The sequence below is a fragment of the Chloroflexia bacterium SDU3-3 genome (genome assembly GCA_009268125.1).
Taxonomy (GTDB): domain Bacteria; phylum Chloroflexota; class Chloroflexia; order Chloroflexales; family Roseiflexaceae; genus SDU3-3.
Map to the genome: position 1 here is coordinate 171218 of WBOU01000007.1, position 115343 is coordinate 286560.

The 115343-nt window shown below is 66.2% G+C and carries 82 protein-coding genes and 1 pseudogene (2 of these 83 running past the window's edge); 56 read left to right on the forward strand and 27 right to left on the reverse strand.

All coding sequences use genetic code 11. The features are described from left to right. From pruA to F8S13_13720, 4 genes are all read left to right on the forward strand, one after another. Window positions 1-1481 carry the 3' portion of an L-glutamate gamma-semialdehyde dehydrogenase gene (pruA, locus tag F8S13_13705; GenBank protein ID KAB8142606.1) on the forward strand. Its footprint begins 67 nt before the window's first position, so only the last 1481 of its 1548 coding nucleotides appear in the window; its start codon lies off the left edge, out of view; it ends in the stop codon at window positions 1479-1481. 77 nt (window positions 1482-1558) lie between these two features. Continuing rightward, a complete protein-coding gene (locus F8S13_13710; GenBank protein KAB8142607.1) occupies window positions 1559-3064 on the forward strand; it encodes a carboxypeptidase M32 in 1506 nt (501 codons plus the stop codon). Between the two features lie 2 nt (window positions 3065-3066). Then, entirely contained in the window at window positions 3067-3630 is a 564-nt protein-coding gene (locus F8S13_13715; protein ID KAB8142608.1) for a GNAT family N-acetyltransferase, read from the forward strand. A 476-nt stretch (window positions 3631-4106) separates the two neighbouring features. Continuing rightward, complete coding sequence (locus tag F8S13_13720) at window positions 4107-4343, forward strand: hypothetical protein (protein KAB8142609.1); 237 nt, start codon at window positions 4107-4109, stop codon at window positions 4341-4343. A gap of 69 nt (window positions 4344-4412) precedes the next feature. Here the strand turns inward: F8S13_13720 and F8S13_13725 are convergent, their stop codons facing one another. The 5 genes from F8S13_13725 to F8S13_13745 all read right to left on the reverse strand — a co-directional run bounded on the left by F8S13_13725 (window position 4413) and on the right by F8S13_13745 (window position 11352). Then, the gene (locus F8S13_13725; protein ID KAB8142610.1) at window positions 4413-5540 is read right to left on the reverse strand and encodes a carbohydrate ABC transporter permease; all 1128 of its coding nucleotides are present in this window, start codon (window positions 5538-5540) and stop codon (window positions 4413-4415) included. Further along, the gene (locus F8S13_13730; protein ID KAB8142611.1) at window positions 5537-6658 is read right to left on the reverse strand and encodes a sugar ABC transporter permease; all 1122 of its coding nucleotides are present in this window, start codon (window positions 6656-6658) and stop codon (window positions 5537-5539) included. The genes F8S13_13725 and F8S13_13730 overlap by 4 nt, the downstream gene beginning before the upstream one ends. A 141-nt stretch (window positions 6659-6799) precedes the next feature. Further along, window positions 6800-8338: a carbohydrate ABC transporter substrate-binding protein gene (locus F8S13_13735; protein KAB8142612.1), complete on the reverse strand. Its 1539-nt coding sequence runs from the start codon at window positions 8336-8338 to the stop codon at window positions 6800-6802. A 215-nt stretch (window positions 8339-8553) separates the two neighbouring features. Then, window positions 8554-9558, reverse strand: a complete 1005-nt coding sequence (locus tag F8S13_13740; GenBank protein ID KAB8142613.1) for a LacI family transcriptional regulator — start codon at window positions 9556-9558, stop codon at window positions 8554-8556. A gap of 102 nt (window positions 9559-9660) precedes the next feature. After that, entirely contained in the window at window positions 9661-11352 is a 1692-nt protein-coding gene (locus F8S13_13745) for a peptide ABC transporter substrate-binding protein (protein KAB8142614.1), read from the reverse strand. Window positions 11353-11615: 263 nt separating this feature from the next. Here F8S13_13745 and cofE point away from each other — a divergent pair, with 263 nt between their 5' ends. The 8 genes from cofE to F8S13_13785 all read left to right on the forward strand — a co-directional run bounded on the left by cofE (window position 11616) and on the right by F8S13_13785 (window position 17930). Continuing rightward, entirely contained in the window at window positions 11616-12371 is a 756-nt protein-coding gene (gene cofE / locus F8S13_13750) for a coenzyme F420-0:L-glutamate ligase (GenBank protein ID KAB8142615.1), read from the forward strand. Between the two features lie 18 nt (window positions 12372-12389). Then, window positions 12390-12995: a nitroreductase family protein gene (locus tag F8S13_13755; GenBank protein ID KAB8142616.1), complete on the forward strand. Its 606-nt coding sequence runs from the start codon at window positions 12390-12392 to the stop codon at window positions 12993-12995. Between the two features lie 48 nt (window positions 12996-13043). Beyond that, window positions 13044-14216, forward strand: a complete 1173-nt coding sequence (locus F8S13_13760; protein KAB8142617.1) for a GNAT family N-acetyltransferase — start codon at window positions 13044-13046, stop codon at window positions 14214-14216. Window positions 14217-14230: 14 nt separating this feature from the next. After that, window positions 14231-15157 carry a 2-phospho-L-lactate transferase gene (locus tag F8S13_13765; GenBank protein KAB8142618.1) on the forward strand — a complete coding sequence of 309 codons (927 nt, stop codon included), beginning with the start codon at window positions 14231-14233 and terminating at the stop codon, window positions 15155-15157. Continuing rightward, window positions 15033-15803 (forward strand): 2-phospho-L-lactate guanylyltransferase, encoded by a 771-nt coding sequence (gene cofC, locus F8S13_13770; GenBank protein ID KAB8142619.1) that lies wholly within the window; start codon window positions 15033-15035, stop codon window positions 15801-15803. Before F8S13_13765 ends, cofC begins: the two co-directional genes overlap by 125 nt. Window positions 15804-15815: 12 nt before the next feature. Then, on the forward strand, window positions 15816-16808 hold the full coding sequence (locus F8S13_13775) for a TIGR03557 family F420-dependent LLM class oxidoreductase (GenBank protein ID KAB8142620.1): 993 nt from the start codon (window positions 15816-15818) through the stop codon (window positions 16806-16808). Window positions 16809-16835: 27 nt separating this feature from the next. Beyond that, window positions 16836-17246 (forward strand): PPOX class F420-dependent oxidoreductase, encoded by a 411-nt coding sequence (locus F8S13_13780; protein ID KAB8142621.1) that lies wholly within the window; start codon window positions 16836-16838, stop codon window positions 17244-17246. Between the two features lie 297 nt (window positions 17247-17543). Beyond that, entirely contained in the window at window positions 17544-17930 is a 387-nt protein-coding gene (locus tag F8S13_13785) for a hypothetical protein (protein KAB8142622.1), read from the forward strand. 191 nt (window positions 17931-18121) lie between these two features. Here the strand turns inward: F8S13_13785 and F8S13_13790 are convergent, their stop codons facing one another. Then, on the reverse strand, window positions 18122-18763 hold the full coding sequence (locus F8S13_13790; protein KAB8142623.1) for a hypothetical protein: 642 nt from the start codon (window positions 18761-18763) through the stop codon (window positions 18122-18124). Window positions 18764-20149: 1386 nt separating this feature from the next. On the opposite strand from F8S13_13790, the gene F8S13_13795 reads away from it, so the two are divergent. The 7 genes from F8S13_13795 to F8S13_13825 all read left to right on the forward strand — a co-directional run bounded on the left by F8S13_13795 (window position 20150) and on the right by F8S13_13825 (window position 28513). After that, window positions 20150-20467, forward strand: coding sequence for a hypothetical protein (locus F8S13_13795; protein ID KAB8142624.1), 318 nt, complete (start codon window positions 20150-20152; stop codon window positions 20465-20467). A 12-nt stretch (window positions 20468-20479) separates the two neighbouring features. Then, a complete protein-coding gene (locus F8S13_13800; GenBank protein KAB8142625.1) occupies window positions 20480-21118 on the forward strand; it encodes a sigma-70 family RNA polymerase sigma factor in 639 nt (212 codons plus the stop codon). Between the two features lie 20 nt (window positions 21119-21138). Beyond that, window positions 21139-22269 (forward strand): zf-HC2 domain-containing protein, encoded by a 1131-nt coding sequence (locus tag F8S13_13805; protein KAB8142626.1) that lies wholly within the window; start codon window positions 21139-21141, stop codon window positions 22267-22269. Window positions 22270-22325: 56 nt separating this feature from the next. Further along, window positions 22326-23282 carry an ABC transporter ATP-binding protein gene (locus tag F8S13_13810; GenBank protein KAB8142627.1) on the forward strand — a complete coding sequence of 319 codons (957 nt, stop codon included), beginning with the start codon at window positions 22326-22328 and terminating at the stop codon, window positions 23280-23282. 488 nt (window positions 23283-23770) lie between these two features. Next, window positions 23771-25273 (forward strand): MHS family MFS transporter, encoded by a 1503-nt coding sequence (locus tag F8S13_13815; protein ID KAB8142628.1) that lies wholly within the window; start codon window positions 23771-23773, stop codon window positions 25271-25273. Between the two features lie 148 nt (window positions 25274-25421). Further along, window positions 25422-27380 carry an acetate--CoA ligase gene (gene acs, locus F8S13_13820; protein KAB8142629.1) on the forward strand — a complete coding sequence of 653 codons (1959 nt, stop codon included), beginning with the start codon at window positions 25422-25424 and terminating at the stop codon, window positions 27378-27380. Window positions 27381-27532: 152 nt separating this feature from the next. Then, entirely contained in the window at window positions 27533-28513 is a 981-nt protein-coding gene (locus F8S13_13825) for a superoxide dismutase (GenBank protein KAB8142630.1), read from the forward strand. Window positions 28514-28560: 47 nt separating this feature from the next. Here the strand turns inward: F8S13_13825 and F8S13_13830 are convergent, their stop codons facing one another. Both F8S13_13830 and F8S13_13835 read right to left on the reverse strand, forming a co-directional pair. Continuing rightward, entirely contained in the window at window positions 28561-29394 is an 834-nt protein-coding gene (locus F8S13_13830) for an ABC transporter permease (protein ID KAB8142631.1), read from the reverse strand. 1128 nt (window positions 29395-30522) lie between these two features. Continuing rightward, window positions 30523-31599: pseudogene (locus tag F8S13_13835) on the reverse strand (pseudouridine synthase). Window positions 31600-32155: 556 nt separating this feature from the next. On the opposite strand from F8S13_13835, the gene F8S13_13840 reads away from it, so the two are divergent. Then, a complete protein-coding gene (locus F8S13_13840) occupies window positions 32156-33676 on the forward strand; it encodes a hypothetical protein (GenBank protein KAB8142632.1) in 1521 nt (506 codons plus the stop codon). Window positions 33677-33745: 69 nt separating this feature from the next. Here the strand turns inward: F8S13_13840 and F8S13_13845 are convergent, their stop codons facing one another. Continuing rightward, complete coding sequence (locus F8S13_13845) at window positions 33746-35035, reverse strand: SH3 domain-containing protein (GenBank protein KAB8142633.1); 1290 nt, start codon at window positions 35033-35035, stop codon at window positions 33746-33748. 341 nt (window positions 35036-35376) lie between these two features. Here F8S13_13845 and F8S13_13850 point away from each other — a divergent pair, with 341 nt between their 5' ends. The 7 genes from F8S13_13850 to prmC all read left to right on the forward strand — a co-directional run bounded on the left by F8S13_13850 (window position 35377) and on the right by prmC (window position 45203). After that, entirely contained in the window at window positions 35377-36291 is a 915-nt protein-coding gene (locus F8S13_13850) for an acetyl-CoA carboxylase carboxyl transferase subunit beta (GenBank protein KAB8142634.1), read from the forward strand. 39 nt (window positions 36292-36330) lie between these two features. Beyond that, on the forward strand, window positions 36331-37206 hold the full coding sequence (locus tag F8S13_13855; GenBank protein ID KAB8142635.1) for an acetyl-CoA carboxylase carboxyltransferase subunit alpha: 876 nt from the start codon (window positions 36331-36333) through the stop codon (window positions 37204-37206). A gap of 489 nt (window positions 37207-37695) precedes the next feature. Further along, entirely contained in the window at window positions 37696-39777 is a 2082-nt protein-coding gene (locus tag F8S13_13860) for a serine protein kinase (GenBank protein KAB8142636.1), read from the forward strand. A gap of 87 nt (window positions 39778-39864) precedes the next feature. Then, window positions 39865-40974 carry a DUF444 family protein gene (locus tag F8S13_13865; protein KAB8142637.1) on the forward strand — a complete coding sequence of 370 codons (1110 nt, stop codon included), beginning with the start codon at window positions 39865-39867 and terminating at the stop codon, window positions 40972-40974. Window positions 40975-41050: 76 nt separating this feature from the next. Next, on the forward strand, window positions 41051-43651 hold the full coding sequence (locus tag F8S13_13870) for a SpoVR family protein (protein ID KAB8142638.1): 2601 nt from the start codon (window positions 41051-41053) through the stop codon (window positions 43649-43651). Window positions 43652-43690: 39 nt separating this feature from the next. Continuing rightward, on the forward strand, window positions 43691-44191 hold the full coding sequence (locus tag F8S13_13875) for a hypothetical protein (GenBank protein ID KAB8142639.1): 501 nt from the start codon (window positions 43691-43693) through the stop codon (window positions 44189-44191). Window positions 44192-44321: 130 nt separating this feature from the next. Continuing rightward, window positions 44322-45203, forward strand: a complete 882-nt coding sequence (prmC, locus tag F8S13_13880; protein KAB8142640.1) for a peptide chain release factor N(5)-glutamine methyltransferase — start codon at window positions 44322-44324, stop codon at window positions 45201-45203. 123 nt (window positions 45204-45326) lie between these two features. Here prmC and rpmB read toward each other — a convergent pair whose 3' ends face one another. After that, window positions 45327-45536 (reverse strand): 50S ribosomal protein L28, encoded by a 210-nt coding sequence (gene rpmB, locus F8S13_13885; protein ID KAB8142768.1) that lies wholly within the window; start codon window positions 45534-45536, stop codon window positions 45327-45329. Window positions 45537-45646: 110 nt separating this feature from the next. On the opposite strand from rpmB, the gene F8S13_13890 reads away from it, so the two are divergent. The 5 genes from F8S13_13890 (at window position 45647) to recG (ending at window position 52439) form a co-directional block, all read left to right on the forward strand. Beyond that, window positions 45647-46027: an Asp23/Gls24 family envelope stress response protein gene (locus F8S13_13890; GenBank protein ID KAB8142641.1), complete on the forward strand. Its 381-nt coding sequence runs from the start codon at window positions 45647-45649 to the stop codon at window positions 46025-46027. After that, window positions 46024-47709, forward strand: coding sequence for a DAK2 domain-containing protein (locus F8S13_13895; protein KAB8142642.1), 1686 nt, complete (start codon window positions 46024-46026; stop codon window positions 47707-47709). The genes F8S13_13890 and F8S13_13895 overlap by 4 nt, the downstream gene beginning before the upstream one ends. Before the next feature lie 138 nt (window positions 47710-47847). After that, window positions 47848-48720, forward strand: coding sequence for a DegV family protein (locus tag F8S13_13900; GenBank protein KAB8142643.1), 873 nt, complete (start codon window positions 47848-47850; stop codon window positions 48718-48720). A 27-nt stretch (window positions 48721-48747) separates the two neighbouring features. Beyond that, window positions 48748-49584, forward strand: coding sequence for a DegV family protein (locus tag F8S13_13905; protein ID KAB8142644.1), 837 nt, complete (start codon window positions 48748-48750; stop codon window positions 49582-49584). A gap of 350 nt (window positions 49585-49934) precedes the next feature. Continuing rightward, entirely contained in the window at window positions 49935-52439 is a 2505-nt protein-coding gene (recG, locus tag F8S13_13910; protein ID KAB8142645.1) for an ATP-dependent DNA helicase RecG, read from the forward strand. Between the two features lie 621 nt (window positions 52440-53060). Here recG and F8S13_13915 read toward each other — a convergent pair. The 3 genes from F8S13_13915 to F8S13_13925 all read right to left on the reverse strand — a co-directional run bounded on the left by F8S13_13915 (window position 53061) and on the right by F8S13_13925 (window position 56420). Continuing rightward, the gene (locus F8S13_13915) at window positions 53061-54476 is read right to left on the reverse strand and encodes an ABC transporter substrate-binding protein (GenBank protein ID KAB8142646.1); all 1416 of its coding nucleotides are present in this window, start codon (window positions 54474-54476) and stop codon (window positions 53061-53063) included. 135 nt (window positions 54477-54611) lie between these two features. Continuing rightward, the gene (locus tag F8S13_13920) at window positions 54612-55496 is read right to left on the reverse strand and encodes a carbohydrate ABC transporter permease (protein KAB8142647.1); all 885 of its coding nucleotides are present in this window, start codon (window positions 55494-55496) and stop codon (window positions 54612-54614) included. Window positions 55497-55514: 18 nt separating this feature from the next. Further along, the gene (locus F8S13_13925; protein KAB8142648.1) at window positions 55515-56420 is read right to left on the reverse strand and encodes a sugar ABC transporter permease; all 906 of its coding nucleotides are present in this window, start codon (window positions 56418-56420) and stop codon (window positions 55515-55517) included. A gap of 882 nt (window positions 56421-57302) precedes the next feature. On the opposite strand from F8S13_13925, the gene F8S13_13930 reads away from it, so the two are divergent. The 6 genes from F8S13_13930 (at window position 57303) to F8S13_13955 (ending at window position 67057) form a co-directional block, all read left to right on the forward strand. Further along, window positions 57303-57746 (forward strand): response regulator, encoded by a 444-nt coding sequence (locus F8S13_13930; protein KAB8142649.1) that lies wholly within the window; start codon window positions 57303-57305, stop codon window positions 57744-57746. Window positions 57747-57833: 87 nt separating this feature from the next. Further along, window positions 57834-58757, forward strand: a complete 924-nt coding sequence (locus F8S13_13935; GenBank protein KAB8142650.1) for an NAD(P)/FAD-dependent oxidoreductase — start codon at window positions 57834-57836, stop codon at window positions 58755-58757. A 363-nt stretch (window positions 58758-59120) separates the two neighbouring features. After that, window positions 59121-60608, forward strand: a complete 1488-nt coding sequence (locus tag F8S13_13940) for a tetratricopeptide repeat protein (protein KAB8142651.1) — start codon at window positions 59121-59123, stop codon at window positions 60606-60608. 75 nt (window positions 60609-60683) lie between these two features. Further along, window positions 60684-61385 (forward strand): hypothetical protein, encoded by a 702-nt coding sequence (locus F8S13_13945; GenBank protein KAB8142652.1) that lies wholly within the window; start codon window positions 60684-60686, stop codon window positions 61383-61385. A gap of 291 nt (window positions 61386-61676) precedes the next feature. Beyond that, window positions 61677-64688, forward strand: coding sequence for a tetratricopeptide repeat protein (locus F8S13_13950; GenBank protein KAB8142653.1), 3012 nt, complete (start codon window positions 61677-61679; stop codon window positions 64686-64688). A 92-nt stretch (window positions 64689-64780) separates the two neighbouring features. Beyond that, window positions 64781-67057: a tetratricopeptide repeat protein gene (locus F8S13_13955; protein ID KAB8142654.1), complete on the forward strand. Its 2277-nt coding sequence runs from the start codon at window positions 64781-64783 to the stop codon at window positions 67055-67057. Window positions 67058-67109: 52 nt separating this feature from the next. On the opposite strand, the gene F8S13_13960 is transcribed toward F8S13_13955, so the two are convergent. The 7 genes from F8S13_13960 to F8S13_13990 form a co-directional block, all read right to left on the reverse strand. Continuing rightward, the gene (locus F8S13_13960) at window positions 67110-67787 is read right to left on the reverse strand and encodes a uracil-DNA glycosylase (protein KAB8142655.1); all 678 of its coding nucleotides are present in this window, start codon (window positions 67785-67787) and stop codon (window positions 67110-67112) included. Window positions 67788-67989: 202 nt separating this feature from the next. Beyond that, a complete protein-coding gene (locus tag F8S13_13965) occupies window positions 67990-69384 on the reverse strand; it encodes a VWA domain-containing protein (GenBank protein ID KAB8142656.1) in 1395 nt (464 codons plus the stop codon). Then, window positions 69165-70439, reverse strand: a complete 1275-nt coding sequence (locus F8S13_13970) for a DUF2183 domain-containing protein (protein ID KAB8142657.1) — start codon at window positions 70437-70439, stop codon at window positions 69165-69167. Before F8S13_13970 ends, F8S13_13965 begins: the two co-directional genes overlap by 220 nt. An 8-nt stretch (window positions 70440-70447) precedes the next feature. Further along, window positions 70448-72709, reverse strand: a complete 2262-nt coding sequence (locus F8S13_13975) for a hypothetical protein (protein KAB8142658.1) — start codon at window positions 72707-72709, stop codon at window positions 70448-70450. Window positions 72710-72721: 12 nt separating this feature from the next. Then, window positions 72722-73801: an AAA family ATPase gene (locus F8S13_13980; GenBank protein ID KAB8142659.1), complete on the reverse strand. Its 1080-nt coding sequence runs from the start codon at window positions 73799-73801 to the stop codon at window positions 72722-72724. A 70-nt stretch (window positions 73802-73871) separates the two neighbouring features. Beyond that, a complete protein-coding gene (locus F8S13_13985) occupies window positions 73872-75383 on the reverse strand; it encodes a hypothetical protein (GenBank protein KAB8142660.1) in 1512 nt (503 codons plus the stop codon). Next, the gene (locus tag F8S13_13990) at window positions 75380-76753 is read right to left on the reverse strand and encodes an SWIM zinc finger family protein (GenBank protein KAB8142661.1); all 1374 of its coding nucleotides are present in this window, start codon (window positions 76751-76753) and stop codon (window positions 75380-75382) included. The genes F8S13_13985 and F8S13_13990 overlap by 4 nt, the downstream gene beginning before the upstream one ends. A 149-nt stretch (window positions 76754-76902) precedes the next feature. On the opposite strand from F8S13_13990, the gene F8S13_13995 reads away from it, so the two are divergent. The 3 genes from F8S13_13995 to F8S13_14005 all read left to right on the forward strand — a co-directional run bounded on the left by F8S13_13995 (window position 76903) and on the right by F8S13_14005 (window position 81769). Next, the gene (locus tag F8S13_13995) at window positions 76903-79455 is read left to right on the forward strand and encodes a PAS domain S-box protein (GenBank protein ID KAB8142662.1); all 2553 of its coding nucleotides are present in this window, start codon (window positions 76903-76905) and stop codon (window positions 79453-79455) included. 98 nt (window positions 79456-79553) lie between these two features. After that, entirely contained in the window at window positions 79554-79982 is a 429-nt protein-coding gene (locus F8S13_14000; GenBank protein ID KAB8142663.1) for a response regulator, read from the forward strand. Continuing rightward, a complete protein-coding gene (locus tag F8S13_14005; protein KAB8142664.1) occupies window positions 79982-81769 on the forward strand; it encodes a response regulator in 1788 nt (595 codons plus the stop codon). The genes F8S13_14000 and F8S13_14005 overlap by 1 nt, the downstream gene beginning before the upstream one ends. Here the strand turns inward: F8S13_14005 and F8S13_14010 are convergent. Both F8S13_14010 and F8S13_14015 read right to left on the reverse strand, forming a co-directional pair. After that, complete coding sequence (locus tag F8S13_14010) at window positions 81627-82022, reverse strand: response regulator (GenBank protein KAB8142665.1); 396 nt, start codon at window positions 82020-82022, stop codon at window positions 81627-81629. The genes F8S13_14005 and F8S13_14010 overlap by 143 nt on opposite strands. 258 nt (window positions 82023-82280) lie before the next feature. Beyond that, entirely contained in the window at window positions 82281-84038 is a 1758-nt protein-coding gene (locus F8S13_14015; GenBank protein ID KAB8142666.1) for a long-chain fatty acid--CoA ligase, read from the reverse strand. A gap of 680 nt (window positions 84039-84718) precedes the next feature. Here F8S13_14015 and pyk point away from each other — a divergent pair. The 15 genes from pyk to F8S13_14090 all read left to right on the forward strand — a co-directional run bounded on the left by pyk (window position 84719) and on the right by F8S13_14090 (window position 106109). Next, a complete protein-coding gene (pyk, locus tag F8S13_14020) occupies window positions 84719-86143 on the forward strand; it encodes a pyruvate kinase (protein ID KAB8142667.1) in 1425 nt (474 codons plus the stop codon). Between the two features lie 126 nt (window positions 86144-86269). Further along, window positions 86270-87031 carry a DsbA family protein gene (locus tag F8S13_14025; GenBank protein ID KAB8142668.1) on the forward strand — a complete coding sequence of 254 codons (762 nt, stop codon included), beginning with the start codon at window positions 86270-86272 and terminating at the stop codon, window positions 87029-87031. Window positions 87032-87326: 295 nt separating this feature from the next. Next, the gene (gene secD, locus F8S13_14030) at window positions 87327-88805 is read left to right on the forward strand and encodes a protein translocase subunit SecD (GenBank protein KAB8142669.1); all 1479 of its coding nucleotides are present in this window, start codon (window positions 87327-87329) and stop codon (window positions 88803-88805) included. 12 nt (window positions 88806-88817) lie between these two features. Continuing rightward, window positions 88818-89795, forward strand: coding sequence for a protein translocase subunit SecF (gene secF / locus F8S13_14035; GenBank protein KAB8142670.1), 978 nt, complete (start codon window positions 88818-88820; stop codon window positions 89793-89795). Between the two features lie 812 nt (window positions 89796-90607). Next, the gene (locus tag F8S13_14040) at window positions 90608-92470 is read left to right on the forward strand and encodes a polysaccharide deacetylase family protein (protein KAB8142671.1); all 1863 of its coding nucleotides are present in this window, start codon (window positions 90608-90610) and stop codon (window positions 92468-92470) included. Then, window positions 92458-94320: an ABC transporter permease gene (locus tag F8S13_14045; GenBank protein KAB8142672.1), complete on the forward strand. Its 1863-nt coding sequence runs from the start codon at window positions 92458-92460 to the stop codon at window positions 94318-94320. The genes F8S13_14040 and F8S13_14045 overlap by 13 nt, the downstream gene beginning before the upstream one ends. A 7-nt stretch (window positions 94321-94327) precedes the next feature. Then, the gene (locus tag F8S13_14050; GenBank protein KAB8142673.1) at window positions 94328-95560 is read left to right on the forward strand and encodes an ABC transporter ATP-binding protein; all 1233 of its coding nucleotides are present in this window, start codon (window positions 94328-94330) and stop codon (window positions 95558-95560) included. After that, window positions 95433-96767, forward strand: a complete 1335-nt coding sequence (locus tag F8S13_14055) for a glycosyltransferase family 2 protein (protein KAB8142674.1) — start codon at window positions 95433-95435, stop codon at window positions 96765-96767. The genes F8S13_14050 and F8S13_14055 overlap by 128 nt, the downstream gene beginning before the upstream one ends. A gap of 120 nt (window positions 96768-96887) precedes the next feature. Further along, window positions 96888-98705 carry a protein kinase gene (locus tag F8S13_14060; GenBank protein KAB8142675.1) on the forward strand — a complete coding sequence of 606 codons (1818 nt, stop codon included), beginning with the start codon at window positions 96888-96890 and terminating at the stop codon, window positions 98703-98705. A 44-nt stretch (window positions 98706-98749) separates the two neighbouring features. Further along, window positions 98750-99379: an FHA domain-containing protein gene (locus F8S13_14065; GenBank protein KAB8142676.1), complete on the forward strand. Its 630-nt coding sequence runs from the start codon at window positions 98750-98752 to the stop codon at window positions 99377-99379. 434 nt (window positions 99380-99813) lie between these two features. After that, window positions 99814-101640: a hypothetical protein gene (locus F8S13_14070; GenBank protein ID KAB8142677.1), complete on the forward strand. Its 1827-nt coding sequence runs from the start codon at window positions 99814-99816 to the stop codon at window positions 101638-101640. Window positions 101641-101741: 101 nt separating this feature from the next. Then, window positions 101742-102098: a hypothetical protein gene (locus F8S13_14075; GenBank protein ID KAB8142678.1), complete on the forward strand. Its 357-nt coding sequence runs from the start codon at window positions 101742-101744 to the stop codon at window positions 102096-102098. A 155-nt stretch (window positions 102099-102253) separates the two neighbouring features. Then, window positions 102254-103126 carry a hypothetical protein gene (locus F8S13_14080; protein KAB8142679.1) on the forward strand — a complete coding sequence of 291 codons (873 nt, stop codon included), beginning with the start codon at window positions 102254-102256 and terminating at the stop codon, window positions 103124-103126. 173 nt (window positions 103127-103299) lie between these two features. Further along, window positions 103300-104631: a hypothetical protein gene (locus tag F8S13_14085; GenBank protein KAB8142680.1), complete on the forward strand. Its 1332-nt coding sequence runs from the start codon at window positions 103300-103302 to the stop codon at window positions 104629-104631. Between the two features lie 128 nt (window positions 104632-104759). Further along, window positions 104760-106109 (forward strand): hypothetical protein, encoded by a 1350-nt coding sequence (locus F8S13_14090; GenBank protein KAB8142681.1) that lies wholly within the window; start codon window positions 104760-104762, stop codon window positions 106107-106109. Between the two features lie 129 nt (window positions 106110-106238). Here the strand turns inward: F8S13_14090 and F8S13_14095 are convergent, their stop codons facing one another. The 5 genes from F8S13_14095 to F8S13_14115 all read right to left on the reverse strand — a co-directional run. Then, on the reverse strand, window positions 106239-108779 hold the full coding sequence (locus F8S13_14095) for a glycosyltransferase (protein KAB8142682.1): 2541 nt from the start codon (window positions 108777-108779) through the stop codon (window positions 106239-106241). Window positions 108780-108822: 43 nt separating this feature from the next. Then, window positions 108823-110355 carry a hypothetical protein gene (locus tag F8S13_14100; protein ID KAB8142683.1) on the reverse strand — a complete coding sequence of 511 codons (1533 nt, stop codon included), beginning with the start codon at window positions 110353-110355 and terminating at the stop codon, window positions 108823-108825. 38 nt (window positions 110356-110393) lie between these two features. Then, complete coding sequence (locus tag F8S13_14105; GenBank protein KAB8142684.1) at window positions 110394-111602, reverse strand: class I SAM-dependent methyltransferase; 1209 nt, start codon at window positions 111600-111602, stop codon at window positions 110394-110396. A 152-nt stretch (window positions 111603-111754) separates the two neighbouring features. Next, window positions 111755-114070 (reverse strand): hypothetical protein, encoded by a 2316-nt coding sequence (locus tag F8S13_14110; protein ID KAB8142685.1) that lies wholly within the window; start codon window positions 114068-114070, stop codon window positions 111755-111757. A gap of 213 nt (window positions 114071-114283) precedes the next feature. Continuing rightward, window positions 114284-115343, reverse strand: partial view of a hypothetical protein gene (locus F8S13_14115; protein ID KAB8142686.1) — the 3' portion only. Its footprint extends 743 nt past the window's final position; only the last 1060 of its 1803 coding nucleotides appear in the window; its start codon lies off the right edge, out of view; its stop codon occupies window positions 114284-114286.

Sequence of the window (115343 nt, forward strand, 5' to 3'; positions counted from 1 at the left end):
GCCAGGCGCTGGGCCGCGTGGCCGCCCAGCTAGGGAAGACCTACCCGCTGGTGATCGGCGGCGCGCATGTCGCCACCGAGTCGCACCTGCCGTCATACAACCCCGCCCGCAAGGTGCAGGTGGTGGGCTACGCCGCCAGCGGCCAGCGCCAGCATGCCGAGGCCGCGCTGGATGCCGCCGGGGCCGCCTTCGCCACCTGGCGCAAGGTGCCCGCCGCCGAGCGCGCCAGCTACCTGCTGCGCGCCGCCGAGCTGATGCGCGAGCGCAAGTTCGACTTCTGCGCCTGGCTGGTGTACGAATCCAGCAAGACCTGGGTGGAGGCCGACGCCGATGTGGCCGAGGCGATCGACTTCCTGATCTACTACGCCCAGGAGATCGCGCGCTTCTCCGGCCCGCAGCCGGTGCACTCGCTGCCCGGCGAGCAGGACGAGTTCGTCTACATCCCGCTGGGCGTGGGCGTGGTCATCCCGCCGTGGAACTTCCCGCTGGCGATCGCGGTGGGTACCACGGTGGCCCCGGTGGTGGCGGGCAACACCGTGGTGCTCAAGCCCTCGCCGCGCACGCCGGTGATCGCCTACAAGTTCGTAGAGCTGCTGGAGGAGGTGGGCCTGCCCGCCGGGGTGGTGAACCTGCTGACCGGCGCGGACGCCGAGCTGGGCGACTACCTGGTGGATAGCGCCAAGACCCGCTTTATCTCGTTCACTGGCTCAAAGGAGACCGGCCTGCGCATCTTCGAGCGCGCCTCCAAGCGGCAGCCCGGCCAGAACTGGCTGAAGCGCACCGTGCTGGAGATGGGCGGCAAAGATACGCTGATCGTGGATGAGACCGCCGACCTAGATGCGGCGGCTCAGGCGGTGGTGGCCTCGGCCTTCGGCTTCCAGGGCCAGAAGTGCTCGGCCTGCTCGCGCGTGGTGGCGGTGGATGCGATCTACGACGCGCTGCTGGAGAAAAGCGTGGCCAAGGCCAGCGCCCTGACCATCGGCGACCCCGCCGAGCAGGCCACCAACATCAGCGCGGTGATCGACGAGCGCTCGGTCGAGAAGATCCAGCACTACCTGGCCATCGGCAGGGGCGAGGGGCGGCTGGTGCTGGGCGGCGAGGTGGATGACGCCCAGGGCTTCTTCGTGCAGCCCACGATCTTCGCCGATATCGCGCCCGATGCCCGCCTGTCGCAGGAGGAGATCTTCGGCCCGGTGACGGCCTTCATCCGCGCCAAGGATTTCGCCGAGGCGCTGGAGATCGCCAACAACACCGAGTTTGCGCTCACCGGCGGCCTGTTCAGCGCCGACCCAGCCCGCATCCAGCAGGCCCGCGAGGATTTCAACGTGGGGAACCTGTACTTCAACCGCAAGATCACCGGCGCGATGGTGGGCGCGCACCCCTTCGGCGGCTTCAACATGTCGGGCACCGACTCGAAGGCGGGCGGCCCCGACTATCTGCTGCAGTTCCTCCAGGGCAAGAGCATCGCTACCAAGCTCTAGCTCGTCCCTCTTCCCATAGTTCTATTTTTGCACCGAGCGCTGGCACGACCAGCGCTCGGTGTGCCAAAGGAGTGTGTATGGAGCCGAAACTTCAGGAGCTTCGACGGCGTCTTGGCGAGGTGGCCGATCTGCAGAACGCCGCCGCCGTGCTGAACTGGGACCAGGCCACCTATATGCCGCCCGGCGGTGCCGAGGCCCGTGGCCGCCAGATCTCGCTGCTGGCCCAGCTGGCCCACGAGCGCCTGACCGACGAGCAGCTGGGCACCCTGCTGGAAGAGCTGGCCCCCTACGCGGCCAGCCTGCCCGGCGATGCCGACGACCGCCGCCTGATCGAGGTGGCCAAGCGCAACTTTGACCGTGCGGTGCAGGTGCCCTCGTCGTTCGTGGCCGAGTTCTCTAGCCACTCGGCGGCGCTGTACGACACCTGGACCCGCGCCCGCCCGGCCAACGACTTCTCGATGGTGCGGGCCGGGCTAGAGAAGACGCTGGAGCTGAGCCGCCGCTACGCCAGCTTCTTCCCCGGCTACGAGCATATCGCCGACCCGCTGATCGACCTGTCCGACTATGGTATGAAGGCCTCCAGCGTGCGCGCTACCTTCGCCGACCTGCGCGCCCAGCTGGTGCCGATCGTGCAGGCCATCACGGCCCAGCCGCCCGCCGACGAGTCGTGCACGCTGCAGTTCTTCCCCGAGGCCCAGCAGCTGGCCTTCGGCGAGCAGGTCATCCGCGCCTACGGCTACGACTTCGAGCGCGGGCGGCAGGACAAGACCCACCACCCGTTTATGACCAGCTTCTCGATCGGCGATATCCGCATCACCACCCGCGTGCAGGAGCGCGACCTGCGCGACGCGCTGTTCTCGACCCTGCACGAGGCTGGCCACGCCATGTACGAGCAGGGCATCAACCCGGCCTACGAGGCCAGCCCGCTGGCGGGCGGCGCGTCCTCGGGCGTGCACGAGAGCCAGTCGCGGCTGTGGGAGAACCTGGTGGGCCGCAGCCGCGCCTTCTGGGTCTACTGGTACCCGCGCCTGCAGGCGGTGTTCCCCGAGCAGCTGGGCGGCGTGTCGCTGGAGACCTTCTACCGCGCGGTGAACAAGGTCGAGCGCTCGCTCATCCGCACCGACGCCGACGAGGTGACCTACAACCTGCACGTGATGATGCGCTTCGACTTCGAGCTGCAGCTGCTGGAGGGCAAGCTGTCGGTGAGGGATCTGCCCGAAGCCTGGCGCGAGCGCTTCAAGGCCGACATCGGCATCCCTGTGCCGGATGACCGCATGGGCGTGCTGCAGGATGTCCACTGGTATGGCGGCTACATCGGCGGCGTGTTCCAGGGCTACACGCTGGGCAACATCCTCAGCGCGCAGTTCTACGAGGCCGCGCGCGCCGCCCACCCCGAGATCGACACGCAGATGGAGGCCGGATCGTATCAGGCGCTGCACGGCTGGCTGAAGGACAACATCTACCAGCACGGCGCGAAGTATACCGCCGCCGAGCTGGTGCAGCGCGTCACCGGCGGACCGCTGAGCATCGACCCATACATCCGCTACCTGCGCGGCAAGTATGGCGAGATCTACGAGCTGTAGCCATGTCCATCCTTCCTACCATCCAGACCGAGCGACTGACCCTGGCCGCGCTCGACCCTAGCTACGCCGAGCCAGTGGCCGATTTCCTGGCCCGCAACCGCAGCTTTCTGGCACCGTGGAGCCCGGTACTGGAAGATGCCTACTTCACGGCAGCGTGGCAGGCCAAGCGCCTTGAGTCCGATCTAGCCGAGCTGCAGGCGGGCCGCTCGGTGCGCTTCTGGATGTTCCTGCGCGAGGATGCCGCGCTGGCCCGCGTGGTCGGCAGCATCGCGCTCTCGAACATCATCCGGGGCGCGTTCCACGGCTGCCACCTGGGCTACATGATCGACGAGCACGTGGGCGGCGGCGGCCTGATGACCGAGGGCGTGCGGGCAGTGTGCAAGTATGGCCTAGAGGAGATGGGCCTGCACCGCATCGAGGCCAACATCATGCCGCACAACATCCGCTCGATCCGCGTGGCCGAGAAGTCGGGCTTCACCCAGGAGGGCCTCGCGCCGCGCTACCTGCGCATCAATGGCCAGTGGTCCGACCACTATCGCTACGCCCTGATCGGCAGCGACGACTAGCTTTTTTTGGAAAAGCCGCCTCTCTGGCATCTAGGTGCCGAGGGGCGGCTTTTTATGTGGTGAAATGCCAGACGACGGGTGTAGCGGGGCAGACGACGGGTGTAGCGAGCCAGACGACGGGTGTAGCGAGCCAGACGACGGGTGTAGCGAGCCAGACGACAGGTGTAGCGAGCCAGACGACGGGTGTAGCGAGCCAGACGACGGGTGTAGCGAGCCAGACGACGGGTGTAGCGAGCCAGACAACCAGACATAAAAGCCAATGCATGGCGCGCTCGCGTGCCAGCGGATCGCCACGTCGCCCCTTTTGTGCCCCTTTAAACCCCTTGGAGCCTTGAAGCCTTGGTGGTAAGCAAGCGACCGCGAAAGAGACCTTTGCATCTCGTGCCAACATATGCTATGTTTAGGCACTGTGCAAAAAAGCACAATCTTTCGCAGCATAAAACAAATGATCTTGCACAGCACGAGGAGCAGTTCTGATGCGTTGGAAAAACCTGGCGTATGCAGGTCTGGTGGCGCTGGCGGCGGCGGGCCTAGCCGCCTGTGATGGGACCGAGAACGACCGCACCCAGCCCACCGCCCCGGCGGGGTATGTCAGCCCATCGCTGCGGGGGCCAGAGTCGCACGGCGAGGCCGCCGAGGGCGGCGAGAAGCACAGCGAGGGCGAGCCGACGACCTCGGAGGGCGAGCCTACCGCCACCGCCGAGGCACACTAGCAAGCGGCATAGCAAAGCGGCCAGGGCACCACGCCCTGGCCGCTTTGCTATGCCCTAGTGGCGTGTGGCCTAGCCCTTGACCGAGCCAGCCATCAGGCCGCGCACAAAGTAGCGCTGCAGGCTGAAGAACAGGATCAGCGGCAGCAGCATGGACACGAACGCGCCCGCCGTCAGCAGGTGCCAGTCCTGCCCGCGCGAGCCGATCAGGCCCGCCAGCAGCATGGTGAGCACCTGCACATCCGGCTGCGCGCCGATGAAGATCAGCGACACCAGGTAGTCGTTCCAGACCCAGAGGAACTGGAAGATCGCGAACGACGCCAGGGCAGGCACCGAGAGCGGCAGCACCAGCCGCATAAAGGTGGTGAAGGGCGATGCGCCGTCGATGAACGCCGACTCCAGCACCTCGCGCGGCAGCTCGCTGATATAGTTGTAGAGCAGGTAGGTGGCCAGCGGCAGTCCGAAGCCGCTGTGGGCCAGCCAGACCGCCAGGTAGGTGCCGGTGATGTTCAGGCTCACGTAGTCGCGCAGGATGGGCACTAGCGCGATCTGCAGCGGCACCACCAGCAGCGCCACCACGATGGCGAACAAAATCTTGCGGCCAGGGAAGCGCATCCAGGCGAAGCCATAGGCTGCGAAGGCCGCGATCAGGATGGGGATGACCGTGGAGGGCACCGTCACCGCCACCGAGTTCAGCAGGGCGTTGCCGAAGTTGGTGCCCGCCTCGGGCCGCAGATTGCCGCTGCTGTCCGCCGTCTGGCCGGTGAGCACGCTCTGGTAATTCTCCAGCGTGAAGCGGGCGTTGGCGGTGATCTGGCTGCTCTGCACCGCCACCGTGCGCTGGCGGCGGCTCTCCCACTTCACAAACTGGCCGCTGGGCAGGGTGGTGCCGGCCTGCAGCTGCGCGTCGCTCACGGTCGCGCCGCCCAGCTCGGTCAGCACAATCGGCTGGTCGAGCGGGGTATTCTCGCGATCCAGCTTGATCGTCTGGCTCGTCACCATCTCGGGGTGGGGCAGCACCGTCCACCAGCCGCTGCTATTGATATCATCGCGTGCGCGGAACGACGAGACCAGCAGGCCGATGGTCGGGATAGTCCACAGCAGGCAGATCAGGGCGAGGGCGACATTGACAAACAGGCTGCCCAGCAGCTTGCTGCGGCGTGCGCTGCGGGCGCGGGGTCGAGAAACCATGGAACTCATTTGAAGCCCTCCTGCTTGCCGAGCTGCCGCAGGTTGTAGTAGATCACCGGCGACACAGCGATGAGCAGCACGATCGCGATCGCCGCGCCCTGCCCAAAGTTACGATTCACGCCAAACTCGCGGTAGAACTTGGTGGCCACCACCTCGGTGCCGTACTGGCCGCCGGTCATCACGATCACGATATCGAAGATTTTGAGCGAGAAGATCAGGATGGTGGTGGTGACGGTGATGATCGTGCTCTGGATCGCGGGGATCATGATCTGGAAAAACACCTGCCACTCGTTCGCGCCATCCACGCGCGAGGCCTCTAGGATGTCGGTGGAGATACCCTTGATGGCCGAGGAGAACACCACCATGGCGAAGCCGGTCTGCAGCCAGATCATGATCAGGATGAGGAACAGGTTGTTCCAAGGCTGAAGCTGGCTCGTCCAGGCTTGCGGCTGGCCGCCCAGGCTGGTGGCCACGGCGTTGAACAGGCCGATCTGGGTAGCGTTGGCCGGCGCGTAGTAGTACATAAAGCGCCAGATCACGCCTGCGCCCACGAACGAGATCGCCATGGGCATGAAGATCAGCGATTTAGCCAGGGTCTCAAAGTTACTGCGGTCGGCCAGCACCGCCACGATCAGGCCGAAGAACACGCAGCCCGCCGTGCCGAAGAACATCCACAGCAGGTTGTTGCGGAAGGCTTCGAGCATGGTGCGCTCGGTGAAGGCGTAGACATAGTTGGTGAGGCCCACAAACTGCGTCGAGTCGCTGTTGAAGAGGCTCATCCAGAGGGTTCGCAACACAGGTAGGAAGAGAAACCACCCAAGTAAGAAGACCGCAGGCCCAATGAAGATAAACGGGCGCACGGCGTTTTTGATTTGGTCGTTAAACTGCTCGACTAAAAAGTTGGCGGAAGCGAAGAGCGCCGCCACGCTGCCGACGCCCCAGATGATCGCGATGATGGTGGTGACGATCTTGGGCAGGGTTTTCTGGTAGTCGCGCAGAAAGCCAAACCCTAGCCAGAGCACCGCAAACGTGGCGACGAGCGCGAGGATGGCTAGGAGGATCTGGCCGGTTTTGCCCTGTTCGGTGGCCGCGCGCTGCTGCGGCTTTGTCTCTGTTCGTGGTTGCATTAGCTTTCCCTTGGCACCTTGCGCTGGGTGACGTTGGTTTCTGCACACTCGGCTCAAGCGTGGTACCCCGCCGCCGCTTCAAGGGCGGCGGCAGCGTGCCACAGGGGCGTGGCGCGAGCGCCACACCCCTACGAAGGTTGCCTACTTCGGCCAGCCAGCCTGGATCTCCTCGGCGGCCTTGTCGAGATCGACCGTGCCCGCCACGTAGTCGGTCAGGCCCTTCCAGAAGGTGCCCGCGCCCACCACGCCCGGCATCAGGTCCGAGCCGTCGAAGCGCAGGGTCTCGGCGTTCTGAAGGATGTTGGCCACGTCGCGATCGATGTCGTTGGTGTACCACGACAGATCCGAGTCCTTGTGGGGCGAGGTCGCGCCGCCGGACTTGACCCAGGCCTCGACCGACGCGCCCGAGCTGAGGAAGGACTCAACCGCGCGGACCTCGGGGCGGTCGACCAGCATGGCCATGATGTCGCCCGAGAACAGCACCGGCTTGCCGTACTGGGGGTCGACCGGCGGCAGGTAGAACACGCCGTAGTCTACGCCCGGCTTGGCATCCTTGGGGAAGAAGCTGGTGATGAAGCTGCCCTGCTTGTGCAGCCAGCACTTGGGATCGGGCTTCTCGAACATGGGCTTGGGCGAGTCACCGAAGTTGGTGCTCACAATCGAGGCGCGCCCGCCGTACACGTACTTGTCGTTGAACCAGATGTCCGACCACTTGGTGATGGCGCTCTTCACGACCGGGTCGGTGAAGGGCAGCTCGCCTTTGGTCCACTTGTCGTAGTTCTCCAGCGAGGTGGTGCGCAGCATCATCTCCTCGGTCCAGTCGGTGGCCGGCCAGCCCGTGGCTGCGCCCGACTCGATGCCGATGCACCAGGGGGTATCACCGTCGGTGGCGATCTGGTCCATCAGCTTGGTCAGGTCTTCCCAGGTCTCGGGGACTTTGTAGCCAGCCTCGTCGAAGGCGGCCTTGGGGTACCACACGAGGCTCTTGGGGAAGGCGCGGTGCCACACGCCCGCCACGACCTTGCCGCTGGGGCCGTCCATCGTGCCGATGTCGATGTAGCTCTGGTTGTAGTTCTGCTTCAGCCAGTCGCTCTTGATGAAGGTCGAGACATCGATCACCTTGCCGCTCTTCACGAAGCCGGCCAGCAGGCCCGGCTGGGGGAAGTCGGCGATGTCCGGCGGGTTGCCGCCGTCGATGCGGGTGCCGATGGTGGCCTCGAACTCTTTGGTGCCCTCGTACTCGACATCGATGCCGGTCAGGGCCTCGAACTCGGTGAACGAGGCGACAAACTTGTTGGCATCTTCACCTGTCTGGGGGCCGGAGATCGAGACCTTGGTGCCCTTGTACTTGCCGGCGAAGGCGTCGGCCAGCTCTTGGCTGATCGAGGGGGCCTTGGCGACCAGCGCCTCGATCGACGAGCCGCCAGCGGTGGCCGTGGCGCTCGCCTCGGCGGTGGCAGCCGGTGCCTCGGTGGTGGCAGCCGGTGCCTCGGTGGCAGCCGGTGCCTCGGTGGCGGCGGGCGCCTCGGTGGCGGCGGGCGCCTCGGTGGCAGCAGGCGCTGCGGTGGCGGCCGCGGGCACGGTGGTGGGTGCTGCGGTGCTACCGCCGCCGCTACAGGCGGCCAGCACCGTGCTGGCAACCACGGTCAGTAGGGTGATCGAAAACCCTTTTCGTCGCATAATCTGTTTACTCCTTGCTGGCTCATCAACGTTGATCGGAACCTTCCCGCGCAAACTGTAAACGGTAGACTTTCGCAGTGGCTATGCTCCTTTCCCTCAAGGCGCAGCCTGGATGGCCGTGTGCTGGCCGGGAGCGCCGTGGCTTCCTATATTCAGCCGCCCTAGGGGCCGCGAAAGTAAACAAGGTTGGTGGGATGTGTGCTGGTATGTGTTGGCTAGGCGGTTGCTCGATGGATGATCTGCAGCGGCAATTGCACGCGCTGCACTGGGCGTTCGCGGTCGTTCATCCGCGCCAGCAGCAGGTCGGCGGCTACCCGCCCCGACTCGTTGAGCGGCTGGCGTACGGTGGTCAGGCCGATGTAGTCGGCCACTTCGATATCGTCGAACCCGATGATCGCCAGATCGTCGGGCACGCGCAGGCCCAGGTCGCGCGCGGCGCGCAGCACCCCGATGGCCTGGGTATCGCTGGAGACAAAGAAGGCGGTGGGCCGGTCGGGCCGCTGCAGGATCTCGGTCGCGGTCTGGCGCGCGGTCTCCAGCCCGTAGGGGGCCAAGCCCACCAGATCGTCGGGCAGCTGCAGCCCGCGCTGCTCCAGCCCGGCGCGGTAGCCATCCAGCCGCTTCGAGCTGGTGAATATGGCGTAGGCTGGCACGTGGCTGTCGCCGATAAAGCCGCAGCGCCGATGGCCGCGCTCGACAAAGTAGTCGGCCACCATGCGCCCGCCCGAGAAATCGTCGATCTCGACGCTTGAGAACTTGGGGTGGCTCACCTCCACCAGCACCGCCTCAAGGTTGTGGGCCTGGATCTGCTCGACATACTGCTCGTCGAAGGGCAGCGCCATGATCACAAGGCCATCCAGCCGCCGGGTCATGGGTAGGTGTGAGAGGTAGAGATCGCGCCGGGCGGCGGTGTCGATGTTGTAGATAGTGAGATCATACTGCGAGCCGGAGAGCGCCTCGGCCACGCCCTGGAGCCGCTGGACAAACGAGGAGTAGGAGAAGAAGGGGGCAAGCACGCCGATGCGGCAGGTGCTCTTGCGCGCCCTGGCCGATGCGTCGGCCCGTGGCACAAACCCCAGCGAGGCGATGGCGGCCTGCACGCGCTCGCGGGTCTGCACGTTCACGCGCTCGGGGGCGTTGAGCACGCGCGAGACGGTGGCGATGCTCACCTGCGCCTGCTCGGCCACATCGTAAATTGTGCTGCTCCGCACAACTTTCATCCTTGAATCCTACCAGACGATGTTGGAAAACACGCCACGAACTTTCATGGAAATGCTTTCATAAAGAGTAATACGATTTTCTGTTTTGTCAAGAGTGATTTCTTAGGGTACAGCTGCGAGCCTCAGCTTGGTCCAATCGGCCACCACCAGCCCATTGGGGGTCAGAGTCACGCCCTGCACCCGGGGATTCAGCAGGATATGTGCCTGCGTGTGGATGATGGGCAGCCAGCCGACCCGATCGATGGCGATCTGCTCGGCCTGGTTGTAGAGCAGCAGCCTGCGGTTGATCTGGCCGCGCGACGCCAGCGCGTCGGCCTCGGCCACCAGCCGGTCGAAGCTGGGGTCGCTGAAGTGGCCGTTGTTGTTGGGCGAGGTGGATGCCAGCTGGAGCGAGAGGAAGTTCTGCGGGTCGGGGTAGTCGGCCATCCAGATGCTGTAGTACATCTGCATGCCCTTCTCCGGTGTCTTCCATGTCTCATCCATGCGCTTGCCCAGCGCCGAGCTATCCAGCGCCTCCAGCCGCACCTCCACCCCCAGGTGCTGCCGCCACTGCTGCTGCATCCACTGCACCACCACGGTGTTCTCGCCGCCCTCGGGCGCGTAGGTGAGCGTCAGCGGGGGCAGCCCCTTGCCCTCGGCGAACCCGGCCTCGGCCAGCTCGGCGCGGGCGGCGGCGGGGTCGAACTGCAGCGGGCTGACCGCGATGTTGGTGCCCAGCATCTTGGGCGGCAGGATGCGGCTGGCCACGGCGGCCTCGCCGTGCAGCACGTCGCGTACCAGCGCTGGCTTGTCGAGCGCTAGGGCGAAGGCGCGACGCAAATGGTCGCTGTCGAACGGCGGCTGGCGGTTGTTGAAGCCCACATAGTGCGTGCTGAGCGCATTGGATGTGCGGAAGTCGGGGGCGCTGCTGGTGGCAATGATCATGGCGGTGGGCAGCGGGTTCTGGATGCTGCCCATAACGTCTAGCTGGCCGCCGAGGTAGCGCTGGTAGGCTGCCATGCTGTCGGCGCTGAACCGGATGACGATGTGGCTGATGCCCGGCCTGCCCTGCCAGTAGCGCTCGTTGGCGTCGAGCGTGATCGACTCGCCGCGCTTCCACTCGCTGACGCGGTAGGGGCCGGTGCCATAGGCGTGCTGCCAGGCTTTCTCGGTGGCGGCTAGCCGCTGGGGCACCATCACCGCGGCGGGGAAGGCCATCTGCTGCAGGAACACCGCCGACGGCGTGGTGAGCGCGATCTGCAGCGTCTGCGCATCCAGGGCCTGGATGCCCGACGCGACCGTGGCGTGGCCCGCCGCCACCTCGGCCACCCCCACAATGCGGCCCAGCTGCTCGGCGGCGTTGTAGCCCCCGCTGCCCGGCTGGATCACGCGGTTGAGCGAGCGCACATAGTCGCTGGCCGTCACCCGCGCGCCGCTGGCGTCGGTCAGGCCATCGCGCAGGTGGAAGGTGTAGGTTTTGCCATCCGCGCTGGCATCCCAGGTGTCGGCATCGTTTGGCGCTACCTCAAGGTTGGCGTCCAGCCGCACCAGGCCGCCGAAGATGAAGTTCACCACGGTCACGCTGGCGTTGTCGCCCGCATCCTTGGGGTCGAGCGAGGCGATGTCGGTGGTGCCCTCGATCGACCAGCGCAGCGTGTCGGCGGGCGGGCTGCCCCGCTGGATGGCGGCGGTGGGCACGGGCTGGGTGGGCACCTGCGTGGCGGGTGCCCCGACCTGGGCTGGGTCGCTGCAGCCGACGGCCAAGCATGCGACCACGGCGATAGATGTCCCGACCCATAGCTGGTGCGCGCGCATAGGGGTTCCTCCCATCCGGTGTGTGGCTGGCAGAAGTCTATGGGGAAAGTGCGCCGGTGTCAAGAAAACAACGGGCCGCAAAGCGGATCGCGCGCTGCCGATCGGCATTTCGCCCGAATGCCACGCCGCGCCAGCGTGGTACAATGGCTGCGAACGCACAAATCGACATATTCGGCCAGAGACGGAAGCTTCTCGGCGCAGCATGCGCTCGCTTGGCGACTTCCGTCTTTCCTTTTCTTCTGAGATACATCGGTAGGTGCCGTATGCAGTCCGAGATTCGTATTATTCCGCTTCGCGGCATTGGCGAGATCCAGCCTGGCGATCAGGTGGATGCGGTGATCCTGGCGGCGCTGCAGGCCCAGGGCCTGGCGCTTGAGGCTGGCGATGTGGTGGTGGTGACGCAGAAGATCGTCTCGAAGGCCGAGGGCCGTGTGGTCTCGCCTGAGGGCGTGGAGCCTTCGCATATGGCCCGCATGGCGGCGGCGCAGGGCCACAAGGACGCCAGCTACTACGAGGTGGTGCTGCGCGAGGCCCGCCGGATCGTGAAGATGGACCGCGGCGTGCTGGTGACGGAGACCCACCACGGCTTTATCTGCGCCAACTCGGGCGTGGATGAGTCGAATGTGGATGGCGGCACCCACGTGACCCTGCTGCCGGTGGACCCCGACGCCTCGGCGCGCGGCATCCGCGATAGCCTGCGCGCCGCCCTCGATCTGGATGTGGCTGTGATCATCTCGGACTCGTTCGGGCGGCCCTGGCGCGAGGGCCAGACCAACATCGCGATCGGCGCGGCGGGGATCGAGCCGCTCTCCAACTACGCCGGGCAGCACGACCGCAGCGGCTACCTGCTGCGCGCCAGCAACCTGGCCGTGGCCGATGAGCTGGCCTCCGCCGCCGAGCTGGTGATGGGCAAGATCGACGCGGTGCCCGTCGCGGTCATCCGTGGCTACGCCTACGCCGTATCCGATGTGGGCGCGCAGCCGCTGGTGCGCGCGCCCGAGCGCGACCTGTTTCGCTAGAACCGAGGAGGTGCGCGCATGAGCGATCTCGCGCAGACCATCCGCGCCCGCCGCACCGTGCGGCGCTTTCAAGATCGCGCGGTGGAGCCGGGCCTGATCTGGCAGGTGCTGGAGGCGGCGCGCTGGGCGCCCTCGCCCCATGGGCGTATGCCCTGGCGCTTTGTGGTGCTCACCCGCCCCGAGCCGAAGCTGGCCCTGGCCGAGGCCATGGGGGCCGAGTGGCGCCGCCAGCTGGCCTACGACGGCCAGGACGCCGCGATGATCGAGCGGCGGGCGCAGAACTCGCACCAGCGCGTGGCCAGCGCGCCCGCCCTGGTGATGCCCTGCCTCTACCTGGCCGACCTGGATAAATACCCCGATGTGACGCGCAGCGCCGCCGAGGCGCTGATGGCCACCCAGAGCCTGGGCTGCGCCGTGCAGAACATGCTGCTGATGGCCCAGAGCCTGGGCCTGGACAGCGGCTGGATGTGCGCGCCGCTGTTCTGCCCAGCGGTGGCCGTGGCCGCGCTGGGCCTGGACCCCGACCTGATCCCGCACGCCCTGATCACGCTGGGCTACGCCGCCGCCGAGCCGGTGCGCCGCGAGCGCCTGCCGCTCGATCAGCTGGTGGTGCGATTCGACTAGCCCGACCGCCGCTGGCCTTCTTCCGACAAGCAAAGGAGCGACGAGACTATGGCAGACACAGCCAACCTTTCCTTCACGCGACCGAGCCAGGATGAGCTTGCGCCGATCTATGCCATGCTGGAGCAGGCGCTGGCCTTCGCGCCCGGCGGCATTGCGGCGTGGGCCGAGGCGCTGGGCACCGATCATATGCGCGTGGTGCGGCGCGGCGGCCAGATCGCCGCCGCGATGGGCGCTATCCCCTTCGGCCACTGGGTGGGCGGGCGGGTGGTGCCCACGGCGGGCATCACGGCGGTGGGCGTGGCCCCCGGCGAGCGCGGCGGCGGCGTGGGCCTGTGGATGCTGCGCCAGATGCTGGCCGAGCAGCGCGCCCTGGGCGTGCCGATCGCCACGCTCTACCCGGCCACCACCGCCTTCTACCGCCGCACCGGCTTCGAGCGGGCCGCCGTGCGCACGATCTACGAGATCGACCTGGCCGCGATCGGCGTGCGCGACCACGCCCTCGATACGGTGCCGGTGGGCGCAGATCAGATCGATACGCTCAAGCAGATCTACGCCCAGGTGGCCAGCCGCAGCACCGGCTGGATCGACCGGCCCGACTTCTACTGGCAGCGCATGCTGCGCGGCGCGGGCAAGCCATCCTACGCCCTGCTGGTGCAGCGCGACGGCGTGCCCGAGGGCTACGTGATCTTCGCCCACGCCCAGCGCGGCGAGCCGGTGGTGGTGCAGGACGCCGTGGCGCTCACGCCCGCCGCTGGCCGCCGCATCCTCAGCGTGCTGGCCGACCACCGCTCGGTGCTGGAGAAGGCGCGCTTCCCCGCAGCGCCAAACGACCCGCTGCTGCTGCTGCTGCCCGAGCAGAACCAGAGCGTGTTCTTCCGCATCGACCTGATGCTGCGCATCCTGGATGTGCCCGCCGCGCTGGCGGCGCGCGGCTACGCCCAGGGTGTGAGCGCCGAGCTGCACCTGCATGTGGATGACGACCTGTTCCCCGAGAACAGCGGCCCGCTGGTGCTGCGCGTGGCCGATGGGCGCGGCGTGGCCGAGCGCGGCGGCAGCGGGCGCGTGCGCATGGGCATCCGCGATCTGGCCGCGCTCTACACCGGCTTCATCAGCCCCTTCGACCAGGCCCGCGCTGGCGCGCTGCAAGGCCCGCCCGAGGATCTGGCCGCGCTGGCCCTGGCCTTCAGCGGCCCGCAGCCCTGGCTTCCCGATATGTTCTAGAGCGGAGGTTTTCTATGGTGGTAGTGCTAGCCGGTGGGGTCGGCGGGGCGCGCTTTATCGAGGGCGTGGTGCAGGTGGTGCCGCCCGAGCAGGTGACGGCGGTGGTGAACACCGGCGATGACTTTACGCTCTATGGCCTGGCGATCTCGCCCGATGTGGATATTGTGACATGCACCCTGGCGGGCCTGATCGACCCGGCCATGGGCTGGGGCATCGCGGGCGACACCGACGAGTGCATGGGCATGCTCACGCGGCTGGGCGGCCCCAGCTGGTTCAAGCTGGGCGACCGCGATCTGGCGCTGCACATCCGCCGCACCGAGCTGCTGCGGGCGGGCCTCACCCCCACGCAGATCGCCGAGCAGTTCCGCGTGGCGCTGGGCTGCCCGGTGCGCATCCTGCCCATGAGCGATGAGCACGTGGAGACCCACATTCTCACCGAGGCGGGCCAGATGCACTTCGAGCAGTATCTGGTCGAGCGCCGCGCCCAGGATGCGGTGCTGGGCGTGGTGTTCGAGGGCGTGGATGAGGCCAAGCCCGCCCCTGGCCTGCTCGACGCCATCGCCCAGGCCGAGGCGGTGCTGATCGCGCCCAGCAACCCGCTGGTGAGCGTGGGCACCATCCTGGCCGTGCCCGGCGTGCGCGCCGCTATCGAGCAGGCCCGCGACCGCGTGGTGGCTGTCAGCCCGATCGTGGGCGGGGCGGCGATCAAGGGGCCTGCCGCGCCGCTCATGCGCGCGCAGGGCTACGAGGTCTCGGCGCTGGGCGTGGCCCAGTGCTACCGTGGCCTGGTGGGCACCATGGTGATCGACCAGGTGGATGCCGCGCTGGCTGATCCCATCCGCGCCCTGGGCATGGATGTGGTGGTGGCCGACACGATCATGCGCGACGCTGCGGCCAAGCGCCAGCTGGCCCTGGCCGCGCTTGGCGCGGTGGCGGCCTAGGCGGCCCATGCTGCACGCGCTCGTCCCCGTCAAGTCGCTGGCGCTGGCCAAGGGGCGGCTGGCACCGCTGCTGGCCCCCCACGAGCGCCAGCAGCTGGTGCTGGCCATGCTGGCCGATGTGCTGGCCGCCCTGCACGCCACCCCCGGCGTCGCCGCCGTGAGCGTGCTCACATCCGACCCGCGCGCCGCCGACGCGGCCCGCAGCTGCGGCGCCGCCGTGCGCCCCGACTACGGCCACGGCCTCAACGGGTCGCTGGCGGCGGCGGCGGCAGATCTGGCCGCCGAGGGCTTTGGCCGTGTGCTGGTGCTCTTCGCCGACCTGCCGCTGGCCCAGCCCGCCGAGCTGGCCACACTACTGGACGGTCCAGCGGCGGTGGCCCTGGCCGCCGCCGACGACGGCGGCACCAACGCGCTGGTCGCCCCGCTGCCCCTGGGCTTCCCGCTGTTCTTCGGGGCGCGCAGCCTGGCCCGCCACCAGCGGGCCGCCCGCACCCATGGCCTGGGCGTGGCTACGCTGCACCTGCCCGGCCTTGCCTTCGATGTCGACCGCCCGGAGGACGCGCTCCGCCTCGCGGCGCCGCACCACGCTGGTGCCGCCGCCGCGCAGATCCGCTCGATTCTTGTCGCACGAGAACCATCTAGCTAGAGAGGCACACCCATGACGATTATTGGCTACGCGGCTGCGCTTGAGCAGTTTGCCCCCAACGACCTGCTGCGCTACTCCATCCTGGCCGAGCAGCACGGCTTCCAGGGCGTGATGGCCGCCGACCACTTCCAGCCCTGGGTGCCCGCCCAGGGCCAGGCCGCCTTCGTGTGGGCCTGGATGGCGGCGCTGGGCGCGAAGACCAGCAATGTCTCGTTTGGCCCGGGCGTCACATGCCCCTCGTTCCGCTACCACCCGGCGGTGGTGGCCCAGGCCGCCGCCACGCTGGGCGCCATGTTCCCTGGCCGCTTCTGGCTGGGCCTGGGCAGCGGCGAGGCACTGAACGAGCACGTGGTCGGCGGGGTCTGGCCCGAGGCCCACACCCGCCTGAAGATGATGCAGGAGGCCATCGACATCATCAAGAAGCTGTTCAGCGGCGAGGTGGCTCGCCACGACAAGGGCGAGTTCTTCACCATGGATCGCGTGAAGCTCTGGACCCTGCCCGAGCAGCCCGTGCCGATCTATGTGGCCACCGCCGGGCCGGTGACGGCCAAGTGGACCGGCCAGCACTGCGATGGCATCATCACCCCCGGCGCAAGCCCCGACAAGCTGAAGATGCTGCTGGCCAAGTTCGCCGAGGGCGCGCGCGCCGCTGGCAAAGACCCGGCCACCATGCCCAAGCTGCTGCAGCTGCACATGTCGTGGGCCAGCACCCAGGAGGAGGCCACCACGTACGCCATGGCCGAGTGGCCGAACGGCGGCATGCCCTTCCCCAAGCAGGACATCCGCAACCCCGAGGATTTCGCCGAGATCGCCAAGCTGGTGCGCCCCGAGCACTTCAAGAACCGCATGCTGATCACCCCCGACTGGGATGAGCACCGCGAGTACATCCAGCAGTTCGTCGATCTGGGCTTCACCGAGATCCACATCCACAATGTCGGGCGTAATCAGGAAGAGTTTATCACCGAGTTTAGCAAAAACGTGATCGCCAAGCTTAAGCAGCCCTAGGCGCACCTACCCAGGAAGAGGAACCCTATGCCCAAGGCCGACCATCTCTCCGCCGCCGCCGTGCAGCTCCTCAAAGAGCCGCAGATCGCCCACTTCGTCACCCTGATGCAGGATGGCTCGCCGCAGAGCACCCCGGTGTGGGTGGATGTGGCCGACGACGGCAGCGCCGTGCTGGTGAACACCGCCACCACTGGCCGCCAGAAGCTGGCCAATGTCGAGCGCAACCCCGAGGTGGCGGTGAGCGTGGTGGATGCGCACAACCCCATGCGCTGGGTCTCGGTGCGCGGGCGCGTGGCCGAACTGCGCACCGAGGGCGCGGGCGCGCACATCGACGCGCTGGCCAAGAAGTACACCGGCGCCGACTCCTACGGCCCCGGCAACGATAGCCGCGTGATCCTGATCATCCGCCCGCACCACGTGGTCGAGTCGCTCGGCTAGCTCCATCCCCCGCAGCTCGAACATCAGCGATGCCCCAGCCCATGGCTGGGGCATCGCCGCGTTCTACCGCCGTTGCGGCATCCGCCGCCGCCGCGCTGGCACTGTTTTTGCATGCCCTATCTTTGTACAACATGTACAACTTTTAGCGCGATAGTTTAGAAATTGTGCACAAAAGAACCTTGAAATTAACAATAGTGCACACTACAATAGAGCCAGATACATCGAGCGAAGCTGGGCGGTCGAGAATCATGGTGGATGCTCCCGCACGACGCTGTGCAAAGGGACAGGGGTGAGAAGATGAGCTACCAACATAAATCATACGGCTGGGTGGTGGTCTGCAATGTCTGCAACGAGTTCGGCCCGATCGGCGACCGCTACCTGCGCCGGATGGAGGGCGGCACCGACGAGGATCCCATCCACCTGTGCGCCAAGTGCGCCTCTATCGCCATGTGGTGCGACGCCCACCAGACCTACCACCTGCCCGACAGCCTCCACCGCCACGCCTGCGCCGACTGCGGCGGCCTGTTCACCAGCGTGGTCAGCGAGCAGATCTACCGCTGCCCCAGCTGCCAGCGCAGCCACGCCCCCGAGGCCCCGGCCCCCCGGCCCAAGGCGGCAGCCCGCTACGCCGAGCCTTCGCTGCTGGAGATGGTGGGGCAGTGGATCAGCACGCTGCGGCCCTAGCGCGTTTTTCTGGTATGATAGGCGGCGAGGAAGATAGAGCGCAGGAGTGGCGGACAGCGTTGTCTAGGGAGCAGCCTTCTCTATCGATCAGGCTGGCAGGCTCCAATATCGAGGATGATATGTGGGAGTAGCAGACACACGATGGTGAACGCAAGCAGGGGCGGTGGCATTGCCACCGCCCCTGCCGTGCGCTAGGGGTTGATCTTCTTGAGCAGATCCTTGCGCCCGGCCAGCGCCGACCGGCCCACCCCGCGCAGCCGCTGCAGCCAGCCCTCCAGCTCGTCGAGCGCGGCGTTCTGCGCGGCGCTGTGCTGCTCGGCCTCGGATTTGCGCTTCTCCTGGGCGATGTCGGCCTGCTCTAGCTCGGCCAGCTTGGCCCGGCAGGCCTCGACCCGCTCCTTGGGGTATCCCACTTTGGCCAGCGCATCTAGGATCTTGGGGCTGCCCAGCGCGCCATCGTAGAGCAGGCGGGCGTGGGCCAGGAAGGCTGCCTGGCTGCGGTCGGCGGCCTTCTTGCGCAGCCCCAGCGTCTCAAGCGCCTCCGCATCGCTCGCGAAGATCGTGCGCGCCATCTGGGCCAGCATCTTGGCCTGATCCTCCACGAGGTCGCGCAGCGCTACCACCTCTTTGGTCGCGCTTAGCTTGGCCCCCTGGGCGGCGTTGCTCGCGATGATCAGCTGCTGGACGGTGTCGTAGAGCGTGTGCCCGTGGGCAAGCTCGGGCGCGGCGTAGCCCGCTGCTGCGAGTATGGTCCTCAGCTCCTCATCTTCGTCGATGTTGCCCAGTGTCACCCGCGCGGACTCCAGCTTGTTCTTCGTTGCGTTCTTAGGCATAGCTTCTCCTTATATTTTGCCTACACAGAGGTTCCCCCAACCTACACAGAGGTTCCCCCAACCTACACAGAGGTTCCCCCAACCTACACAGAGGTTCCCCCAACCTACACAGAGGTTCCCCCAACCTACACAGAGGTTCCCCCAACTTACACAGAGGTTCCCCCAACCTACACAGAGGTTCCCCCAACTTACACAGAGGTTCCCCCAACTTACACAGAGGTTCCCCCAACTTACACAGAGGTTCCCCCAACTTACACAGAGGTTCCCCCAACTTACACAGAGGTTCCCCCAACTTACACAGAGGCTCCCCCAGTTGACTGTAGGCAATATTTTGTTGTCTACAGTCCGACGTTGGTGTACTTCTTCGTTGATGGCGGTGGTGGTGATGAAGTGGGTGGATGCCCTGCGCGGGCAGCGCCTAGGGGCCAGCCCCTAGGAACCCCGCAAGGGGGCATCGCCCCCTTTGAACCCCCAATTTGAGGTGTTCCAATGCCGTTTCCTGGCGGCTAACGTTCGTGCATATGGCCAGCTGGCACCAGCAGCACCTTCGCCGCATGGGCTAGGTGGGAAGGTTCGCTTTGATTTCGCGTGTTGTCTCTATTGTGGGTTGCTGGATTGCGCTATCTTCTTCGTTCAGCTGGCCTGCTTGAAAGAGGGCAACCTACACAGGGCCTTCCCCGACTTGCACAAGGCCTTCCCCGACTTGCACAGGGCTTTCCCCAAAGCGCTCCCTACTCACTTGGCCCATGCGGCGAAGGTGCTGCTGGTGCCAGCTGGCCATATGCACGAACATGAGCTGCCTGCGGTCAGTATAGGAAGGCCCAAAATTGGGGTTCGAAGGGGCAACGCCCCTCGCGGGGATCCAAGGGCGCGGAGCCCTTGGTGCCGCCCGCACAGGGCATGCACCACCAAACAAACGGCCCGCCACGAAGGAAGACAAGAGACGACTGACGATCAGAAAATGCATACTACGAAGACGCAAAGACGCGAAGGAGCACAAAAGACGAATCCCACGAAGAGAAGCCGATTCACCACCAAGGCACCAAGGCACCAAGGAACACAAAAGACAAATCCCACGAAGGCTCGAAGTGAGGATACGAACCGATTCACCACCAAGATACCAAGGGGTAAAAGAACGAATACCGCAAAGGGAAGAATAGCCCGCTGCGCGCCATCAGATCAGGCCGGATCAGCGGAGCCAGAGGCTTTGCACCACCCTGCAGGCAGGCACATGCTGCATTATACTACTGTCGTTAGGGGGATTTCAACCGCGCCCCCCCAAAAAAACCACCGCCCCGACGCGCCAGCCCCCGCCTTGCCAAGACATCACGAAGCTGTTATGATCGCGCCGTATACCAACCCCCTTAAATAACTGGGACAAGAGCCATGCCAAAAGTTCGCAAGATCTCGCGAGAGGAGGCCGAGCGTGACGAGAGAAAGCTCGCGCTTGGCGAGCAGCCCACGCAGGCTGCCATGCCGGTAAAAACCAGCCAGATAGATGCCACCGCCTACCCACGCCTGTCCGACTGGGTTTCGTCGCGCGGCTGGGTCGAGCTGGGCCTCGATATGGAGACCCGCACGCACATCCGCATTTTGGATCAGGGTGGCCTGGTCTGGGAGAGCGTCATGCGCTACCAGACGATCGAAGATCTGCTGCGCGCTGGCGAGCAGGCCCTGGTGCGCCTAGAGAACGCTGGCAGCTAGGCTGCATGCCGCATGCCCGCACATGCCCGCCCGCCCTGTCACAAAATCAGGGCGGGCGGTGTTGTTGTAGCAGAAGCAGCAGAGCGAGGCAACGAGCGCGTGAGCGAAGGCGACCTACAACTGATCGAGCGGGCGCGGCGGGGCGAGCAGGAAGCCTTCGAGCAGCTGTTCCTCGCCTACTACGGGCCGGTCTACCGTGTGGCCTACGGCCTGGTGGCCAGCCGCGAGGAGGCCGAGGATCTGGTGCAGGAGACTTTCCTAGCGCTCTACAGCGACCCGCCGCAGCTGCGGCCTGGCTCCTCGCTGGCGGCCTGGCTGTGCCGGGTGGCCCTGAACCGGGGCTACAACGCCCTGCGCAGCGCCCGGCGCAGCCGCGAGCGGCTGGAGCTCGTGGGTCGGCTGGATGCGGGTGTCGCCGACGGCCCCGAGGGCGAGTTCCTGCGCGCCGAGCGGCAGGGCCAGGTGCGCGCGGCGCTGGCCGCGCTGCCCGAGCGGCAGTCGCACCTGCTGCTGCTGCGCTACGCCGGGCTGGCCTACGCCGAGATTGCCGAGATCCTGCATGTGTCCCCCGGCTCGGTCGGCACGCTGCTGGCCCGCGCCGAGCGGGCCTTCGTCGCCGCGTTTGAGCCCGAGCCTGCTGGCGTCGCCTAGCCAGCCGAAAGGAAGTTGCCATGCCCTGTCCCGATGAAGGCCAGCTGCGCGCCTACCTCGACTCGCCCCAGCCCAGCCTTGAGCGCGCGGCGCTGGCGGCGCACATCGCCGAGTGCGAGCGCTGCAGCCGTGCCCTGGGCCAGCTGGCCAGCGCGGCCCGCGCCGCCGAGGCCTACCTGACCCCCGCCGCCCTACCCGATGCCGATGCCGCGCTCGTGCGGTTTCGCGCCGCCCATATGCGCCCCGCCGAGGCGGCGCGCACAAGCCAAGGAGCTAGACCCATGTTCTCACGCAAGCAGTCGGGCCGCACGTGGCCCGCTATCGCCGCCGTCGTGGTCGCCTTCGCGCTGCTGCTGGCCCTGCCGCCGGTGCGGGCCGCCGCCGCCAACCTGCTGCAGATCTTCCGTGTGAAGCAGGTGGTGTTCGTGCCGATCACCGACGAGCGGGCCGAGCAGCTGAAGAGCCTGAACATCGACCCCGAGAACCTGTTCGTGTCCAAGCCCACCACCACCGGCAGCAGCACGCCGCAGACGGTGGGCGACCTGCCCGCCGCCGCTGGCGCGGTGGGCTTCACGCCCGCCCAGCCCGCCGCCCTGCCCGCGCCCGCCGCGCAGACCAGCTACAAGGTCTGGGGCCAGCAGAGCGCCAGCTTCCAGGTGAATGTCGAGACAGCCCGCAGCGTGCTGGGCGCGCTGAATATCACCAGCGTGAGCCTGCCCGACGCGCTGGGCCAGCAGCCGATCACCGTGAAGGTCGACCCGCTGGTCGAGTCTACCTTCAGCACTAGCGCCTACACCGTCACGCTCACCCAGGGCCGCAGCCCCGAGGTGGCCCTGCCCGAGGGCGTGAACCTGGCCGACCTGGGCAGCGCGGCGCTGCAGGTGCTGGGCACCCCGGCGGACAAGGCCACGGCCATGGCGCAGTCGATTGACTGGAGCAGCACGCTGCTGGTACCATTCCCCGCAGGCGTGAGCCAGATCCAGCAGGTGAGCATCGGCGAGAGCAAGGGCCTGCTGTTTGCCGCGTATGATAGCGAGACGGGCCAGCAGCACGGCGCGGTCTACTGGCAGCACGGCAGCACCTTCTACGTGCTGGCCGCCACCGGCCTGAACGACAACGAGCTGATGGCGGTGGCCTCCTCGGTGCGCTAGGGGAAGATCAGCGGGCGGCGTGGCCGCGTGGCCTCGCCGCCCAGCATAGGCGTGGCATGACAACATACGCGATAGAGACGCGCCAGCTGCAGAAGCGCTACGGCGAGAAGCTGGCGGTGGCCGACCTCACCCTGGATGTACCACGGGGTGAGGTCTTTGGGTTCCTCGGGCCGAACGGCGCGGGGAAGAGCACCTCGGTGAAGATGCTGCTGGGCCTGGTGCGGCCCAGCGGCGGCGCGGCCCAGGTGCTGGGCGGCGGCCCGGGCGACGCCCGCGTGATGGCCAGGGTGGGCTTCCTGCCCGAGCACTTCCGCTTCCACGAGTGGCTGCACGCGGCGGAGTTCCTAGACCTGCACGGGCGGCTGTATGGCATCGCCCCCGCCGAGCGCGCCCGCCGCATCCCGCAGCTGCTGGATGAGGTGGGCCTGGCCGAGCAGGCCAAGCGCCCGCTGGCGGGCTTCTCGAAGGGCATGCTGCAGCGCATCGGCCTGGCCCAGGCCCTGCTGAACGAGCCGGACCTGGTGTTCTTGGATGAGCCGACCTCGGCGCTCGACCCGTTCGGGCGGCTGCTGGTGCGCGGCGTCATCCAGCAGCTGAAGGCCAGGGGCGCGACGGTGTTCCTCAACTCGCACCTGCTGGGCGAGGTCGAGGCCACCTGCGACCGGGTGGCGTTCATCCGCCAGGGGCGCGTGCTGCGCACCCTCACGCTGCGCGATTTCCACCCCGACCACCTCCAGGTGACGCTCACCACCGGCGGCCTGCCGCCCGAGCTGCTGGCCCAGCTGGCCCAGATCGAGGGCCTGGCCCGGTTCGACCCCGCCGCCGCCACGGCGGCCAGCGCGCCGCAGGGGGCCACCACGCTGGAGCTAGTGGTGGATGGCGAGCAGCGCCTGCCGCAGATCGCCCAGGCCGTGGTGCAGAGCGGCACCCCTCTCTATGCCCTGAATCCACGGCGCACCTCGCTGGAGCAGCTGTTTCTGGAGATCGTGGGCGACGAGGACAGCGGCCAGTAGCCCGTGGCTAGGTTTGATCCACCGGAGCATTCTTACCACGAAGACACGAAGGCGCGAAGGCTTCCATTTTTTTGAATTTTCGCGCCTTTGTGGGTCGTTTTTTCCTTTTCTTGGAGTCTTGAAGTCTTGGTGGTAAATCGGTCCTCTCGCCCCCTTCGCGTCTTCGTGGTGAATCGGCGCTCTCCTCCCCTTTGCGGTGAATCTTGATCTTGCGCGCAACCTCGTTTATCATACGGGCAGATCCAGCGCTCCTTTTTAAGATGACATCGCTGTCGTTGGTTGGCCTTGCTCAGCATGGCGTCGCACCCCTTTGGCCCTCCGAACGCATATGCCTTGGACTGTGGCATCCCTACGCGGCTGCGCGCTGCCGTGCGCACACCCCGCCGTATTGGCATAGAACGACATCCCCTGCGCCCGCGTGGGCACAGGCATGTGGGCGCTGGCCGCGCGATGGCGTGCGGCCAGGGAGAAGAAGAGGAGGCTCTGCGATGGCTGCACACGCACCGGCGCTTCAGACCGGCCAGGTTGAGAAGAGCAAGATCTGGTCGGTGATTGGCGCATCCGCCGCTGGCACGGTTATCGAGTGGTACGACTTCTACGTCTTCGGGTCGCTGGCCGCGATCATCTCCCCGCTGTTCTACCCCAAGGGCAACGACATCCTGGCCCTGATCGCCTATCTCTCTACCTTCGCGGTGGGCTTCATCGTGCGTCCGTTCGGGGCGCTGTTCTTCGGGCGCATCGGCGACATGGTGGGGCGCAAGTACGCCTTCCTGGTTACGCTGCTGATCATGGGCGGCGCGACCACGCTGATCGGCCTGCTGCCGACCTACGGGTCTATCGGCATCGCCGCCCCGATCATCCTGCTGCTGATACGCGTGCTTCAGGGCCTGGCGCTGGGCGGCGAGTACGGCGGCGCGGCCACCTATGTGGCCGAGCACGTGCCCGACGGCAAGCGCGGCTTCTACACCAGCTTCATCCAGATCACGGCCACGCTGGGCCTGTTCATCTCGCTGGCCGTCATCCTGATCGTGCAGGCCATGATGCCCAAGGAAGCCTTCGCCGCGTGGGGCTGGCGCATCCCCTTCCTGCTCTCGGCGCTGCTGGTGATCATGTCGCTCTACATCCGCCTGCGCATGAAGGAGTCGCCGATCTTCCAGCACCTGAAGACCACGGGCCAGACGGCCAAAAGCCCGCTACGCGAGAGCTTCGGCAACTGGGCCAACTGGAAGCGCGTGCTGATCTCGCTGTTCGGCGCGACGGCGGGCCAGGGCGTGGTGTGGTACACCGGCCAGTTCTACGCGCTGTTCTACCTGCAGTCCATCCTGAAGATCGAGCCGAACACCGCCAACGTGATCATCGCGGTGGGCCTACTGCTGGCCATGCCGTTCTTCGTGGTGTTCGGCGCGCTCTCGGATCGGATCGGGCGCAAGTGGCTGATGATGGGCGGCTGCCTGCTGGCGCTGATCTCGTACTACCCGATCTACATGGCCATGGAGCGGGCGGCGGGCAATAATATCGTCAGCCTCACCTCGCAGACCAACCCGCTGACGGGCGCGATCACGCTCACGCCGATGACGCTGGATGCGGCGGGGCAGCTGGTGGCCGCGCCGGTCGCGCCCAGCCCGAACATGCCGCTGCTCATCCTGCTGGTGTTCATCCAGGTGCTGTTCGTCACCATGGTCTACGGCCCGATCGCGGCCTATTTGGTCGAGGCCTTCCCGGCCAAGATCCGCTACACCTCCATGTCGCTGCCCTACCACATTGGCAACGGCGTGTTCGGCGGCCTGCTGCCGGTGATCGGCCTGGCGCTGTGCGCATCCACCGGCAACATCTACGCTGGCCTGGCCTACCCGATCGCGGTGGCCCTGATCACCGTGGTGATCGGCTCCATCCTGCTGAAGGAGACCCACGCCACCAAGATCTGGGAGGAGACCGGCGAGAACTACCCCGAGCCGATCGCCCCCGAGGACCTGGCCCCGGCGCGGCGCTAGCGCGGCCTGCGCAGGCTGGCGGCTGGCCGCGCATCGGGCTGGCCGCCAGCTTCTTTGTGAAAGCTGGCGCAGCTCTGCAACCAAACCAGGCCGATTTCTGGTACACTAACGCTGCCGACATCCCCTAATGAGCTGAGGAGTGCCAACAATGACTGTTGATGCGACACCCACTAGCGCCGCGTCGGGCGGCGCTCAGGACGATCCGAAGTTCTACTACCCGCCCCAGGATCTGGTCGAGCACTCGAATATTCTGGCCTACGCGCGCGAGAAGGGGTTCTCGAACGTCGATGATCTGTACCAGTGGACGATCCAGGAGCCGCAGCAGTTCTGGGCCGATATGGCCGCGCGCTACCTCGACTGGTTCGCGCCCTGGGAGAAGGTGCTGGACGATTCCGCCGCGCCCTTCTACAAATGGTTCACCGGCAGCAAGACCAACATTGTCCACAACGCCGTCGAGCGCCACGCCGCCGGGCCGAACCGCGACAAGGTGGCGATCATCTTCGAGAGCGAGCAGGGCGAGACGACCACCTACACCTACGCCCAGGTGGCCGCCGAGGTCAACCGCTTCGCCAACGTGCTGCGCTCGCAGGGTGTGGCCAAGGGCGACCGCGTGACGATCTACCTCTCGCGCGTGCCGCAGCTGCTGTTCGCCATGCTGGCCGTCACCAAGATCGGCGCGATGCACTCGGTGGTCTACGGTGGCTTCTCCACCGATGCGCTCTACTCGCGGATCATGGATGCCCGCTCCAAGGTGCTGGTCACCGGCGACGGCGGCTGGATGAACAACAAGATCGTCGAGCTGAAGAAGATCACCGACGAGGCGGTGGACCGCGCCCACGATGTGGTCGAGCGCGTGATCGTGTTCCAGCGCACCGGCCACGACGTGCCCATGAAGCCAGGGCGCGACGTGTGGTGGCACGAGCTGGCCGCCCAGCCCGGCATGGACGAGCCGTGCCCGACCGAGCCGATGGATGCCGAAGACCCGCTGTTTATGCTCTACACCTCGGGCACCACCGGCTCGCCCAAGGGCCTGGTGCACACCTGCGGCGGCTACCAGGTGGGCGTGGCCGCCACGCTCGCGCTGGTGTTCGACATCAAGCCGAACGACATCTACTGGTGCGCCGCCGACCCCGGCTGGATCACCGGCCACTCCTACATCGTCTACGGCCCGCTCATCCTGGGCGCCACCGAGGTGATCTACGAGGGCGCGCCATCCTTCCCTAACCCCGACCGCTGGTGGAGCATCGTGGAAAAGTATGGTGTCACCATTCTCTACGCCGCCCCCACCGCTGTGCGTGGCCTGATGCGCTTCGGCGAGGAGTGGCCCGCCAAGCACGATCTCTCCAGCCTGCGCCTGCTTGGCTCGGTCGGCGAGCCGATCAACCCCGAGGCCTGGCGCTGGTACCACCGCGTGATCGGCCACGAGCGCTGCCCGATCATGGACACCTGGTGGCAGACCGAGACCGGCGCGTTCATGATCACGCCCAACCCCACCACCCCGCTCAAGCCCGGCTCGGGCACCAAGCCCTTCCTGGGCATCGAGGTGGATGTGCTGAACGAGGAGGGCCAGCCCGCCAGCGCCAACGACGACGGCCTGCTGGTGATCAAGACGCCCTGGCCCGCCATGCTGCGCACGATCTACGGCGACCCGAACCGCTACGTGCAGCAGTACTGGTCGCGCCTGCCCGGCCTCTACACGGCGGGCGACGCCGCGCGCAGGGATGATGACGGCTACTTCTGGGTGATCGGTCGCATCGACGATGTGATCAAGGTCTCGGGCTACCGCCTGGGCACCGCCGAGATCGAGTCGGCGCTGGTCTCGCACCCTGCCGTGGCCGAGGCGGCGGCCATCGGCCTGCCCCACGAGGTGAAGGGTAACGCCATCCACACCTACGTCATCCTGCGCCAGGGCCAGGTGGCCAGCGACGCTCTGGCCGAGGAGCTGCGCAAGCACGTGGGCAAGGAGCTTGGCCCAATCGCCCGCCCCGAGGCGATCAACTTCGTCTCCGCGCTGCCCAAGACACGCTCGGGCAAGATCATGCGCCGCGTGCTAAAATCGCGCGCGCTCGGCCTGCCCGAGGGCGACCTGAGCACGCTGGAGCAGTAGCCGAACGCATCGTTGAGCCGCCGGTATGGTGCAGCGTACCGGCGGCCTTTCTGCGCCGCTGAATCGTGCGAACGCCAGTGCGCTAGGCCTAGCGGTGGCACACATCTTGTTGCATCCTTGGCAGGAGACGGTATGTAGCGAAAGAGGGGCCAATGAAGATTCGGAATCTCGCCCGCCCGCTGGCATCGCTGGCGGTTCTGATCGGCTTCTTGGGCATCGCGCCGGATGTGGTGGCGCAGCGCACCCAGGCCGAGCCGCCCGCCACCCCGATCGCATTCCCGGCAGCCGATGTGGTCTTCCCCGAGGGGGTGGCGGTCCACCCCGTCAACGGCCAGCTTTTTGTGGGCAGCACCGCCAACGGCGCGGTCTATCGCGGCGACGTGCGCAGGCCCGAGCGCGGGCTGTCGGTGTTTCTGCCGGGCGGCGCCGATGGCCGCACCACGGCGATCGGCATGAAGGTGGATGCCAAGGGCTACCTGTGGATCGCGGGCGGCGCGACCGGCAAGATCTGGATGTACGACTCGATCACCGGGCGGCTGCTCAGCGAGTTCTGGAACGGCCTGAGCGCCAGCACCTTCGTGAACGACATCACCGTGACGCCCGACGGGGCGATCTACGCCACCGACTCGAACACGCCCATCCTCTATCGCGTCGCGCCGGATGCGCAGGGCGTCTACCAGTTCTCCTACTGGCTCGACTTCCGCGGCACCGCGCTGGAGTATACCCAGGGCTTCAACCTGAACGGCATCACGTCCACCGCCGATGGCAAATACCTGGTGGTGGTGCAGAGCAATACGGGCAAGCTGTTCCGCATCGCCACTGCCAGCAAGGAGGTGGCCGAGATTCCGCTGGCGGGCGGCGACCGCGTGACCAGCGGCGACGGCATCCTGCTGGATGGCAGCACCTTGTATGTCACACGCAACAGCCTGGGCCTGATCGTGAAGCTAGAGCTGGCCGCCGATCTCTCCTCGGGCAAGCAGGTGGGCAGCTTCACCAGCTCGTCGTTCCGTTACCCCACCACTATCGCCAAGTGGGGCGACCGGCTGCTGGTGGTGAACTCGCAGTTCAACCGGCGCGGCACCCCGCCCAACCCCGAGCTGCCCTTCACCACATCGCTGGTCAGCATCCCCTAGCGCCGCCTGCCGTAACGCAAAGCCGAGGCACATCGCCTCGGCTTTTTCTATAGGTCGCGCTTCTCCAGCTGGCGCAGGGCCAGCACCAGCATGATCACGCCGTAGGCCACGGCGTAGATCACCATGGCCGGGCTGGGTATCGAGGCGCTGGAGAAGGGCGAGGGAATGCTGTTGGAAATCGCGGGCTGCATCAGGTAGGCTGCCCGCCGCCACACCGACTCGACCGGCATCAGCAGGCTGGAGATGATGCCGATGTTCACCGCCGCATCCGAATCGAACAGCGACCCGATCTGCTCGACCCACGCGCCGATAAACGCTAGGCCGTAGAGCATAAACAGCAGCACGCCGTTGGTGAGCGTGGAGAGCCGCGTGCCGCCCAGCAGCGAGCACGAGATCAGCAGCAGCGCCTCTAGCATCAGCAGGGCAATGCCCTGGAGCGCGTTTGGTGGGGTGTAGCGGGCGATAGCGTAGGCGGACAGTAGAATGCCGCCGCTGAGCAGCGCCAGGTAGCCGCACAGCATCAGCGCGTAGCCCAGCCATTTGCCCAGCAGCACCTGCCAGCGCCGCACCGGCTTGGTGATAATTGTCTGGATGGTGTGCGTGGCGATCTCGCCAGAGACCGTGTCGACCGAGCCGAAGATCGCCAGCATGATCGTGAGGAAGTGGACGACGTAGAGTCCCGCCAGCACGAGGAAATTGTGCATCTGGGGCAAAAAGAGCGTGCTGCCAGTCATCTTCGCGCTGGCCTCGCTATGGACATAGCTGAAGCCGATGGCGTAGAGCATGATGAACACCAGCCCTAGCCCGAGGGCGGCCAGCGCCACACGCCGTCGGCGCGCCTCTTGGAATGTGAGCCATGTTATTGTCATAATGGTGTTCATAGCTGCTTTTCTTTCAGAATAGCGCTGGGATCGTGAGATCAGCGATACTATTGTTGGAAAAGAAAGATCGTGTTAGCTGGTAGTAGCGCCGTATCTTTGACGCTTATCCCGCTCTTTTGTTGCCTATAATAGCAGAAGACACCCAGAATGTATCTGAGTGTCTTCTGCTTTGCTTATGAGCTGCGATGCCTACTTGCGGCGGCGATCTGGCCCATTGAACTTGCGGCCTGGGCCGCCGCTGAACGAGCGCCCGCCTTGTGGCCTGCTGGGCCGCCCGCCGAAGCTGCGCTGGGGTCGGTCGCCGAAGTCGCGGCGGGGCTGCTCATCGCGCTGGGGGCGGTCGCCGAAGTCGCGGCGGGGCCGCTCATCGCGCTGGGGGCGGTCGCCGAAGCTGCGCTGAGGGCGGTCGCCAAAGTCGCGGCGGGGCTGCTCATCGCGCTGGGGTCGGTCACCGAAGCTGCGCTGAGGGCGGTCGCCAAAGTCGCGGCGGGGCCGGTCGTCGCGCTGGGGGCGGTCGCCGAAGCTGCGCTGGGGGCGGTCGCCAAAGTCGCGGCGGGGCCGCTCATCGCGCTGGGGGCGGTCGCCGAAGCTGCGCTGGGGGCGGTCGCCGAAGTCGCGGCGGGGCCGCTCATCGCGCTGGGGCCGGTCGCCGAAGCTGCGCTGAGGGCGGTCGCCAAAGTCGCGGCGGGGCCGGTCGTCGCGCTGGGGGCGGTCGCCGAAGCTGCGCTGAGGGCGGTCGCCGAAGTCGCGGCGGGGCCGCTCATCGCGCTGGGGGCGGTCGCCGAAGCTGCGCTGAGGGCGGTCGCCAAAGTCGCGCTGGGGGCGGTCATCGCGCTGAGGGCGGTCGCCGAAGCTGCGCTGGGGGCGGTCGCCAAAGTCGCGGCGGGGCCGGTCGTCGCGCTGGGGGCGGTCGCCGAAGCTGCGCTGGGGGCGGTCGCCAAAGTCGCGGCGGGGCCGCTCATCGCGCTGGGGCCGATCGCCGAAGCTGCGCTGAGGGCGATCCTCAAAATTGCGCTGAGGCCGGTCGTCGCGCTGGGGCCGGTCGCCGAAGCTGCGCTGGGGGCGGTCATCGCGCTGAGGGCGGTCGCCGAAGCTGCGCTGAGGGCGGTCGCCAAAGTCGCGGCGGGGCCGGTCGTCGCGCTGGGGGCGGTCGCCAAAGTCGCGCTGGGGCCGCTCATCGCGCTGGGGGCGGTCGCCGAAGCTGCGCTGAGGGCGGTCGCCAAAGTCGCGCTGGGGGCGGTCGCCGAAGCTGCGCTGGGGGCGGTCGCCAAAGTCGCGCTGGGGGCGGTCGCCAAAGTCGCGGCGGGGCCGCTCATCGCGCTGGGGGCGGTCGCCGAAGCTGCGCTGGGGGCGGTCGCCAAAGTCGCGCTGGGGGCGGTCGCCAAAGTCGCGGCGGGGCCGGTCGGAGCCACCCATGGCCACGATACTACGGCGGCGGCGGAATGGCGCGTCCGCGCCAGCGGCATCGCCATCCTCGGATGGGCGCCCGCCCACGTGCTGCCAGAGGCCCTCGACCTCGGCGTCGGTCAGCAGCCGCCACTGGCCGAGCGGCAGATCGCCGATGGTCAGCGAGCCTTCGCGCACGCGGATGAGGCGCTTCACCTCGTAGCCCAGCAGCTTGGCGACCTCGCGGATCTGGCGCTTGCGGCCCTCGTGCAGCACGATCCGCACCCACGCGCCGTCGTCGGTCTTCTCCTGCAGGTCGACCCAGGCCGGGGCGGTCATCTCGCCCTCGATCTCCACGCCCTCGCGCCAGTCGCGCAGCGCATCGGCATCGGGTGCGCGGTCGAGCAGGGCGCGGTACTCTTTTTCCACGTGGAAGCTGGGGTGGGTCAGCCGCTGGGTTAGCGCGCCGTCGTCGGTCATCAGGATCAGGCCCTCGCTGTCCTGGTCGAGCCGACCGACGGGGAAGAGCCGCGACTCGCTCTCGACCAGCTCCACCACGGTGGGGCGGTTGTGGGTGTCCTCGGCGGTGGAGATCACGCCGGTGGGCTTGTTCAGCATGATGTAGGTGCGCGGCTGCGGCTTTTTCAGCGGTGCGCCATCAACGAGGATCTGGTCGGCCTCGGGGTCGACTCGTGCGCCCAATGTGTGCATCACCTTACCATTCACCGTCACGCGGCCTGCGGCAATCAGCTCCTCGCAATCGCGCCGTGAGGCGATCCCAGCTGCTGCCAGTACTTTCTGTAGTCGTTCTGCGCTCAACGTAGCTACCCCTTGTTCATCTGCCGCGAGCTATTGGCGCGGCTTTTAGGCGCACAGACACCCTGCCTGTGCGTAAAACACAGAAGATCCCTGCCCACACGCACGGTCGAACCGACGTGATCGGATCAAGCGCTCTTGCGCTTGTGCTTTCGATTTACATAACCATTGGGCGAGTCGTGACGTTTGCTCATTCCGGCGCGGCGATAGCGGCGCCTCATTCATATGCGGTCCTAGCGTGTGCTAGGCTTTTCTCCACGGCGCGAACAAAGCTACAGGGTAGCGCGCTCTAGACGGTGGCGATATGCTGGCAGTGGAAACCCCTGCCGTAGGCCGCAGTTCGTGCCTGATGCTGGCGCATGGGTACACGAGCGGCAGTTGAAAGAGCACCGGGACTGTAGGCTATGATGTGCGGACGAATTGATTATACCATAAGTTTGCCCGGCGTATAGCGCCTTACGCGGCGCTCTCTGCGCCCTGGGAGGTGCGGCACAATACACTGGTATAATCGTGCGGGCTGGCTACCAGCGCAGGCATGTGAGTAGGGGAGATCTGTGATATGGCCGATTCGGCTGCTTCGGCAGGGCGGCGAAGGCTCGCGCCGCCGCTCTTGGCCGCCTATCTGCTGGGGGCGGGCGGGCTGGTGTGGCTGGCCTACCCCCTGGTGGCCCGCTGGCTGCGCTGGATCAGCAGGATGATGCTGTACCCCTACCCCGCCGACGGGCTAGAGGGCACGCTGCTCTCGCAGGCGCACCTGCTGTGGTTGGGCAAGGCGCTGTACCAGCCGTTCGAGCGCTACGCCTTTGTTTCCTCGCCCTACCCGCCGTGGCACCCGCTCATCCTGGGCTTCGCCGACCAGTTTGCCGGGCCGCATGTGTTCTGGTCGGGCCGGGTGGTCTCGCTGGCGGCGGGCGCGCTGGTGCTGCTGGCGGCGGGCGCGCTGGCCTGGTATGGCGGGCGCTCGTGGGCTGGCGGCCTGCTGGCGGTGATCTTCCTGATCAGCGCGCCGCCCTTCGCGCTGTGGGCCACCCGCATCAAGCCCGACATGTATGCCCTGCTGTGGACTGCGCTGGGGCTGCTGTGCGCCGGGCTGGCGCTGCGGCGCGGCGGGCGCGCGGCGGGCCTGGGGCTGCTGGCCGCGCTGTGCTTTGCGCTGGCCTTCTTCACCAAGCAGACCGCGCTGGCCGCGCCGCTGGCGGCTGGCGGCGCAATGCTGCTGGCCGATCTGGCGGTCTACGGGCGCGATCGCAGCGCTGGCCTCTGGCGCGCGGCCAGCCGCCGCACGCTGGCATTTGGCCTCGGCTACGTTCTGATGGTGGGCGTCGTGTGGCTGCTGCTGGATGGCTGGTCGGGCGGGCAGTTCACCTTCCACATCTGGACCCAGCACCGCAATGCGGCGTGGTCGCTGCAGCTGATGGGGAAGTATGTCGCGCTGCTGGCACCCTACTGGCCGATGCTGCTGCTGGCGCTGGGCGTGTTCGCGCTGGCGCGGCGCGAGCCGGTGGCCCCGCTGCTGGGCTGCTATCTGCTGCTGGTGCCGTTCACGCTGCTGGGCGCGGGCAAGACTGGCGCGAACCACAACCACCTGCTGGAGAGCCTGCTGGCCCTGGCGCTGGGCGGCGGCGTGGTGTTTGGCCACGCGCTGCGCCGCCCGCCGCTGGCCGCGCTGGTCGCCGCCGCCGTGGCGCTGCAGCTGTGGCTGTGCGCCACGCCGCCCGCCTGGTACGGCGGCGAGCTGGTGCTGCGCGAGACCCCCGAGCGCTATGTGGCCTTCATCCGCAGCGTGCCTGGCGAGGTGCTGGCCGATGACCCCGGCCTGCTGTATATGGTGGGCAAGCCGCTGCGCTACGACGACCCCTCGGGCTTTGGGCCGGTGGCCTTCAGCGGCCTGTGGGATCAGAGCGGCCTGGTGGATGATATCCGCCAGCGGCGCTTTGCCGCCATCCTCATCCCGCCCGATGTCGATGAGGGCAGCGAGGATGTGAGCGGGCGATGGACGCCGCAGATGCTGGATGCCATCCGGGCGAGCTACCGCGTGCTGTTCCGCGATACGCTCACGGTCTATGTTCCCTGCGAGTAGGCAGCGCCGCAACAAGAAGGGCCGCAGCTCGGTTGAGCTGCGGCCCTTCTGTATCTTCCCACCTGCTGGCTACTGCCCGACAGGCACCTGCTCGGCAACCCCGGCATCCACCCGCACCAGCGAGGCGCTGAACCAGCCGGTCTTACCGCGCGGGTTGGTCACCTTGTACCACGCGCCGTCGGCGCTCTTGGCCACCAGCACCACAGTCTCGCCGGCGTTGTTCTGGTCAACCACGTCGCTCTGGGTGCTGGGCGCGGTGCGCAGGTTGCCGCCGTTCCAGACATAGCCGGTCAGCTGGCTGCCCGTGCTGGCGGGTGTGGGCGGGGGGGTATTGCCGCTGGCGGTGGGCGCGGGCGTCGGCTCCATGGTCGGCTCGGGGGCGGGCGCGCTGCCCTCCACGGGAACCTTGGCCGCAACCTCGGGGGCGACGGTCAGCAGCGAGGCGCTGAACCAGCCCGTCGTGCCACGCGGGTTGGTCATTTTGTACCACACGCCGTCCTTGCTCTTCTCGATCAGCGTCACCACCTCGAAGGCGTTGTTCTGATCCAGCACCTTGCCGTTGAAGTTCGGCTGATCGCGCACGTTGCCGCCATTGCGCACTGTGCCGGTGAGCGTGGATGTGGCGGTGGGCGTGGGCGCTGTGGTGGCGGTGGCGCTCACCACGGCGGTGGCCTTGACGGTGGCGGTGGGCTTGGCAGTGGGCTTGGGCGTCGGCGTGGTGGCGCTGGCGTAGAAATCGTTGCTGTAGATCTGTGGCACGGTCAGCGTGGCCGCGTCGGCGCTCACCTGCGCGCCATCCGCCCCAGCCGCGCTGAGGGCGATGGTGTAGGCCTTATTTTTGCTGGGCGTGGGGGCGCTCGGGTTTTTGCTCAGGTTGATCTGGATCTTGCCGCCAGCGACCGTCCCGGTGGCGGTCTCGGGGGTGAACCAAGCGAAGGGCTGGCCATCCTCAAGCAGCTGCGCTGTCACCTGGGTGCCGCCGGGCATGTTGGTGTTGGCCTGCACCAGGATGCGCGTCGGGTTGCTGAGCGTGGCGCTCACCTCGGTGATGCTGGCTGGCTCGGGCGTGGGCGTCAGCGGCGGCTGCGATGTGGGCTGCAGGATGTTGACCAGCACGATGATCGTGCCGATCAGCAGCACCAGGGCCACGCCCAGCAGCACCTTGGCAGCCATGGGCGCGTTGCGGATGCGGGTGCCCAGGGTCTCTGGCTCTTTGATGTCGGGGTTGGTGTAATCTATAGGCTGGCCAAAGTCTGGCGGGGGAAGTACCTCATCCGTTTTCTTGCGCTGCCTCTGCATAATAAAGAGGACGGCGAGGACGATGCCGAGACCCCCAATAATGAAGGGAAGATATTCCATGTGTGCGGACTCCATTACTGCACGGGCGCTTAGATCCTGCGTGCACGCTCATCAAACCTCATCATATGATAACCTGTATTATTGTGCAAGCCTGAAATCGTGATTAGGTAGCAGTATGGCCTTGTATCGTGCAGATACGCTTGGGCCTTAGCTGGGTTGCTGTTAGGATTTTAACCCATTACACAACCATGGTATCAAAATCCATGGCCCCAATACCATAGCGTGTGAAGTTAGGTGACAATCCGCTCACAGTGGCGGCGGCGCGCTTGTGGCGGATAGCACATTGTACGCGAAAGCATGCGTGGTATAATGGCCACGTGTTTGCACCAGGAGCCATATCGATGAAAGAATTCTTCCGGCGGAATAAAAAGAGCTTTGCGCCTTCGCAGCGCGAGGACGAGCCGCAGATCCCTGAGAATCTATGGGTGAAATGCCCATCGTGCCGCGAGCTTATCTACCAGAAGCAGCTGCTCGATAACCTGAAGGTCTGCCCCAAGTGCAGCCATCATATGCGTCTGGTGCCAGCAGAATGGCTGGGCCTGCTTGATGCAGACTCGTTTGTCGAATACGACGCCGATCTGTGGCCCGCCGACCCGCTGGGCTTTGTGTCGCCCAAAGAGACCTACGCCGACAAGCTGCAGACGGTGCAGGCCCGCCTGGGCCAGGCCGACGCGGTGGTGAGCGGCGTGGGCACGATCGACGGCCTGCAGCTGGCGATCGCCATCTGCGACTTCTCGTTCATCGGCGCATCTATGGGCAGCGTCTATGGCGAAAAGATGACCCGCGCCGCCGAGCGCGCCGCCGAGCTGGGCATCCCCCTGCTCACCATCAACTCCAGCGGCGGGGCGCGCATGCAAGAGGGCGTGATCTCGCTGATGCAGATGGCCAAGATCAGCATGGCGCTCACACGGCTGCACGCGGTGCGCCAGCCCCACATCTCGCTGCTGGTCGACCCGTGCTTCGGCGGCGTGCTGGCCTCCTACCCCTCGGTGGCCGACGTGATCATTGCCGAGCCTGGCGCGAACATCGGCTTTGCCGGCAGCCGCGTGGTGAGCCAGACGATCGGCGGCAAGATGCCCGCCAAGCACCAGACCGCCGAGTATATGTACGAGCACGGCATGGTCGACATGGTCACGCCGCGCGGCGAGCTGCGCCCGGTGCTCTCGCGGCTGCTGCTGCTCTACAGCCAGAAAGAGACCGCCGTGCCCGCGCTCCCCACGCTGGAGCCAGCCCTGGCCGAGCGCCAGACGCCCTAGGTGCATGCGGCCCTGCAGATCGCGACAAGGATAGTTTGAATGACCTCACTAGAGACCACTGAAACGCTTTCTACCTGGGATCGTGTGCAGCTTGCGCGCAATGTGCAGCGCCCGCACACCTTAGATTTTGTCCGCGGTCTGTGCGAGAACTTCGTCGAGCTGCACGGCGACCGGCGCTTCGGCGACGATGTGGCGATCGTCGGCGGGCTGGCCAGCTTCGATGGCCGCACCGTGATGGTGATCGGCCACCAGAAGGGCCGCAACACCCGCGAGAACGTGCAGCGCCACTTTGGCATGCCCAAGCCCGAGGGCTACCGCAAGGCGCTACGGCTGTTCCGCCACGCCGAGAAGTTCGGCATCCCCCTGCTCTGCTTCATCGATACCCCAGGGGCCGACCCCGAGCGCGAGTCCGAGGAGCGCGGCCAGGCCAACGCCATCGCCGAGTGCATCATGACCATGACCAACCTGCGCGTGCCGATCATCGCCACGATCATCGGCGAGGGTGGCTCGGGCGGCGCGCTGGCCATCGGCGTGGCCGACCGCCTGCTGATGATGGAGAACGCCATCTACTCGGTGATCACCCCCGAGGGCTGCGCATCGATCCTCTGGCGCGACGCATCCAAGGCCCCCGATGCGGCCAAGGCCATGCGGATCATCGCCAGCGACGTGCACGAGCTGGGCGTGGCCGACGCCGTGGTGGCCGAGCCGGAGGGCGGCGCGCATGTCGACCACGTGGCCGCTATCGCCGCGGTTGGCGAGCACATCCGCCGCCACTTTGCCGACCTCGACAAGCTGGGCCTGGATGTGCTGCTGGGCCAGCGCTACGACAAGTACCGCCGGATCGGCGCGTTCTACGAGCAGCAGCAGGAGCTGTCGGGCCTGCGCGAGAAGATCGGCCCGCTGCCCTTCGCCTGATCTGCGCCCCGCACGGCGGCCAGCGGCGCGATGCCGCTGGCCGCTTTTTTGTGCATCCGGCCCCCGCCATCCCCACGTACTATGGCACACGAACGTGAAAAGTAGTACGAATGCGCTATCCACACCCTTGACGCACGTTCTTCAGGTTGCTATAATTCCCAGACACCCGGTATACCGGGCCTCCCTCGATTGATCCCAAGTCTCAAGCTGTATAGCGGTTGTTTCGCACCGACGCAGAGCCGCATACTTGCACCTACCCAGCCCGCACAGAGCCCACCTCTGTAAGAATTGTGACACCACCGAACCCTAACTTGGTTCTCGGATCAACGGTGCCACTACGGGCCAGGACGCGTCGCGAACGACGATTGGCACATTTGCAGGACTGCCAGACAGTACCCAGCCCCGCTGGGTCGGCGGTCACTTGTGATTCACTTGGCATACCTCTCGTTCGGTATGCAGGTGAGTGTGGCAGTAGTCAGGAGGCTTTCGATGACAGTTCAGACCGGCTCGGCGTTGTTACAGTCGATCAGCGAGCTGCAGGATCAGCGCACCTTCCAGGAGCTCAACTGGAGCGGCGCATTTGCAGACTACCTCGACATCGTGTCTCAGGACCCCAAGGTGACACGCAACGCCTTCCAGCGAATCTACGACATGATCATGTCGTATGGCAGCGAAGAGTTTGTTGATGCAAAGAAGCGCCTCATCCGCTACCGGTTTTTCAGCGACACATCCTTCGATCAGAACGACGCTATTTTTGGGCTTGAGATTCCCCTGATGCGCCTGGTGAACTTCTTCAAGGGCGCGGCCAAGGGCTACGGCACCGAGAAACGCGTGCTGCTGCTGCACGGCCCGGTCGGCTCGTCGAAATCCACGATCGTGCGCCGCCTCAAGCGCGGGCTTGAGCACTACTCGCGCCGCGAGGATGGCGCGCTCTACACCTTCGACTGGTACATGGGCGAGATCCCCGACGGCAAGGGCTGGGACTATGCCAGCGCGGCGCAGGAGGAGTGGGAGCCGTGCCCCATGCACGAGGATCCGCTGCGGCTCATCCCCCGCGACCTGCGCGAGCGCTTCTTGGCCGATTTCAACGCGGGCAAGCCCGATGATGAGCAGGTGTCGATCGTGGGCGATCTCTGCCCTGCCTGCCGCTACAACTTCAAAGACCTGATGCTGCGCTACAAGGGCGACTGGAGCAAGCTCATCCGCCATGTGCGGGTGCGCCGCCTGATCTTCAGCGAGCAGGACCGCATGGGCATCGGCACGTTCCAGCCCAAGGATGAGAAGAACCAGGACTCGACCGAGCTGACCGGCGACATCAACTACCGCAAGATCGCGATCTACGGCTCGGACTCCGACCCGCGCGCCTTCAACTTCGATGGCGAGTTCAACATCGCTAACCGCGGCGTGATCGAGTTCGTCGAGATGCTCAAGCTCGATGTGGCCTTCCTGTACGACCTGCTCGGCGCATCGCAGGAGCACAAGATCAAGTCCAAGAAGTTCGCCCAGACCGATATCGATGAGGTGATCATCGGGCACACCAACGAGCCAGAGTACCGCCGCCTGGAGAACAACGAGTTCATGGAGGCGCTCAAGGACCGCACGGTGCGCATCGACATCCCCTACATCACCCGCCTGCGCGATGAGATCCAGATCTATGAGCGCGACTTCAACCGCAAGCGCGTGAAGGTGCACATCGCCCCGCACACCCTGGAGGTGGCGGCTATGTGGGCGGTGCTGACCCGCCTGGAGGAGCCAAAGAAGCCGAACCTGACGCTGCTGCAGAAGATGAAGCTCTACAATGGCAAGACCCTGCCCGGCTTCACCGAGGACAACATCAAGGAGCTGCGCAAAGAGGCCAACCGCGAGGGCATGGAGGGCATCTCGCCCCGCTACATCCAGGACAAGATCTCGAACGCGCTGGTCTCGTTCCAGCAGGATGGCTATATCAACCCCTTCATGGTGCTGAACGAGCTGGAGAGCGGCCTGAAGAACCACGCACTGATCAGCAACGAAGAGGCCCGCAAGCGCTACAAAGATCTGCTCTCGGTGGTGAAGGAAGAGTACACCGAGATCGTCAAGAACGAGGTGCAGCGCGCGATCTCCGCCGACGAGGAGGCGATCAAGCGGCTGTGCGGCAACTATATCGACAACATCAAGGCCTACACCCAGCGCGAGCGGGTGCGCAACAAGTTCACCGGCCAGATGGAAGAGCCGGACGAGCGACTGATGCGCTCGATCGAGGAGAAGATCGACATCCCCGAGTCGCGCAAGGATGACTTCCGCCGCGAGATCATGAACTACATCGGCGCGCTGGCGATCGAGGGCAAGACCTTTGACTACAAGACCAACGAGCGGCTGCACAAGGCGCTGGAGCTGAAGCTGTTCGAGGACCAGAAGGACTCGATCAAGCTGACCTCGCTGGTATCGCGCGTGATCGATAAGGACACCCAGGAGAAGATCGACGTGGTCAAGTCGCGCCTCATCCGCGATTTCGGCTACAACGACCAGAGCGCGACCGATGTGCTGAACTATGTGGCCAGTATCTTCGCACGTGGCGACACCAAGAATTAGGGTCGCGGGCGCGGGCGGGGGCTGGTGCTCGGCGCAAGGGAGCGCACGCCACTAGCCCCGGCCCTGGCCTCGGCTGAAGGCAAACGTATGTCCATGCGTCGTGTTGAGCGCGATCTGGGCCGGTTTCGCCAGATCGTGCGAGGAAAAATAAAGAAAGACCTGCGCAAGTATATGTCGCAGGGCGAGATGATCGGGCGTCAGGGCAAGCGCTATGTCTCCATCCCCATGCCGCAGATCGACATCCCGCAGTTTCGCTATGGCTCGAAGCAGGGCGGCGGCGTGGGCCAGGGCGAGGGCGATGTGGGCGACCCGATCGGCCAGGGCGACGGCCAGCCCGGCCAGGGCCAGGCCGGCAGCGACCCTGGCCAGCACGTGGTCGAGGTGGACATCACCATCGAGGAGCTGGCCCAGATCATCGGCGAGGAGCTGCAGCTGCCCAACATCCAGCCCAAGGGCCGCAAGACTATTATCTCGCAGAAGGATCGCTACTCCGGCATCCGCAAGGTCGGCCCCGACTCGCTGCGCCACTTCAAGCGTACCTACCGCGAGGCGCTGCGTCGCCAGATCGCCTCGGGCGAGTACAACGCCAAAGACCCCGTGATCGTGCCCATCCGCGAGGATATGCGCTACCGCTCGTGGAAGGTGACCCAGCAGCCCGAGTCCAACGCCGTGATCATCTACATGATGGATGTCTCTGGCTCCATGGGCAGCGAGCAGAAGGAGCTGGTGCGCATCACCGCCTTCTGGATCGAGACCTGGCTGCGCTCGCAGTACAAGGAGATCGACATCCGCTATATCGTGCACGACGCGGCGGCCAAGGAGGTCGACCAGGACACGTTCTACCACCTGCGCGAGGGCGGCGGTACCAAGATCTCCTCGGCCTACAAGCTCTGCATCAAGCTGATCGAGGAGCGCTACCCGCCGGATGAGTGGAACATCTACCCCTTCCACTTCTCCGACGGCGACAACTGGGGCGGCGGCGATACCCGCGAGTGCGTGGACCTGCTGCGCAGCTACCTGCTGCCCAAATCCAACCAGTTCTGCTATGGCCAGGTGCGCTCGCTCTACGGCTCGGGCCGATTCGCCCACGACCTAGAGGAGTACCTGGGCCGCGAGGAGAACCTGATGGTCTCGGAGATTGCCGACCGGGATGATATCTACGATGCGATCAAGGCGTTCCTTGGAAAAGGCAAGTAGTATGCTGAGGGTGTCGGGTTAGGTATGGCAGCGGGTATGCTGCGGCCCTCGCCCCGCACACTCAGCCCTCATAAATATGAAAAATACCCGCCTCCCCCCCGAACTCCAGGCCGCATGGGAAGAGATAGAAGGATACGCCAAGCACTACGGCCTTGACTTCTACCCGATCATCTTCGAGGTGCTCGACTACCGGACGCTCTACGAGACAGCAGCGCTCGGTGGCTTCCCCACGCGCTACCCCCACTGGCGGTTTGGCATGGACTTCGACCAGCTGATCAAGGGCCACGTGTGGCTGGGGTCGACGATCTACGAGATGGTGATCAACACCAGCCCTTCCTACGCCTACCTGCTGGAGGGCAACGAGCATGTGACGCAGAAGATGGTGATGGCGCACGTCACTGGCCACGTTGATTTTTTTAAGAACAACATGTGGTTTGCCCACACCAACCGCAAGATGCTGGATGAGATGGCCAACCACGCCTCGCGCGTCCAGCGCATCATCGACCGCTACGGCTACGATGTGGTCGAGGATTTCATCGACACTTGCCTCTCGCTGGAAAACCTGATCGACTACCACGCGCCCTACATCAAGCGCCACGAGTCGCAGTCCGAGCAGCCGATCATGGATGACGACGACCCCCAGGTGGCGCGCGGGCTGCGGGTGGATCGCGACTACATGAAGGGCTACATCAACCCGCCCGAGTTCCTAGCGGCCCAGCAGCGGCGCATGGATGAGGAGGAGGCGAAGTCGCGGCGCTTCCCCGAGAGCCCGCAGAAGGACATCCTGCTGTTCCTGATGACCTACGCGCCGCTGGAGCGCTGGCAGCACACCATCCTGGAGATCATCCGCGACGAGGCCTACTACTTCGCGCCCCAGGGCATGACCAAGATCCTGAACGAGGGCTGGGCCTGCCTCACCGCCAACGCGCGGATCTACACCCAGCGCGGCCTGCTGCCCATGCGCGAGGTGGTGGAGCAGCGCATGGACGCCACGGTGCACGACGGCGCGGCGCGCCAGCGCGTGTACGACTGGGCGCACCTGCCCGACCGCGAGACAGTGCGCATCCGCACGCGGCGCGGCTTTGTGCTGGATGGCTCGGCGACGCACCGTGTGCTGCTGGCCGATGGCGCGTGGCGGCGGCTGGATGCGCTGGCCGAGGGCGCGCGGCTGCGTGTGAGCGCTGGCCCCGACCTGTGGCCCGATGCGCCAGCCGAGCGCGGCGGGCGCTGGGCGGACCAGATCCAGCCGGTGGAGCCTGCGCCTGGTGCGCTGTGGCAGGCCGGGCCGCGCGGCGGTGTGGCGGTGTCCGCGCCTGCGACGCGCGGGGTGCGCGCTCCAGCGCATGTGGATGCGCCATTTGCCGCGCTGCTGGGAACGCTGGCCGCTGCCGGGCAGATCGATGCGGCCAGCGGTGTGGTGACGGCCTCGTTTGATACGCTGGTGCAGGCGCGGCGCTTCGCGGCCCTGGCCAGCGCCGCGCTGGGGCTGGATGCCGAGCTGGCCCAGCGCGGCGACCTGTGGCTGGCCGCCCTGGCCGGGCGCGGCCTGCTGCCGCTGCTGGCCCACCTGGGCCTTACGGCGTACACCGCCGGGCGCGGCCACATCCCCGAGGCCATCCTGCGCTCGCCAAGGGCGGTGGCGGCGGCCTTCCTGCGCGGCCTGGCCGATGGGCTGGGGCGCGTGGGCGCGGGCCTGCTGGCGCTGGAGGGCCTGGGCGAAACGGCCAGCATGCACGCCCAGCTGCTGCTGCTGAACTTCGGCATCCTTTCCACCCGCACGCAGGGCGAGGGCCAGCGGTGGCGCTGCGAGCTTGCGGGTGCGTCGGCGCGGCTTTTTGCCCAGCAGATCGGCTGCAGCGATGCGGGGCGGCAGGCCCTGCTGCTGAGCGGCGCGGCGGATGCCGAGGACTGGACCGATGAGGTGGTGGAGATCAGCCGGGGCCGCGCCGATGTGTACGACATCTCGGTGACGCAGACGCACGCCTACGCGGCGCAGGGCCTGATCAACCACAACAGCTTCTGGCACTCGGAGATCATGACCAAGAAGGCCCTGCGCGACGACGAGGTGATCAGCTTCGCCGACCTGCACTCGGGCGTGGTTGCCACTAGCCAGCAGCGGCTTAACCCCTACAAGCTGGGGCTAGAGCTGCTGCGCGATGTGGAGGAGCGCTGGAACAAGGGTCGCTTCGGCAAGGAGTATGAGGAGTGTGAGGATATCGCTGCCAAGAAGCAGTGGGATAAGAACCTGGGGATCGGGCGGCAGAAGCTGTTCGATATCCGGCGCTTCTACAACGACGTGACCTTCATTGACGAGTTCCTGACCCCCGAGTTCTGCCTTGAGCACAAGCTGTTCAGCTTCCGCTATAACCGCGACACGGATGTGTACGAGATCGCGTCGCGCGAGTTTAAAGAGGTGAAGGAGAAGCTGCTCTTTCGCCTAACAAACTTCGGCCAGCCGTTTATCTATGTTGAGGATGGCAACTACAACAACCGCGGCGAGATCTACCTGCGCCACCGCCACGAGGGGGTGGATCTGAAGATGGACTATGCCCGCGAGACCATGCGCAACATCCACAAGATCTGGACCCGCCCCGTGCACCTTGAGTCGCTGATCGAGGACAAGCGCCGCCTGATATCGTTCGACGGGCGCGACTACACCGAGCGCAAGCTCGACTAGGCCCAGCTGGCTGCTGGCCACACTCCATGGAGGTATGGCATGACTCTGGGAAAACTGCTGCGCGATGAGCTGAAGCAGCGCTTTGATGCTGATATGCAGTATGGCAACGTCATCACAGTGGAGAACGAGCGCGGCCAGGCCACTATCCGCCTGACCGACTTCGACCGCTACAGCGCCACCATGCGCGCCCTGACGGTGGCCTGCGGCCCCGACACCGGCGAGGACGCCCGCGCCTTCCTGAGCGCCAAGGCGGCCTCGATCGCCCGCGCCCTGAGCTACCTAGAAGAGCCGCTGGCGGTGTGGGAGCTGGATGGCGGGGCACAATTGGCCCAGCTGCGCTCCTCGCCGCCGCTGCGCGAGGGAGATGACATAAGCTACTGGGAGATCGAGCTGCAGGCTGGCGCGCAGCCCAGCGCCACGCTGGCGCGCTACCGCTGGTCGCCTGGCATGCCCGAGCGCGAGTCGCTGGTGTACCCGGCCACCTACGCCACGCTGGCGCGGATCACCGACAGCCTAGTGGAGGCGCTAACCGAGGCGTAGCTCTTGTTGTGTTGTCTGGCGCGGGCGGGCAGGGCAGGGTGCCCTGCCCGCCCGCGCTGTGTGTTGCGCTATACTAGGCCGATGAGCGCGGCGCGTTGGCGTGCCGCCATACCCGAGAGATGCGCAGACCATGGTGAAGAGAGCGAACCCCCAGCCGCTGGCCCAGCTGCTGGCCTGGGCCGCCGCCGAGCTTGGCTCGGCCAGCCCCACCCCCCGGCTCGATGCCGAGCTGCTGATGGCCGAGGCCCTGGGCGGCTGGAGCCGCGCCCGCGTGCTGGCCGAGGCCCAGCACACCCCCACCCCCCAGCAGCAGGCCGCATTCGAGCGCATGGTGCAGCGGCGCGCGCAGCTGGAGCCGGTGGCCTATATCATCGGGCGGCGCGAGTTCTACGGGCTAGATTTCGAGGTGACGCCCGACACCCTGGTGCCGCGCCCCGAGACCGAGCTGCTGGTGGAGCTGGCCCTGGCGGCGGCGCGGCGCATGGTGCGCGACGGCGCTCGCCAGGTGGATGTGGCCGATATCGGTACGGGCACGGGCTGCATCAGCGTGGCGGTGGCCGCCAACTGCACGGCGGCGCGGGTGCTGGCGGTGGATCTCTCGGCGGCGGCGCTGGCGGTGGCGGCGCGCAATGTGGCCCGCCACCGGCTGGGCGCCCAGGTGCGGCTGGCCCAGGGCGATCTGCTGGGGCCGCTGGGCCAGCCCGTGGATCTGCTGCTGAGCAACCCGCCCTACACCATCCTGGCCGATATCGACGAGAACGTGCGGCGGCACGAGCCGCACCTGGCGCTGGATGGCGGCCCCGACGGCCTCGACCTCTACCGCAGGCTGCTGGCCGACGCGCCCGCCCGGCTGGCCCCCGGCGGCGTGGTCATCCTAGAGATCGGCGACACCCAGGGCGCGGCGGTGGCCGCGCTGGCGCGGGCCGCCTTCCCAGGCGCGGCGGTCGAGGTCTACCGCGACCTTGCTGGGCTGGATCGAGTGGTGCTGGTAGATACGGGCGGCGGGCGGTGAAATTGCCTATTGCACCCGATCATACCATCCGCTATAATGACTACCGCTTTGCGGCCTGATCCTGCGATAAACAAACAGGCCAGATCCCGAAGGACCTGGCCTGTGCTTTTTTTGTCAGCCGTACTAGCGAGCCTTGGTCATCGTCTTAAGGCACTTGGTGCAGAGCTTGACTCGCACCTGAGCGCCATCGGAGAGGGTAAGGGTCGCCTTCTGGACATTCGGCTTGAAGAGGCGATTGGTTTTGGGGGCGCGGCGGAACCAACCACCACCACCCTGGTGCTGGATGCTTCGACCAAAAACCGGCTTCTTGCCGCAGATCTCACAGGTAGCCATTGTAGAATAACCTCCTCGGCGTAGGCCGAGCAATTCAATGAGTTTTGCTTTCAGCACTAGTGTGGCAATATACCACATGGTTCCCTGATTGGCAAACACATGGAGCAGCTATGGAGCATGTGAATGTCGCTAATCAGCGGCAGCTGCCCGCAGGGAAGATCGAGGTAGCCCCGCGTGCTATCGCGACTATCGCTGCCGAGACAGTGGGTGCCGCCTATGGTGTGGTGGGCATGGCCCCGCGCAACCTGGCCGAGGGTGTGGCCCACGTGCTGCGCAGGCAGGATGCGCACAAGGGCGTCGATGTCCACGTGCGCGGCGACGCCATTATCATTGATCTGTATATTATTGTCGCCTATGGCACCCGTATCGCCGAGGTGGCGCGCAACGTGCGCGACACCGTGCACTACGCGGTCGAGCACGCCCTAGGTATGCCCGTGGCCGAGGTGAATGTTCGGATCCAGGGCCTTCAGATGCAGGATGACGCTACATGAGCAATTTAGTCGGGGGGCGGGGCCTGGCTGCCGACCACGCCGCGGCGTGGACTGGCGAGCAGCTGCTGGCGGCGTTTCGCGCCGGGGCGCGCTGGCTCGAACAGCACGCCGATATGATCAACGCGCTGAATGTGTTTCCGGTGCCAGATGGCGATACCGGCACCAACATGGCCCTGACCATGAATGGCGCGGTGCAGGATGTCGCGGCGGATGCGTCGTGCGCGGCGGTGGCCGATAGGGTGCGCTACTGGGCGATCATGCGCGGGCGCGGCAACTCGGGGATCATCCTCTCGCAGGTGCTGCGCGGCATGGCGCTGGGCCTGGCCGGCCACGAGACGATGGACGGCCAGGCCCTGGCCGACGCCCTGGCCCAGGCCAGCGCCACGGCCTACAAGGCGGTGATGAAGCCGATCGAGGGCACCATGCTCACCGTCATCCGCGAGGCCAGCGAGGCCGCGCGCGCCGCCGCCGCAGCAGCAGGCGCGACGGTGGCCGAGGTGCTGGCCGCCACCGTGCGCGGTGCCGAGGAGTCGGTGGAGCGCACGCCCACGCTGCTGAAGACCCTGCGCGACGCGGGCGTGGTCGACTCGGGCGGCAAGGGGCTGGCCATCCTGTTCGAGGGCATGCGCCGCTATGCCTACGGCGAGGCGCTGGACGCGGGGCACACCGCCGTGGCCGCCTCGGCTATGTCGTTCGAGGACATCCACGGCCCCGATGACTTTGGCTACTGCACCAACTTTATCGTGCGCGGCCAGGGCATCCCCTTCGACGAGTTCCGCGCCACCCTGGCCGCCATGGGCGAGTCGGCGGTGATCGTGGGCGACGAGGAGCTGGTGAAGGTCCACATCCACATGCTGCGCCCCGGCGAGGCCCTGAACTACGCCATCGGCTTCGGGGCGCTCACCGGCATCGAGATCACCAACATGGACATGCAGCGCGAGCAGCTGCACGCCGCCGCCCACACCGCCCCTGCCGCCGACAGCACGCCGCAGGGCAATGCCTCGCCCGAGGATGAGGCGCTGGGCCAGGTGGGCGTGGTGGCCGTGGTGCAGGGCGATGGCTTCGCCAAGATCTTCCGCAGCCTGCACGTGGGCCGCGTGATCTCGGAGCTGCAGCTGATGAACCCCAGCGCCGAGGATCTGCTGGCCGCGATCGACCAGCTGCCCCAGCAGCAGGTGGTCATCCTGCCCAACAACAGCAACGTGATCATGACCGCCCGCCAGGCCGCCGAGCTGAGCGCCAAGCAGGTGCATGTGGTGCCCACTCGCACCATCCCGCAGGGCATCGCCGCCATGTTCGGCTACAACTTCCAGGCCGACCTGGGCGAGAACGCCGAGGCCATGACCTCGGCCAGTACCGCTGTGATCACCGCCGAGGTGACGGTGGCCGTGCGCGACGCCACGGTGGAGGATATCGCCGTGCGCACCGGCCAGACCATCGGGCTGGTGGATGGCGACCTGGTGGTGGCCAGCGACACCGCCGAGCAGGCCATGGCCGAGCTGGCCCGCGCGCTCGACCTCGGCAACCGCGAGCTGGTGACGATATACTATGGCAAAGAGACGCCGCGCGATGCGGCGGAGGCGCTGTCACAATCGCTTCAGGAACAGTTCCCCGATCTGGCCTCGGTGGAGGTGCAGGAGGGCGGGCAGTCGCTGTATAACTACATTATCGCCGCCGAGTAGATCGGGCAACCCTGGCGAAACATAGCTCGGTGTCGCCGCGCAGATCGCACCGCCGCTGGCAGTGGCCAGCCGCCCCGCGATCCAGCTGGCCGCTGCCAGCACCTGGCGCGGCGACCGCGCGAATAGAAGGAGCCTACCATGGCAAAGATTAAAATTGTCACCGACAGCGCCTCGGATATACCGCTTGGCCTCGCGCACGAGCTCGGGATCGAGATCGTGCCGATCTATATCCACGTGGGCGATCAGACCTACCGCTCGGGCCTGGATATCACCAACGAGCCGTTCTACCAGCTGTTCCAGGACAGCAAGCAGCGCGTCTCCACATCCGCCCCGCCGCCGGTGGTGTTCGAGCAGATCTACCGCCGCCTGGCCGGCGACTACGACTACGTGTTCTCCATCCACACCTCGGCCCGCCTGAGCGGCACGCTGCACGCGGCCCAGCAGGCCAAGTCGCGGCTGCCCGCCTCGGCCACGCGCCTGGAGGTGCTGGATAGCAAGCTGGCATCCATGGCGCTGGGCCTGGTGGCCATCCACGCGGCCCGCGCCGTGCGCGACGGCATCGAGCCTGCGGCCTGCGCCCAGCTGATCAACCAGCTGATCCAGCACTGCCATATGGTGTTCTTCGTAGATACGATCGAGCACCTGGAGCACGGCGGTCGGCTGGCCATGGCCCAGTCGGTGCTCGGCTCGATGCAGCGCATCAAGCCGCTGATGCTGCTGGATGAGGGCGAGATCGTGCCCTACGAGCGCACCCGCACCCGCGCCAAGGCGATTGAGGGCCTCTACACCTTCGTCGAGGATTTCCCTAGGGTGGAGGAGGTGATCGCGATGTACGCCACCACGCCCGAGGACGTGGAGAAGTTCATGGAGAAGGTCGACCCGATCTTCCCGCGCGACCGCGTGCAGACCATGCAGTTCAGCCCCAGCATCGGGGCGCACCTTGGGCCGGGCGCGATGGGCGTGGCGGTGTTCGAGGGCATCGAGGGGATGATGGTCAAGCGCGAGTTCTAGCGCCGCGAGCGGCACGAGGGGGGAAGGGTGATCCACATCGTTGTTGATAGCGGGGCAGATCTGCCCGCCGATGTCGCCGCCGAGGCTGGCATCACGGTCATTCCGCTGCTGGTGAGCGTGGGCGGCGAGACGGTGCGCGACACCGACCTGCCGCGCCACCAGTTCTACGAGCGGCTGGTGTCCTCGTCGGCCATCCCGCAGACATCGTCGCCGCCGATCGGGCTGTTCGCCGACGCCTTCCGCAGCCTGACGGCCAACGGCGACGCGGTGCTATCGATCAGCCTCTCGGGGCGGCTCTCCTCCACCTACAGCGCGGCGCGCCAGGCCGCCCAGCTGGTGGATGGCGCGCAGATCGTATGCGTGGACAGCGGCACGGTGATCGCGCCGCTGGCCGAGCTGGCGCTGCTGGCGGCCCGCGCGGCCAGCCAGGGGGCCACTATGGATGATCTGGTGGCGCTGGTGCACCAGCGCCGCGCCCGCTCGGTGCTGCTGATCGGGCTGGACACACTGCGCTACCTGGAGAAAGGTGGGCGCATCGGGCCGCTGCGGGCCTTCCTGGGCACCATGCTCAGCGTGAAGCCCATTCTGGAGGTGCGCGAGGGCGAGGTGCTGCCGGTGGAGCAGGTGCGCACATCCAAGCGCATGCCGCCGCGCCTGATCGAGCTGGCCCGCGCGCGCGGCAGCTACGCCGCGCTAAGCGTGGTCTACACCACCGACCACGCCGCCGCCGCCGCCCTGGCCGATGCCTGCGCCGCCGCCGGGATGCTGCCCCGCGAGCAGATCGGCCTCATCCAGGCTGGCCCGGCGCTGGGCACCCACGTCGGCCCCGGCACGCTGGGCATCGGCGGCCTGCTGGTGGAGTAGGGGAACCGATTAACCACGACGGCGCGAAGGCACGAAGGGGAACAGAGAAGAGAAGGCGCGAGGGCGGGTGCTCTCGCGCTTGTTGTTGGCGCGTTTCTACGATAAATGACTGCGTTTCCCCAGACTATAATTTTCTAACGAAGGCGTAAACGGGAGCTGCTGGCCATAATTCCCACCGGAGCGAGCCAGCCACAATAATGGAATTGCCCCATTTTCCAATACTTGGAGCCTTGGTGGTAAAGAATCTTCGTGCCTTCGTGTCTTCGTGGTAAAAAGTGCTCTTCGAGGCGGCCAAGATTTGGTATGATAGAGCGAGACGCGCATATGTTCGGATTCTGTGGGTAGGACACATGGACGGGAAAGACGAGATCATCGCGCTGGGCAAGGCGCTGCGGCAGGAGCAGCTGGGCGGCTACGCCGACACCGCGCTAGGAGACGGCCTCGATCGCTACCTGGCGCAGTGGGGCGCGGGTGCCGAGGCCGCGCTGGCCAACGAGCCGGTGCAGCATGTGCTGGAGCTGCTGGGCGGCTACGCCGACTTCGACGTGGCCACACGGCGGGCCAGGGTGGATGTGGCGATCGACACGCTGCTGGGCATGTTCCGCCCGGCCCCCGCCGCGCCCGCCGCCCCCCGCCGCCCGGTGGCCGCCGTCAAGGCCGCGCCCGCGCGCAAGGCCCCGCTCACGCTCACCTCGCTGCTGGAGGAGGTGCCGGGCGTGGGCAAGCAGAACGCCGCCGCCTTCCGCAAGCTGGGCGTGCGCACCATCGAGGATCTGCTCTACCACTTCCCCAACCGCTACGACGACTTCTCCTCGCAGAAGCAGATCGCCGACCTAGAGATCGGCGCGACCGAGACGATCGTGGCCGAGGTGAGCGAGGTGCGCAGCTTCGGCACGCGCACCGGGCGCGGCGGGGTGGAGCTGCGGGTGGGCGACGATTCGGGCGACCTGAAGGTGACCTTCTTCGGCCAGCCCTGGCTGACCAAGCAGATCCACGAGGGCGACTGGCTGGTGCTGAGCGGCAAGGTGGACAGCTACATGGGCATGCGCCAGATGAACGCGCCCAAGTGGGAGCCGTACAGCGAGGACGAGCGCGTTCACACCGGGCGGCTGGTGCCGGTGCACCCGCTGACCAAGGGCCTGATCGAGCGCAACGCCCGCCGGATCATCAAGCAGGTGGTGGATGCCGCCGTGCCCCAGGTGCAGGAGCACCTGCCCGCCAGCGTGTGCGCCAGCGCCGGGCTGGTGCCCATCCAGCAGGCCCTGCAGCAGATGCACTTCCCCGACAGCAAGGAGCAGCTGGAGCAGGCGCGCACCCGGCTGGGCTTCGACGAGTTCCTCTACATCCAGCTGGGCGTGCTGCAGCGCAAGGTGCTGTGGCAGGGCGAGCGCGGCTACGCCATGCCGTTCAACCAGGATGTCCACGAGGATCTGCTGGCCAAGCTGCCCTTCGCCATGACGGGCGCGCAGGTGCGGGCGCTGGAGGCGATCTTCGCCGACATGGCCCGGCCTGTGCCGATGTCGCGGCTGCTGCAGGGCGATGTCGGCTCGGGCAAGACGGTGGTGGCGGCGGCGGCGGCGCTGCAGGCGGTGGCGGGCGGCTTCCAGGCCGCGATCATGGCCCCGACCGAGATCCTGGCCGAGCAGCACTACAAGGGCCTGCGCAAGATGCTGGCCGGGGTGCGCATCCCGCGCCAGAAAGAGGCGCTGGCCGAAGCCGCCACCCCAGCCGCCGTCGAGGGCGAGCTGTCGCTGGATGAGATGAAGCGCATCCTGGGCATCATGCCCGAGGACGATATGGGCGGCGAGGGCGTGCGGGTGGCGCTGCTGACGGGCAGCCTAGGTGCGAAGGATCGGCGCAAGGTGCTGGCGGCGATCGAGCACGGCGATGTGGACCTGATCATCGGCACGCACGCGCTGATCACCGAGAGCGTGCGCTACCACGCGCTGGGCCTGGCGATCGTGGATGAGCAGCACCGCTTCGGCGTGGAGCAGCGCCAGCGCCTGAAGGACAAGGGCTTCAACCCGCACCTGCTGGTGATGACGGCCACGCCCATCCCGCGCACGCTGACGCTCACCATCTTCGGCGACCTCGACACGGCGGTGCTGGATGAGCTGCCGCCGGGCCGCCAGGAGATCCGCACGCGCTGGGTGACGAGCGTGGAGCGCGACAAGGCCTACCGCCACATGCGCAAGGAGATCGCGGCGGGTCGCCAGGCCTATGTGGTCTGCCCGCTGGTGGAGGAGAGCGAGAAGGTCGACCTGCCATCCGCCGAGGAGATGTACGAGAAGCTGGCCAGCGAGATCTTCCCCGACCTGCGTGTCTGCCTCATCCACGGCAAGATGCTGCCCAGGGAGAAGGATCAGGTGATGATTGCCTTCCGCAACCACGAGTACGACATCATGGTGGCCACCGCCGTGATCGAGGTGGGCATCGATGTGCCGAACGCCACCACCATGCTGATCGAGGGGGCCGACCGCTTCGGGCTGGCCCAGCTGCACCAGTTTCGCGGGCGGGTGGGGCGCGGCGTGCACCAGAGCTTCTGCATCCTGGTGAGCGACCGCGAGAACGAGCAGACCAAGCAGCGCCTAGAGGCCATGGAGCAGACCACCGACGGCTTCAAGCTGGCCGAGATCGACCTGCAGCTGCGCGGCCCCGGCGAGTTCTTCGGCACGCGCCAGAGCGGCACGCCCGACCTGAAGGTGGCCCGCCTGGGCGACACGCGCCTGCTGGTGGCGGCCAACCGCGAGGCCCAGCGGCTGCTGGCCCTCGACCCCAAGCTGGAGCGTGAGGAGCACGCGCTGCTGAAGAAGAAGGTCGACCTGTTCTGGGCCGAGACTCTGAAGGCGGGCTAGGCCGCTCGGGATTCTTTACCACCAAGACTCCAAGACACCAAGGTCCAAAAGGGGGCGAATACCTCGAAGACGCGAAGGCACGAAGAGGATAACGTCCTCTCATGGGGTTGCTGCACCACCCTCCCCACCTGGCCCATGCGGCGAAGGTGCCGCTGGTGTTTTGATGGCCATATGCGCGAACACCAGCCGCCAGGAGACAGCATAGGAATACCCAAGATTGGCCTCCAGGGCCACTCCCCTGGCGGGGTTCCAAGGGCGCGTAGCCCTTGGCGCCGCCCGCATAGGGCATTCACCCACCAACCAAGACCCCGGTGTATCGCTGTTGAGAAACCTTTGAGAAACAAGCGTCAGGCCGACCAGATAATGCTGCACGCATTGCCTAGGGTCGGCCTGACGCGGAAACGCCGCCAAAAGTGATACCTGCTAAGATGTATAGCCCCTGCCCTGCCGTGGGCTGTATGCCTGCGGCAGCAAGGAACATTCTTTTTAACAGTGCGCCTCCTGAGCTATGCTCAAGAGGCGCACTGTTTAGGGATAATATGTGAGCTGTGCCGTTGAGCGGGCTTTCAGCCGTCTATGTTGGCAGGGATCTGGTATGGTGCTAAGAAAGCGTCCTTCGCGCTACTTCTTCAGCGCCGCCAGGTCGGCCAGCACCGGCTCCGCGCCCTTCTGCAGGTCGGCGGTCACGTCCTTCCAGACAGTGGCGGGATCCTCGTTGCCGGTGGTGATGCGCTCCAGGCCCTTGCCGATGATCTGGTCGCCGCCGGGGATGAACACGCGCGCGGCATCCTGGGCGTGGGTCTTGGGCAGCTGGTCGACCGCCACCTTGAAGTTGGGGCGCTTGGCGAAGAAATCCTGCATCGACTGGCTCTCCACGGCGCTCTTGCGCACCGGCATGTAGCCCGTGCTCTGCGACCAGGTGGTGGTGCCCTCGGTGCCGGTGGCGAAGGCCACGTACTTCATGGCCGCCTGCTGCTTCTCGCTGGGCGAGGAGGCAAGCACCGCGAAGCCCGAGCCGCCGGTGGGACAGCCGAAGGCCGACTCCTGGGGCAGGAATGCCGTGCCGACCTTGAAGCTGGCGTTCTTCTCGTAGCCCGCTAGGCCGCCGGTGGAGCCGATGGTGGCCGCCGACACACCGCCTAGGAAGTCCTTATCCTGATCCTTGGAGGTGATCGCCCAGGCGTTCGGGCCGTTCACCGAGTCGCGGTAGAGCTGGGCGGCGCGGATGCCGTTCGGCTCCTCCAGGGTGATGGTGAAGTCGGGCTTGGAGTAGGCCCCGCCGTGCTGCCAGATCACGCCCTGGAAGATCCAGGCCACGTAGCTGGCCGAGCCGGGGTGGTTGAAGGCGGCGCGAGTGATCGTGCTGCCGTCCTTCTTCACGATCTTGGGCGCCCACTCGATCAGCTCGGCCCAGGTGGCCGGGCCGCGGTCGGGCAGGCCAGCCTCGGCCCAGATGTCTTTGTTGTAGTAGAACAGCGGGGTGGAGCGGGCGAAGGGCACCCAGTAGTGCGCGCCCTCGCGCAGGCCCTCGTCCAGCAGCACCGGCTGGTAGTCGCTGAAGTCGATGCCCGCTCCCTTGGCTAGGTCGTCCAGCGGGGCGATGGCCTGGGCCAGGTAGAACTTGAACCACCACACGTCGGAGAGCAGCGTGAGGTCGGGCGTGGCCTTGGCCTGCAGGGCGGCGGTCAGCTTCTGGGCGGTCTCCTCGTAGGAGCCCTGGAACTGGTAGTTGACCTTCACGTCCTTCTGCGAGTCGTTGAACGCCTTGACCATGGCCTGCTCGGCCTCGCCCAGGTTGCCGCTGAACGAGCCCCAGTAGGTGATCTCCACCGTCGAGCCGGTCTGGCTCACTGCGGCGGGGGCTGTGGTGGCGGCGGCAGACCCGGCTGCGGGCTGGGCGGCGTCGGGGGCTGCGGTCGCGCCGGCGGCGGTGTTCGAACTGGTGGAGGCGGCGGTGCCGCAGGCGGCCAGCGCCATCGCGCCAGCGCCGCCCAGCATGCCACGGAGAAATACACGGCGGTTCATCTGCTTCGCCACAAGAGTCTCCTCGCTGTACTATTGCATCTGTATGGTCAGCCGCAGGGCGCGCGCAGGCTAGCCCGGGGTGTGGCCCCGGCCCTGGCCCGCGCACACGGCGGCGAGATCCCGTTGAGAAAGAGGGTCGGTTGAAATCTAGCCCTTCACCGCGCCTGCGGCGATGCCATCCACCACGAATCGCTGCGCCCACAGGAAGATCAGCAGCATGGGCACCAGCACGAACAGCGTGCCCGCCATCACCACGCCCCAGTTGGTCACGCCCTCCTGGTCGAGCAGCCAGGCCACGCCGATCGGCAGCGTGCGCATCTCCTGGGTGCTGGTCACGATCAGCGGCCAGAGGAACTCGTTCCACTTGGCCACCACCGAGAGCAGCGCCATGGTGGCCACGGCGGGCAGCGCCAGCGGCGCCACAATGCCGAACAGCGTGCGCATGTGGCCCGCGCCATCCACCTTCGCGGCGTCCATCACCTCCTGCGGCAGGGTGAGGAAGTACTGGCGCAGCAGGAAGGTGCCGAAGGCGATCGACGCGCCCGGCACGATGATGCCGGGGTAGGTGTTGATCCACTGCAGATTGGCCACCGTCAGGTAGTTGGGGATGATCGTGATCTCCTCGGGCACCATCAGGGCGGCCAGCAGCACCAGGAACACTAGATCCTTGCGCGGGAAGCGCAGGAACACCAGCGCGTAGGCCGAGGCCAGCGCGAACCAGATCTCCAGCCCGCTGCCGATCAGCGTGGTGATGATGCTGTTGAGGTAGTAGCGCGCGAACGGCGCCGACTGCCAGGCCTCGCTGAAGTTCTCGAATGTGGGATTCAGGGGGAACCAGGTGGGCACCGGCGAGTAGATCTCGCGCGTGGTCTTGAAGGCCCCGATCACTGTCCAGTACACCGGCAGGCCGATGACCAGCACGGCCAGCAGGCAGGCCAGGTAGCCAGCGGCCCGCTGCGCGCGCAGCCGGTGGTGGCGGTTCTCCGCCGTGGATGTGTGGGTGATCGGGAAGTTCTGTTCCATCTCTATCATTGCGTTATGCCCCGCGCGCTAGGAGTAGTGCACCCGCTGCTCGACCATCCTCACCTGGAAGATCGTGAGCACGAGCATGATCAGGAAGAGCACCAGCGACACCACCCCGGCCTCGCCCGCGTTGAAGCTGACAAAGCCCAGCTCGTAGAGGTGGAAGACCAGCGTGTTGGTGGCGTTGATCGGCCCGCCGCCGGTCATCACGCGGATGAGGTCGAAGGCCTGGAAGCAGCTGAGGATGCTGGTGACGCTCAGGAAGAACGACACCGGCGAGAGCCCCGGCAGCGTGATGTGCCAGAAGCGGTCGCCCGCGCCCGCGCCATCCACCGTGGCGGCCTCGTATAGCGAGCGGTCGATAGACTGCAGCCCGGCCAGGTAGATCACCACGGCGTAGCCCAGGTTCTTCCACACATACACGATGATCAGCGCGGGCATGGCCCAGTGCGGGTCGCTCAGCCAGCTGGGCGAGTGCGCCCCCACCAGCCGGAAGAACTCGTTCAGCAGGCCGTAGCGCGGGTCAAAGATATAGGTCCACACGATTGCCACCGCCGCGCCCGAGAGGATGGTGGGCGCGAACAGCACCGCGCGGGCGGTGTTGCGGTAGCGCAGCGGCTGGTTGAGCAGCAGCGCTAGGCCCAGCCCCAGCAGCATGGTCATCATCACGCTGGCCGCCGTGAACACGATGGTGTTGGCCAGGATCGTCTGGAACTGATCGTCGCCCAGCACGCTGGCGTAGTTAGCCAGCCCCACCCAGCGCTTGCTCGGGCGCACGAAGTCCCAGCTCACAAAGCTCAGGTAGGCGTTGTACACTAGCGGCCAGTAGGTGAAGATGCCGAACAGCAGCAGGTTGGGGCCGATCAGCAGCCAGAAGAGTAGCCACTCGCGGGCGAGCGTTTTCGAGACACGCAGTCGTGGCGCGCTTGCCATGATGTTCCCTTGCCTTACCCCGAAGGCGTAACGTGAGATCTGGTTCTTGTGCGAGGTCTATTAGACCGGATGTGTGTTAAACGATGGCAAGCAGTTTGTAAGGGGGAGGATAAGGGGATATTAAGGGCCAGTTATGGCCGTGCCATGGGCCAGGGCCTCGGCGCGCTCAATCTGTGGGGGGCTTTACCACGAAGACGCGAAGGCGCGAAGCCTTTTCACCACCAAGGCTCCAAGACATTAAGGAAAGAGCTGGTCTACGAAAGATCGTAGTGCCAACCCCACCCACCTGGCCCATGCGGCGAAGCTGCCGCTCGTGCACACTGGCCATATGCACGAATACCAGCGGCCAGCGAGCGGCATAGGAACGCCTCAAATTGGGGGTTCCAAGGGGGCAATGCTCCCTGGCGGGGTTCCTAGGGGCTGGCCCCTAGGCGTTGCCCGCGCAGGGCACATACCAAACAGTCAAGAGGAAAATCCTGATCGAGGCCGCACCCGGTTCGGTCGACCGGGCAACGCTCCAAGCATTGCCGACGGTCGACCGGACGTGGAACCACCCCCAAACGTGACACCGTGTGCGGGGCTGCCCCCTGTGCGCCGCCCGTGCAGGGCAGCCACCACCAGCGAAGAGAAACCGCCTTGGGCGTGGCAGTACGATTGGCCCGCCGCCACCAAGCGCGCCTCCCCGCTGCTGCGCTGCTCCCGATTTCCCGCCGCTTTTTCCGCATAAAGCGTGCCGCACGCTCGTTTAATCCTATGCCACCCCTCGGCATAGTTCTTGCGTTTATGAAAGAGTCCCAAGCTCTTGCCGTGGCCTGGGGAAGCGTGATCGTATGCTGCGCTGGTGCAGCGGAGTGACGAGATGAGACGTTAGGGCAGGTAGCGATGATCGATAATTCCCAACCGCAGAACAGCACGACGGCGTCGTGGAAAGTACCAAACTTCTATCAACAAGGGCGTGTCGCGCAGCAGGCCTACGATGTGGTGGTTGTCGACGACGAGGCCCCTATCGCCCAGGTGATCGCCGATCTTCTGATCGAAGAGGGCTATCGTGTCGGCGTCTTTCACGATGGTGCGAGCGCCCTGCTGGCGATCCTCGAGCACCCGCCCCGGCTGGTGCTGCTCGACATCGCCATGCCGGTGCTGACGGGCGACGAGGTGCTGATCGAGCTGCGCCGCCGTGGCTACGACCACCTGCCGATCATCCTGATGAGCGCTGGGTCGCGCCTGAGAGACTTCCTGCCGCTGGGGGCGACGGCGGTCATCCCGAAGCCCTTCGACCTCGACCAGATCCTATCGTGCGTGAGCCGATACGCCGGCGATTCCTAGCACGTTTCTTGGTGAATATGCAATAGCTGAACGCAGTGTGGCGCGGGGCGATGGCCTCGCGCCCTCTTTTATAGCCAAGGATACACCATGACCGACGTGCAGACCTTCGATGTGCTCGTGGTGGGCGGCGGCCCCGCCGGGCTGTCGGCGGCGCTCTACCTGGCGCGCTACCGCCGCCACACCGCGCTGTTCGACACGGGCCGGGGCCGCTCGACATGGCACCAGGTGAACCACAACTACCTGGGCTTCCCCGGCGGCCTGCCCGCCCGACAGCTGCGCGAGCTGGGCCGCGCCCAGCTGTCCGAGTACCCGCACGTGGCCCTGATGGACCACACCATCGACACGCTGTGGCGCGACGGCCCGTGGTTCTTCGCCCAGGGCCAGGCCGGGCTATGGCGCGCCCAGGCCGTCATCCTGGCCACCGGGGTGCTCGACCACTACCCGCACTTTGCGGGCTGGCAGGACTACGTGGGGCGCAGCATGTTCTGGTGCATCACCTGCGACGGCTATGCCTGCCGCGACGCCCAGGTGGTGGTGGCTGGTGCCGACGACGAGGCGGCGGCGGTGGCACTCCAGATGCGGCGCTTCGCCTCGTCGGTGGTGCTGCTGACCGACAGCTACGAGCCGTGCTTTTCGCCCAAGTTCCACACCCGCCTAGATCGCGCCGAGATCCCGGTGGTGGTGGACAAGATCGCCGATGTGGTGGGCCAGGATGGCATGCTTGAGGCGCTGCTCACCAAGCGCGGCAGGCGCATTGAGGCCGAGCGGCTGTTCAGCTTCCAGGGGGCCACGCCGCAGACCGACCTTGCCCGCCAGCTGGGCGTGGCGCTCAGCGAGCAGGGCTATATTCTGGTGGACACCGAGCAGAAGACCAGCGTGCCCGGCGTGTACGCGGCGGGCGATGTGACCCGCCTGCACTCGCATCAGATCACCACCGCCGTGCACGAGGGCGGCCAGGCGGCCTCGGCGGCCAACTACTTCCTCTACCCGCCCGACATGCGCGACGACTAGCCGATTGGCGGTGTGGGTGGGCGTTTTGCGCAGGCGTAGCTTGTGATTTGGGCACATTGCCCGGCTATCGCCGAAATTCAAGGCGAAACAACGACGTAGGGACGGGTTGTATGCCCGCACGCATCGCGATCATCGAAATCAGCGGTGGCGATGGGCGTGATGGCGTGCGATGCGGGGCATCAATGCGCCACGCCGCACCGATTGCCCCCGACCCCTCATCCCTATTCCCCTGGCGGTAAAACGGCACTTTGGTTCCCTTCGCCCCTTGGTGGCGGCCCCGGCTCGATCAGTTGCGCCCTGCGCCAGGGCTGTGCTATGCTCTGGCGCGGCCTGCAGCCTATGGCCTGGAGAAGAGGACGCCCCATGAACCCACCGCCCCCGCCCGCCCCGCTGGACCCCGGCACGCCGGAGGATGCGCTCGCGCTGCGCGTGCTGGCGCTGGCCGAGTATCTGCTGCCCGGCGCGCCGGTGCCCGCAAGCCTGCTGCTGGCGGCGCTGGCTGCCGCGCCCGAGGCGCTGGAAGCCGCGCTAGGGCGGCTCTACGCCCTGGGCCAGGCCTCCCCCGCCGAGGGCGGCGCGGTGGCGCTGGCCCCGCAGGCGCTGGCCGCGCCGGGCGACGAGGAGCGCGCGCAGGCCGAGGGCGCGCTGGCCGAGGCGCTGGGTCGCTGCATCAGCGAGGCGCTGCCGCGCGAGGAGCAGGGCGATCTGGCCGCGCTGCTGCCCCACGCCGCCGCCCTGGCCGAGCGCATGGCCCAGCGCGGCGACGCGCGCGCCAGCGGGCTGCTGCGGGCGCTGGGCATGGCCGCCGAGGCCCAGGGCGACCTAGCTGCCGCGCTGGAGCACCACACCCGCGCGCTGGCCATCGACGAGGCCGCGCACGGCCCAGCCCACCCCCAGGTCATCACCTCGCTGCTGGGCGTGGGGCGCGTGCTGATGTGGCGCGGGGACTTGGCGGCGGCGCAGGCCCGCTTCGCGCAGGCGGTGCAGATCGCCGAGGCCGCGCCCAGCCCGGCCCACGCCGACATCTCGGTGGCGCTGAACAACCTAGCTCGTCTGGCCGAGCTGCGCGGCGACCTCGCGGCAGCGCGGCGCTACGGCGAGCGGGCGCTGCAGATCGACGAGGCCCACTATGGCCCCGACCACCCCGAGGTGGCGGTGGACCTGCACAACCTGGGCGGCCTGGCCATCCAGCGCGGCGATATGAGCGCCGCGCTGGCCCTGTTCGCGCGGGCGGCGGAGATTGCCCGGGCCGCCTATGGCCCCAACCACCCTCTCCTCGCCGAGCGGCTGGGCATGCTGGGGCGGGTGCTGCTACGCACGGGCGACCACCGGCGGGCCGCCGCGCTGTTCGACGAGGTGCTGGAGATCGATACGGCCCACTACGGCCCCGGCCACCCCAAGCTAGCCGACGACATGGACGATCTGGGCGAGGCCGCCGAGGCCGCAGGCGACATGGGCATCGCGCGGGGCTACTACGAGCGGGCGCTGCAGCTCGACGAGGCCCACTATGGCCCCGACCACCCCGCGCTCGCGCCCCGGCTCACCAGCCTGGGGCTGGCCCGCCACGCCCTGGGTGAGTCGGCGGCGGCGCGGGCTTTGTTTGCCCGGGCGCTGAAGATCGACGAGGCCGCCCACGGCCCCGAGCACCCTCAGGTGGCGGTGGACCTGGCCAACCTGGGGCTGGCCGCCCGCGCCCTGGGCGACGTGGATGCGGCGCGCGGCTACTACACCCGCGCTGTCGCCATGTTCGAGCGCTTCCTGCCGCCCGACCACCCGCACCTGCGCACCGTGCGGCGCGGCCTGGCCGCGCTGGACCAGCGGCCCTGGTGGCGGCGGCTGCTGGGGCGCTAAGCGTGGGGCGAGGTGCAACATTTGGTGGATGGCCTCGTCGAATGGAGCGTCTGCAATCTTAGCCTGAGGATTTCTATGAACAACGAGCGGCGCGACCCGATGCTGCCTGCTTTCTTCCAGCCACTTTTGGAAGGCCAGTCGTATCGCAATATGCTCTACCTGCTGATCAGCTTTCCGCTTGGGCTTGCCTACTTTATCGTGCTGGTGGTCGGGCTGTCGCTGGGGCTGGCGCTCTCGCTGATCGGCGTGGGCATCCCGCTTCTGCTGGGTATGCTGGCCCTCACCTGGGGCCTGATGGCCTTCGACCGCCAGATCACCGCAGCGCTGCTCGGGGTCGATCTGCCCCGCCCGCCCGCGCTGCCCAGGCCCCAGCGCAGCCTGTGGCGCTGGGTGGGCAGCTACGCCCAGCACCCCCACACGCGGGCCAGCCTGGGCCACCTGCTGCTGCGGCTGCCGCTGGGCGTCTTCTCGTTCGCGGTGGCGGTGTGCCTGCTGGCGCTGAGCGGCGGGCTGCTGGCCTCGCCGGTGCTGTACCGCTGGGCACCGCTGAACATTGGGCCGCTGTTTGTGGTGGACAGCGCGATCAAGGCGATTGTGGCCATGCTGGTGGGCCTGCTGGTGTTCGTGGCCTCGGCGGTGGTGATGAATCGGCTGGCCGAGGCCTACGGGCGCATGGCCGCCGACGCAACCGAGCGGGCCGCGCGCGAGTCGGCGCTGCTGGCATCCGAGGAGCAGCTGGCCAGCGTCGCCGCGCCGCAGGCCAGCTTCCGGCGGTAGCCCAGGGGGCGCAAAAAAGCGCGGGTGTGAAGCCTGGCTTCGCACCCGCGCTTTTTTGCGCCGTATGTTTCTAAAGCTCCGGGATCTGCCAGTCGATCGGGGTGTGGCCCTGGGCGGCCAGGGGTGATTGTACCCTTGTTTTCGAGGCCGGAGACATAGATGCTACTTGAAGTCTAAAATACCCGCTTTTTTGTGAACATTTATTAAGCATCTCTTGTTTACGCGCCCGCTCTCATGATATGCTTGCACTACCACGATAGTGTGTCGTAGACCATAAAGGTGAAGCGGGCCATGAGTGAGAAGTTCTCCTTTGATCAGCCTAGCTGGCATCCCAACCATGTCTTCAATGCAGGCAATCTCACCGTCAACATGCCCACCTTCTCTGCCGCACCTTCGCGAGTTACCTTTATCCCCTATCAGCGGAACAAAGATTTTGTCGGGCGGGAGAAGGAGCTGGCCTGGCTGAATGAGCACCTCGCCCTTCCCAACGCGGTGGTCGGCATCACTGCCGAGGGTGGCCAGGGCAAGACCCAGCTAGCCACCGAGTTTGCCCACCTGTGCGCCGCCAATCCGGCGGCCTGGCCTGGGGGCGTGCAGTGGGTGAGCATGGGCGATCCCTCGTCGGTGCCATCGGTGGTGGCGGCGCTGGGGGTGCGCTTCGGCATTATCGGCTACGCCATGATGTCGCTTGAGGAGCAGGTGGCGGCTGCTAGGCGTGTGTTTGAAGGGCCAGAGCCTCGGCTGCTGATCTTTGATAACTGCGAAGACCCTGCCCTGCTGCGCTCGTGGCGGCCTGCGGGCGGCGGTGCGCGGATCCTGCTCACCTCGCGCTTTTCCAACTGGAAGCCGAACCAGCTTGTGCGGATGCCGCTTCCCAGCCTTCCTCGCTCGGCGGCCCTGCGGCTGCTGCTGGCGGGGCGCGCGAATGTGCTGGACACCTCGGTTGAGGCGCTGTGTGGCGACCCCGCCGCCGATGCCGTGTGTATGGTATTGGGCGACCACGCGCTGGCACTGTACTTGGCTGGCTCTTATTTGGCCGAAAAGCCGCGCTACTCGCTGAAGTCGTTCTCATCCGAGCTGGCTGCTCGCATGCTTGATGCCCCTGCCCTAAAGGTGATCGATCCTGACTCGCCCACCAGCTATCCCCGCCATGTGGCCGAGACCATTGCGCTCTCGGTCGACCTGCTTAACCCCATGTATGAGGATAACGAGCATGCGCGCAGCCTGCTGCATATGGCGGCCCATGTGGCCCCCGGTGAGCCGATCCCGGCGGCGCTGCTGCTTCAGGCGCTCAGGATCGACGACGCACTGCTCGATGCGGCGATGCGGCGGCTCTGCGCGGTGGGGCTGGCCCATAACACGCGTGATGGAGGGGTGCAGGTGCATCGCCTCGTGGTTGCCTACGCCTACGCGCAGCAGCACGGCTGGCGGGCGCATTCCCACGCGGAATGTATGGCGGCGGCGCTCTGCGATCTGGCCCGCACCGCCAACGCCGCGGCAGATCTGGCCGCCATGCAGCCGCTGCTGCCGCACATCCACTATGCGGCAGAGACCGCCGAGCAGCGCAAATCGTCGCACGCGGGTACCCTGTTCAATCACCTGGGGTTCTACGCTCAGAAAATTGCCGAGTACGCCACCGCCAAGGCGCTGTACCAGCGGGCGCTGGAGAACGACGAGCTATACTATGGCGCGGATCACCCCAAGGTGGCCCGCAACCTGAATAACCTGGGCTGCGTGCTGCACGATCTGGGCGATCTGGCTGGGGCCCGCGCTGCGCTTGAGCATGCGCTAGCGGTGGATGAGGCCCACTTTGGTCGCAATGACCCCGAGCTTTCCTACGAGCTGAACAATCTGGGGATTCTGCTGCATGATCTGGGCGACCTTGCTGGCGCGCAGAGTTATCTTGAGCGTGCCCTGCAGATCGACGAGGTGGCGTATGGACCGAATCACCCCAAGGTTGCCTATGAGACCAATAATCTGGGCATTCTGGCGCAGATCCAGGGCGATCTGGATCGGGCGCTCGATCTGCACCAGCGGGCCGATGCCATTGACCGCCTGCACTATGGCACCGAGCACCCCAGGGTGGCGCGCGATCTGAGCAGTATCGCAAGCGTGCTGCGCGCTAAAGGTCGCCTCGTCGAGGCGCAGGAGCGATACCTGCAGGCGCTGAAGATCAACCAGAACTACTATGGCCCCGATCACCCCGAGGTGGCGACCACGGTCAACAGCCTGGGCCATGTGGCAAAAGACCTGGGCGACCCGAGCCAAGCTCACGAGCACTACCAGCGGGCGCTGGCGATCGACAAGCGCTGCTACGGCGCGAGCCACCCCAAGGTGGCTCGCGATCTGCTGAGCCTGGGCATTCTGGCGCGCGGCACGGGCAACCTGCACATGGCGCACATGTACTACGAACAGGCGCTGACGATCGACCAAGCCTGCTATGGCGCAAACCACCCCAATGTCTCGCGTACGCTCTGCCATATGGGCAGTCTCTGCGAGATGCGGGGCGAGCTGGCGGGGGCGCAGGCCTACTACGAGCAGGCGCTGGCCATCGACCAGCGCCACTATGGCCCGCGCCACCCCACTGTCGCTATGCTGCTGGGCAACCTGGGTGGCGTGCTGCACGCGCGTGGCGTATTCGCCAGGGCGCATACCTGCTACGAACAGGCGCTGGAGATTGATGAGGCCAGCTATGGCTTCTACGACGCGCGTGTGGCGAATGACTGCTACAACCTGGGCGTGCTGCTGACTGATATGCAGGATCGCTACCCGGCGCGGGCCTACCTTGAGCGGGCGCGAGATATCGACATGCGCTACTATGGCCCAAACCACCCTACGCTGGCCCGCGATCTGAGTGCGCTGGGTCGCGTGGTGACTGGCCTGTATGATCTGCGTCTAGCCCGCGAGTATCTCGCGCAGGCACTGGAGATCGATGAGCAGTTCTACGGCCCCCGCCACCCCCATGTGGCCGCCGACCTAAACAATCTGGGCCTGGTAGTTGAGGCGCTTGGCCATCTCACAACAGCGCATGATCACTATCAGCGTGCGCTGGAGATCGATGTGCTTCACTATGGCGATCACCACCCCGAGGTGGCCTACGATCTGAATAACCTGGGCAGCGTGGCCAAGGAGCTGGGGAACTTGACCCAGGCCCGCGCCTACCTTGAGCGTTCGCTGGCGATCTTCGAGTCGTGTCTGCCGACCGACCACCCCAAGGTGTGTAAAGTGCGCGATAATCTAGCCATGGTGGAAACCGCATCCCGCGCCGCAGCGCCGCCCAAGCGCTCGTGGTGGCGGCGCTAGTCGGGCGTGCTGGCCGATGCTGGCACAAGGGTAGCCTTCCTCGCTCTTAGCTGAAGTCGTGAATATAGAACGCTCTCTTCATCGAATATGGTATGGATGTGGCCATGAGCGATATCTCCCGATTTAACCAGCCTAACTGGAATGCTCAGGATGTCTACAATGTCGGCAATGATCAGCATATCCATATGCATAGTACGGCATCACTCTCGACGCCATCGTCCTATCGGCCAGTGATCATCCCCTATCGGCGTAACCTTGCGTTTATCGGGCGCGATCGGGATATCATGCTGCTTGACCGTTATTTTGCCATGCCCAGCGCGGTGGTGGCGATCACTGGCCATGGCGGGATCGGAAAAACCCAGCTGGCGGTCGCATTCGCCCACCAGTGCGCCCAAGATCGCGAACGCTGGCCGGGTGGGGTGCTGTGGCTGAGCATGTCCGATCCTGCTGCCATCCCTACGGCGATGGTGGTGCTGGGCGCAAAGCTGGAGATCACGGGGTATGCGCGTATGTCGTCCGAGGAGCAGCTGGCGGCAGTGCGGCGCAGCTTGGAAGGTCAGGAGCCACGCCTGCTGGTATTCGATAATTGCGAGGACCCATCGCTGCTGCGCCTGTGGTGGCCCGCCAGCGGTGCAGCCAAGGTGCTGATCACATCGCGCTCGGAGAACTGGAATTACACCCAAGTGGTACTGCACCGCCTGTCCAGCCTCCCCCGCGCGGCCTCGTGCGAGCTGCTGATGACGCCGCGCGCCCGCTGGCTTCAGCAGGATGTGCGCCTGCTGGCCGATTCGCCGCTGGTCAACCAGATCTGCGAGGAGCTGGGCGACCACGCGCTGGCTCTGCACTTGGCTGGCTCATATTTGGCCGAGAATCCGCGCACTACGCTCGATATGTTTCTCGCCGAATTTGGTCGCCATCACCTGAATCTGCCGTCGCTCACCAAAATTGACCCACAGTCGCCTACCGAATACCCGCGCGCACTCGCCGATACGATCGCGCTCTCGTTCCAACTGCTGAAGCCGGGCGATTCAGTTGATAGACAGGCGATCGCTGTGCTCGATGTTACGGCACATCTGGCACTGGATAAGCCCATCCCGACCACGCTGTTTTGCCGTGTGTCGGGGATGTCGCTCGATGAGCTGGATGCAGCTATGCAGCGGCTCTGTGTGGTTGGGCTAGCCAGCAATGGGAGAGATAACACTATTTTAGTCCATCGTCTGGTGGCGATCTATGCACGCCTGAATCAGGCAGATATACAGAAGAAGCAGATCGTGAAGAAGATCGCAGGCGTGATCGTGGATATGGGCCAGCGTCTGATTGATGAAGGGCACCCAAAGGCGATTGCAGCGCTGCTGTCGCATATCACCCATGTGGTGAAGACCAGCGCGCTGTTTGAACTGCCCCACACTGGTGCGCTCTCGGGCATCCTCGGCGTATACTACGAGCATATCGCCGACTATGCCAAGGCACGTGAGTCGTATGAGCAGGCGATCCATGCCGATGAGCGCTACTATGGGGTGGATGATGTGCATGTATCGGGACATCTGAAGGCGATGGGGCATCTGCTGGCCCAGATGAACCGGCTGGAAGATGCGCAGATCTACTACCAGCGTGCGGCAGAGATCAGCCTGCAGGCGCTGCAGGTGGGCGAGATGCAGGGCGACTCGCGCCCCAGCACAGCACGGCGAGTGCGCGAGTTGGGGGCGGCCTACTGCGCTCTGGGCAACTTCATCCAGGCGCATCTGCTCTATGCGCGGGCGCTGGTGATTGATGAGGAGATCTTTGGGCCGATGAATCTGGTGGTGGCCGACGACTGCCATGATCTCGGCAAGCTGCTGAAGCAGCTAGGCGATCTCCCCATGGCGCGCACCTATCTGGCACGGGCGCTGGCGATCTATGAAGCGTACTATGGCAGCGAGCATGTCATGGTGGTGTCGGTGCTGATCAGTCTAGGGCGGGTGGTGAAGGCCTCTAAGGATATGGATGCTGCCGCGCAGCTATATGAGCGCGCCCTTCAGATGGCCAAGCGGATCTGCGATCGCGACGACCCGATGATCGCCACGATCCTAACAAATCTTGGCAGCGTGGCCCAGAGCCAGGGCCAGGCCGCCAAAGCCGAGATATTCTATCAAGAAGCACTGCGGATTAATGAGGCGCACTATGGCCCTTCCCACCCCTATGTGGCAAAGAATGCCTACAACTTGGGTAGCATTGCCTTTGATTCGAGGGATCGGCGCAAGGCGCAGGTATATTTTCAGCAGGCGCGCGATATCTACATGACGCGCTTCCCACTCTCACACCCGCAGGTGGCGAATGTGTGTGCGATCTTGTTCCAGTTGGAGAGCGAGCTGTGGGAGGTGGAAGCCTAACTTTGAACGTGGTCAGGGCCGAGGCGTCGATGCCTCGGCCCTGGTTTTCTGCCTACAGATCTGGGATCTGCCAGTCGATCGGGGTGTGGCCTTGGGCGGCCAGCGCGGCGTTGATCTTGGAGAAGGGCCGCGAGCCGAAGAAGCCGCTGCGGGCCGAGAGCGGCGAGGGGTGGGCCGACTGGATGACCACGTGGCGCTCGGCGTCGATCAGCTTGAGCTTCTTCTGGGCGTTGCCGCCCCACAGCACGAACACGGCTGGCTCGGGCCGCCGGCTCAGGGCCGCGATCACGGCGTCGGTGAACTTCTCCCAGCCCTTGCTCTTGTGCGAGTTCGGCTCGTGGGCGCGCACGGTCAGCGCGGTGTTCAGCAGCAGCACGCCCTGCCTGGCCCAGGGCACCAGGTAGCCGTTGTTGGGCACCTTGCAGCCTAGGTCGGCCTTCAGCTCCTTGTAGATGTTCACCAGCGAGGGCGGCACGGTCACGCCGGGGCGCACCGAGAAGGCCAGCCCGTGGGCCTGCCCGTCGTCGTGGTAGGGGTCCTGTCCCACCACCAGCACCCTGGCGCTCTCGTAGGGCGTCAGCTCCAGGGCCGAGAACACCTCGCCCTCGGGCGGGAACACGGTGTGGGCGGCGCGCTCGGCCTCTAGGAAGGCCATCAGCTGCGTGTAGTAGGGCTTTTTGGTCTCGGCCTCCAGCACGGGCTGCCAAGACTCGGGTATCGCTGCGCTCATCGGTTGTTTCTTTCTTTTTTTGGAACTACAAAGGCTCAAAGACACGAGATTTTTTTGAACCACGAAGACTCAAAGACACGAAGCTTTTTGAGCAATTATAGTGACTATGATGCGATAACGTCGGTTTCTACGAGTTGACCGCTATATTTTTAGATATGCGCTAATTTTGTATCCCTTCGAGTCTTCGCGTCTTCGTGGTTAACTACCTCTGCTCGCTGCGGCTGGCCACGATGCCGTTGGCGGCGGCCCACTGGCCGAGGTCGCGGCGCTCGATGGCGGCGGCCATCAGGTTGGGGAACTGGTCGGGCGTGCAGGCGAAGGCGGGCGCGCCCAGCGCGGCGAAGGCCTCGGCGGCGCGGTGGTCGTAGAAGGGCGCGCCCTCGTCGCTCAGGGCCAGCAGCGCCACGCACTGTGTGCCCGAGGCCACGATCGCCCCGGCCCGCTTGAGCATCTGCTCGTAGCTGCCGCCCTCGTACAGGTCGCTGATCAGCACCAGGATGGTCTCGCTGGGGCGGCTGATGATGCCCTGGCAGTACTCGAGCGCGCGGTTGATGTCGGTGCCGCCGCCCAGGTTGATGCCGAACAGCAGCTCGACGGGGTCGTGCAGGTCGGCGGTGAGGTCGACCACCGAGGTGTCGAACACCACCACCTGGGTGCGCACGGCGGGCAGCGAGGCCAGCACCGCGCCGAAGATCCCGGCGTACACGGCGGATGTGGCCATCGAGCCGGACTGGTCGATGCACAGCACGATGTCGCGCAGGCTGCTGCGCTTGCGCCCGTAGCCGATCCGCCGCTCGGGCACGATGGTGCGGTACTCGGGCTGATAGTGCCTGAGGTTGGCGCGGATGGTGCGGTGCCAGTCGATCTCGCTGTGACGCGGGCGGTTGTTGCGGGTGGCGCGATTGAGGCTACCCATCACGGCGCGGCGGGTGGGGCTGGCCAGCTTCTTCATCAGCTCATCCACCACGCGCCGCACCACCTGCCGCGCGGTGTCTAGGGTCTTGGTGGGCATCACGCCGCGCATGGCGATCAGGTCGGCCACCAGGTGCACATCCGGCTCGACGGTGTTGAGCAGCTCTGGCTCCATCAGCATCTGGCGCAGGTCGAGCCGCTCAAGGGCGTCGCGCTGCAGCACCTGCACCACCGAGCTGGGGAAGTACTCGCGGATGTCGCCCAGCCAGCGGGCGATGTTGGGCTGCGAGCTGCCCAGGCCGCCGCGCCTATCGGAGTCGTAGAGGGCCTGGAGCGCGCCGTCCATGCGGGCGTCGGGTGCGCCCAGGGCCAGGCCGGTGCCGTCGGCCTCGCCGCCGCCCAGGATGAGCCGCCAGCGGCGTAGCGCCTCGTCGTTGGTCTCGTGGGGGTGTTGGGTGGGTGTGGTCACTGCGGGTCTCCGTCGGTAACAATGATGTCGGGCGCCGGCTCGCCCGCCTGCTGGGCCTCGGCCAGGCGCTCGCCCACGATCTGCCCGGCCTGGGCCGGGGCTGGCGTCTGCACCACGGTGGTGGTGTGGCCCTGGGCGGCCTCGGCAGGCGAGGCGGCGCTGGTGTCGTGGGCCATATCGGCGGCCACATCCCTCAGCGCCTCGGGGCTGATCCATCCCTGCGCGGCGGCGTGGCGGGCCATGGCCAGGGTGTCCTCGGCCAGGATGAGCGTGCCGCCTGCGGCCACCACCTGCTCGGTGAGCGCGGCCACGGCGGCGATGCGCTGCGGGCTGGGGTCGACGCTGCGGATGTAGATGGCGCGGATGCGCGACGGGTAGAGGCGCATCACCTCGGCGTAGATCTCGGGGTCTTCCTGGCCGCTGTCACCCACCAGCACGAAGGGTAGCGCGGGGTAGAAGTCGAGCAGCTCGCGGATGGCGGCCAGCTTGTGGTCGCGGTGGCCCAGCGGCAGCCGATCGGGCGAGAGCCCCCAGTCGCGCAGGAACATGCCGCCCTTGGGCAGCCCGCGCAGCGCGAAGAAATCGGTCAGCATGTCGTAGATGTTCCACGGGCTGCTGGAGACGTAGAAGATCGGGTTGACGAACGGCCCGGGCGCTCCGGCGTGCAGGGCGCGGTAGAGCGCGGCCACGCCGGGGAAGGGCAGGCGGGTGCGCGCGCTGCTCAGGAAGACATTGCGGGCCATGTTCAGCAGGTTGATCGCGTCGGTCTTCACCACCGTGTCGTCGATGTCGCTGATGATGCCGAACTGGGCGTCGGGCTGCGGGATGAACACCTGGCCGGTGGCGCTAGCCCGCTGGCCGCTGGGCGCGGCGGCATCCAGCGCCACGTCGTGCCAGGGCTGCCCGGCGGGCGGGCTGGCGGCCAGGGTGAGCCGCAGCTCGAAGAAGCCCTCGGGGTCGCTGGTGGCAGCCTGCTCGGCCCCTAGGATGCGGCCCACCACCTGCGCGCCCGGCACCTCGTCGGTCTCGAAGCGGCGGTAGGTATCTAGCAGATTCTGCCAGAGCGTGTCGTGGTCGCGGGCGGCGGGTGCGCCCTGGGCGTCCAGCACGCGCCCGCGCAGCACTGCCCGCGTGGCGTCGCCGTAGCCCAGGTAGGGCACGATCACCACCGGCTCGCGGCCCAGGCGGTCGTCGAGGGCGCGGGCCATGCGGGCGAAGGTGTTCTCGGCCTCGTCGCCCAGGTGGGCCAGGATGTCTCGCCAGTGCTCCATGGTTCCTCCTAGTGCGCGGCGGGCGCGAGCCCCAGCAGCTGGGCCACCAGCGGCAGCGCGGCCTCGGCGCGGGCGGTGTCGAGCGGCAGGGCCTCGCCGCCTCCTGCGGCGGCGCTGGCGGTGCCGTCTTTGGCACGCTCGCCCATCTGGCGGCGCTCGGGCTTGGTGAAAGTGGCGAAGGTTCGGCGCAGCAGCGGCAGCACCTGCTGGAACAGCTCGGGCGTCAGACCGCGCACCCAGCCGTCGATGATCTGCCAGAGCGACTCGTGATGGATGAGCAGCATGCCGCTGCCCTTGAGCGTGCCCTCGACCCAGGCGGCGGCCTGGGCGGGCGTGGCCGCAGGCGAGAGCGCGAAGCTCAGGCGCTGGCCCAGCTCGTCGGTGCCGATGGCCTCGGCGTCGAGCAGCAGGCGGCAGCAGCGCCCGGCCACCAGCCCGTGCGCCCCGGCCATGTCGGCCACCTGCCGCAGCGCGTCGCACCAGGCCTGCTGGTGCTGCCTATCGGCCAGCATGCCCAGGGCCTGCGCGGTGTCGCTGATGCGCTTGAACATGGCCGCCGCCGCGTCGTCGTTCAGCGAGGCGCACGCGCCCGGCAGGCCGATGCAGATGCGCGCCACCAGCCCGCTCACCACGTGCTCCAGCGCCGCCGAGTCGGTGCGGCGCACGTTGCCGTAGCGCAGCGCGTTGGCCAGCGGCGGCAGCGCCTCCATCAGGTGCGGCACATCGCTGGAGAGCGCGGCGGCTTCCTCAAGCTGGCGCATGGCCTGGGCCACGGCCTTGGGCAGGTCGGCCAGCAGCGCCTGCTCCACCAGCGCCGTCAGCTCGGGCAGGGCGGTGGCACGCCGCGCCGTGTCGCAGGCGTAGGCGGTGGCGGCCTCGGCCACGGTCGCGCCCCACATGCTGGCCTCGATCAGCGTGATGGTGAACTCGGGCTGCCACTCGACCCGCCAGTTCTCGTGGAAGGTGCCCTTGCCGCCCGCGTGCTGGATGTGGCCCCATGGGATCTTGAGCAGGTTGAGGCGGTGCAGCAGCTGGCTGCGCTCTAGGTCGATCGGCTTGCGCAGATCGAGCGCGTAGTCGCGCCAGGTGGCCTCCACGGCCATGCGCAGCCGCTTCTGCTCGCGTGTCAGATCGGACTGGAGCGGCGTGGTGGGCGCGCTGCCGGGCACGCTGCCCAGCCGCTCGGCCACGATCAGCTTCTCGGCGATCAGCTGCATAGGCAGGTCGCTGCCGAAGCAGAACACGGCGCGGGCGGCCTCGTTCAGCTCATCTAGGCCGGGCAGCGGGCGGTCGCGGATGGCGGCCAGCGCCTCGGCCAGGCGCACCGCCTCCACCACGTGGGCGGCGGATGCGTCCAGATCCTGCTCGCGCATGAGCCGGGCCACCAGGGCCATCCAGCGGTTGGTCACCTCGTTGGGGGCCTGCCACAGGTGCTCGTAGTAGCCGGGCGATGCGATGCCCGCGCCGTAGCCGCTGCTGCTGGCCAGCCGCTTGTAGGTCCAGGGCGAGAAGGTGGCCTGCACCTTGGCTTTGGGCATGCCCTTGAGCAGGGCGGCGTCGGCCTTGGCGCTGCTGGCGCTGCCCACCAGGGCGGGGCCGTGCCACGCGCCGCACACTACCGCGATCCGCCCATAGCCCTGCTTCTCGGCTGCGCGGATGGTCTGGCGCATCCAGGCCTCGCGGCGCTGCTCGTTGAGGTCCAGTTCGCCCGTGGCCTGCTCGCGCAGCGCGGCCATGGCCTCCAGAATGGCCTCGAACACGCCGGTGCTGTCCTGGCGCTGCTCGACCATCTGCTCCCACCAGCGCTCACCGTCGCTGTAGCCTGCGGCGCGGGCCAGATGGCCCAGCGGGTCGCCCGCGATCGGGTCTTGCTCGGCCAGGGCGGCCTCGGCGGGCTGCTGGGCCTCGGGCGCGGGGGCCTCGGGCAGCTCGGGCGGCGGCTCGGGCGGTGCCGCGCCCAGCTGGTGGGCCTGCGGCAGATCCATGAAGCGCACCGGCACGCCATTTTGCAGCGCGTAGCGGATGGCCTGGAACTCGGGCGAGAACACCGCGAACGGGTAGTAGGCGGCCTCGTTGGGCTGGCTGGCCACGTAGATCAGTAGGGCCACGGGCGGCTGCAGGCTCTCCTCCGCGAACAGCGGCAGCAGCTCGTCGGCGTCGGGTGGGCCTTCGATCAGCACGCAGTCGGGCTGCAGCTGCTCAAGCGCCAGCAGCAGGCTGCGTGCCGATCCCGGGCCATGGTGTCGAATGCCAAAGATGTGAACGGTCATGGTGCCACCCGTCTAAGAGATCTCGCGGCAGGCGCGGTAGAGGTCTTTCCAGCCGTCGCGCTCTTTCACCACCGTCTCCAGGTACTCCAGCCAGGCCACCCGATCCTGCACAGGGTCTTTCACCACCGCGCCCAGCAGGCCCGAGGCCACGTCGCCAGCGCGCATCTGGCCGTCGCCGAAGTGGGCGGCCAGCGCTAGCCCCTGGTTCACCACCGAGATAGCCTCGGCGGTGGAGAGCGTGCCGCTGGTAGATTTGAGCTTGCTCTTGCTGTCGGATGTCACGCCGCTGCGCAGCTCGCGGAAGATCGTGACGATCCGGCGGATCTCCTCCACCGCTGGCGGCTCGGCGGGCAGCTCTAGGGCGCGGCCCAGGCTGGCCACGCGCTGCCGCACGATCTCCACCTCCTCGTCGATCGTTGCGGGCAGGGGCAGCACCACGGTGTTGAAGCGGCGCTTGAGCGCGCTGGAGAGGTCGTTCACGCCACGGTCGCGGTCGTTGGCGGTGGCGATGATGTTGAAGCCGCGCACGGCCTGTACCTCGGTGTTCAGCTCGGGCACGGGCAGGGTCTTCTCGGAAAGGATGGTGATCAGGGTGTCCTGCACATCGGATGGGATGCGGGTCAGCTCCTCCAGGCGGGCGATCTTGCCATCCTGCATGGCGCGCATCAGCGGGCTGGCCACCATGGCCTCGGTGGATGGCCCCTCGGCCAGCAGCCGCGCGTAGTTCCAGCCGTAGCGGATGCTCTCCTCGCTGGTGCCCGCCGTGCCCTGGATGAGCATGGTCGAGTCACCCGAGATCGCGGCGGAGAGGTGCTCGGAGACCCAGCTCTTGGCGGTGCCGGGCACGCCCAGCAGCAGCAGGCCACGGTCGGTGGCCAGCGTGGCCACGGCGATCTCGATCACGCGGCGGCTGCCGATGTACTTGGGCGTGATCTCCGCGCCGTTCTCCAGCTTGCCGCCCAGCAGGTAGGTGGAGACCGCCCACGGCGAGAGCTTCCAGCTCGGCGGGCGTGGGCGGGTGTCGATCTGGGCGAGGATCGCTAGCTCCTCGGCATATTGCTGCTCGGCGTGAGCGCGTAGAACTTGGCTCATGGTCTTCCTCTCGCTCTATACTGGCATGTGTATGCTATTGAAAAAGGTGATCGTTTGGTTTTAGACCGTGCTACAGCCCGTTGGCCAGCGCATCGAGCATCTCGGCGCGGAAGTGCAGCACGATCAGGAATCGGTCGACCGCGCCCTGCCAGCGGTCCCAGTCGCGCATCTGCGTGTTCCAGCCGGTGTTGGCCTGGGCGGCCAGCGCGGGCGGGAAGAAGCGCGCGCTGTTTTTGAGCACATCAAGCGTGTGCCAGTCGATCTTGCCCTTGCCTAGCAGGCGCTGCATGTGGGCCAGCACCTCGCGGGCGAACGGCTCGCTCCAGGGGTGGGCGCAGCTCTGGATGAACTGCGAGACGCCCTCGGTGTCGCTGCGCAGCAGCGGCGCGACCACGCGCTCGCGCTGGGCGGGCGGCATGATCGCGATCATGGCAGCCAGCTCGCGCATGTCCTTGTCCTGGCGGGCGGCGACCAGCGCCTCGGCCCACTCTAGGTTCTGGAACCTGCTGGCGGCCTCGCGCCAGCTGCTGATCAGCAGCTCGCGCCACTCGCTCTGCTGAGCTGCGGCGATGATCTCGGCGGGCGACGCGCCCCATGTGGCGCTCCAGTGCCCTGGGTCGATGGCCAGCAGGATCTGGTGGAACCACCAGGCTTTCTCGCCGTAGCTGCTGTACTGCGGCTTCTGGTCGATGCTGTCGCGGGCCATGTCTGGCTCGAAGCGCTCGATCAGGCGCAGCTCGATCAGGGGCTGGCGCAGCAGGCGGCGCTTCAGCTCGATGTGGGCCTGGGCGCGCTGGCGCATGCGCTGGGCCAGGCGCGACTCGGGCAGGCGGGCCAGCAGCCCGGCGGCCACGCGGCGCACCTCCTTGCTGCGGTCGTCGAGCAGGCCCTCCAGCCACGGCTCGTCGTCCATGGTGGCGCTCTGGCCGATAGCGGCGGCGAAGGTGGCGCGGGCGTCAGCCTTCTCCTTCGTCCATGTGGTGGCCAGCAACTCGCGGGCGGCGGCGGGGTCGCGGCGGTGCAGCTCCTCCAGCACGGCGGCGCGGGCGTTCTCGCTGCCGGTCTCCCACACATCCTGGGGGTTGGGCACATCGCCCTGCACCACCAGCTTGCGCCAGGATGGGTGCTGCTGGGCCAGCCACAGGCCGCGCTGGCCCAGGGCGGCCAGCAGGCTCGCCCGATCGATCTGCTGCCCGTGGGCCTTCTCAAGCAGGGCGGGCAGCTGGGCGGGCGGCACGCGCACCCCCGCCGCGCTGGCGGCGGCCAGCCACTCGCCCAGCAGATCGCGGTGCTGGTCGCCCAAGATCTGGCGCAGGTGCAGGGTGGCGCGCGGGCCGCATAGGGGCGCGCTCTCGGCGGGGCTGGGGGCGGGCGGCGCGGCGCTGGCCTGAGGCGCGGTCGCCCCGGCGCGGCGGTACTGCGCCAGCGCGGCGGCGGTGTCGAGCAGGGCGCGCTCGGGCGGGGCGGCGGCCAGCAGCTGGCCCAGCGCCCCCGGCGCGTCGGGGGCCGCGAAGGGCCGTCGGTCGGTGCCCAGCAGCGCGGCCGTCACGGCCTGCTGCCAGATCTGATCGGGTGTGCTCATCGCTCCTCCACAAGGCTGACCCAGCCATCATCCGCCCACGCCCCCAGCGGCAGCAGCCGCTCGCCATCCCACTCGCCGAACACCGTGATCGGCTGCCCGCCGCTGATTGCCAGGGCCTGCCAGCCGCGCTCGAACTGGCGGGCCAGCGGCAGCGTCTGGCCGTTGGCGTCAATCAGCTGCCACACCTCGCCCGCCAGCGCGGGGGTGACATCGGCCAGCAGCGCGGGGAAGGTCTCCTGCCAGGGGCTGGCGCTCAGGATGGCGGCGGCGGCGGCCAGCGCCTGGTCGGATGTGCCGCCAGCGGGCCGCGGCGCGCGCGGCGTGGTCTCGTGCAGCTGCTTGACGATGGCGCGCATGGGGGCGGCGCTGGGGTAGAAGACCAGGTCGGCCTCGATGGCCGTGCCGGGCACCAGGCTGCGGTCGAGCGGCTGCCCCGGCGCGGCGAACTCCAGCACCAGGGCCGGCTGGCCGCCGCGCTCGCCGCGCAGCCAGGTGCGCAGGGTGCGCAGGCCCTCGTCCTCGCTCAGCGAGCGCCCGAGGATGGCCCAGCGATCGCGGGTGCCCTCCTGGGCCAGCAGCTCCTCGCGCGGGTAGGTCCAGCCCAGCGCGGTGCGGATGTCGGCCTGGGCGGCGGGCGGGAAGGCCTCGATGCGGGTGGAGGCCTGGAGCAGCAGGTGCAGGCGGCCCATCCGCGCCACCAGCCGATCTTGCCAGCCCTGGCCGGATGTGGCGGCCTCGCCCAGGCCGCGCACTAGGCGGGCCAGCCCAGGGGCCTGCGAGTCGACCATGCGGGCGGCCATGCTGGCCCAGTAGCTGTGCGGCTGCTGCTGGGCCACCACCAGGCCTTGGCGCAGCATGTCGTCGAGCCAGCGGCACAGATCTTGCACACCGGCAGCGACCCTCGCCTCACGCGTGCTGGTGCGCTTGGCCGTGGCCTCGGTAGAGCGCTCGGTCTTCTCGGCGGGCTTTTCTTCTTTGGCGGCCTGCTTTTTCGTGCGGCTCTCGATCCACTCGGCCATCCAGGGCGGCTGCGGCTGCTCGTCGATCTGCTGGGGGGCGCTGGCGTAGAGCAGCAGCAGCCCAAGGGCGTGCTTGCAGGGGAACTTGCGGCTGGGGCACGAGCAGCGGGTGGCGGGCGTGCCCGCCGCCAGATCTATCTGGGTGCGGTACGGCGTGGCCGAGCTGCCCTTGCACTCGCCCCACAGCGCCTGCTCGCTGCGGCCCAGCGAGACCCAGGTGCGGGCGTTGGCCAGCTTCTGGCCCGCCTTCAGGCTGGCGGTGTCGGGGGCAAGCGCAGAAACGTGTTCGGTCGTTAGCTCTGTTGGCATAGGCTCTATAGGTACGTTGGTGAATTGGCGGCAGTGTAGCATCGTGCTGTGACACCAAATGTCACAGCTGATGGGTCACTGTATGGTATCATTCGTGTCAACTTCCCGTTTTGTGTAAAGCGTTTCGCCGTGAAGATGCGAGAATCTGCCGATGGCGCGGGCTGCGCCGCTGGCCAGAAGGAGCTCTATCCATGACCCCCATGCTGCGGCGTGAGGCCAATGAGGCATTTCAGCGCACCCTCACGCGCGCTATCCTGCTGCCGCTTGGCCTGCTGGTGGTGCTCGCGATTATCTTCTTCCTGCTGATCCAGAACCTGCTGGGCGCGGTCGACTGGGTGGAGCACACCGACCATGTGCTGGCCAGCGCCAACGAGCTAGAGAGCTCCATCCTCGATCAGGAGACCGGCATGCGCGGCTTCCTGCTCACCGGCCAAGATTCTTTTCTCACCCCCTATAGCGAGGCGCTGTCTTCCGTGGATGGCCAGCTCGATGATCTGACGAGGCTGGTGGCCGACAACCCGCCGCAGCTGGAGCGGGTCGATGCCATCCGCCGTCTGAACGAAGAGTGGCAGCAGTACGCGGTACTGGCCCTGGAGGCGCGGCGCAACGGCGGCGACTATATGTCGCTGGTCTCCAGCGGCGTGGGTAGAGAGCGCATGGACGCCATCCGCGATCAGTTCGACGCCGTGATCGCCGCCGAGGAGCAGCTGCGCACCACCCGCACCGCCGCCGCCCGCACCACCACCGGCGCGGCGGTGGTGGTGAGCGTGCTGGCCACGCTGCTGCTGGGCGGCGCGCTGGCCCTGCTCTCGCGGCGCACGCTGCTGCGCCTGTCGCACACCTACAACACCGCGCTGCGCAGCGCCGAGGCCAACGAGCAGGAGCTGTACACCCAGCGCGAGTGGCTCCAGAGCACCCTGGCCAGCATCGGCGACGCCGTGATCGCCACCGACGCCCGCGGCAACATCAGCTTTATCAACCCGGTGGCCGAGGCGCTGACCGGCTGGACTGGCGACGCCGCCCTGGGCAAACCGCTGCGCGATGTCTTCACGATCGTGAACGAGCAGACCCGCGCCGAGGTTGAGATCCCGGTCGACCGCGTGCTGCGCGAGGGCGTGGTGGTGGGGCTGGCCAACCACACCGCGCTGGTGCGGCGCGACGGCACCAGCATACCGATCGACGACAGCGCCGCACCAGTGCGCAATGCGACAGGGGCCATGGTGGGGGCCGTGCTGGTGTTCCGCGATATCTCGGGTCGCTACCGCGCCGAGCAGGCCCTGCGCGAGAGCGAGCGGCGCTACCGCGACCTGGCCGAGGCCATGCCCATGCTGGTGTGGACGGCCACGCCCCAGAGCCAGATCGACTACTTCAGCAGCTACTGGCACCGCTTCACTGGTCTGGAAGCGCCGGATGCGCAGCGCTTCTCGGCGGCGCTCCACCCCGACGACCTAGAGGGGATGCGCGAGACCTGGTTTCAGGCGGTGGAGCGCGGCCAGCCCTTCAATGTCGAGGTGCGCCTGCGCCGCGAGGATGGCGTCTACCGCTGGCATATTGTGCGGGCGGCGCTGCGCGGCGGCGAGGATGGCCGCCCCGACAAGTGGTACGGCACTGCGCTCGATATCGACGACCAGAAGCGCGCCGAGCAGGCCCTGCGCGAGAGCGAGGCCGAGTTCCGCCAGATCACCGAGACCATGCCGCAGATGGTGTGGACCACGCGGCCCGATGGCTACCACATCTACTTCAACCAGCGCTGGTACGACTACACCGGCACCACCCTAGATCAGGTGCGCGGCGAGGGCTGGGCCAGCATCCTGCACCCCGACGATGTGACGCTGACCATGGAGACCTGGAAGCGCTCGCTTGAGACTGGCGAGCTCTACCAGATGGAGTACCGATTTCGCGAGGCGGCCACCGGGAAGTACAAGTGGTTCCTGGGCCGGGCCGCCGCCATCCGCGATGCCAGCGGGCAGATCACCGAGTGGTTCGGCACCTGCACCGATATCGACGAGCAGAAGCGCGCCGAGGAGTCGCTGCGCCAGCACACCGAGCAGCTGGCCCTGGCCACCGCCGCGCTGGAGGAGCGCAACCGCGAGCTGGACCAGTTTGCCTACGTTACCTCGCACGATCTGAAGGCACCGCTGCGCGGCATCGCCAACCTCTCGCAGTGGATCGAGGAGGATCTGGGCGATCACGCCACCGACGACATCCGCAAGCAGCTGGAGCTGCTGCGCGGGCGCGTGCACCGCATGGAGGGGCTGATCGACGGCATCTTGCAGTTCTCGCGCATTGGTCGGGTCAAGAATGACATTGAGCCGGTGGCGGTGGGCGCGCTGCTGGAAGACGTGGTCGACCTGCTCTCGCCGCCGCCCGCAGTGCAGGTCGAGGTGGCCGCGCAGATGCCCACCATCCACACCGAGCGCCTCTACCTGCAGCAGGTGTTCCAGAACCTGATCGGCAATGCCATCAAACACGGCCAGCGCCCCGACCTGCGCATTGCGGTGGGCTGGGCCGACGCCGGGCGCTGCTACCAGTTCACCGTCAGCGACAACGGCCAGGGTATCGCGCCACGGTATCACGAGCGGGTGTTTGGCATCTTTCAGACCCTTGCCCCGCGTGATAAAGTGGAAGGTACCGGCCTGGGCCTCTCTTTGGTGAAGAAGATTGTCGAGCTGCACGGCGGGCGGGTCTGGATCGATTCCGACGAGGGCGCGGGGGCGCAGTTCCATTTTACCTGGCCAAAGTAGCGCCGCCTAGGAGATATGCGTGGCGCGAAGTTGGGGGCGCATACCAATGCGCTCGGTTTGCTCTCTGAGCTGAGCCAAGAGACGCTAGAGGAGATCTGATGACTGAGTCAAAAATGCTGCACATCCTGCTGGTGGATGATGACGATGTGGATGTGATGAACGTGCAGCGCGCGTTCAAGAAAAACAATATCATCAACCCGCTCTACGTGGCCAGCAATGGCCTGGAGGCACTAGATTTGCTACGTGGCAATGGGGTGCAGCCCATCCCATCGGAGCGCCGCCTGATCTTGCTCGACCTGAACATGCCCAAGATGAACGGGCTAGAGTTCCTGCGCGAGATCCGCGCCGACCCTGAGCTCCACCTGCTGTCGGTGATCGTTCTGACCACCTCGGACGATGAGCGCGACAAGGTGGAGGCCTACAACCTGAACGTGGCCGGATATATCCTGAAGCCCGTGACATTTAGCGCCTTTGTCGAGACGATGGCGACGCTGAATAAGTACTGGGCGATCAACGAGCTTCCCTAATGTATGATCACCTGATGCTGCTAGTGATAGATGATGATGCGGTGGACCGCATGGCGGTGCGGCGCGCCCTGCGCGCCGCCGCTGTGCCCTGCACGATCGAGGAGGCCGCCGACAGCGATACCGCCCTGGCCGCGCTGGGTGCGAAGGCCTTCGATGTGGTGCTGATGGACTATCGCCTGCCCGACAGCGATGGCCTTGCGCTGCTGCGCGAGGTCCGCTCGCGCGGGCTGACCCTGCCGATCATCATGCTCACGGGCCAGGGCGACGAGCAGCTGGCGGTGGATCTGCTGCGGGCTGGCGCGACCGACTACCTGACCAAGAACGCGGTGTCGCCGGATGTGCTAGCCCAGAGCATCTACCGCGCCCAGCGTATCCACCGCGCCGAGCGCACCGCCGCCCAGGCCAAGGATGCCCTGCGCGTGGCCGACGAGCGGCGGCACTTTCTGGCCGAGGCCAGCCAGCACCTGGTCGAGTCGCTGGATATGGCCGTGATCCTCGATCGGCTGGCGGCGCTGGGCACCCGCGAGCTGGCCGACTGCTGCGTGGTGCAGATCGTGGGCGATGATGGCCAGATCCAGCACTCCTCGCTCTCTGTCTCCGAAGGCGTGGACGTGGGCACCGCTGGCCCGATCGAGTCGGCGCTGCTGGCCATGGTCGCCCCTGGCCAGCCCAGCCTGAAGCTGTGCCTCGCTGGCCGGTCGCTGGTCTACCCTGCGCTGGATGCGACCCTGGCCGAGCATGCCAACGCTATGGCTGTGCCCTATCTGGCGCTGGGCTTCCAGTGTGTGCTCGCGGTGCCGCTCACGGTGCGCGGCCAGGCCATCGGGGCGATCATCCTGCTGCGCGGCGCGGGTAGACCGTCCTTCGATGCCGATGAGCTGCGGCTGGCGGGCGATCTGGCCCACCGCGCCGCCATCGCGCTCGACAACGCCCGGCTCTACCACGAGGCCCAGGAGGCGGTGCGTGTGCGCGACGCCTTCCTGTCGGTGGCCGCCCACGAGCTGAAGACGCCGCTCACCACGCTGTATGGCAATGTGCAGCTGCTGCAGCGCCGCTCGCAGCGCGAGGGCACGCTCAACGAGCGCGACCAGCGCACGCTGCGGATCATCTTCGAGCAGACCGGACGCCTGAACAAGATGATCACCGCGCTGCTCGACCTCTCGCGGCTGCAGATGGGCCAGTTTAGCATCCAGCCGCAGCCGCTCGACCTGGCGGTGCTGGCGCGGCGGGTGGTGGATGAGCTTCAGCTCTCGCTGGAGCGGCATATGGTGTCGCTCGATGGGGTGGATGTGGCGGCCATGGTGCTGGGCGATGAGCTGCGGCTGGAGCAGGTGATCCAGAACCTGATCCAGAATGCGATCAAGTATAGCCCAGGGGGCGGGTTGGTGCAGGTGCGGCTGCAGCAGGATGGGGCAAACGCGATCCTGAGCGTGAGCGATCAGGGCATCGGCATACCGCAGAGCTCCATCCCGAACCTGTTTCGCCGCTTCTACCGCGCATCCAATGTGCACGATCATCATATCAGCGGCATCGGCGTGGGGCTGTTTGTGGTGAATGAGATCGTTGGGCTGCACGGCGGGCGGATCACGGTGGCCAGCACCGAGGGTGTGGGCACCACCTTCACCGTCTATCTGCCGCTGCTGGCTACACCGTCCTGCTGCGCTCGGCCAGCCAGTAGCGCGCCAGCGCGATCAGCTCGTCGAGCGCGAAGGGCTTGGCCAGCACGCCGTTGGCGTCGATGTCGGCGGCGGCGGCCACCGCCGAGTGGCCTGCGGTCATCACGATGATCGGCGCTACCACGCGGCTGGTGCGCCGGTAGGCCTCGGCGAACTCCCATCCGTTCATCAGCGGCATGTTCATGTCGAGTAGCACCAGCCCTGGCTGCAGCCGCTCGACGACCTTGAGCGCCTCGATCCCGTTGTGGGCCGCGATGACGTGGAACCCCTCCTCCTGAAGCACCACGGTCACTACCTCGCGAATGGTTGGATCGTCATCGACAACAAGTATTGGCTCTGTGTGCATGCTTGTTTCTCTCACCATGTATTTGTGATCCTAACAGGGCGGTGGCCCTGCCCGTTCGATGTGATCGGTGTTGGGTGCGCACTGCGATTGCGTATGTGTCAAACGTGATGCGGCGGCCCCACGGCGCGGCTGCGCTCCGCACGGGTGGTGCCTTGGGCCTGGTTCGCACAGGCACATCCGCTCGCATGATGATAGCTGGGCGCAGGCCGCTGAGGCGGGTGTGTCAGATCCCAGGCGCGAGTGGGCTGGGCTTTTAGGCCGTAGACATCGGTAAAGCTATGATACCATACCCTGTCCACTGCTGCGCTCGCGCAGGGCCTCCTCCAGCAGCTGGCGGCGCAGGATCTTGCCCACGCTCGACTGCGGCAGCGCGCTGCGGAAGATGAACGTGCGCGGCACCTTGTACTTGATCAGCTTGCTGGCGCATAGCTCGCGCAGCTCCTCGGCGGTGGCGCTGGCCCCTGGCCGCAGTACGATGTAGGCCGTCACGGTGTCGTCGCCGCGCGTGGGGTGCGGGATGCCCACCACGCAGCACTGCAGCACCGCCGGGTGCTCGTAGAGCACATCCTCGACCTCGCGCGGCAGCACCTGGAACCCCGAGGCCTTGATGATGTCCTTCATACGGTCGACCACAAAGAAGAACCCATCCTCATCCACCGTGCAGACATCGCCGGTGTGCAGCCAGCCATCCGCGCCTAGCGTCAGCTCGGTCTCGTTGCGGTTGTTCCAGTAGCCCTGCATCACCTGGGGGCCGCGCACCACCAGCTCGCCCCGGCTCTGGCCGTCGAAGGGCAGCGCCTCGCCGGTGTTTGGGTCGATGATCTTGGCCTCGGTATCGGGGAAGGGCAGGCCGATCGAACCAGCCTTGCGCGTGCCGTACAGCGGGGTGCAGTGGGTCACCGGCGCGGCCTCGGTCAGCCCGAAGCCCTCCACCAGCCGCCCGCCGGTGATCTGCTCGAATTGCTGCTGCAGCGTCACCGGCAGCGGGGCCGAGCCGCTGATGCAGCCGGTGATCGAGCCGAGCTGATAGGAGCGCACCTTGGGGTGGTTGACGATCGCCAGGTAGAGCGCAGGCACGCCCGGCATGATCGTGGCCTTCTGGCGCTGGATGCTCTCCATCACCAGTGTGATCGGGCGCGGGTTGGGGATGAGCACCAGCTTGGACCCTGACAGGATGCCGCAGATCAGCCCGGTGGTCATGCCGTACACATGGAAGAACGGGATGGCCAGCAGGAAGGTCTCTTTGCCGGGCTGCAGCACATCGATCCATGTGATGGCCTGCACGGCGTTGCTGATCAGGTTGCGGTGGCTGAGCATGGCGGCCTTGGGCGTGCCGGTGGTGCCGCCGGTGTACTGCAGAAGCGCCGTCTCGTCGGGGGAGATGGCCACGGGTGGCGGCGCGGGGCGGCGGCTGCGCAGCAGCTGGGTGAAGAAGTGCAGGTTGGGCTGGTCGCGCGGGGCGTCGGCCCACTCGGGGCTGCGGCGCTGCTGGATGCGCACCAGCTGGCGCATGGGCGCGGGCAGCAGATCGTAGGCGTAGGTCATGATCACGCGCTTGACCCCGGTCTCGCCCAGGATGGGCTCAAGGCTTGGCCAGAACAGGTTGAGGATGATCACGGTCTCGGCCCCCGAGTCGCGCAGCTGGTGGCGCAGCTCGGGCGCGGTGTACTGCGGGTTGTTGTTCACCACCAGCGCGCCGAGCTTCAGCGCGGCGAAGAAGGCGATCACGAACTGCGGCATGTTGGGCAGCACCAGCGCCACGCGGTCGCCCTTGCGCACGCCGAGGTCGTAGAGCGCGCCCGCCAGCCGGTCCACATAGTCGGACACCTGCTGGTAGGTGAGCGATCCCGTGATGCCGATGCGTCCGTTCCACACATAGGCCAGGACAACGTGTGTGGCGGTCTGGTGCGGGTAGCTACGTGCCGTATCCTCCAGCATCTGGGGCAGGGTCTTCTCAGGATACGTCAGCGTCGGTGGTACCTGCGGGTCATAGTGCTGTAGCCAGACTGGTGTTGACAATGGTCCCCCTCTCATAAGCCGCCGGGCGCTTCAATGGCGTTCGTCATCACGGATGTTCGATGGTGCCCAGCACTGGGCTGGGTCATTGTAGCACCACCGCTGTGCTTGCGAGATAGCCGACCACTGCTTCCAGGATTCACATGGTGTCACTTTTTCGTACAGACCATCTGGATGCGGCAGATCGTGTCATCCTGCGTGTCAAGACATGCATCGCAAACAAGATCAAAGAAATCGTACCCACTTGGCCCATGCGGCGAAGGCGCTGCTCACGCCAGCTGGCCATATGCACGAATATGAGCTGCCAGCGAGCGGCATAGGGACGCCCAACATTGGGAGTTCGAAGGGGGCGACGCCCTCACAGTGATTCTTGGCTCCCTTTTTTCCTTGCTGTCTTGGCGTCTTGGTGGTAAAAGAATCGGCGCGCTGTCGAGAACGCATAGACCCTACCACCGGTTCGCCGCACAGCCGCCAGAACCGTGACCATTTATTGAATGTGACGGCGCGCACAGATGTTACAATCATAGCGCGGCTTATGATTGAGAAGGTACTATGCCGCTGGGATCTCGCGGAATGGCTTTTGCGGGGTATGAACTGAAGGATGGCCTGCGCCGCAGCGCCATAGCAGGATAAGAACAATGTAGCCCGCGTTTGTTTGGATAGAGGAACCAAACGCACGATTGAAAAGGAGCTAGAGCATGCGTCGTACCAAGATCGTCGCCACGATCGGGCCGGTGAGCGAGAGCGCCGAGATGCTGGACAAGCTGATCGCCGCTGGTATGAATGTGGCGCGTATGAACTTCTCGCATGGCGAGCACAGCGAGCACGCCGACCGCATCGCGCGGGTGCGCGCGGCGGGCCAGCGGGCCGGGCGCGCAGTGGCCGTGCTGCAAGATCTGCAGGGCCCGAAGATCCGCACTGGCAAGCTGATCAACGGCGGCCCCGTCACCCTGACGGCGGGCCAGCGCTTCATCATCACCGTGCGCAACGAGCTGGGCACCGCGCAGCGCGTCAGCACCACCTACACCCCCCTGCCCCAGGATGTGAAGCTGGGCGACAACATCCTGATCTCCGATGGCCTCATCCGGCTGCGCGTGGTGGAGATCGAGGGCGATGATGTCGTGACCGAGGTGGTGGCGGGCGGCGTGCTGCGCGAGCGCCAGGGCATCAACCTGCCGGGCGTCAATGTCAGCGCGCCCTCGCTCACCGAGAAGGACATCGTCGATCTGGAGTTCGGCCTCTCGCAGAACGTGGATCTGGTGGCGCTGTCGTTCGTGCGCTCGGCATCCAACGTGGAGGAGCTGCGCCGCCGCATCCAGGCGGCGGGCAAATCCACCCCGATCATCGCCAAGATCGAGAAGCCCGAGGCCCTGGACGACCTCGACAACATCATCAGCGCGGTGGATGGCGTGATGGTGGCGCGCGGCGACCTGGGCGTGGAGATCCCCGCCGAGCAGGTGCCGATCGCCCAGAAGCGCATCATCGACCTGTGCAACCGCCAGGGCAAGCCGGTGATCACCGCCACCCAGATGCTCGACTCGATGATCCGCAACCCCCAGCCCACCCGCGCCGAGGCCAGCGATGTGGCTAACGCCATCCTCGATGGCACCGACGCCGTGATGCTCAGCGGCGAGACAGCGGTGGGGGCCTACCCGGTCGAGTCGATCGAGATGATGGCCCGCATCGCCGAGGTCACCGAGTCGAGCATCCTGGCATCCCAGGCGGCGGGCGGCATCCCGCTGTCGCTGCTGGCCAGCGTGCTCGCCCGCGACCCGATCAGCGTGGCCGCCCACGCCCTGATGATCGAGTCGCCTGTCACCGCGATCGTGGCCTTCACCGTCAGCGGCGCGACGGCGCTGCGCGTGGCCCGCCAGCGCCCCCACGAGCCGATCTTCGTGTTCACCCCCAGCGAGGTGACCTACCGCTGGCTCAGCGTGGTCTGGGGCCTGAAGCCCATCCTCTGCCGCCCCGTGCAGGATCTGGTCGACCTGACCGCCCTGATCAACCGCGAGCTGGTGGTGCGCGGCCTGATGAAGCCGGGCGAGACGGTGGTGATGACCGGCGGCCACCCCACCATGGGCCTGGGCCGCACCGACTTTGTGAAGATGCTGACGCTCAGCTAGCGCGCCTAGCCCGCCCCGCCCGCGAGGACATTTCCCACTGGGAGGTGTCCTTTTGCTTTTAACCGGGTCTGGGTCTCATCAATCTCTTATGCTACATTTCCCCATTGCTCTACCACAGCCCGCGCCATGTTCGGTATAATGGCCGCCAGTGAGATGTTTATTTTTAATGAAGGATCAAGAAGGATTACTGTTATGAGCGCTCGTTCGCAACGCCGTGGCCGCACCACCCCCAAGCAGAGCAACGCCTCGCTGCTGCCTGTCTACATCGGCATCGGTGTAGTGCTGCTGGTGGGTGTCATTCTGCTGGCGATCGGCGCAAGCGGCAGCAAGCCGCCCACGGGCACCACCACGATCAGCGATGCCTCGCTGGCGGGCTACCCCACCATGGGCAAGGCCGACGCGCCGGTGACGGTGGTTGAGTTCGGCGACTACCAGTGCCCAGGCTGCGCCGCCTACGCCAACGACCAGGGCAAGAAGATCAAAGAGTCGTACGTCGACACCGGCAAGGTGAAGTTCGTGTTCCACGAGCTGCCGATCAGCAGCCACGCCCACGCCTACGTGGCCGCGCAGGCCGCCCGCATCGCTGGCGACCAGGGCAAGTTCTGGGAGATGCACGAGCTGCTGTTCGCCAAGCAGACCGAGTGGGCGCCGCTCTCGCCCGCGCAGGTGAAGGTCAAATTCAGCGAGTACGCCCAGGAGCTGGGTCTGGATGTGACGGCCTTCAACCAGTCGCTGGAGAGCAACAAGTACCGCAGCGAGATCGATAAGGCCTCGCAGGAGTCGCTGGCCGCTGGTATTCAGTCCACGCCCTCGTTTGTGATCAACGGCAAGATCTACCAGGCCTCGGGCCTGGATCAGGCCATCGAGGCCGCGCTGGCGGGCAAGTAGCCCCCGCGTCGCCTGCGGGCGATCGCCCAAGTATGCGCGGGGCCAGCCCGGCCCCGCATCGCCAGAGTTGGCCTATGCGACAGCGTTGCAGCGAGTGAGATCAAGCGGCAGGTTTCCGGCGCCTTGGGGCGCAGGGCCTGCCGTTTGGTGTGCCCAGCCATGTGGCACCGATCTGCATCTCAATGCCAAACTTTGACAGTCTGCACCCCTAGCAACTATAATAGTGCAGTTTTTTGGCGGTCCCCGCGTGTGTATGCTCCGGACCTTTGGTTTTTATATGGAGGCAGGCACAACCGTGCGAAATCGAAATGTTATAACCTTGATCCTGATCTTGGTGGTGGCTGGTCTGGCGATCTGGATTGATTTTGCGCCCGACAACACCTGGCTTGGCCGCGATGTGAGCACGCGTCTTGGCCTTGATCTCCAGGGCGGCACCCAGGTGCTGCTCAAAGCAGTCTCGCAGACCGACCAGGCCGTGACCAGAGATGAGATCCAGACTGCCGCTCGTGTGATCGAGCAGCGCGTCAACGGCCTCGGCGTCAGCGAGGCGGTGGTGCAGACCTCGGGGAACGACCGCATCGTCGTCGAGATGCCGGGCGTCAAAGACCCCGAGCAGGCCATCCAGACCATCCGCAGCACCGGCCAGCTGGAGTTTGTCGACCCGCAGGCCCAGTACCTGACCACCGGCGCGATCGTGCGCACCAGCAACAACCCCAACCCCGCCGCCCTGCTGGCCACGGCCACGCCCACCAGCACCGCGACGCTGAGCGAGACCGGCGCGCTCACCAGCACCGCCACGCTCACCCCGACCACCGAGGCCCAAGGCCCGATCTTCAGCAGCATCACCAAGGGCCGCGACCTGAGCACCAGCGATGTGATGCTGAACTTCGGCTCCAACCAGAACATCACATCGGGCCAGTACGCCGTGAACTTCGCGTATCGCGGCGAGTCGGCCACCGCGCTGGAGCGCTGGACCTCGCAGAACATCGGCAAGCCGATGTGTATCGTGATCGACAACACGGTGCAGAGCTGCGCCACCGTGCAGGCCACCCTGGTGGGCGGCCAGGGCCAGATCACCACCAGCACCAAGCAGGAGTCCGAGGCGATCTACCAGCAGCTGAAGTACGGCGCGCTGCCGGTCTCGCTCTCGATCGAGTCGAGCCGCACCGTGGGCGCGACCCTGGGTGCCGACTCGGTGTCGGCCAGCCTGTTCGCGGGTATCGTCGGCCTGGCCGTGGTGGCGCTGTTCATGATCCTCTACTACCGCCTGCCGGGCGTGCTGGCCACCGTGGCGCTGCTGATCTACACCGCGATCAGCTTCGCGATCTACCGTGTGGTGCCGATCACGCTCACCCTGGCCGGTATCGCGGGCTTCGTGCTCTCGATCGGTGTGGCGGTGGATGCCAACGTGCTGATCTTCGCCCGCCTGAAGGAAGAGCTGCGCAAGGGTATGAGCCTGCGCAAGTCGGTCGACCTCTCCTTCAAGGAGGCCTGGCCGGCCATCCGCGACTCCAGCGCGGCCACGATCATCACCAGCGTCATTCTGTTCATGTTCGGCAACTCGTTCGGCGTCAGCATCATCAAGGGCTTCGCTGTAACCCTGGGCCTGGGTATCCTGATCAGCCTGTTCACGGCGGTGACGGCGACCCGCACCTTCCTGCACATGATCGTGCCGCTGCCCTTTGCCCAGAACCCCTGGATGTACGAGCTGGATGAGGCCCCTGGCCTTGAGCACGGGCGGCGCGATGATCGCGGCGTAGCGACCGAAGCCTAGAAGGAGACGACGATGAACAAAATTGTGGCCCACCGCTACTGGTGGTTTGCGCTTTCCCTGCTGTTGATCCTTCCGGGCTTGGTGTTTCTGATGATCCCCGGCATCGGCCTGCGCCCGAGCATCGATTTCGCTGGCGGCTCGATGTGGGAGATCAACCTGCCCAAGGCCCAGGCCAGCGACATCCACACCGAAGACATCCGCGAGATCTTCGCCCAGAACGGCCTGGAGAACGCGGTGGTTCAGATGAGCGAGGCCAAGCTGCCCGATGGCAGCACGGTGCCTAGCGCGATCATCCGCTCGAAGTCGCTTGACGCCAACAACGCCGAGAAGCAGCAGCAGGATATCCTGGCCGCGCTGAGCGCGAAGTATGGCGAGGCCCAGCGCGAGCAGATGCAGAGCGTGGGCGCGACGGTGAGCCAGGAGTCGACCCGCAGCGCGGTGCTGGCGGTGATCGGCGCGATGGCGGTGATCCTGGTCTACCTGACCATCGCCTTCCGCAAGGCCCCGCACCCCATCCGCTACGGCACATGCGCCATCTTGGCCATGGCCCACGATGTGCTGGTGGTGCTCGGCTCGGCCTCGATCCTCGGCTACTTCGTGGGTCTAGAGGTCGACTCGCTGTTCCTCACCGCGCTGCTCACGATCATCAGCTTCTCGGTGCACGATACGATCGTGGTGTTCGACCGCGTGCGCGAGAACCTGGCCCACCGCCGCAGCGGCGAGAGCTTCGAGGAGGTGGTGAACCACTCGATCGTGCAGACTCTGCCGCGCTCGATCAACACCCAGCTGACCTCGATGTTCACGCTCACGGCGCTGCTGATGTTTGGCGGCGCGAGCATCCGCAACTTCGTGATCATCCTGCTGATCGGCCTGATCTCGGGCACCTACTCGTCGATCTTCAACGCCGCCCAGCTGCTGGTGGTGTGGGAGAACTACGAGTGGCGCAACTGGTTCCGTGGCAACCGTTCCAGCGAGACGGCCTCGGCCTAGCTTGCTTGGTGAAGAGCGGAATGAAACAAGGCGGGTGGCGCAATGCTGCCCGCTTTGTTTGTATTTTGCACTCTAGCTTTGCGCTGGGTGTGACAGCACGAGGCGAGTCCGTGGTTTTCTTTTGTATAGGTCTTGCAGGGGTGAAATAGGCTCTTGCAGGGGTGAAATAAGCTCTTGCAGGGGGTGCATAGGTTCTTGCAGGGGGTGCATAGGTTCTTGCAGGGATGAAATAGGTTCTTGTAGTCATGAAATAGGCTCTTGCAGGGGTGAAATAGGCTCTTGTAGGGGTGAAATAGGCTCTTGCAGCGGGTGCATAGGTTTTTGCAGGGATGAAATAGGTTCTTGTAGTCATGAAATAGGTTCTTGCAGCGGGTGCATAGGTTTTTGCAGCACGGTGTTTTTCTGATACCAAGTTGTGCTTGGCTGGTTGCTTGCGAATCATGATGGTGGTATGTGTTTGGTAGGTGGATGCCCTGCGCGGGCGGCGCACAGGGGCCAGCCCCTGTGAACCCCGCCAGGGGGCATCGCCCCCTTGGAACCCCCAATGTTGAGTGTTCCTATGCCGTTTCCTGGCGGCTCGTGTTTGTGCATATGGCCATCAAAACCCTATCGGCACCTTCGCCGTATGGGCCGGGTGGATAGGGTTTGCTCTGCACGCTTTCCAAGTCCTCTTGTGTTCCCTTGGAGTCTTGGAGTCTTGGTGGTGAAAAACCTCGTGCCTTCGCGTCTTCGTGGTATTCATGGCCGGAGCGCGGGGTTTTGTTTCCCGCCGAGAGAGTATGCTACAATAGGCCGCTTTGATGAGGTGGCATGTGACCCGACGTTTTCTCGCGCTTGCTCTGGCGCTGGGCCTCCTGGTGCTTGTGGGCGCTTTCCTTATGGTGCGGCAGCGCCAGCTGAGCTGCGCACCCATCCCATTGCTGAGCGACGACATCCTGCCCAATGCGGCCCTGATGCCCGCGAACGGATCGCGCATGCCCGATGGGTGGGCCAGCCGCGCATCCGGCGTGGAGCTGCGCGGCCAGGCCGTGAGCCAGAACCCCGACGAGTGGGGCTTCGATCTGGATGGCGACGGTCGCTCGCTCCAGCTGATCGGCATCGCCAACGAGGTGCTGACGCCGCTGGTGCCGGTGGCGCCTGGGCGATCCTACTGCTTTGTGGGCCGCGCCCTGGCCGACAGCCCCGCCAAGCACTCGGCCACCCGGCTGCGGCTGGTGTTCGAGTGGCAGGATGGCGCGGGCCAGACGCTGGCGGAGCAGCCCAGCATCTGGCAGCAGGCCTCGCTCTGGCGGCAGGATGCGGCGGTGGATTGGTCCACCATCACGGCGGCGGCGCAGGCCCCGGCCCAGGCCGCCGCGCTGCGGGTGCATGTGCAGCCCAGCTCGGACGACCGCGTGTACCTAGATGGCATGCATCTGCGGGCCACGATGTTTGGCCCCAGCCAGCTGGCCGCGCAGCCCCCCGCCGCCCCCGCCCAGGTGCAGCTCGCGCCCTGGCCCGGCGGCGCGCAGGCCGCGCTCGCCTTCACCTTCGACTGGGAGACCGAGATGGGCGGCCTCATCCACACCCGCTCGACCAGCGACGACCCCAACGCGGCGAGCACCCCCGAGCTGCGCGCCATGCGCATGCGCGAGGGTGTCACCACCACGCTCGACCTGTTTCGGCCCCACGGGTTCCGCGCCACCTACTACGCCACCGGCTACAACTTTCTGATGGGCAACACCGAGGGCCGCAGCTTTATGGGCGACCCGACCTACGCATGGGCCACGCGGCAGGCGGGCTGGCAGCAGGATTGGTCGCGGCAGCCCTGGTTTGGTGACGACCCGCGCGGCACGGTGGCCAGCCACCCTGGCTGGTACTTTGGCGACCTGATCGCCATGCTCCAGGCCGAGAAGCAGGACATCCAGTCGCACACCTTCGCTCATTTTTCGGGCCAATATGTGACCAGCGACGACTGGAGGAGCGATCTGGCGGCCTGGAAGGAAGCCGCCGCCGCGCGCGGCGTGGCCCCGGCGCGCTCGCTGGCCTTCCCTTGGTCCAGCAGCAACGGCATGAGCGACGACGACTGGCGCGCGCTGGAGGAGGCGGGCATCCGCTCGGTCACGCGCACCGCGTGGTCGCAGCCCAAGTCGGCGCTGTTCGCCCGCGCCACCCCCGCCGCCGACGGCCTGGTCGAGCAGCCGCGCTGCCGCCCCATTCCCGGCCACGAGCGCATCCTGGCCTGCCCCGACTTCTACCTGCACGACGGCAGCGCCGCCGCCGCCACCCGCCAGATCGACGCGGCCATCGCGGCGGGCGGCATGATCGACATGTGGGCGCACACCGAGGAGGTGACGACGCCCAGCCAGCTCGCCACGTGGGCGCAGGTGGTGGCCTACGCCGCCGCCCAGCGCGACGCGGGCAGGCTGTGGGTGGCCCCGCTGAGCGAGATCGCCGACTGGCAGCAGGCGCTCGACATGGTGACGCTGGATGTGCGCACCAACAACGATCAGACAATGGTGATAACTGTGACCAATACAAGCTCTCTCGAACTTAGCGGGCTGGCGCTGCGCGTGCCCGCCAGCGTGCGGCGGGCCGAGGCCGCAGGCACGGCCATGGCTCTGCCCGGCGCGGGCCTGCTGACGCTGGATGTGGCCCCCGGCCAGCGCGTGGAGGTGACCCTATGGCCCGAGTAGCCCTGCCCCCCACCGTCTCCTCGGCGCTGCTGCGCCAGCGCGGCCCGCTGCGGGCCTACCAGTGGATCTGGCTGCTGGGCTGCGTGCTGGTGGCGCTGGCCGTGGGCGCGCCGCGCATCGTCACGCGGCCCGTGCTCTACACCGCGCAGAGCGCCGTGCAGGTGGACCCGGCGCGCAGCTACGCGCCGCTGGTGACCACGCAGCCCGACGCCGCCAACTACGCCGCCGAGCGCGGCGAGTTCGACGCCGTGGCCAAGATCGCTGTGGGGCTGCTGCGCGTGAAGCAGACCGAGGCTGGCCCGGTCTACCCGCGCCTGGGCAGCTACGAAAGCCCGAACAGCAGCTTCTCGGTCACGTTTGCGCCCCAGGCCGATGGCCGCGTGCTGGTGACGACCCTGACCGACGATGCGGCCCAGGCCCAGCGGCTGGCCGACGACGCCGCCGAGGCCTTCGCGCGCAGCCTGCGGGCGGCGGGCGGGCGCGAGATCTTCCGCCAGCTGGTGGGCTGGGAGGCCTACGGCGCGGCCACCGGCACGCCCGCCAAGGATGCCTTCCAGCGCGACCTGCGCGACATCTGGCTGCGCGAGGCCTTCCCGCTGCGCGTGGCGGTGAACTTTGTCGAGAAGCCCCACACCGTGGACATGCTGGCCCCCGAGGACCGCAGCGACCTGGCCCGCGCGCTGGAGGTGCGCGAGCAGGAGCTGAGCCAGGTGGATCTGTACGCCCTGCGGGTGCGCCGCGACGGGGCCGAGGGCGAGGCCCGCGCCCAGATGACCACCGACGTGCAGCGACTGGAGCGCGGCCTGGCCTCCATCCGCGATGCGCTGGCCGTGCTCTACAGCACCTATGGCGAGACCTACAGCCCCGACGCGCCGAGCGCGGTGTACCGCAGCCAGCTGGCCACCGCCGCCAGCGTGATCGACCCGCAGATCCCGCAGCTGCTAGGGCTGGTGGTGCTGCTGGGCCTGGTGTTCGGCGGGCTGGGCGTGGCGCTCGACCGCAGCGCCGGGGTGATGCCCAAGCTGGGCGAGATCTGGTCATACCGCGAGCTGATCCGCAACCTGGTGCTGCGCGACCTGCGCGTGCGCTACAAGGGCAGCATGTTCGGCTACCTGTGGACCCAGCTGGCCCCGCTGCTGCTGATGCTGGTGTTCCTGTTCGTGTTCAGCACGCTCCAGAAGCAGGCGATCGCGCTGTTCCCGGTGTTTCTGATCGTGGGCCTGCTGCCCTGGAACTTCTGCGCCGAGGCCATGACCAGCGGCTCGCGCAGCATCATCGACAACGCCAACCTGATCAAGAAGGTGTTCTTCCCGCGCGAGATCCTGCCGATGGTGAGCGTGATCTCGGCGCTGGTAAACTATGTGCTCTCGCTGCCGATGATGTTTTTGGTGATCGCGGTCGCCCAGCTGCTCTACAAGCCGCTTGGCCATATCAACTTCTCGATCACCTACGCCTACCTGCCGGTGCTGCTGCTGCTTGAGGCCATGCTGATGACCGGCATCGTGTTCTTCACCAGCGCGCTGGCGGTCAGCTTCCGCGACTTCGTGCACCTGATCGGCATCCTGGTGCAGTTCTGGTTCTTCCTCACGCCGGTGGTCTACTCCATGTCCAACCTGCAGCTCAGCCCCGCGCAGGAGCAGGCGATGCGCTGGCTCAACCCCATGGCCTCGCTGATCGAGTTCTACCACGAGACGCTCTACGGCGGCGTGGTATATGTGAACGAGATCCCGGTGACGGCCTGGCCCGCGCTCGACAGCGTGTTTCGGGTGTTTCTGACGGCGGTGGTGGTGCTGTCGGTCGGCTACTGGTTCTTCCAGCGTCGCAGCCGCACGTTTGGCGAATCGATCTAGGTGAGAAATGGCAAACGCGATAGAATTTCACGATGTCTCCAAGCGCTTCACGCTGCACACCGATAAACGCGACACGGTTCAGGAGCGGATCACCGGCCTGTTCCGCCCGCGCGGCCAGTCCGAGGACTACTGGGCGCTGCGCGGGGTCTCGTTCGAGGTGCCCGAGGGCCAGAGCATCGCGCTGGTGGGCCACAACGGCGCGGGCAAATCCACCGCGCTCAAGCTGATGACCCGCATCCTGGAGCCGACCACGGGCACGGTGCAGATGCGCGGGCGGATCGCGGCGCTGCTGGAGCTGGGCAGCGGCTTCCACCCCGACCTGAGCGGGCGCGAGAACGTGTTCCTGAACGGCTCGCTGATGGGCTTCTCGCGCCGCGATATGGAGCTGCGTCTAGAGGAGATTATCGACTTCTCGGGCATCGGCCAGTTCATCGACATGGAGGTCAAGCACTACTCGTCGGGCATGTACACCCGCCTGGCCTTCGCCGTGGCCACCTCGGTCGACCCCGACATCCTGATCACCGACGAGGTGCTGGCGGTCGGCGACGAGGCCTTCCAGCGCAAGTGTATGGAGCGAATCTACAGCTTCCGCCAGCAGGGCAAGACGATCGTGTTTGTCTCGCACGCGCTCGACACAGTGCGCACGCTGTGCGACCACGCGGTGTGGCTGGAAAAGGGCGAGCCGCAGCTGGTGGGCGAGGCGGGCGAGGTGGTGGATGCCTACCTGGCCAAGGTGAATGAGGCCGAGGCCGAGGCGCTGCGCAAGCGCGGCCTGTCCACCGGCGCGGGCGAGGACACGCCTTACCGGCGCGGCACCCGCGAGATCGAGATCGTGCGGGTCGAGCTGATCGGCGCGACGGGCCGCGACCAGTTGGTGTTCAACACCCGCGAGCCGCTGACGGTGCGCATGCACTACGTGGCCCATCAGCGCATCGAGCGGCCCGTGTTTGGCATCGGCCTGAACCACGAGAGCGGCTTCCTGATCAGCGGGCCGAACACCGCGTTCAGCCATGTCGACATCGCCTCGGTGCAGGGCGCTGGCCACGTGGACTACGTGATCGAGTCGCTGCCGCTGCTGGCCGGGCGCTACGCCTTCAGCGTGGCCGCCTACGATGAGACCATGCAGCACCCCTACGACCACCACGACAGGCTCTACCCGATCACTGTGCATAGCACTGGGCTCAGCGAGCGCTACGGCGTGGTGCCGCTGGCCGGTGGCTGGAAGATCTGCGATGACTAGCGCGCCTATCGCCACTATCGCCATCATCACCTACAACAGCGCCGAGCAGATCGAGGCCTGCCTGGCGGCGGCCAGCCAGCTGGAGCCGCTGGGTGCGTACGAGCTGCTGGTGCTGGACAACGCCTCGCACGATGGCACGCTCCAGCGCGTGCGCGCCAGCTTCCCCCAGGTGCGCCTGATCGCCGAGGGCGAGAACTGGGGCTTTGCTGGCGGGGTTAACCGCGCCGCCGCCGCCGCCACGGGCGAGTACGTGCTGCTGCTCAACCCCGACGCCACCCCCGAGCCATCGTGGGCGCGCGAGCTGCTGGCCGCGCTGGCCCAGCCGGGCGTGGGTGTGGCGGGCAGCCGCGTGCTGGAGCCGGATGGCCGCATCCAGTCGCTGGGCAGCGACATCGACATGCGCGTGCTGCTCACAGCGCACCGCACTGCGCCGCTGGGCGAGGATCTGGCCGATGTGGATGCGGTGCACGGCGCGGCCATGGGCTTCGCGCGGCAGGTCTGGCGGCAGCTGGGCGGCTTCGACGAGGGCTTCTACCCGGCCTACTGGGAAGAGGTTGACTTCTGCGAGCGTGTGCGGCGCGCTGGCATGCGCTGCGTGGTGGCCCCGCGCGCCGCTGTGCGCCACGCCGAGGCCTCATCCACCGGCAAGTACAGCCCCGAGTTCTACGGCTACTACCTGCGCAACCGGCTGCGCTACGCCGCCAAGTGGCTGGCCTGGCCCGAGCTATGGGGCAGCTTCCGCCCCGCCGAGCACGCGCGGCTGCGAATAGCACCAATGGTTGATTGCCAAGTTGCCTCGCTGGTGTATGATAGAGGCGTACCAGCGCCAGAATTGCCAAACGCATCCGCCCGCGCCAGCCTACGGCAGCTTGGCGGCGATCTGCGCACGCGCAAGCTGCCCGAAGACACAACGGCCCTGATCGATGCCCAGCTCGCGCTGGCCGAGGAGAACAGCGTCCATCACGAGGTGCAGTTTACCTCGCGGCTGGGCGTGCTGGCGCGCTTCCGCACGATCTGGAACAGCGTGGCCACACGCTGGTATGTGCGCCCGAACCTCGATCAGCAGACCCGCTACAACCTAGCGGTGCAGCGCGCCTTCTCGGCCTATCTGCGCCAGGAGACCGCGCGGGCGGCGGCGCAGTCGCTGGATGTGGCGCTGCTCGCCTATCGGATGGAGCAGGATTCGCAACGCACCGTTGGGAACTAGCGTATACGTTTGAGAGTCTTTTATAGAGTACAATAGTATGTGCTGGTGGCGGGGCCGCTATCGCATGTAGCCACTTCTGTCGCGGGGTTGCGGCTTTGCTGCCGCCCTACCAACATAACCATGACCGCTTCTCCCTACAACACGCTGCCTCCAAAGACGATGCTGCAGGGCCGCTATCGGATCATCCGCCTGATCGGGCGCGGTGGCATGGGCGCTGTCTACGAGGCGACCGACACCCGGCTGCGCACCTCGGTGGCGATCAAGCAGACGCTGGTGAACAACGGGCAGTTCCGCAATGCCTTCCAGCGCGAGGCCTATATCCTCGCGCGGCTGCGCCATATCGCGCTGCCGTTTGTGACCGATTTCTTCAGCGAGGAAGAGGTTGAGTTCCTGGTGATGCAGTTTATCCCAGGCCCCGATCTGGCGGCGCAGCTGGCCCGCCGCAGCCAGCCGTTCGAGCTAGACCAGGTGCTGCGCTGGGCCGATCAGCTGCTGGATGCCCTGATCTACCTGCACGAGCAGGAGATAATGGTGCTGCACCGCGACATCAAGCCTCAGAATCTTAAGGTACTGCCCAACGGTCAGGTGGTGCTGCTCGACTTCGGCCTCGCCAAGGGTGCCGCCACCACGCAGTCCGAGGCGATGACGGTCAGCAGCATCTTTGGCTTCACGCCCAACTACGCCCCGCTTGAGCAGATCCGCTCCAACGGCACTGAGCCGCGATCCGACATCTACTCGCTGGCGGCCACGCTCTACCACCTGCTAGCCAACGCCACGCCCGCCAATGCGCTTGAGCGGGTCGAGGCCAGCGTCAACGGCCTGCCCGACCCGCTGCACGACCTGCGCGCGCTGAACCCGAGCGTGCCCGCCGCCGTCAGCTCCATCCTTATGCGCGCGCTCGACCTGCGGATCGATAATCGCCCACCCACCGCCCGCGCCATGCGCGCCGCCCTGGACGAGGTGCGCAGCGTGATCGTGCAGGATGCATCCCAGGCCGAGACGGTGCTGGTGGCCCATGCGGCCTCGGGCAGCAGCGCGCCCCGCGTGGCCACGGCCATCCAAGATGAACCGGCGAGCGCACCAGCGGAGCGTGCGCTGTCATCCGACATTCGCTCGCTCGGGCCAGCCGCGCCCAGTACCCTGCGCCTTGGGCGCTGGAGCCTGCCGCTGCGCGCGCCTGCGGCCTGGGTGGGCCTGGCCGTGGTCGGCATCGCGCTGATCGGTGGTGGCGTGCTGCCGCCGCTGCTGTCGCAGCCTGGCGGCGGCGGCCCGATCATGAGCCTGATGGGCAACCGCCCAACGAGCACCGCAACGCTCACTCCATCCACCACCGCCACCGCAACGCTCAGGCCCACGCGCCGGGCTACACAGGCCCCCACGGCCACGGCTACGCCCACGGCCACGGCCACGCTCACACCCACGGCCACGCTCACACCCACGGCCACGCTTACGCCGACACGCCGCCCTACTGTGCGCCCGCGCCCCTCGCGCACGCCCGAGCCGCCGACGCCCGAGCCGCCGACGCCCGAGCCGCCGACGCCCGAGCCGCCGACGCCTGTGACGCTCACCGCCGCGCCAAATAGGCCTTCGGCACGCCAAGAGCAAGATTCGGATAACCGCGACTCGCCAACGGCGACCCCGGTGCGGACCCAGATCGTGATCACGATAGAGCCAACTCTCGATCTGACGAATATTCCGACCAGCGAGCCGACCATGTCGGCCACCGAGAAGCCGACCAGCGACGCCTACCCTGGCCCTGGCGGCTCAACCTCGACGCCGCAAGCCTCCAGCGAGCCGACGAGCGAGCCGACGAGCGAACCGACGAGCGAACCGACCAGCGAACCGACCAGCGAACCGACCAGCGAGCCGACCAGCGAGCCGACCAGCAAGCCGACCAGCGAGCCGACCGAGCGACCAACTTCTGGGGCTAGCCTCTAGCAGCGCCCTTGCTGCTCTGCGGTTTTGGATAGAGGAAAATCGGTATGATGGAACAGAGCCAAAATAACCCTGCATGCCTTCTAGCGCTTGATCCGTCGGTATCGCCCGATGAGTTCATGCTTGTCAATGAGAGCAGCTCGATAGGCCGCTCGTCGCTGTGCGACATTGTCATAACGGCAAGGATCGCCTCGCGTATCCACGCCCGCATCGAGCGCGATGGGCCGCGCTACCTGCTGGTAGATGCCGGCAGCGCCAACGGCACCTTTGTCAACGGCGCGCGGATCGCCCAGCCCCATGTGCTGCAGGACAGCGACGCCATCGGCATCGGCTCGGCCCTGCCGTCGCTGCGCTTTCTCGATCCCGACCCTACCTACGTGCCCTCGCCGCGCCTGGTGTTCGATGAGCGCGGCATGCGCTTTCTGCTCAACCAGCATCCTATGGATCTGCCCCAGTCGCAGCTGCGCCTGCTGGTGTATCTCTACCGCAACGCTGGCGCACTCTGCACGCGCGAGGCCTGCGCCCAGGCCATCTGGGGACGCGACTACGACCCGGGGATGGATGCTGGCGCGCTTGACCGCGTGGTGGCCAACCTGCGCTCGACCCTGCGCGAGATTGACCCCGAAACCGAGTTTATCCAGACCCGGCGCGGCGCAGGCTATATGCTGGAGATCTAGCCTGCGGTAGATGATGCTGGCACGAGCGGTATATGGCCACCTCTGGCAGTTGAGTCAGGGGTGGCGTTTTTGTGTTGATACCTGCCTTTCATCATCCTATCACAGCTATCTGGTGATGTTGATGCGATTTATCTGACAAAATGGTCAGGAAATACGAAGGTTGTCTACGTTGATTGGGTGTTTTTCTTGATTTAGAGTGTGTATCTCAATATTTAATCTCTATCGATAGCTACTGTGATTTTATAGATAATCGCATATTTTATTTAGAATACGGTATTGAAAAGAGAAGATTTCTCTGAATGTGGGATTTTATTGGATATGTGATTTGAAAAATGAGCTGTGAAAAGATTTGTCTTTGATTATTTGAGATATTTAGTATCTTTCTGGGATTGGCGCTTTATAAGCAATAGGTCTGATCGGATAAAAGGGATCTCATGGCATCATTACTTTTCCGCCGCAGATGGTGGCTGCCTGTGGGCCTACTGGCCCTGGTGTTGCTCTCCTATGCCCCCATCCTGCGCACCTTCTTCCTCTCCGACGACTATGTGCTGCTGACCGAGGCCCAGCTGCGCCCGCTGGCCGAGGCGCTGGCCATCGACCACACGTGGTTTTTCTACCGCCCGCTGGGCAAGCTGCTCTGGTGGTGCGAGTTTCGGCTGTTTGGCTACCACGCTGCGCTCTACCATATGGTGAGCCTGGGGCTGCACGCCCTGTGCGCGCTGCTCGTGGTGCTGCTGACGCGGCGGCTGCTGGATGGCCGCGCGGCGCTGCTGGCCGGGTGCGCCTTTGCGCTGCTGCCGCTGCATGCCGAGCCGGTGGCCTGGCTGGCCTGCCAGTACGATCTGCTGATGACCGCAGGCTTCCTCGCGGCCACACTGGCCCTGCTGCGCTTCCTAGAGGGCGAGCGCGCACGCCTGGGCTGGCTGCTGGGGCTGCTGCTGGCCTTCCAGCTGAGCCTGTGGGCCAAGGAGTCTGCCCTGGTGTTTCCTGTGCTTGGCCCGCTGTTGGCCTGGGCGGTGCTGCCGCGCCTGCCGCTGCGGCGGCTGGCTGTGGCCATGCTGCCCTGCTGGGCCTTGCTGGCGGCCAACCTGATCCAGCGTGTTCAGGCCTGGGGCAGCCTTGGCGGCTATGGCGATCGGCCCATCCTCTGGCCGCAGCTGCCCATGACGCTTGCCCAGACCGCGCTGACCCTGCTCGCGCCGCTCAATCGTCTGGCTTTCCCCGGTTGGGCGCTGCTGCTGTGGGGCGGAATGTCGCTGACGCTGCTGGCTATGGCTGCGCTGGGCGGGCGGCGGCTGTGGCTGGCCGCGCTGCTGTGGCTGGCCTGCACGCTGGCCCCTGCGCTGGGCCTGCTGCCGGTTGGGGCCGACATGCAGAACAGCCGCGTGCTCTACCTGCCCTCGGTGGGGTTGTGCCTGCTGCTGGCGGCGGGCGCTGGGGTGCTGGCCGCGCGCCTGCCGCGCCGCGCGGGGCTGGCGGCGGGCGGCGCGGCCTCGGTGGGTATGCTGGCGACCATGCTCTGGCAGCTTGGCCCCTGGCAGGTGGCTGGCCAAAACAGCCTGCACGTGGTGCAGGAGCTTCACCGGCTGCTGCCAAAGATCCCGCCTGCCAGCAGGGTGCAGACAGCGGGACTGCCCGACAACTACCAGGGTGCCTATATCTACCGCCTGGGGCTGAACCACGCCTTCGGCCACCTGTTCCAGTCCACCTTTGCGCTTGGGGCTATCCCCAGCATCGGGCCGCTGGCCTACGACGTGGCGGGCTACGATACGCAGGTGGTGTTTGGCCTCGACGCTGCGACGCAGCGCTGGAGCATCACCCAGATGCGCTACGCATCCCCCGGCCCGCTGTCCGAGGCCGCTGGACAGGAGCGCTGGGATCTTTCCACATGCCCCGCTGAGTGGGTGGGCGATGCTGCCTGCGTGGCGGGCGCGGGCTTCCGCGCAGGCCCTGCGCTGGCGCTGGCTAGCCCGCGCGTGGCTGCCCAGCCGCCAGGCTGGCGCGAGCTTGCCGCCGAGCTGGATCTGCCGCCAGCGCCGCAGGGGGCTGCACTGGTGTTCGAGTGGCGTGCGGGCGAGGGCGCGTGGCGCAGCACCGACGCGGCCCAGTTCAACCTGCCGCCGCAGGGCGGGCGCTACCGCTTTCACCTGATGCTCGGCCCCGCCGACCAGGGCGCTCAGCCGCCTGACCAGCTGCGGGTGCGCGTGGATGGGCTGCCGGGCGCGGTGGTGCGGGCTGTGGCGCTGCGCGTGGTGCCCTAGCGGCCACGTGCGTTTTTTGTCAGGAAAGCGGATGGTTGGCCAGCGGGCGGCGGCGATATACTCGTGGTAGGTCACGTGCTCTTGCAACAAGGAGAGATGGTATGAGCTATCGACGAAGGTATCTGGCGCTGGCGCTGGCGATGGCAGGCGTGTCCGCGCTGGCGCTTGGCGCTGGCGCGCGCACACTCGCCGCCCCCGTCGCCGACGATGCCGCGCCCGCGTCCACCGTTTACCTGCCCATGGTGCGCACGGCCTCCGCGCCCACCGTGGCATTCACCACCCTGTCCGACCACCAGCTTGGCGATCAGGCGCGCAACCCCAGCGAGCCGGCGACCCTTTACGATATCTCGCTGCTCTCTGGCCCACAGCACCAGGTGAAGAAGGGGCTCTCACAGCAGTCCCGCCTCGTTCCAGGCTGGTCGGGAGATGGGTCGTATTTTTTCAGTATGGTGGCCTAAACTATAGCGTGAACCTCGCATCGACAACGGTCTACACCTTGCCGAGTAGTGCTACTTCCGATTGGGAGCCAGGTGGCAGTCGGCTGCTCTATACGGAATTCCAAGGTAGTTCGCTCGTCAGAAAGGGCTTTCTTTCCAATGCGGATGGATCGGGTGTGGTGCAGCTGCTGCCCGATATGCCGCAGGTGATCTCTGCGCAGTGGTCGCCCGATGGCACCAAGATTTTGGCCGAGGTGCCCACCGATGTTCTCTATCACAACGATTGCTATCTGCTGGATGCCGATGGTACGATGATCAGGAAGATCGCTACGATCCCTGCTATTTTTGTTTATTGGACGCCGGATGGCAGCAAGATCTTCTATTTTACGCCCGATGAGAATTTGGTAGGGCACCTATGGGTACAGCCGGTGGATGGTAGCCAGGCCAAGCAGATCTCGCCGCTGGATGCCTCCGGTGCGATCGAGTTTACCTATGAGTGGTCGCCGGATGGTCGCTATGTTGCCTACGATGATCATGTAAACGGCCTGTGGGTCACCGATGCGGATGGAGTTATTCAATACCAATCGACGGCCACCAACACCACACGCCTGGTGTGGTCGCCTGATAGCAGCAAGCTGGCGTATGTGACGACGGCCTACGATTCGGCAAAACTTGAATCGAGCACGCTCTGGTCAGTGGACGTGGCTAGCGCCAGCCTGCAGCAGCTTGCCGTGCACAGCGAGCTGATTAGGGGCAACTATGATACTTGGGATGAATTCCCGATGTGGACGGACGACAGCAGCACGCTGGTGTACCTTGGCAGCGCCAGCAATACGCTGTTTGCGGTGCCTGCGGCGGGCGGGGTTGCCCCTAGCGCTATCGCGCAGTCGGTGGTGTTGCTGATTGGGAAGGATGCCGATGGCTCGCTGCTGTTCTCGCGGCAGGTGGGCGAGCAGTACACCATCACCCGCTCGCGTGTGGATGGCAGCGAGGCCGAGGATCTGGCGCTGCTTGACAAGCCCATCCAGCAGGCCAGTGTCGCTCCCTAGCGCCTCCTAGCTCGGCCACGCCCGCCGAGCGATGCCACGCCGCAGATGTCGTGGCATCGCTCAGCACGTTTCTGCATGGTTTGTTGAGTCAGCAGGCTGGATCGCCGCGCTTACTGCTGGCCTGAGATGTGGTGTGATATTGGCATGCGCTCTATCGTGGAAAGGAAACGATAATGAGGGCATATCTACCGCAAACGTCGCTTCTGGTGGTCTTCGGTGCGTGTGCGCTGGCGCTGGGGGCTGGCGCTTCCACGCATGCTGCCCTCGGTACCACTGATCCCTCTGCCATATCCACGGTCTTCCTGCCGATGGTGCGTACCGCACCATCGGTGCCAACCGTGGTCTTCACAACCCTAGCCGACCCCCAGTCTGGCATCCCCACCGAATATGATGTCTGGCTGCTGTCTGGCCCGCAGCATCAGGTGCAGAAGCTGCGTACCCAACAATCAGTGCTGGATCTTCGCTGGTCGGGGGATGGGTCATATTTTCTCAATAATGCTGGTGAACCCTACAGTGTGAACCTCGCATCGACCTCGGTCTACACCTTGCCAAGCGGGGCAAATTATGCCTGGCAGCCGGGCGGCAATCGGCTGCTCTCTACAACCGCCGATTCTGGGTTCATATCCAATGCGGATGGCTCAGGCGTGGTGCAGCTGCTGCCCAATCTGGCAGATGTGACGTTTGTACGCTGGTCGCCCGATGGCACCCAGATCCTGGCCGGGGTGCGCGCCAATGATGCCGATTATGCCGATTGCTATCTGCTTGATGCCGATGGCTCGATGATCACAAAGATCGCTACGATCCCTGCTCTTACGGCTGATTGGACGTCAGATGGCAGCACGATCTTCTATCTTGCGCCCGATGAGAACTCGATACGACGCCTGTGGGTGCAGCCCGTGGGCGGTGGCGATGCCAAGCCGATTTCGCCGCTCGATGCCGCAGGTTCGACCTACATATGGTCGCCCGACTCTCGCTATGTTGCCTATTATGATAGGCAAAACGGCCTGCGGGTCGCCGATGCAGATGGGGTTATGCACTATCGCTCGGCGGTTGATGACTTAGAACGGTTGCAGTGGTCGCCCGATAGCAGCAATCTCGCGTATGTGACTACTTTTTACAGTTCTCTGGGCCTTGGGTCCATGCTTTGGTCGGTGAATGTGGGGAGCGCCAATATACGGCAGGTTTCCTTTCATAGCGAAGACATTGAGGGTATCTACGGTGATCTGAGCGGATTACCGATCTGGACGGATGATAGCAGCATGTTGGTGTATCGTACTCGTACCAGCCACCAGTTGTTTGTGAGGCCAGTAGCGCATGCGGCGGAATATAGTGCTATTGGGGAGTTGGTTGCTGGCCTGCTTGGGGTAGATACCGATGGCTCGCTGCTGTTTTCGCGCCAGGTGGGCGAGCAGTACACCATCACCCGCTCGCGTGTGGATGGCAGCGAGGCCGAGGATCTGGCGCTGCTTGACAAGCCCATCCAGCAGGCCAGTGTCGCTCCCTAGCTTGCAGGCTCGTACATCGGGGGTTAGCTCCCACCTGCATTTTTTGTCAGGAAAGCGGATGGTTGGCCAGCGGGCGGCGGCGATATACTCGCGGTAGGTCACGTGCTCTTGCAACAAGGAGAGATGGTATGAGCTATCGACGAAGGTATCTGGCGCTGGCGATGGCAGGCGTGTCCGCGCTGGCGCTTGGCGCTGGCGCGCGCACATTTGCCGCCCCCGTCGCCGACGATGCCGCGCCCGCGTCCACCGTTTACCTGCCCATGGTGCGCACCGCCGCCGTGCCAACGATGGCATTTATAACCATGTCCGACAACCAGTTTGGCGATCAGGCCCGCAACCCTATCCATATTCCGACCTACTACGACGTCTCGGTGCTCTCTGGGCCAGATCATACGGTGCAGAAGGTGCTTACCCAGCAAGCAGATCTCACAGATTCTTGGTGGGGAACATGGTCGAGCGATAGATCATACCTTTTCAATAATGCCAATGCGCCCTCCAGTGTGAATATCGCATCGACCACGGTCTACACCTTACCAAGTGGAATATACAACTGGCAGCCACGCGGCAGTCGGCTGCTCTATACGGCAGACAATGGTGCATTCATCTCCAATGCCGATGGCTCGGGCGTGGTGCAGCTGCTGCCTGAGATGACAAGTCAGACACGTGCCTGGTGGTCGCCCGATGGCACCAAGATCCTGGCTAGTGTGAAAGCAAACGATTCTGCTAAGACCGATTGCTATCTGCTGGATGCTAATGGCACCATGATCAAGAAGATCACTACGGTTTCCAACCTTTATTATCCTCAATGGACGCCGGATGGCCGTAAGATTTCCTATCTTTCGCCTGATGAGAATGCGCAATATCGCCTGTGGGTGCAGGCTGTGGATGGCGGCGAGGCCAAGCCACTCTCGCCGCTCGATGCAGAGCTAGGCTTGGCGGTTACCTATACATGGTCGCCCGACTCCCGCTATATCGCCTATAACTCTTATCCAACTGGTCTGTGGATCTCCAATGCGGATGGGGCTGCCCTCTATCACATGTCTACGGCCGATAGCATCTACCTGCAGTGGTCGCCCAATGGCAGCAAGCTGGCGTATACGGTTACGGTCTACAACTCGGGGAAGTTTGTGTCGAGCGCGCTCTGGTCGGTGAATGCGGATGGCACCAGCCCGCAGCAGCTTGCCACTCATCTTGAAGATATTACAAATTACCTCTGGGCCGATGATAGCAGCACGCTGGTGTACCGTGGCGATTTCAGCCACACGCTGTTTACGATACCATCGGCGGGCGGGGCTGCCCCTACCACTATTGGGCAGTCGGTGATGCTCTTGATGGGGAGAGATTCCGATGGCTCGCTGCTGTTTTCGCGCCAGGTGGGCGAGCAGTACACTATCACCCGCTCGTTCGCGGATGGTAGCAAGGCCGAGGATCTGGCGCTACTCGACAGGCCCATCCAGCGGGCCAGCGTCGCTCCCTAGCGCCCCCTAGCTCGGCCACGCCCGCCGAGTGATGCCACGCCGCATACGCTGGCCGAGCGCCACCCGCTCGGCAAAACAAACGCGCCGCCCCAGGCCACGTGGCCCGGGGCGGCGCGCTGCCGTGCGCTCCTACATCCCACCGCGCAGGCGGTTGATGCGGTTCATGGCCTGCATCAGCTTGCCCGACTCCAGGCGCTTGATCAGGTCTTCTAGGTTGCCGATATGGTCGTTCTTCTCCTCGACCACCTTCTCCAGCATCTGGATGCGCCGGATCAGGTCGGTGGCGGGGCTGGCCATGCCGGTCACGGCGGGCGCGCCGCCGGGGCGTCGGCGCATGGCGTCGGCGGCGCGGTAGGGCGCGCGGCAGTAGTCGACCAGCGGCTGCAGCACCTTCTCCCAGGTGTACTGGGCGCGCAGCTCGGCCATGGCGGCGGCGCGCTTCTCGCGGCGGTCGCTCTCGCCCGCCAGCTTCAGGATGGCCTCGGCCAGCCCGTCCACGTCCTCGGGCTGCACCACATAGCCCAGGTCGCGCTCCTCCACCGTCTTCGACAGGATGTCGCCGCCGGTCACGATCATGGGCAGCCCGGCCCAGAAGGCGTCGAGCAGGCGCGTGCGGAAGGCGAAGGTCGTCTCGGTGGTGTCGAAGTGCGTGCTCACGCCGATGTCGGCCTCCAGCAGGTAGTTCTGGCGCTCGGCGTAGGGCACCCAGTTCTGGTTGAAGAACACGGTGGTGCCGATCAGGCCCAGCTCCTCGGCCAGCTGCGTGGTGCGCTTCGACATCTCCATCTCGGGCACGTCGCGGGTGTTGGGGTGGCCCTTGCCTAGGAAGAACAGCTTGATGTCGGGCCGCACCTCGCGCACCTTGGCCATGGCGCGCAGCAGCGTGGGCGGGTCGAACCACTCCCAGATCCCGCCGCCCCACAGCAGCACGGTGTCATCCTCGGCGATGCCGGGCACCACGCCCTTCATCACCTGCTTGGTGTGCTGGGGCAGCTCGGCGGGCAGGCCGAAGGGGGCCAGGTCGATCAGGTTGCGCAGCGTGCGGTCTTGGCGGTAGACCTCGGGGCTGAGCCTGCGGGCGAAGGTGAGCGCGCCCAGCCAGTAGTTGCGCTGCTCCTCGCTGGCGCAGATGAAGAAGTCGCCCAGGCCCAGCAGGTGTCCCAGCACCTGCATATCCACGCTCTGCTGGTTGCGCCCGAACTCGGGCGGCCGCACCAGGCCGAACTCCAGGTTGCTCAGCGGGAAGGGGTCGTACATGTCCACCACCACATACCGCGAGGTGGTGTTCAGGAACGGGAAGCTCTCGACTAGGAAGCCCTGGAGCAGGATGATGTCGTGTCCGGCCACCATGCGCTCCACCGGGTCGAGGTCGTCGTAGTCGAAGACCATGGTGCGCACGCCCTCGATCTGCACATCCGCCGACTCGTAGGCGGCCAGCGTCACATTGCAGTACTGGCTGAGCACGCGGGCCATCTCCACGGCGCGGATGCCGGTGCCCGCCAGCTCGGGGCGCAGCGGGTCGCTGCTGAGGATGAGCACGTTGTTGCGCTTCACCTCCTCGAACATCTCGGGCAGGGCGAACTGGTTCACGATCTGCTCGACCGAGATCAGGTAGGGGTAGTAGTCGCTGAAGTTGGCCAGCAGCGGCGTGCGGAACAGCGGGAAGACCTCGGTGTCGGAGCGGCGGCGCAGGGCCTGCACCTTGGCGCGCTTCTCGAACACGTGGGGCAGGGTCTCGACGATGTCGTTCACGGCCAGCAGGCAGCTGATCGCGGCCTTGGGCACCTCCACCTTGGGGAAGCGCTCGCCGCTGTCGCGGGTGCGCAGGTCGAAGTCCTCGCGGCGCACGTTCTCGCCCGTCTCGAACGAGGCGCGCTTGAACAGCAGCAGCAGCGCGGGGGCCAGCACCTTCTGCAGGTTCTCGTCGTCGTAGTTCTTGATGATCGTGACCAGGGCGTTGCGCTCGAACAGCAGCCGCGTCTGGTAGGGGAACATGGTGCTGGCCGTCGAGTGGTGGCGGTGGTAGGCCACAGCCTTGGGGTTCAGCACCACCTTGTAGCCGCAGACCCACAGCCGCCAGCCCAGGTCCACATCCTCGAAGTAGGCGAAGTAGTCTTCGTCGAAGCCGCCGATCTCGTGGAACACGCGGCGGTCCACCAGCATCGCGCCGCCGTTGGCGAACAGGATAGGCTCCTCGCCCACGTTGATGCGGTCGGCGGGCACCTGGAAGAACTGCTGCGCGCCGAAGCCGTGGAAGTTCATCACGCCCATGGTGAAGTCGATCGTCTTGCCGTGCCAGTCGAGCACGCGGGTGGCCACGCAGGCCACGCCCTCGCCCTTGCGGGCCTCGGCCACGCGCACCAGCTCGCTGAGCCAGTCGGGGGCGGCGTAGGCGTCGTTGTTGATCATGGCCAGGTAGTCGCCGGTGGCCTCGGCTGCCGCCAGGTTCACCGCCGGGGCGAAGCCGGTGTTGCGGCTGTTGAGGATGAGCTTGACCTGCGGGTAGTTGGCCCGCATGAAGTCGAGCGAGTCATCCTTTGAGCCGTTATCCACCATAATGATCTCGACCGGGCCGCCGTAGTTCTGCTGCACAAGCGAGCGGAAGCAGGCATCCAGATGCTGCCGACCATTAAAGTTGATAACAATCACAGAAACGCTGGGAAGTCCCATTCAAGTCCTCGGTGTAATGAAATGCGTAACGTTAAACAAAAAGCTAGGTCTTTCGCTGGAACACGATAAGGTCGGGCCGCCCCTGCACGGGGATGCGCGCCACCTCGCGGTAGTCGCTCTGGAACCAGGCCAGGCTAGCCACGGCCCCGATATACTCGGTAAAGATCGATTGGTTCTGGATGATATAGTTTGGCCGCTCGCGCTCGTAGGCGAAGGTCAGGTCGCGCCGGGCCACGTGGGGGGCCAGCGTGGGGTCGATCAGGCCCAGCGGGTCGACGATCCGGCGGTGGGCGTAGTAGCCCAGGTAGCCGATCTCGAAGTAGCCCACGCTGGCCTCGGCGGGCGTGTGCTGGTCGACCCAGCGCCCGGCCTGCTCGTAGGCCTCCTCCACCGCATCCGGCTGCAGCGCCAGCCGCTGGATATCGCGCAGCTGCGCGGCGATGCCGGGTGCCAGCGCCAGCGCCACCAGCGCGGCGATGATCGGCTGCGGCGTGGGGATGTGTCGCCCAAGCGCGCCAGCGGCCCGCCGCGCGGCCCAGGCCAGCGCATCCACCAGCAGCGCCGCGCCGCTGGCCGCCAGCACCATCAGCGCCACCACCACCGGCACGATGTACCAGTGGTAGAAAGGCACGCCCATCAGCATGTAGCTGCCGGTGAACAGCGCCACCCAGGCCAGCGGCAGCAGCCAGAAGCGGTAGCGGTAGAGCGCGGGCAGGCCCAGCGCCACCAGCGGGATGAAGCGGATGGCGTTTGGCGCGGCGGGCATGGTGGGGAACAGGAAGCTGCTGCCCTGCATGGTGTAGGCCTTCACCCACTCGACCATGCCGGTGGTGAAGGGCTGCCAAAGCCCGCTGCTGCGCTGGGCCAGCTTGGCATCCAGCGTGGCGGGCAGCGGCGAGCCGTAGAAGGCCCAGGCCGCCAGCGCGAACGGCGCGACCACCGCCGCCGCCAGGGCCGCCTCGCGCCAGGGGATGCGCCGCCGCGTGGCCAGCATGTGCAGCCCCACCACTGCGCCCGCCAGCGCCCCGTCGGCCCGCGTGAGCGCGGCCAGCGCCAGCAGCGCGGCGGCGGCGTAGCCCTTCCCCGCGCGGTTGGCCACAAACGCCCAGAGGATAAGCGCCACCTGGAACAGCATCTCGCCGCCGAACGTGGCGTAGAGCAGCGGGCATGTGGCGAAGAACAGCGCGGCGAACAGCCCGCAGATCTGCTGGCGGTGCTGGCAGGCGTAGGCGTAGAGCGCCACGCTGGCCGCCAGCAGCGCCAGCCCCGAGATCACCCCGCTGGCGGCGGGGATGACCCCCGCGCCGCCCAGCGCGCCCACGCCGCCCAGCAGCAGCCCGTACAGCGGCGCGGTGGTGCCCAGGTAGCGCTCGCCCAGGTTGTACACGAAGCCCTGGCCGCTGGCCAGATTGTAGGCGTAGCGGTAGGTGATGAAGGCATCGTCGTAGGTGTTGGCCCAGTTGGCGGCCAGCACATACAGCGCCGCCGCCGCGATCAGCAGCAGGCAGATGCCGTGGCCAAGCAGCCCGCTGCCGGGCCGCGTGGCCGTGTGCTCAGGTGCGTGGCGTTCAGCCATGGTGCTCTACGATCCCTTTGGTAGCGCGCGTCACCGCGCTATCGCCCGATCTTGCCCAGGATGCGCATGGCCGCGCCGTTGCGCAGCGCCTCCAGCTGGCGGTTGGCCTCGTCGGCCTGCTTCTGCAGCCAGGCGGCCTTCAGCTCAAGGTCGCGGATGTGATCCTGCAGCTGGTCGGTGCGCTCGTGCTGCAGCTGCAGCAGGTTCTGCAGGTGCAGGATGTGGCTGTGCTGCTTGTTCATCTCCACCTGCTGGTCGGAGATGATCCGGTCGAGGTTCGACACGTGGTTGCGCTGGCCCTCGATGTAGGTCTGCAGCATGTGGGCGCGCAGATCCTCGCGGCGGTCATCCTGGCCCACCTGCAGCAGCGACATCACGTGCTGGGCCATGCCGTGCCAGAACTGCGGGTCGAGCTGGCCGTCGCGCACCACCGTCGGCTCCAGGGCCGCATCCACCGCGCCATGCCAGCCGCCCTCGTCCTGCTTTACGGCCACCATCAGGCGGCGGTAGCTGGGGTCGCGGCGCTCGGCGTAGGCGTAGGTGCGGTTGTACAGCTCATCCAGCCCAAACTGCAGCTCGGGCTGGCTCTGGGTGAAGCGCATCATGTAGTGCTTGGCCAGCATCATGGGCAGCCAGGCGTGCAGGTCGCCCGAGGGGTAGTCGCGTAGCTCTGCGCCCGCACCGCCGAAGGCCTTTTTCACCAGCGGCAGCTGGGGCAGCCCGTACTCGCGGTGCTCGCGCAGCTGGTCGTGCCAGGCGTGCAGCTCGGCGAAGATGTAGGCGTAGAGCACCTTCTCGGCCAGGGCGGTGCGGTAGTCGTCGATCGGGCAGATCAGCATCACACCGTAGCGCGCCACCCGCACCAGCTCGCCGATGAAGCGGTCGCGCAGCTTCGGCGGGATGTGCTCCAGCGTATCGCAGGAGATCACCAGGTCGAACGAGCTGTCGCCAAACGTCATCGCGGTGCCGTCGCCCTGGGTGTAGCCGGGCAGATCGCACTCGGGCAGGTCCAGAACCGTCAGGTCGTGCTGGCCGAGGAACTGCTGCGAGGGCAGCCGCGGCGTGCCGTCGGCCTCCTGGTAGTAGCCGCCCACATCCAGGATGGTCAGCTTCTCTTTGCCCAGGGCCTTGGCGGCGGTGTCCACCGCCTCCTGCACCATGCGGTAGCGGCCATACTGGTCGAAGGGCAGGCGCAGCAGGGCGTCCTCGGATGGGTGGAGGATGGGGTATATCTCGTGTGTTGTCACAGTGTCTCTCCGTTCGCTTGGGACGTGCTATCTTACCAGATACTAGCGCGGCGGGCAACAGCGCAGCGCCTGCCGTAGGTCGGCAGGCGTGCGGCAGGCAGGCGGCGCGCTGCCGCTCTTGGCGCTGCCTGCGCCGCGCTAGCGAGGTGGGCTTATGGCAGCACGCCAGCCTGCAAGCTGTGGCATTTGTCTACGATCTGGGGCGACACAAAGGTCTCGCTATCGATCTGCAGATAGTGCGCTTTGAGGAACTCGTAGAGCGGGCCGAGGTATTGGTCGTTGGGGTAGCCCCAGACCGAGCCGCTCATGGAGAGGTAGACCACCGCCGGGCTGGTGCGCAGCGCAGCTTCCACCTCATCCGCCGCGATGTCGGCGACCCAAGGGTAGAGGAAGGTATAGCGCGCCGCCGGGGCCATGCCCGAGTACACGTGCAGCAGCGGCTCGCCGGGGTAGTAGAGCAGCGTCGCCTCCTGCCCACATGTCAGGCCACGCAGCCTGCTGGCCTCATCCTCCAGCATCCCAAAGCTATGCTCATAGAATGCGGTCTGGTAGTTGGTGATGGCGAAGAGGCTTGAGCGGATGAGCAGGATCGCTAGCAGCGGGGCGATCACGGCGTAGCCCAGATACCGCATTGCGCTGCTAGCCCGGCCCGCCCCCACCCCACGCTCCCACTCGCGCAACAGCGCCCCAAAGCCCAGGAAGCAGGCCACGATGACGAGCGCGGCCACATACAGGCCCTCTAGGCTGCGGATCATCAGCGCCGCGCCGTAGATATAGCAGAATAGGGCCGCCTTCCACCTGCCGCGCGCCAGCATTTGGCCCGTGGCGACGAGGATGGCGGCGCGGTAGAAAAAACCGCTGTCGATGCGCTGATCGAACATAGTGGTGTACTCGGCGACAGGAGCGAGCAGATTCAGGTTGAACCAGCGCCCATCGAAGATGCCCAGCCCCGAGGCGAGCAGCCCGCCCAGGGTTGGCAGCTTGATCGCATCGGTGTTGGTGTACCTGCTGTAGACGTGCGAATTAAACCAGATGGCGTCGTGGAAGAAGCTGCCCCAGGTGTTGCTCACCAGCAGGTAGCCCCCATAGCACGCCAACAAGGCCCCGGCCAGCAGCCCGACCAGCCATGCCCCTTTGCGCGTGGGCTGGTGGGCCAGCAGCATGCCGCCGCAGCACAGCACGGGGTAGCATGCGAGCGGATCGGAGAGCAGCGCTATCGCACTGTAGAGCGCTATCAGCGCGCATAACGCTCTAGTCAGCGGGAAAAAGTCTAGGCTGATTCCCAGCGTGATGATGAAGATCGATGGGAGCACGAGCGCGGTAAACGTCTCGTAGATCGCAGTATTGCCATAGTAGAAGTGGCCGATGACCGCCCAGGAGAGCGCTGTCAGTCCCATGAGCATGGGGCGTCCGGTTATGTGCGCCAGCAGGGCGAAATTTGTGAAGAACAGCGCCGCGATCGCCAGCCGCTGCACCAGCAGATCGTCGCCAAACAGCCGGATCAGGAGGGCCGACCAGTAGTAGGGGAAGGGGAAGTGATGCGAGAACACATCGCGGTAGAGCAGCTTCCCGTGGGCCAGCAGGTAGCCCGCCGCGATGGTGTCGCCCTCATCGCCGAAGGACCGCCAGTAGATGAAGCAGATGCCGATCAGCAGCGACACGACCAGCAGCCCGACCCCGGCAGCACCCTCTCGCTGATCGCGCCTGGCTCGCGCGCGCTGCGCCAGCGATCGCGCCAGCCATGTGACCATCGCTATGGCCATGACTAGCACGCTCAGCACAAAGAGGGCCGTCCCATAGCTGCAGCGCTGCCAGCCATCCAGGCGATACCACGCCGCCCCAGCCGCCGCGAGCGCTAGGCCCAGGCCCAGCGCCAGCCCCATGCGCCGCGTCGCGTACCACAGGCTGCCGCAGATCATGCAGGCGGCCAGCATGGCGTGCAGCAGCAGCGCCTTCGGCAGCACGGCGGCGGATACGAGCGCTAGCTCGCCCAGCTGGGTGCCGATCTCCCTCCCGCCTAGGAACTCGTCCCATGGCGAGGAGTAGATCCGGAGCTTGATCTGCTCGCTATCGGATGGCGGCAGGGCGATATAGTAGCGGTGGCGCGTCTCATACACAGGCACCGTGACCATATAATCCGAAAGTGCGATGGTTGCGCTCCGCGGCCCGTGTGTACCACCCGCAAGCTCAAGGTAGGCTGCGGGTGCATCCAGGTTTGGCAGGGTAGCTATGGCAGCACCATCGGTCCAGCGGAAGGCGCGCCCAGCGGCGTCCTGCTCGGGCAGATGCACCCCTTCAATGCCGACCGGGCGCACCGTGCCCATGGTGCTCCAGAGCCGAGAGAAGGGGCCTTGGTGAAGCTGAACGAGCGCGGCCAGTGTGAGCAGCACGCCTAGGACCAGCAGCGGCGGTATCGCTCTGGCAGCTCGCTGGTCGAACGATGAGCGTCTGAGAGATGAAAGAAACATAGATGCAGCAAACCCTTGCTTAACAGGATCTGCACCTATGTTAGAAATGGCCTGCGCTTTAAAGAACCATAACCGCCTGCCCGTTGCCTGATGTTTTCGTCAGGCAACGGGAGCGAACGTGGTTGTACCCATCGTCGGCAGGTAGATGCGCCGGTGGCGCGGCAGGTGCACGGTCGCTTGTTTGCTACCCCGCCCCTTGCCTCTATAGCCTTGCTATATTCCGACGCAGCTCAGGCTATGGACGACCACCCCCTGAGCCTGCACATCGAAGATGCTCGCTGGCGGCTGGTTGAGCGTGATGGTGGTGAACGTCGACTCGGACTCGGGGCCAGTCGTGGGGCTAAAGAGCTCCCAGAACGCCTTGGGCTGGCCGAGGTAGAGATAGGTGTGAAAGGGCCTCGTGCGCTCTATCGCCACCAGATTCCCCTGCACCACCTTGGCATCCCCATCGTACACGGTTGCCACCAGCTCGCGCGGCTTGCCGATCGCAGCGGTGATCGGGTAGTGCATCTCTAGCTCAAGGTCGAGCACGCGGCAGGTGGCTGGCGCGGCGAGTGTGAAGGTCTGCCCCTGCGGCGTCATCTGGGTCTGGAAGGTAATCGGGCGCGCTCCCAGGGCCTTCGGCTGCGTGCGCGGGTGCAGCACAATATACCCGCTGCGGTAGATCTCGGGCGTTTTTAGCTCGAAATGCTCTAGGATGTACCGGAAGATCCGCGGCACCCGCGAGATATTCTGCACGCCGTCGACCCCACCCACACTTCGCCCGTCCATTCCATAGATGATCTCGACCGATTCCTGCTGGCGCTGGATCACATCGACATAATGGTCTTGCAGCAGCTCGGTATGCGCCGAGTAGGTCTGGAGGATCGGCGCGAGCGAGCGGCGCCCGCTGGCCATAGCTATCACATTATCGTAGGGGAAGCTGACGACCTGCGTGCCAGGGCCAAGCGCCTGCTGAAGCGGCTCTGGCGCGATCCACTCGGGCTGCACCGCAGGCTCGTGGACCTCGCGCCATTTGGTGCGCAGGCTCAGATCGCCATTCAGGATCTGGCCGATCTGCTGCACTGTGCTCACCTGCACATTTGGCCAGTAGAGCAGCACCACGGCCAGCATTGCCAGGCCCATGTAGCGCAGCGGCGAGCGCCAGCTGCTCAGGCAGATAAGCACAAGGAAAAAGAAGATCAGCGGCGAGCACGCCATGATGATATGTCCGGTGTCGCTGCGCACCAGCGTGCTCTTCAGGTTCAGCGCGGCGGCGACCCCAAGCCCAAGG

Coding starts and splice junctions, on each gene's coding strand:
- F8S13_13980 (KAB8142659.1), bottom strand. CDS start 73,801: ATGAGCCAAGTTCTACGCGCTCACGCCGAGCAGCAATATGCCGAGGAG.
- F8S13_13805 (KAB8142626.1), top strand. CDS start 21,139: ATGCCCTGTCCCGATGAAGGCCAGCTGCGCGCCTACCTCGACTCGCCC.
- F8S13_14010 (KAB8142665.1), bottom strand. CDS start 82,022: ATGGTGAGAGAAACAAGCATGCACACAGAGCCAATACTTGTTGTCGAT.
- F8S13_13845 (KAB8142633.1), bottom strand. CDS start 35,035: ATGGAATATCTTCCCTTCATTATTGGGGGTCTCGGCATCGTCCTCGCC.
- F8S13_13795 (KAB8142624.1), top strand. CDS start 20,150: ATGCCAAAAGTTCGCAAGATCTCGCGAGAGGAGGCCGAGCGTGACGAG.
- F8S13_14070 (KAB8142677.1), top strand. CDS start 99,814: ATGGCATCATTACTTTTCCGCCGCAGATGGTGGCTGCCTGTGGGCCTA.
- F8S13_14015 (KAB8142666.1), bottom strand. CDS start 84,038: ATGAGAGGGGGACCATTGTCAACACCAGTCTGGCTACAGCACTATGAC.
- F8S13_13995 (KAB8142662.1), top strand. CDS start 76,903: ATGACCCCCATGCTGCGGCGTGAGGCCAATGAGGCATTTCAGCGCACC.
- cofE (KAB8142615.1), top strand. CDS start 11,616: ATGCAGTCCGAGATTCGTATTATTCCGCTTCGCGGCATTGGCGAGATC.
- F8S13_13725 (KAB8142610.1), bottom strand. CDS start 5,540: ATGAGTTCCATGGTTTCTCGACCCCGCGCCCGCAGCGCACGCCGCAGC.
- F8S13_13830 (KAB8142631.1), bottom strand. CDS start 29,394: ATGAACACCATTATGACAATAACATGGCTCACATTCCAAGAGGCGCGC.
- F8S13_14060 (KAB8142675.1), top strand. CDS start 96,888: ATGACCGCTTCTCCCTACAACACGCTGCCTCCAAAGACGATGCTGCAG.
- F8S13_14025 (KAB8142668.1), top strand. CDS start 86,270: ATGTTCGGTATAATGGCCGCCAGTGAGATGTTTATTTTTAATGAAGGA.
- F8S13_14050 (KAB8142673.1), top strand. CDS start 94,328: ATGGCAAACGCGATAGAATTTCACGATGTCTCCAAGCGCTTCACGCTG.
- F8S13_13850 (KAB8142634.1), top strand. CDS start 35,377: ATGAAAGAATTCTTCCGGCGGAATAAAAAGAGCTTTGCGCCTTCGCAG.
- F8S13_13935 (KAB8142650.1), top strand. CDS start 57,834: ATGACCGACGTGCAGACCTTCGATGTGCTCGTGGTGGGCGGCGGCCCC.
- F8S13_14075 (KAB8142678.1), top strand. CDS start 101,742: ATGAGCTATCGACGAAGGTATCTGGCGCTGGCGCTGGCGATGGCAGGC.
- F8S13_13735 (KAB8142612.1), bottom strand. CDS start 8,338: ATGCGACGAAAAGGGTTTTCGATCACCCTACTGACCGTGGTTGCCAGC.
- F8S13_13745 (KAB8142614.1), bottom strand. CDS start 11,352: ATGCGCGCGCACCAGCTATGGGTCGGGACATCTATCGCCGTGGTCGCA.
- F8S13_13730 (KAB8142611.1), bottom strand. CDS start 6,658: ATGCAACCACGAACAGAGACAAAGCCGCAGCAGCGCGCGGCCACCGAA.
- F8S13_13775 (KAB8142620.1), top strand. CDS start 15,816: ATGACGATTATTGGCTACGCGGCTGCGCTTGAGCAGTTTGCCCCCAAC.
- F8S13_13740 (KAB8142613.1), bottom strand. CDS start 9,558: ATGAAAGTTGTGCGGAGCAGCACAATTTACGATGTGGCCGAGCAGGCG.
- cofC (KAB8142619.1), top strand. CDS start 15,033: ATGCCGCGCTGGCTGATCCCATCCGCGCCCTGGGCATGGATGTGGTGG.
- F8S13_13855 (KAB8142635.1), top strand. CDS start 36,331: ATGACCTCACTAGAGACCACTGAAACGCTTTCTACCTGGGATCGTGTG.
- F8S13_13800 (KAB8142625.1), top strand. CDS start 20,480: ATGCCCGCACATGCCCGCCCGCCCTGTCACAAAATCAGGGCGGGCGGT.
- F8S13_14005 (KAB8142664.1), top strand. CDS start 79,982: ATGTATGATCACCTGATGCTGCTAGTGATAGATGATGATGCGGTGGAC.
- F8S13_13840 (KAB8142632.1), top strand. CDS start 32,156: ATGGCCGATTCGGCTGCTTCGGCAGGGCGGCGAAGGCTCGCGCCGCCG.
- recG (KAB8142645.1), top strand. CDS start 49,935: ATGGACGGGAAAGACGAGATCATCGCGCTGGGCAAGGCGCTGCGGCAG.
- F8S13_14085 (KAB8142680.1), top strand. CDS start 103,300: ATGAGGGCATATCTACCGCAAACGTCGCTTCTGGTGGTCTTCGGTGCG.
- F8S13_14100 (KAB8142683.1), bottom strand. CDS start 110,355: ATGGCTGAACGCCACGCACCTGAGCACACGGCCACGCGGCCCGGCAGC.
- F8S13_13950 (KAB8142653.1), top strand. CDS start 61,677: ATGAGTGAGAAGTTCTCCTTTGATCAGCCTAGCTGGCATCCCAACCAT.
- F8S13_14045 (KAB8142672.1), top strand. CDS start 92,458: ATGGCCCGAGTAGCCCTGCCCCCCACCGTCTCCTCGGCGCTGCTGCGC.
- rpmB (KAB8142768.1), bottom strand. CDS start 45,536: ATGGCTACCTGTGAGATCTGCGGCAAGAAGCCGGTTTTTGGTCGAAGC.
- F8S13_14095 (KAB8142682.1), bottom strand. CDS start 108,779: ATGGGACTTCCCAGCGTTTCTGTGATTGTTATCAACTTTAATGGTCGG.
- F8S13_13960 (KAB8142655.1), bottom strand. CDS start 67,787: ATGAGCGCAGCGATACCCGAGTCTTGGCAGCCCGTGCTGGAGGCCGAG.
- F8S13_13790 (KAB8142623.1), bottom strand. CDS start 18,763: ATGCCTAAGAACGCAACGAAGAACAAGCTGGAGTCCGCGCGGGTGACA.
- F8S13_13970 (KAB8142657.1), bottom strand. CDS start 70,439: ATGGAGCACTGGCGAGACATCCTGGCCCACCTGGGCGACGAGGCCGAG.
- F8S13_13815 (KAB8142628.1), top strand. CDS start 23,771: ATGGCTGCACACGCACCGGCGCTTCAGACCGGCCAGGTTGAGAAGAGC.
- F8S13_13965 (KAB8142656.1), bottom strand. CDS start 69,384: ATGGATCAGCCCCGAGGCGCTGAGGGATGTGGCCGCCGATATGGCCCA.
- F8S13_13760 (KAB8142617.1), top strand. CDS start 13,044: ATGGCAGACACAGCCAACCTTTCCTTCACGCGACCGAGCCAGGATGAG.
- F8S13_13715 (KAB8142608.1), top strand. CDS start 3,067: ATGTCCATCCTTCCTACCATCCAGACCGAGCGACTGACCCTGGCCGCG.
- F8S13_13860 (KAB8142636.1), top strand. CDS start 37,696: ATGACAGTTCAGACCGGCTCGGCGTTGTTACAGTCGATCAGCGAGCTG.
- F8S13_13890 (KAB8142641.1), top strand. CDS start 45,647: ATGGAGCATGTGAATGTCGCTAATCAGCGGCAGCTGCCCGCAGGGAAG.
- F8S13_13710 (KAB8142607.1), top strand. CDS start 1,559: ATGGAGCCGAAACTTCAGGAGCTTCGACGGCGTCTTGGCGAGGTGGCC.
- F8S13_14110 (KAB8142685.1), bottom strand. CDS start 114,070: ATGTTTCTTTCATCTCTCAGACGCTCATCGTTCGACCAGCGAGCTGCC.
- F8S13_13875 (KAB8142639.1), top strand. CDS start 43,691: ATGACTCTGGGAAAACTGCTGCGCGATGAGCTGAAGCAGCGCTTTGAT.
- F8S13_13985 (KAB8142660.1), bottom strand. CDS start 75,383: ATGAGCACACCCGATCAGATCTGGCAGCAGGCCGTGACGGCCGCGCTG.
- F8S13_14000 (KAB8142663.1), top strand. CDS start 79,554: ATGACTGAGTCAAAAATGCTGCACATCCTGCTGGTGGATGATGACGAT.
- F8S13_13755 (KAB8142616.1), top strand. CDS start 12,390: ATGAGCGATCTCGCGCAGACCATCCGCGCCCGCCGCACCGTGCGGCGC.
- F8S13_13940 (KAB8142651.1), top strand. CDS start 59,121: ATGAACCCACCGCCCCCGCCCGCCCCGCTGGACCCCGGCACGCCGGAG.
- F8S13_14055 (KAB8142674.1), top strand. CDS start 95,433: ATGAGACCATGCAGCACCCCTACGACCACCACGACAGGCTCTACCCGA.
- F8S13_13810 (KAB8142627.1), top strand. CDS start 22,326: ATGACAACATACGCGATAGAGACGCGCCAGCTGCAGAAGCGCTACGGC.
- F8S13_13930 (KAB8142649.1), top strand. CDS start 57,303: ATGATCGATAATTCCCAACCGCAGAACAGCACGACGGCGTCGTGGAAA.
- F8S13_13720 (KAB8142609.1), top strand. CDS start 4,107: ATGCGTTGGAAAAACCTGGCGTATGCAGGTCTGGTGGCGCTGGCGGCG.
- F8S13_14065 (KAB8142676.1), top strand. CDS start 98,750: ATGATGGAACAGAGCCAAAATAACCCTGCATGCCTTCTAGCGCTTGAT.
- F8S13_13870 (KAB8142638.1), top strand. CDS start 41,051: ATGAAAAATACCCGCCTCCCCCCCGAACTCCAGGCCGCATGGGAAGAG.
- F8S13_13925 (KAB8142648.1), bottom strand. CDS start 56,420: ATGGCAAGCGCGCCACGACTGCGTGTCTCGAAAACGCTCGCCCGCGAG.
- F8S13_13825 (KAB8142630.1), top strand. CDS start 27,533: ATGAAGATTCGGAATCTCGCCCGCCCGCTGGCATCGCTGGCGGTTCTG.
- F8S13_13765 (KAB8142618.1), top strand. CDS start 14,231: ATGGTGGTAGTGCTAGCCGGTGGGGTCGGCGGGGCGCGCTTTATCGAG.
- F8S13_13780 (KAB8142621.1), top strand. CDS start 16,836: ATGCCCAAGGCCGACCATCTCTCCGCCGCCGCCGTGCAGCTCCTCAAA.
- F8S13_13945 (KAB8142652.1), top strand. CDS start 60,684: ATGAACAACGAGCGGCGCGACCCGATGCTGCCTGCTTTCTTCCAGCCA.
- F8S13_13955 (KAB8142654.1), top strand. CDS start 64,781: ATGGATGTGGCCATGAGCGATATCTCCCGATTTAACCAGCCTAACTGG.
- F8S13_13895 (KAB8142642.1), top strand. CDS start 46,024: ATGAGCAATTTAGTCGGGGGGCGGGGCCTGGCTGCCGACCACGCCGCG.
- F8S13_13785 (KAB8142622.1), top strand. CDS start 17,544: ATGAGCTACCAACATAAATCATACGGCTGGGTGGTGGTCTGCAATGTC.
- acs (KAB8142629.1), top strand. CDS start 25,422: ATGACTGTTGATGCGACACCCACTAGCGCCGCGTCGGGCGGCGCTCAG.
- F8S13_13920 (KAB8142647.1), bottom strand. CDS start 55,496: ATGATAGAGATGGAACAGAACTTCCCGATCACCCACACATCCACGGCG.
- F8S13_14090 (KAB8142681.1), top strand. CDS start 104,760: ATGAGCTATCGACGAAGGTATCTGGCGCTGGCGATGGCAGGCGTGTCC.
- F8S13_13975 (KAB8142658.1), bottom strand. CDS start 72,709: ATGACCGTTCACATCTTTGGCATTCGACACCATGGCCCGGGATCGGCA.
- secF (KAB8142670.1), top strand. CDS start 88,818: ATGAACAAAATTGTGGCCCACCGCTACTGGTGGTTTGCGCTTTCCCTG.
- prmC (KAB8142640.1), top strand. CDS start 44,322: ATGGTGAAGAGAGCGAACCCCCAGCCGCTGGCCCAGCTGCTGGCCTGG.
- pyk (KAB8142667.1), top strand. CDS start 84,719: ATGCGTCGTACCAAGATCGTCGCCACGATCGGGCCGGTGAGCGAGAGC.
- F8S13_13900 (KAB8142643.1), top strand. CDS start 47,848: ATGGCAAAGATTAAAATTGTCACCGACAGCGCCTCGGATATACCGCTT.
- F8S13_13990 (KAB8142661.1), bottom strand. CDS start 76,753: ATGCTACACTGCCGCCAATTCACCAACGTACCTATAGAGCCTATGCCA.
- F8S13_13865 (KAB8142637.1), top strand. CDS start 39,865: ATGTCCATGCGTCGTGTTGAGCGCGATCTGGGCCGGTTTCGCCAGATC.